Origin of the sequence: Paraglaciecola arctica BSs20135 (assembly GCF_000314995.1) — a bacterium.
GTDB classification, from domain to species: domain Bacteria; phylum Pseudomonadota; class Gammaproteobacteria; order Enterobacterales; family Alteromonadaceae; genus Paraglaciecola; species Paraglaciecola arctica.
In genome coordinates, this window is record NZ_BAEO01000002.1 from 1 (window position 1) to 115,343 (window position 115,343).

Here is a 115,343-nt window from a genome sequence, read left to right on the forward strand (position 1 = left end):
AAAAAAATCGGCCGCAAGCGACCGAGTTTTAAAACAAACCCAACTGCTTGGCGTTCTTTTCTTTACTATCCAGCTCGATTAGTTCGTTTTGAACATACTTCCTAATTGTCTCTTCATTGGCATTACCAATCGTTTCGACGAAATAGCTCTGTGTCCAAAGCTTACCACCCCAGAAGTATCGTTTATTAATCTCTGGATATAACTTAAAAAACTCTCTCGCTGAGATACTTTTTATAACTTGCATTACATGACTAGGAGCTACTTTGGGTTCGCCTTTGATAACCATGTGAATATGATCTTCTGGAATTTCCAACTCCTGGATATCAAAATCATAGTCATACCCTATTTTACGAATAATCGCCTTCATCGCTTCGCGATACGGCTCTACAAACACTTTGTGTCGATATTTGGGTATCCAAACAAAGTGATACATTAACCGATAAACGTGATGTGTATTTCTCTGAAGTTCCATATGATGAATAGCATAAACTGGAAAAAGACCCAGTTTACACTATCCAGCACGGGGGCAAGCCCCCGAGATTTACGCTACGCGGTTAAAATAATAGGTTCAATAACTTAGTCTCTAACGCCATAAAAATATTACAAATATTCTGTAATATTTTTGCTCAGCCCAAGACTATGAGATTTAAGGAAGCGTATATACCCATAAATAAGGACAAAAACATGTATTTGCTGCTGATGGCCAAGCATATTAAATTGGCACAGGAAATAATCTATAAACAACTGACTAAACAAGATTTATGACCCAGTTACCAATTAGGATTTTTGTGCACGCTTACTAAATGGCAGCGGCAATTTCCCCATAGCAACAGCATTACCTAACAATACAACTGCAACACCAATAAAAGCCTCTACATGCCATTGATAACCTTCAAATATAGTCGATAATATCAAAGCAATAATGGGATAAACCAATACTACATAAGCGGCTTTATCTGAGCCCATTTGTTTAACTAGTTGCATATAGCCACCAAACGCTAAAACCGAACCAAATACCGACAAATAAAACATCGAATAATAATAATTGGGGTTGGTTGGCAAACTAAACTCAGCACCATTAAACATGGCCGCGGTGAATATAAAGATAACCCCGTAACTCATGGCCCAGAAGTTCATTTGAATGACAGGTGTGCCATGATCAAGGATACGCTCAGAGATAACATTGCCCAAAGAAGCAAAAAAGAACGAAGAAAAAGCTAAACTAATACCCAATAACAGATATTGATTAGCACTGACTTTAGCAAACTCAGGTAAGAATATTAAACCTATGCCGAACATGCCTAAGGTTGCCCCTATCATGACTTCCTTGCGAATAGGTTTTTTCAATAAAACCCGTCGTAACAATACGTTGATATACACCATACCAGAGCTCATTAAGGCCACAATCGCACTTATAATGTATTGTTGGCTTTGATATAAAAGCGTGTAATCAAGGGTATATAGACATAAACCAACACCGGCCATTTTGATGTGGATATGTTTCGGTAAACGTAACGATAACTTTTTTATTTTGCAGTAACTAAATAGAATAATTGCAGCTATCAAAAAACGATAAGCAACTGAAAGCGTCGGATCAACTTCACCAAACTGAAAAGTGATAGCCAGCCAAGTGGAACCCCAAATAAGCACCACAACAGAAAACAAAACGAGATTAGACAACTATTTATTACTCTTGATGAAAGGTTATACTAGCCGCAAGTTTACCCAATAAAATCTATAAGTGACTCATTACATGAAAAAAATATTGCTATCCATCACTACCATTATTGTTGTGTTATTGGTTATCGTGGTTTTTCGAGCGACAACTGTTTTTGAAAACAATCAATATCAGGTCACCGAGTCACTCACACCTATTGCTTTAGACAAAGCCGCTGCAATAGACAGGTTTAGTCTAGCACTACAAATTCCCACAATATCCTATGACGATACCAGCAAGTTCGACCATTCAGCATTTCTGGCGTTTCATCAACATTTGGCACAGTCTTTTCCATTAGCACACGCCAAAACACAACTCACTAAGTTCAACGATTACAGCATGGTTTTTCACCTAAAAGGGCAAAACCCTCAACTCAAGCCTGCACTTTTTATGGGGCATATGGATGTGGTGCCTGTTGACGAACAAACTAAAGACCAATGGTTACAACCGCCTTTTAGCGGAAAAGTAACAGACGGTGCAATTTGGGGCAGAGGTGCAATTGACGATAAGGTAAGTGTACTGGCATTAATGGAGTCGTTAGAATGGTTTCTAACGCAAAATAAAGTACCACAAAGAGATGTTTATTTTGCCTTTGGTCACGATGAAGAAGTGGGCGGTGAAGGTGCAAAAGCCATAGCTAAATATTTTGCTGAACAAAACATCCAATTTGAATTCGTCTTAGACGAAGGCGGCGTAATTACCGAGGGTATTATTCCGGGTGCGACTCAACCATTGGCTCTAGTGGGTGTAGCTGAAAAAGGCATAGTGAATTTTAGATTAACAGTTAAAGGCGAGGGTGGACATTCATCACAACCACCAGCACATACTGCGGCGGGGATTTTAGCCAGCGCCATAGTAAAAGTAGAAAATAACCCATTTGATGCACGACTCGAATTTTTTGACTTGATGTTCGATAACATTGGTTATTCAATGCCTTTATCCAAGCGCTTGCCATTAGCCAATTTATGGTTGTTTGAACCATTAATACTTAACACTTTACTTAACAGCCCCATATCAGCAGCAAGCTCTCGTACCACCACTGCGGTCACCATGTTACAAGGCAGCACTAAGTCAAATGTACTGCCAACTATTGCCACAGCTGTAGTCAACTTTAGAATTTTACCGGGCGACACTATAAAGAGTATTCAAGCACATCTTGAACGAGTGATTGATGACCCTAGAGTGACACTTTCTACTGAATTAGCCAATGAAGCATCAGCTGTATCACCTACCGATAATATTGGATTTAAGTTAATTGAAAGTTCCATAAGACGTTTAGACGACAATGTTCTAGTTACCCCTTATTTGGTGGTAGCGGCAACAGATTCAAGACATTTTCAAAACCTATCTGACAATATCTATCGCTTTATGATGGTTTCGCTCAATCCAGAGACCTTAAAACAATTCCACGGGCTAAACGAACAAATAGCCGTTAAGGATTACCTAAATGCAATTCAGTTTTATTATGCAATGTTAGAGCAAACTGCAAGTGGCAAGCCACATAGTAGTTAACCTAAACTCAGGTTAACTAGGGAAGCCATCACACTTGTTGGCTTGCTGACCCTCAGCATACCAACTAGCTCGTTCAGCCCAAAATATATTATCGTTGGGTTGAATGTTCGGCTCGGCGTCTAAACTACCTGCTGGCACAATTAAGGCTTTGCCACTGGTAGTCACAAAAGGCAAACCAGAGCCACATTCAGAGCAAAACACCACGGTAAAGTCACGTTCTGGATAGTTAAATTGTTTTTTATGCTTTGCGCCTGACAGCCATTTGATCGCCTCGTGGCGAGTAAATAAATTAGCCGCATGAGCCGAGCCGGTAATTTTTTGACATTGTTTACAATGGCAAAAATAGAATCGTTTAAAGTCATTCTCAACTTCATAAGTGACCGCACCACAAAGGCAGCCTCCGCTGATTTTGTCGCTCATATGGTCTCCAAAGTTATGCTAGTTTAGATGGATAGTGTAACCCGCCACTCCGTTTTCACCAGAGGTAAAGTCACCTTTTAAGCCAATGAGATTGTCGTCAATCGAACTTTGTATTATCTCAAATTGACTGCTGGCAACACCATTAACAAATTGACCTAGATGTCTTAAAATCAAGTAGCCTGAAATATCGTTAACACTGGCTTGTATAGTTTCAAACCCAACAAACTCAGCGCTGCCATCGGCTTGATAACTCAATAAATACTGTAAGTCGCTGGTACCAACAATATCGCCGCTATACTCAAGTTTGACCTTAGCTAAACTGCGTTTTCCTTCTTCATATTCACTTTGGGTTGTCTCTTGCCAATCTTTTATTTGAAATTGACCTGTTAAGTTTTGCATCATTAGTTCCTTTTATTTGCCGAATTCAAAAGCCTAATGCATGATCAACAATCAATATTGAACAAACACGACAAATAAGCCGATTAATGAAAACCAGCGACAAAAAAATATCCGGTGTTTTGCATCAAACTCGTAGCGCTGAAAATTTTCAATTAAGGCGTTATCAACCTGAACCTGCTCTAGCACCTTTAGTTGAACAATTTTGGTTAGTGGATTGGGATCTTCGAGGAAAACCAGCACACACCCAACAAAACTTACCCGATCCTAATATGCATTTAATCATCAGCAAACAAGGTGCAAAAGTGCTGGGGCCAGTAAGTAAAAAATATAGTTACAGCATGCAAGGGCAAGGCAAAATTATCGGAGTGAAGTTTAACTTAGGCGTATTGGCCAAAAAACTTCATTTCCCTTTAGATAAAGCCCTAGATAGTGAGTTTGAAGTGGCTGATATCTTCGAAATTGACCAACAAAAACTAATGAAAAATACACTTAACGCTAAGAACGACCAAGCAGCAGTTGCTTATTTAAGCCATGAGTTGCAAAACAATATTATTCAATTAGATCCAGCAATTATCAAAGTACAAACCCTTGCAGAGCATATAAAAAATAATAACAACATCAACCGTGTTGAAATCCTTGCAGAACACTGCCACACCTCAGTTCGCAATATACAACGCTTGTTTAAAACCTATGTAGGTTTATCACCCAAATGGTTGATCCGAAAATATCGTCTACACCATGCGTTAGAGAGGTTAGAAAATCAGCAGTTGTCTTTGGCGGAGTTGGCCGCGAGTTTAGATTATGCTGATCAATCCCATCTGACTAGAGACTTTAGTGAGTTTCTGAATATCACCCCCAGACAATATAAGTAACGCCAAGTAAACACCTGTTTAGTATTTATCATCCTTGTAAATACAAGAGCTGTCTTATTATTGTACATGTTAATAGCTTGATGTAGACTTGTCTTATTAGTTGTACAACTTAGAGGTGTAGTGTAATGCGTATTGTATCTTTTACTGAAGCTCGTAATCGGCTTAAGTCAGTGCTGGACAATGTTGTAAATGATGTTGATTATACCGTGATAACTCGAAGAGATGCTGAAGATGCAGTTGTCATGTCAATGGAGCACTATAATAGCTTAATGGAAACGGTTCATTTGCTAAAATCACCGGCTAATGCTGCACATTTATCAAAATCCATTGAGCAATATAATTCCGGTAAAACAAGATTACGAGACATCACCAATGACTAAGCAACTTGCTTGGACAGATGAGGCTTGGAATGATTATCTTTACTGGCAAGGGCAAGATAAAAGAACATTAAAACGGATTAATAAGTTAATTAGTGACGCCAAACGTTTACCCTTTGAAGGTATAGGCAAGCCTGAGCCATTAAAAGAAAATTTATCTGGTTTTTGGTCTAGACGAATAGATGAAACAAATCGTTTGGTTTACGCAGTATCAGATGTATATTTAACGGTCATATCCTGTCGTTATCATTACTAATGCACGAGGTTGCTAATTGGCTAGTCGATGGATTTTCCCTTTAAACTAAACATATTCAGTCAATAGAGTTATCCATATTTATGATATACACCATAAATATTAAACTGCCTAACCCATTGGAACAGATTCATTGGGAATGCGTTATTGAAGTAGATGGCGACGCAAGTTTAGAAGATTTACATTTAATGATCCAAGAAGCAGTTGAGTTTGATAATGATCATATGTATGAATTCTATATTGCTAAAACACTACAAGCATTTGAGCGTAATAGCTTTCAGTGTGATGAGCAAAGAATAGTGGATACAAGTATTGAATATTTTATCCAAACAGCCAAAGATAAAAAGATGTTTTACTTGTTTGATTACGGCGATAGCTGGCTATTTCAGATAAGTAAAACTCGTAAAAAACCTTTTGCCCCTGTTGAGAATATTGAATATCCGAACATTGTCTCTAAAAGTGATTTTCTTCCTGAACAATATCCAGATTGGGATGAAGATGATTTTGATGATGACAAGCCTATTATTCACATTCTTTAAGATTAATCTTAAAGCAATGTATTAACTTCAAACAAACTCACTAAGTTGCTCAACCATTAAGATGTTTTGGCTGGATTTTTGATTTGTAGGGTTAAACCACACCGACTTTAGTCCGGCGGCCATAGGAGCTAAGACGTCTTTTTCTAGGGAGTCTCCTAGCATGCTCACTTGTGAAGGGCTAGCGCCTAATTGCTGGACGATTTTTAGATAGTAGCCAGTATCTGTTTTACTCAATCCTAAGTTTTCACGGCAAAAAACCTGTGTGATAAATTCACTTAGCCCGGCGCGTATTAAGGCGTGGCGAATTTGTACTTCACTGGAGTCTTCGGCGTTAGTGGCGAGGTGACATTGTGCATTTCGGCTTAAGCGCTTTAAACAGTTTTTTGCCCCCGCCACCACTTGTATTTTTGGCCAGTCACACATGGGGCCCGTTTGATTGGGTAAGTCCACCATTAAAGTGTCTCCCCAATCAAACAAGTAGTGTTTTATCACTATGTTTATTCGCGCACTTCGCCGTCACCCATCACAATAAATTTTTCTGTGGTAAGTGATTCAGCTCCCATAGGCCCATAAGCATGTAACTTGCTGGTGGAGATACCAATTTCAGCACCTAAACCTAATTGACCGCCATCGGAAAAACGCGACGAAGCATTGGCCATAACAACGGCTGAATTAATCCGGCGTATAAAGGCCTGTGCTGTGGAATAGTCTTGCGTGGCAATGACTTCAGTATGACCTGAGGCATATTCTTCAATATGTTCAATTGCATGTTCAAAATCTGAAACCACTCTTACCGCAATTTCCATGGCTAAATATTCAGCGTGCCAGTCATCCTCGGTGGCAGCTTGTGCACCTTTGAAATATTCGATGCTGTTTTCACAGGCATGCACCACAGTGTTGTGCTGCGCTAAAAGAGCGGCAGCTTTGGGCAAAAAGGTCTTGGCAACATCTTGATGGACTAATAAAGTTTCTAAGGAATTACACACACCGGTGCGCTGAGTTTTACCATTTTCAAGTAATGCTAATGCCTTGGTTTCATCTGCAGCACTGTCCACATACAAATGACATACACCTTTATAATGTTGGATAACGGGAATACGACTGTTTTCAGACACAAAACGGATAAGCCCTTCACCACCTCTTGGAATAATCAGGTCGATCGACTCGTTCAACGTCATTAACTCGTTCATCACAGCGCGGTCAGGGTCAGGCACCACTACCACAGCAGCAGGATCGATTTGCTGTTTAGAAAGTGAGCTTTTAATACACTCGGCCAGCGCTAAATTAGAATGTATGGCTTCTTTACCACCACGTAACACCACAGCATTACCGGCTTTTAAACACAATGCGGCGGCGTCTATTGTTACGTTTGGACGGGATTCGTAAATCATCGCGATCACGCCTAAAGGAATACGCATTTTGCCTACTTGGATACCGCTTGGCATACGTTCAATCTTAGAGATTGAACCAACGGGATCAGCTTGAGCTGCAATTTCTAATACGGCATTGGCTATATCTTGAATACGAGCAGGGTCAAGGGCTAAGCGGTCGAGCATCGCGGCATCTAAGCCATTTTTTTTACCTGCACTTAAATCTTTCTCATTGGCAACTAAAATAGCGGCGGTGTTTGCCAATAAAGACTCAGCAATATCAGCTAATAATTGATTTTTTTGTTTAGACGTTAAGTTGGCAACTTGGTGCGCTGCTTTTTTAGCTTGTTTAGCCGCGGCTGTAATAGAAAAAGTCATGTTAAATATCCTTGGGTAATTTTGTCTAAATATGTCTAAAGCAACACTAAATCATCGCGATGAACAACAGCTTCACCGAACGAGTAGCCTAAAGTAGCTTCTATTTTTTGGCTGTTGAGACCCTGAATGGCCTTTAAATCACTGGCACTATACTGCACTAACCCTTTGGCAATTACTTTGTTTTCAAAATTAATATTCACGGCTTCACCTGATTTAAATTGACCACTGACGCTTGTGATACCAGAGGGCAATAATGATGCACCTTTTTCTAGTAGTGCTAGTTTGGCACCTTGATCAACTTCAATTAGCCCCGTGACTTTTAAGGTGTGCCTTAACCAATTGTCTCTAGCTTTCACTAAACTCTTGTTGGGAATAAATAAAGAACCGGGTGACTGCCCTTTAGCCAATGCCTCAAATACAATGGGATCTCGACCATTAACTATCAAGGTTTGAATACCCGAATCTACACATTTTTGTGCGGCTTGAATTTTAGTATACATACCACCCGTGCCCATATCACTGCCAGCACCACCAGCTAATTGGTAAATGCTTGCATCTATATTGGTGATTTCTGGAATCAGTTGCGCATTGGGGTTTACCCTTGGATCGGCATCATAGAGTCCATTAATATCGGAACAAATAATCAAGGTATCTGCCTCTGCGACTAACGCCGTATAAGCTGCCAGATTATCGTTATCACCTACTTTTAGTTCATTAATTGCCACAGTGTCATTTTCGTTGACTATGGGTAAGGCATGATTTTTTAATAGTTCTCGCAAGGTGTTTTTGATGTTTACGTAGCGAGTACGGTTATGTAAATCATCAGCAGTAAGCAAGATTTGCGCACAATCACAATCGAACAGACTCGACCAATTAGCCATCATGTGGATTTGCCCTATTGCCGCCATAGCTTGTTTTTCAGCAATAGATGGACGATGTTTAAAGGCAATTTTACCCTTTCCAGCGGCAACACTGCCTGAAGAGACCAAAACCACCTCTTTTCCTTGTTTACGACTTTCACTTATAAACGTTGCAATATGTCTAAGATACTCTTGACTGCATTGATTATCATTAGGAGCAATTAGGCTACTACCTACTTTAATTACTGCTCGTTTCCAGCTGATCTTGGTCATTACTTACCTCATTACATTACAAGGCTAGAGTACGACAAAACACTGCATAAACAAGCCAATGTAGTTATAAGCTATGATCGAAAATAAGCGCATTAGGATAAATTCATATAAAAATAAGGGTTTTGGGGGTAAAATCGAAGCCGAACTAGGGTAATTCGATTAGTTAGAGAAAGAATTACCCAATTATTTATAATAAAATGGTTAGCTGAGATAAATAAATAATAAATAGCTGCAGCTAATATTAAAACAATCAGGGAACATAATGCTTAATAGACTTATAACGATAGCATTGCTGTCACTTGCCGCCTTTGCTTCTGCCAATGCGTCAATAAACCAAACTAAAGGTGATTTTGAAGATAAGTTTCGTCAACTAGATGAATCATTGCCTACCCCTAATGTCTACCGCAACGCAGCGGGTGAACCCGGCCATGCGTATTGGCAACAGCAGGTAGATTACAAAATCAAAGCTAAGTTAGACGAAGAAAAACGTCGAATTGAAGCCAGCCAAGACATTACCTATCACAATAATTCGCCTGATACCCTCAAATATCTTTGGATGCAATTGGAGCAGAATAAGTTTCGTAATGACTCTATGTCTGCCATGACAACCACTTTTGGCGGCATCGGTAATCGTGGACCAGCAACCTCAACTGCCTCTAGCGGTAAAGCAGCACAACTTAGTTTAGGCGCATTACGCCGCCAACAGTTTACTGACGACAATGTATTGGGTTTTGACATTCAATCGGTTAAAGACAGTAATGGTAGGATCCTTAAACATACTATAGTCGGTACCAATATGCGCATCGACTTATCTGCTCCTCTTAAGCCAGGTAAACAAGTCGAATTTTCTATCGATTATGCCTTCAATATTGTAGAAGAAGACGCGGTATCAGCTCGTTCTGGTTACGAACATTTTCCTGATGACGAACGAGAAGGCGGTAACGACATATTCTTGTTAGCTCAATGGTTCCCACGTTTACATGCCTATACTGATTACGAAGCTTGGACTAACAAAGAGTTTATCGGCCGCGGTGAATTTACCTTGGAATTCGGTAACTATGACGTTGAATTAACAGTCCCTGCCGACCATATTGTTAGTTCTACTGGTGAATTACAAAACCCAAAAAGCGTTTTGACATCTACCCAACGTAAACGTTTAAAAGAAGCAGAAAAAGCGGATCGCATCGTATTTGTTGTCACTGAAGAAGAAGCCTTAGAAAACGAAAAAGAAGGCACCGATAAATCTAAAACATGGAAATTCAGCGCTAAAAACGTACGGGACTTTGCATGGGCTTCATCTCGTAAGTTTATGTGGGATGCTCGAGGACATCAACAAGGTGGTAATGATCAACCTTTGGTTATGGCGATGTCTTTTTATCCAAAAGAAGGTGGCGAATTATGGCAGAAGTATTCTACCGAAGCCGTGATCCAAACATTAGAAGTCTATAGTCGTTTTTCTTTTGACTACCCTTATCCAGTAGCCCAATCAGTCAATGGCCCGGTGGGCGGCATGGAATATCCAATGATCACCTTCAATGGTCCTCGCACTGAATTGCAAGACGATGGCAGCCGTACCTATTCACAAGCCGAAAAACGTTTCTTAATTGGTGTGGTTATCCATGAAGTTGGGCATATTTACTTTCCTATGGTCGTTAACTCAGATGAACGTCAATGGACTTGGATGGATGAAGGCCTAAACAGCTTTTTGGACGGCGTAGCAGGGCGAGAATGGGATCCAACTATTCCTTGGGGAGTAGAGCCTCGCGATATCGTTAGTTATATGAAATCCACTAATCAAGTGCCTATTATGACTCAGTCAGATAGCGTATTACGTTTAGGCCCAAATGCTTATGGCAAACCTGCTGTTGCATTAAATATATTGCGCGAGACCTTATTAGGTCGTGAATTATTCGACTTTGCCTTTAAAGAATACGCACAGCGCTGGAAATTCAAACGCCCAACTCCTTCAGACTTTTTCCGTACTATGGAAGAAGCCTCAGGCGTTGATTTAGATTGGTTTTGGCGCGGTTGGTTTTACAGCACGGATCACGTGGACATCTCAATAGATAAAATTTCTAAGTTGCGCCTGGATACTAAGGATCCTGATATCGATTTTAACCGTTTACGTCAGGAAGAATTAGACAAACCTATGTCTTTAACCGACGAACGTAATAAAGCTGAAGGCAAAAAACTATGGGTTGAACGTTTCCCAGATATCACTGACTTCTACGACGAAAATGACAGGTTTACTGTTACTAACAAAGAACGTAACTCTTACCAGAAGTTCTTAAAGAAGTTAGACCCATGGGAAAAAATCGCCTTAGAACGCGCAGTTAAAGAAGATAAAAATTATTACGTATTAGAGTTTTCCAATAAAGGGGGCTTGGTGATGCCAATCATCTTAGAGCTAACTTTTGCTGATGGCACTAAAGAAAATCAATATATCCCTGCTGAAATTTGGCGCCGTACGCCTAAAGCCGTGAATAAAATGATAATCACTGACAAAGACAAAGAGTTGGTTAGTGTCACTGTAGATCCTCGCTGGGAAACCGCTGATGTCAATGTGGATAACAACCATTACCCACGTCAAATTATCCCGTCACGTATCGAAGCTTATAAATCCAAAGATAGCACCAAAAAAGTATCTAGAGATATTATGCAAGACATTAAGACTGAGCTAAAAACAGACGATGACGAAGATGACAAAGAAGGCGACAAAGACAACAATGAATAAGATTGTTTTCTGGGCAATAGGAACGCTGCTGTTTGCAGCGTTCTCTCTGTCAGCCCACCAACAAAAAACGGCAATTAGCACTGTGTTGTTTAACCCGCGTACCGAAAATATCGAAATCATGCACCGTTTTAGGGTGCATGATGCGGAACATGCAGTAAAAGAAATATTTGGTAAAGATGCGGATATCATTGACTCAAAAAAGACCCAACAACAGTTTGGTGACTATGTTAATCAGCGCTTTAATTTGTTTGATAGTGATAAGCAACCACTACCACTAAAAATGGTGGGAGTTGAACTAGATGGCAAATTTTTATGGGTATACCAAGAAACCACACAACCTACCAAATTAGACAATATGACAATCCGTCATAACGCCCTACGTGATCTTTGGCCAGAGCAAATCAATACCATTAACGTTGAAGGTAAAGGCAAATTACAAACACTAACTTTTGCCGATTCAGTTGAACTTCTAACATTAAAATTTGAACACTAACAATCCTCTAACAAAGCTGATTTAGATCAATATGTGCTTTTGATAATTGTCTAAAATCACCTCTGATAAAAAGTTATTTAACAGAGGTGATTCATATGTGGGATCTAATATTACACGACCCGGTCGCTTGGGGCTCCATCCTTGGCATTGGTATAATGGTGGCTATGGCTGCTTATTATGTCTATTTGTTTATCCATAATACTAAAGATGATCTTTAAAGGTTAAAGTCTTATCTAGCACAAGCAATTAGCAGGACTGCCAATTAAAAAAAGGCAGTGTACTCACACTTTCACAAATATAGATGACTAGGCACGGCCTTTGAGACCTAGCTCTATATAACTCGGTTTGATCAATAAAGAGCTAGATACGTAAGTGACTAAAGCTTGTATTGAAGCCAACTTGCAACTAATGCACTTCAGTCTATGGCATAAGGAACATAATGATGATCACACTTGAGCAACTAACTGAATTACTCGGATGGGCATCAATTTTAAATATTGGAATATTACTCTTCGCTAGCATAATGCTAGTTTTAATGAGGTCGTTCATTACCTCCATTCATAGCAAAATGTTCGGTATTCCAGAAAACGAGCTAGCCATTGTTTACTTTAATTATTTAGCAAATTACAAAACTCTATCTTTTGTATTCACCATTGCACCATACCTAGCGCTTAAAATAATGGGCCAATAAAGTCCATAATGAATAATCAAAGTAACAACAATCTTTAAACTCTACTTCTGTTCTTGAGCGCTAATTCTATATTGTCTACAATAGCGCACTTTTATTAAATCAGGTCATCAACATGAACGATACTAAGTCGTTACCCGCTTTACCGGATCGCCTTTCGAGTAATCCTCGTAGCCCACATCATGTGGAAGAAATTTTCGAGCATAACATTGGAATACGCTTAAACGGCAAAGAACGCATTAATGTAGAGGAATATTGTATCAGTGAAGGTTGGGTGAAAATCCCCTCTCCTAAAGCGTTGGATCGCCGAGGACAACCTCTACTGATGACTTTAAAAGGCACCGTTGAAGCCTTTTATAGCTAACCAGTCAACCTGAATCAGGTTAACTGGTTTTGCCCACAGGAAGTTAAATGGGCATATAACAAATAACAGTGGAGCTATATTCCGGAATTCAGCGATTTATAGCTTCATAACCCCAAGGTTCGGCAGGGGCTGATATTGCCTTAGTCAAATCAAAGTCGACTCTAAACTCTCTTCCTTCACGCACTAATCGATATGAAAACTTATCTGGGTAGATATAAATTTGCCAAGTATTGGTGATAGATTGCGGTAGACCATGCTGAGCAAATAATTCTATTGAGTATTGGTCGACAGGGAAAGATTGAATTTGGTCGTAACCTGCGTCCAGTGTATGTCCACCATACATAGTAACAGGATCATCGGAGCCATCTTTATGGCGGTGATCATGTTTTAGACTTAAACCACTCCCGGTTTTTTTAATAATCCATGTGCGGGATGCATTGTCTCCCACATAAAAGGGAATTTGTAATTCAGTTTGGTTGCACTTGCGTAAAAACATAACCAATTTATTATCGAATGCAGCGCTAGGCTGGTTATCTACTGCAACTTTTCCCTCGAAAGCTTTGCCACAATGCTCTGCAATACTAGAGAAAAAAGCATCATGAGTAGGAATTGAGACTAAAGGAGCCTCCCTAGATAAGGCCGCACTACTAAGGAAGATAAAGGAAAATATCAGCCCTTTGTTTATATCCATTTAGTCATTCTTCTTATTAGTTTTTGCTTATCAATAGAAAGCCTGCCTTTAAAAACAAAATAAGCAGGCTTCCACAAGCTAATTAAGAGCCTTAATCATAGACTCTGGAGTGTTGATAATGTCTTGCTTCTTGAATAATAAAAACAAACCGTTAATCAAGATGCTTATTCCTAATGTCCATTCAATCCATACAGGCAATGGATAAATTATTAGCGTTATTATAATGAGTGCGAATTTTATCCATTCTAAATAAATAGCTAGCGGGTTATTTTCCAACACTAAACCAGCAGAAATACTGCAATAAAACACAAAGAGCACAACCAAAACTTGCTCTGCTAAAGTAAAGTCTGCAATGTTCATAATTAGTAGCAAACCAATAAACACAATCAATGAATACTGTAAAACGCTATATAATTTGTTAGTCATAGTCAGTTGAATATCAAACTTTTTAAATTTAGTCAGATCAACTTTAGCCAGAGGATAGTTTTGCTCAACATCGGCAGGGCGCCAACCGGTGCGCTTAAACCAAATAAGAAATTTATCTTGCCAACGTTTTGCGTGCCAACAGTCTTTGCCTAGCTGCGCATAAACATGTACGTTGGCCCACAGCGGATTCCAACTTTTCAAAGCTTTTCGAATACCATATATAGGTGGGTCTTCATCTAATTCTTCTTGGAATGAACCAAACAACCTATCCCAAAGTATGAACACTCCACCATAGTTACGATCAATATAGATTTGGTTTTGCGCATGATGAACACGATGATTTGACGGAGTAACAAACACCCATTCATACCAACCCAACTTGGGAATATGCCGAGTGTGGACCCAAAATTGATAGATGAGGTTTAATGAGCCTACAGTAATTAATACCAAAGGTTCAAACCCCAATATGGCCATAGGTAGGTAAAAAATCCAACTGAAAAAGCTACTGCCACTTTGCCGTAAAGCCGTGGTTAAGTTATATTCTTCACTTGAATGATGCACCACATGGGCAGCCCACAAAATATTCATTTCGTGGCCTAGACGGTGATTCCAGTAGTAACAAAAATCATAAAGCACAAACGCAGTCAGCCACATCCACCAGTTCGATGGCATGTGAAATAAAGCCATCTGCTCATAAGCCACCACATAAATGGTTAGTGGGACTAACAGCTTAATTATGCCAGCCATTCTGCTCAACACACCTGCTGTTAGGCTATTAATACTGTCATTTACACGGTAATAATCAGTACCTTTAGCTTTTTCTAACAACACTTCGATAACAATCAGCAGGAAAAAAAACGGAACTGCATATAAAATAATATTCACATTACTTCCACATGTCTTAAGTTAGGTTAACAACACAATCAGTTTAATTGCCTATTAATGGTCAGTCCAGTTAAGAATACAATTACAGTATTTTACACTCTGCGCGTATCATTTAGATTGAATTTTGAGTAGGCTGAAGTGTCCAAGTAATTAAAGACATTTAGTTAATAGGAAAATCATGAGCGAAGAATCAAAAAAATCGTTAGTTCCGCATTTCACTATAGGTGCAATAGTTTTGGCTATAGTTTTAGCAGTTGTGTTTTGGCCCAGCGAACCTGAGCCTGAACCAGTCATTGTGATGCCTGAACCGCCTGTCATTATCGAGCCAGTTATTGAAGAACAGCCTACTATGCTCATTCCAGAGCCTGTAGTAGAACAACCTGAGCCAGAAATTATCCCCGAGCCAGAGCCATTAGATATAAGTGACGGTACGATTAAGACCAAATTATTAACTTTATCGGACTATGACACTTTCGCACGTTTACTGATTAATGACGCACTACTAGAGCGCTTCGTTATAATGACCAATACCTTAGCTGAGGATGGAATAGCGGCTAACAACAGAATATTAGTTAAGCCAGAAAAACCATTTCGCACTTACAGGCAAGCCGATAAAGAATGGATAGACCCTGCTAGTTTTAAACGTTATGCGCCTTACGTTGAAGTGCTTGAGTCTCTCGAAACAGCATCATTATTGCAGCTATATCAAGAATACAAACCGGCCATTGAAAAAATATTTTCTGAAATTGGTAGCCCTTCTGACAACTTTGAAGAAAAACTTAAAGACGCAATTGACGTTTTGTTAGATACCCCTGAAGTGCCTTTCCCGGTTGAAGTGTATACCGAAAGCGTAATGTTCAAGTTTAAAGATACTCAACTTGAGTCTTTAACTGCACCTCAAAAGCAATTGTTGCGTACTGGTCCTGAAAACATGCGCCGCATTAAAGCTAAATTGCGTGAAATAAAAGAAACACTTTAATGGCGACTTTCGACTTAGGGGCTTTTCAGCAGCAAATCAGTTCACAAAATGCTGCATTGCCCCCTGTTGATAAATGGAACCCTGATTTTTGTGGTGACATAGATATACAAATAAAACATGACGGCACTTGGTTTTACATGGGCACGCCTATCGGCCGCAAGCCCTTAGTTAAACTTTTTGCCAGTGTTTTAAAACGTGAAGGCGATAGTTACTTTTTAGTGACCCCAGTAGAAAAGGTAGGCATTCAAGTTGAAGACGTGCCCCTTATCATTACTCAATGGCAGAAAGAAGATGGTAAGTTGTTACTTACGACCAACACAGACAATGATTTAATTGTTAGTTCTGAAAATCCTATACAGATATTTGCAGACAAAAAAACTGGTGATTATCTACCTTACGTTTTAGTCCGCAGAAACTTATGGGCCCGTTTACATCAAAATGTCTTCTACCAACTTGCTGAGTTGGGAGAAGAGCAAGAGTTAGATGGGAAGCGCCATCTCATGCTTAGTAGTGGAAATTACAGTTTTAGCCTAGGCGAGTTATAACAAGACCTAAAAATATGAAATTAAAACCTTATTGCAGAGGTCTTTAATAGTCGCGTATAACCCCTTAAATAAACTAACAATGGAGCTATATTAGTGAAAAAATTTCTACCATTATTGTTACTCGCTGCGAGCATCAGCTCAATAGCCGCAGATAACTTTGACGCTACAGCAGAGAAAATCAAATCGGCACTAAAAGCAGAAATCAGAGCCGAAGCAGAAACCGACCGAGATAAAAACCGCAAAGCTCTGCAAACCCTAGAGTTTTTTGGCTTGCGGGATGATATGAAAATTATCGAGCTTATTCCTGGCGGCGGCTGGTACACCAAAATTTTGGCACCGGTTGTTAGTGAAAAAGGCCAGTATTACGCAGCTATTGGTACAGGACGTATTAATGACTTAACTAAAGAATCTGGGTTCGAAAAAATTAAAATTGTTGCCGAAGATGCCAAACTTTACCGTAAAGATGGCGAGCGCTTTTATTCTTTAGATGCTGATTCTCTTGGAGTAAAAGATCTTGATATGGTACTGACCTTTCGTAACTATCATAACTTTGCAGAGCAAGGCCGTCGCAACATGAATAAGTTAGCCTTTGAAGCTCTCAAGCCAGGTGGTGTTTATGCCGTAGTAGACCATACCGCGCGTCATATGGAAGAGCCAAACGCAGCGAACAAACGCCGAGTCGATCCTGTTTTAGCAATAAAAGAAATCCAAGAAGCGGGCTTTGAATTGGTTGATTATAGCGACCTACACTATCGTGCTGATGATGAATTACGCTATGAGGTAGGCGTTAAGTCTGTTACTGGCAATACCGATCGCTGGACCATCAAGTTTCGCAAACCCAATTAAACAATATTCAGTAAGTGAAGATAAAAGGTCGCTAAGTTAGCGACCTTTTTTGATCAAAAATTTATAGGGGGAGTTGGCGCTCTGAAAATCCAGCAACTCATGCTCCATAAATCGGCAAAAGCTGGGGATATCGCGAGTGGTCGAGTGATCGTCGGCGCTCACGGCTAAGGTCTCGCCGATTTGCATCTCACGAATTTTTAGGCGTACCATCATCACGGGCTCAGGGCAACGTAAACCAATAGCGTCTAATTGGTAATTTGCCGATTCAAAAGGACAAGACTGACTCACCTTAGATCCCATAATCCACACGATATTGTTGGATATTAGCCAAGTGCGCAGCCATATCTGCTTTGTCACTTAGATAATCCACCAAATCAGCCAAACTAATGATCGAAATCACCTTAGTATCAAAGTCACGTTCAACCTCTTGAATCGCCGACAACTCACCTTGGCCTTTCTCTTGCCTATCTAGAGCAATCAGAACACCTGCAAGTTGCGCATTATTTGCTGCTATCAATTGCATGGATTCACGAATAGCCGTACCTGCGGTAATCACGTCATCCACCAGCATGATTTTGCCTTTTAAGGGGCTACCCACTAGATTGCCGCCTTCACCATGAGTTTTGGCTTCTTTGCGGTTAAAACAATAAGGTTTATCGACATTATGTTTATCGGCTAACGCCACTGCTGTAGTGGTGGCGATAGGAATGCCTTTGTATGCAGGGCCAAATAACACATCGTAATCAATACCTGATGCTTGCAAGGTTTGTGCATAAAACTGTCCAAGCTTGGCTAAATCACCACCAGTATTGAATAATCCTGCATTAAAAAAATACGGGCTAGTACGGCCTGACTTAAGCGTAAACTGACCAAATTTTAATACATTGCGAGCTAGAGCAAACTCAATAAAGTTACGTTGATAATCTTGCATTATAAAGTCCTAGTTCAAAGCCAATTTTTGCTCGTCGAACAATTCACGAATACCGTTTTTCGCCAATTCCAACATTTCATTTAACTCACCAAGATCAAAAGGTTCGCCTTCAGCTGTGCCTTGTACTTCGATGAACTTGCCTGTGTCTGTCATCACTACATTCATATCAGTTTCAGCATCAGAATCTTCAAGATATTCTAAATCGGCAATAGCGATACCTTTATAAACACCAACAGATAAGGCCGCAATCATATGTTTGATTGGATTAGTTTTTAGAATACCTTTAGCCCGCATCCAACTGAGTGCATCAGCCAAAGCTACACAAGCACCGGTAATCGAAGCAGTACGTGTACCACCGTCAGCTTGGATAACATCACAATCAACCACAATAGTGTTTTCACCCAATAATTTTAAATCCACTGCAGCCCGCAATGAACGTGCGATTAAACGCTGAATTTCAAGAGTACGTCCGCCTTGTTTACCTCGCGCAGCTTCACGATCAGAACGAGTATGAGTCGCTCTTGGCAACATACTATATTCTGCGGTCACCCAGCCTTTACCTTTGCCTTTCATAAAACGTGGCACACCTTCGGTCACAGAGGCATTACACAACACTTTAGTGTTGCCAAACTCAATCAATACTGAGCCTTCAGCATGACAGGTAAAATTGCGGGTAATAGTAACAGGGCGAATTTGACTGGCGGTTCTTCCACTTGGACGCATGATGTTCTCCTAAATAATAGTGCGCGGAATTATAAAGGCTTCCGTACAAATTATCTTGGGTTTTAAGCTGATCATTTTTAATTAATACTCCAAGACTCTCGTCCCAAGTCACAATAAGGGTTAATACCATCACACATAGAGATTTCCCGAATCGCGAGTTTTAAAGAAATTGACTCTGGGTTACATAAATTTGAAAGGACCCCGATATCTGCAGCATTCGCACTCCTTGATTAAGGCTCTTTAAAACTCGCTGAGTGCGCAATTCTTAATAGGCAATGGTATAATGTCTGCAACCAAGACTTAGGAAGATTTCAATGATTTACAGTATGACTGCTTTTGCTCGCCGCGAACTTAAAGCCGATTGGGGCACAGCCGTGTGGGAAGTGCGTTCGGTTAACCAACGATTTCTTGAAACTTATTTCCGTCTACCTGAGCACTTTAAAAGCATGGAGCCGGTGTTACGTGAACGTTTTCGCAAGCAGTTACAACGAGGCAAAGTAGAATGTTCATTACGTTTTGTAGCTAACGATGCAGCCGTTGGCAAACTCAATCTAAACGAAGATCTAGCCAAACAAGTAATGAAGGCCGCAGATTGGGTACAATCACATGGCCAATCAGCCGGAGTTAACCCTTTAGACGTATTACGTTGGCCTGGGGTCATTTCAGCCGACGAATCTGATATGGATAGTATTCAAGCCGAAGTACTGGCTGAATTCGACCTCACCCTCAAAGATTTTATCGAGGCACGCGCCACCGAAGGCAGCAACCTCAAAGCCATGATCGAACAACGTTTAGACGGCATAAACGTCGAGGTAGAAAAAGTCACTGCCCACATGCCAGACGTCATCAAATGGCAACGTGAAAAAATCCAAGCGCGTTTTGAAGAAGCCAAAATTGAACTTGATCCAGCCCGCGTAGAACAAGAAATGGTGATGCTGGCACAAAAAGTAGACGTAGCCGAAGAACTAGACCGCTTATTATCCCATATTAGCGAAACCCGAAAAATTCTCAAAAAAGGCGGAGCTGTTGGTCGCAGACTAGATTTTATGATGCAAGAGTTTAACCGTGAGTCGAATACCCTTGGCTCTAAATCCATCAATACCGACATCACCCAATCAGCGGTAGAATTAAAAGTATTGATTGAGCAAATGCGCGAGCAGATCGCAAATATCGAGTAAAAGCAAGCAGCCACCCCACTTACCTAAACTGGAAAATTTGTTTTTGTGTTTGGGAGGCGGAACTAAAGGCATTTACATTTAAACAGAACGCATTGAACAATAATGTTCAATGCGTTGCTGTTTTTATACGATGATTCAATATTAGTAGGCGGCAATGGCTTCTATTTCTACTTTTGAGCCAGGCAACATTAGCTGTGACTGAACAGTTGAACGAGCAGGGCGGTGATCACCTAGAAACTCTGCATAGGCCTTGTTGAATTCAGCAAAGTCATTTTTATCTGTTAACCAAATACCCAGTTTTACAATGTTATCTTTAGTGAGTCCTTCCTCTGCTAAGATGTTGGCAATTTGTTTCAAGCACAGTGTTGTTTGTGTGGCGATATCATCGGTATTTAGTGTGCTATCTGTATTAAAGGCTAATTGCCCGGATACAAATAATAATTCACCCGCTTTATAAGCTTTTGAAAATGGAGCAACTTGGCCATTAGGTAAAGTAATTTTATCGCCAACTGGTTTAGTGTTCATTGTATTTCCTAGTCTATTGTATTAATAATTTTTAAGTGTGACTGGTACAGCCGTTTTATTTTCTAACGTTAATCTCTATTTGATCTAGTTTTCCAGTTTCTTGCACTGGAAAACGGATAGGTTTACCAGGGAACACTTTTTGTACTTTCGAATTTTCCACAACAACTGTGCCATTTACTAATACGTAGGGAATACCTGTGGAGGGCAGTGTGCCTTCTCCAGGGTTGAAAGTAGCGTTATCGGTGACAGTGGCAGGGTCGAATATAACTATGTCGGCATCAGCCCCCTGTTGCATACGACCTTTGTAACGAAAATCACTTACACCAGCAAATTCTTCCATATACTTTGCATGTAAATAACTCATTTTAGAAATGGCTTCCATTAAGGGCATAACGTTTTGTTCACGTACCAAGCGCAACACTTTAGCTCTAGTACCTGATGCTCTAGGGTGAACAGATTTGCCTTCATAGGGAGAGTCCCAAGGATAATATTCGCCTTTAGCATTTTGAACTGGCATACCATCAGAGACGATCACCACACCGGGTGTTGATATCCATTCGCCAACTTGCTCTTCTGGGTTAACTTGGACAATGACAACACTTCCTGGATTATTTTTACGATTATAGTCATAACTTTCTTTATCCCATGGTTTACCGCCAACACTGCGGATATCAGAATAAGTGATTCCTATTAATGGCAGTTGATCTTCATTTAGGATGGCACTTGCAGCAATAGTAGAAGCAGCGCCGTAAGGATAGACTTCCCCCCATACTTTAGCTCCGCGTTTTTTAGCCGCATTAATTAATGGAATTGAGTATTCCCAATCTTGAATACTGTTGAGGTGTGCCGCTAAAAATGGCGCATCTAAAATCATCGCATTAGCCAACATCTCTTGAACGCCTAACATGCCTCCAGAAGGTGGCATAACACCTACAAAACGAGTATGTCCATTTGAAACACGGTTATATTGAGCCGTTAGCTCTTGATATTTGAACATTTCATATTGAGTTATTCCGTCTTTCATATAGCCGACTGGAATACCGGTACCAATGGCGCCTTGACGTAACCCTTCATCGATATAAGCTAATATTTTTTCCAATTGCTGTTGTGAAGAAACAATATGTGACCAGCCCATTTTGCGGTTTTCTTTTTTTGCTTTAGCTGCGGCAGCATATACCACCCCAGGGCCCAATAAATCGCCGGTATCATTACCGAGTGCTGCTATTTCTGGACCATCTAACACCGAGAGCCGAGCAAAAGCAGCATTAACAACCATGCCGTAATTGACTTGGGTTTTTCCTTTGGCATCGGCATACCATTTGCCAACATTGCCCGCTCCAGATTCTAAATCCAAAGAAGTAGTCAGCCCATCACGTAAACTTACCTTGCGACTAAATGGATCGGTTCCATGTTGATGGCCTTCAATAAACCCTGGTGCAACCACATGATTTTTAGCATTTATTTGTTTAGCACCTTTGATAGTTTCGCTGGTAATTATGGCAATTTTTCCATTTTTGATACCGACGTTTCTAATCCCATCAAAATTGGATTCGGGATCCATTACACGGCCGCCAACAATAACTAGATCGTATTTTTTGTCGCTAACACTATCGGCAATAGCATGAACTGGAAACAATAACGCCGAGGCGACTGTTATCGGAATAGCTAACTTTTGTATTTTTAATTTGAGATGATTCATACTTTAAACCTTGAATAGAAAAAGAAGTTTTATTAAATAGGTCTGTCTTGTTGAGTCATTAATTTATACACACCAATAGACAACACAGGCACTACAAATAAGGCGATAAAACCGTAAGTTAACACCCCATAACCTTGTGCAATTAAGTTAATCAAACCAAATTCATTACCTAAATAACTGGCTAACAATAAAAAACTTAAGGCGAGTGTGGGACGTAATGATTTTGGTAAAGGTTTATTCAAGTGCTGATAAGCAGCAGCTACACGCTCATTAACCGCATGTAATAATGCAGTACCTGTTTCAATGAAAGTACCAAAAATAACAACATTAAAAACTAAGCTAAACCATGGTGAATCCAGTGCCGCCAAAACAGAGGTAACGGGTACACTTTCGTTTTCAATCGATGGATAAAATGCAACCAGCAATAGGTAAAAGCAAATACCAGGAATAATAGCCAACAGTCCAGCAAGTAAACCTGCTCCAATGGCTTCTTTGCGGCTAGATAGATGTCGAATACAAAATAAGATCGAAGGGATCACGGCTAAGTTATAACCCGCGTATTTTACACCACTACTAAACCAATCGGATGTGGCTATATCGTTGAGTGCAGGATCAGTCAATTTTGAGAATATAATATCTCCCCATTGGCCAAGCCCCCAATATAGAAAAATAAAATAAACCACATAAAGTACAAATGACCATGAAGCTAAAACCTTTTCAATTAGGTTGCTGCCATAAAAAGTAAGGAGGGTTATAGAAAACATCAAAACAGTAGTACCAACATAACTGGGTACATCGAATTGTGCTGCTACCATTTCACCCGAAGCTTTAGTGATAATAGCGAGTATCAAAAATAGTAGTGTTAGGTAACAAAGTTCAAATAACACCCAAGCTCGACCGAGCAATACTTGAAAAAAGGAACGGTAGTCATAACTCTTGAATACTCGTGATAATTCAAAAGTTACGGCGATAACAACACTCCATACAACTGTTGTTACAGCCATAGCAAGTAAACCTGCTAATGGACCTAGATGCAGAAAAAACTCGACTAATTCCCTACCGGTTGCATATCCACCAGCTATTACTACGGATTGAAATAACAAACCCGGTAGTAAATATGTTCGGATAAACTTCATCATCTTTTAATCCCCCTTATTAACGCCATCATGGCAACGAGCTGGAGAAGTAAATGTTTTGTCCATACCTAAGTCTGAAATATCTTTGGGAACATCTTGACCCATGACCAGTGCCGCTGCATACCTTCCAGTTGCTGGGGATGTTTGAATACCATAACCACCCACACCAGCTAACCAAAAGAAACCCTTTTTCTCGTCTGAATAACCTATGACAGGACTACGGTCTTCGACAAAAGTGCGAAGACCAGCCCAACTATGATTAACCTTTCGAATGGGTATCCCAAATGCTTGCTCAGCGTAATGCGCCGCATAAGCAACCTCTAACTCGTCTGGTTGAGCATCACAGGGTGGTGATAACGTTTCATCTGCTGCCGAAATGAGTAAACAACCTGCATCGGGTTTGATATAAAAATTTTCTTCAAATTCTACCGCCATAGGCCACTCATCAGATTGATAAGTTTGTGCTGCATTTTTAGGCTTTGGGGTGTCAATTAACATAGCACTGCGGCGTAAAGGTTGAATGCCTAAGGGAGTTAATCCTGCCATTTTTGCAATACTATCTGCCCATGCACCGGCTGCATTGATGACTACCGGTGCTTGGAAAGATTCTTGTTCATTAGTACTCGACACAGTAGATACTGTCCAAAGGTTATCCTTTTGAGTTACTTGGTCTACCCTTTGATTCGTTTTGATGACGGCGCCTTGTTTGCGCATGCTTTTTAAATACCCTTCTTGTAAAGCATGCACGTCAACATCGTAAACATTATCGTCATAGATAGCATTTTGATTATATTCATTACAAAGTGCTGGGAGCTTTTCCTTCACGCTTTCTTGGTTAATAAACTTCAGATCTGGCACTAGGGTAAGCAACTTGTTATAGGCTGCTTTTAACTGTGTCTGCTTATCTTTTTCAGCAATCATTAACACCCCCCGATGCTTCAACAAAGGGTGTTCACAAAAGCCTTGCGGTGGCTGGTGGAAAAAATCACTAGAGGCATTCGATAAGGAAAACAACGCTGGTCTATCACAGCCATGAAAAGGTGAAAATACCGCAGCAGAGCGGCCTGTCGCATGATAACCAGGGTGACTTTCTTGCTCTAATAACAAAACAGTGGCGTGTTTTGACAATTGATAACCAACGGATAGACCCGTTATCCCACCTCCAATAATTATATAATCATATGCTGCCATGAAAAATCCTCGACGATTGTGATGAGGTCTGGAATATTATGTTGAGGCATAATTAAAATGCCCTAGCAAACGTAAGATACCGACTTAATCAGTCCATTAATTTGTAATCTTGATATTGGATGAATTTATAGGGGGTGTTGATGTAAGACACCGAATAAAAATAAATTATTTATCGTAAATGAGTCATTAAGCTCTAGATATTAATGGGTAAAATCCATTCAATACAAGATTTTAAAACACCCATTTACGATCATAAATTTTCCTATGTACAATTCACAAACAGTAGAAATATTGTCTGTAAATAACACAGAGAACTCACGTCTTCTTCGTTTATTTGTACTTAGAAGAACGTTTGTTCATACTTTTCTGTGATTACTCAAACATATATTTAAAATTAACACCGTAAGTAATTGGCTCACCATAGGTTACGCGGCGAGCCCCTAGCAAATTAAGATTGGTGTTACGTAAGTACTCATCATCAGCAATATTTTTCACCCATGCAGATAGTTGCCAATCTGCATTTTTACTTAGGTAAGTAATACGTGCATTAGCTGTTTTAAACGAATCTATTTCATCTGCCTCGCTGTTATTTGGGGTAGTGTATTGAGAGCTTGCATAGCTGTAATCAATGTTAATCGTTAACTCTCCGGTTGTTATTGGTACAAAGTATTCAGCACCGAAATAACCTTTAAAGTCTGGAGCGAATGTAAACTTATTACCTGAGTAGTCCTCATCACCTTGACTTAAAAACGTGTCATATCCAGTTTCTAAAAAAGTGGTATTTAAGGTAAAGGTTAGGTTGTCAGTTGCAATCCATACTGTTTCAAGTTCAAGACCAGAGGTGTGCGCTTCACCTGCATTTGTCAGTTGTACAGCAGGGTTTCCACTGGCATTAAAGGCCCGCTGAAATACTTGAAAGTTATCAATATCAGAGTAGAACACTGACGCATTCACTTTTAAGGTGTAATCGAGCATCATTGACTTAATACCAAATTCGGCATTGTTCATCGATTCAGTATCATAGGCAAAAAAATCTAAACCGTTAGTCATGAAGTCAGTATTCCAGCCACCACTTTTATAAGCACGTGATACTTTACCGTATACCATTACATCGTTAGTGGCGAAGTAGTTAAGCCCAACTGTAGGTGACCAATTAGAGTCACTGAAATCATCTTTAAATACAGCATAATCAATTGCACCTAATGCGCCGCCAGGTAAATTTGCTGGTACATTAGGATCATTTGCAACGTTGTTTTGCTGCCAATTGACATTTTTTTCTTCATTGGTAAATCGTAAGCCAGCTGTTAGTTCCCAAAGTTCGTTAAAACGATAGTTTCCATGAACATATGCAGCGGTAGACGTATCATCGAGCGTAGTAGGGACTATGATTCTTCCGGCTACCGGGCCAACGAGATCTGCTCCAAGTTCGACATAACGATCACTTGATAAATTACTGTCAAAGTAATAAACACCAGCTACCCAGTCGTAAACATCATTTTTTGGCGAGACTAATCTAAATTCTTGAGAGAGTTGCTCTGAATCTTCGTTAAATAAAACGCTTACTAGGTTTGCCCCACTATAATCATCATCACCCATTGTCGCAAATGAGGCTTCTCGGTAGGCCGATATCGAAGTGAAAAGATAGTCATTGCCTAAATCGTAATTGACAGTTAAGGCCGAACCCCAGCTATCACTATCGTCCTCTGTATTGAAATTAGCTGCAACATTAAACGCATCAGAACTTTCTGCTTGCGCTAGGGGCACTGCGCTGTGTTTGTCAGTCCAGTCAGCGGATAAGATAAATTCTAGTTTATCTGATGCGACATAACGTAGTTGTCCACGAGACGCCGAAGTATCCCAGTCTCCCGTGTTATTTTCTAAAAATGTATTCTTATAATAGCCATCGGATGATTGATAAGAGCCTGAAATAGAGCCAAATAAGTTATTTGCCAGTTCACCAGAAACAAAAGCTGCAGTTTTGTAAGTTCCGTGATTGCCGGCTTCTACACTTACCTCACCTTCGAAGAATTCTGAAGGGCTACGAGTATTTAAACTTATCGCACCAGCAACTGTATTTTTACCAAACAGTGTTCCTTGCGGGCCACGCAAAACTTCTACACTTTCTAAGCCTAAAAGCGGCACATCGGCACTGTAAGAGCGCCCTTGAAATACACCATCGATGTATATGCCCATTCGAGAGTCGATGCCAGGATTACGTGCAAAATCAACTAAGCCACGAATACCCATTTGTTGTTGGCTACCCTTACCTAACCCCCCTAATTCAATAGAAGGACTCGATTGGTTTAAATCAGTTAATGTATCTGCACCAAGCTTTTCCATCATATCAGCAGTAAATGCTTGGGTAGAAATAGGTACTTTTTGCATGTTTTGTACACGTTTTTGCGATGTTACTTGAATCACTTCAATTTGGCTGCCTTCTTTTTTACCTGAAGTATCTTGCGCTAATAATTGTCCTGAACAAAACAAGGCGCTAGTAACCGCCAAGCCTAATTTACACTTATAAAATTTCATGTATTCCTCTCGTGATAATTTGGGTGAGCGTTCAATTAACAAATGACTTAGCCATGCAAAGACATACTTTGTTCAGACTAATTGATTGAAGATATTCACCCTACAGAATTTGTTGACTAGACAACGATACTTCACTAATCTTAGTTTTGAAATGACATTTAAATACAAAAAACTGACATATTGCGAAACTTAGGTGAGTTTGTGAGCAATTTAGAACAAATACATATAGAAAAAATAGGCTCTCTATCTAACGAAGATATTAGCGACTTAAAATAAAGGAGAACCTAAAATGCCCACTAAATGGTTAAGAGCTTCCTTACTAAGTGGGATTGATAAAATACTGCTTGAACAATTTTCTTTATCTATTTCACTATTAGAGAACGAAATAAATTTTGATTTCAATTTATTGAAAGATCCTGACTATAAGCTCCCCTTAACGACAGCTCTAAAAGTACTCGATGATTGTGCAAAGTATACAGGCTGTCAGTATTTTGGTGCATTACTGGCAAATGAACAAAACAATGACCATTTAAGTTTAATGTACTCATTAGCTAAGTCATGTAATTCATTTGATGACGCATTATCAGTAGTTTTTGAGCAAAGGCTAAAAAGAACCAATGGATTTGAATGGCAACCTTCTAAAGATGAATTTAATGCCTATATTAAGTCACATATAGATGATATTTCGGGCATTGATACTACACAAGCCACTCTGTTTGGTATTATCAGGTTGTTTAAGTTTTTTAAAAATATCACTAAAAATAAATGGTGTCCGTCACAAATTTATTTTACTTTCCCCGCGCCTAACAATATCAAGTATCTTAAGAAAATACTGGGTGCAGACATCTATTTTAATATGAAATTCAATGGTTTTATCTTCCCAATTAAACAGTTGTCCCTTGAAATGAGTGGCCAGAACAGCAAGCTAAATACTGCGCTCAAGGATTTTTTAACCTTAACAGGTAAATCTTCTAATACGAATAAATTAACTCAAATTAAGCTATCCATTAGAAGTTTACTCATTTTAAATCAACGATGTACCTTAACTGATATCGCCGAAAGCCAACATCAAACCACAAGAGCGATTCAGTATTACTTAAAAAAGCATCAGCTGACTTATCAAAATCTACTTGATGGTGTTAGATACAATATAGCCAGAGATATGCTGATTGAAACAGAGAATTCAATCTATAAAATATCTTCTTTGATTGGCTTTACTGATAGTACGGTTTTTACCCGCAGTTTTAAAAAACATGTTGGATTGTCTCCTACCAAATACAGACAGGAGTATCAGGATCTAAAACTTGGAAATAACTATATGCTCTAGTGTTTAATCGCTGAATATATTCAAGTTACAACTAGTCCCCAGAGACGGCTTTATGTCCTTTTGTTTCTCTACTAATAAAAATGTTATTCTAGATAGGCTAGGGTTAACAACAGTCAATCGCCAAAATTCAGTCCGTAAAAGGAGTTATCGATATAATGAGTGATGTGAAAATATTATCAGCAGCGCCAATACCTAAAAAAAGCAAAACTTATGTCACCGAAGATATGCCTACTGCGGTACATATCAGTTATCAAGTTACTGTTGTTTCAAATTTGATGGCATTTGGAAGTAGCCCTAAAAATGTTGAACAATTTGGTATTAATTTACGAGAATGGCGAGTAGTTGGGGCTCTAGGGAAAATGGGACCATTAACGGCTAAAAAGTTGGTCGATCTTATTCGTCAAGATAAGGCTAATATTAGTCGAGCTATAACAGAGCTATCTGCTAAAAATTATATTATTAAAATGCCTAATAATGCACATAAAAAAAGCCCTTTTATATGGTTAACTACAGAAGGACTGGCCTTGTATGACACTATTTATCCAACATTTACTCAACAAGCTGAAATGTTTGCCTCTGTGCTTTGTGAACAAGAACAAAGGCTGTTGTGCCAACTATTAGATAGACTAAAAGACAACACCGAAAAAGTACGCAAGGAACAAGAGTTAGATTAAGAAATAAATTTTCATCCTGTAAAACTAAACCTAGCCCTCTTGCTTGAGCAGTTAAAGGGATATGAATTGCACAAGCATACGAACTAAACGAATAATTTTGCCTCTTTGATAACTACAGTTGTACAACAAAATGATAGGCTCCTTTGCTTAACTCAAAAATAATTAGCAATTTTTTGTCAACTATCTTTACAACTTTCTAACCACAAGATCACAATTTTGGTCTACCTTATTGAATTATAGTATTAAAAAATTGTTGGCTTAGTTTTTGATTATCTTTTAGAGTGCGGCTATGTAAATGCGTTAAGCATTTTACTTATATTTGCAAGCCTGTCGCGATATGTGTCAGGGTGTTTTTAGCGTATTACTGGTTAAGATGTACAGATGTCTTGTTTAACTCGAAAATTGCAGCAGAAACTCACGCGTTACGTACAGAAAAACAGCTCTCGTTTTTTGTCTAATGATCCTGAATATATTCATGAAGAATTGGTTAATAAGGGGGTGTGTCCCTCGGATGTGACCACTGACCAGATTATAATCATATTAAAAGAAGCAAAGGTTAGTTAAAAAGTTTTGCGGAACTTTAAGTTCTTTTGCTTTTTCCAGATTGGTATTAGACCACTATTGATTCATTAAAGTACTTATTGAAATCAAGCTTGAAGTCGCTTGCGATCACCGCATCTACAATTTTTACGCCATTACTGATTGTAGCTAAGTCCAATTCCTTGGGCTCCAAGTAATGATTACTTCGAATCGAATAAAATACTTTAACAACGGGTTTAGTGGCATGCACAGGATGTTGCTTGAGTACCATGGCAATTTTTTCGTTACTGAGTTTGACTAAACTGCCGACAGGGAAAATACCGATACATTGCACAAATTGTTTTACTAATCCCTCGTCATATTTTTCAGGTGCATCTTGTAATAAAATTTGTAACGCTTTTTTAGATGACATACCCACCTTGTAACATCTGTCAGCGGTTATTGCATCATAGGTATCGACTATGGCAATCATCCGACCAAATTGGGTGATTTCGGCGCCACGTAAACCTTCTGGGTAACCATAACCATCTAACCTTTCGTGATGTTGGCCAATTGTTTCAACAATTGGTTCGGGAATGCCCATTTCTATTAGCACTTTAGTGCCGTAATACACATGATCCTTCATTATGGTCATTTCTTGATCATTCAAACGTCCGGGTTTATGCAATATGTCATCAGGAATTTTAATCTTTCCAATGTCGTGCAAAAATCCTGACAGAGCCAATTCTTGTATTTGTTCTTCAGCCAAGCCTACATAGGTACCAAAATTCGCTAGTAAAATAGCCACATTTAATGAGTGTTCTAAAAGGTAAGTGTCCTTTTCTCGTATTTTTGTCATGCACATTAAGGCATTTGGGTTACGATCTATAGAGGATACAAGATTGTTAGTGAATGCTTCTGGGATGGCAATGTCTACAGGCAAGTTTTTACCTACACTCTCCAACATTGTTTTTTGTATATATTTCCCTTTAGTATGAAGTTTGCTTGCCACTTCAAGTTCTGATTCAAAAGAGACTTTATGGGGAGTCTCAGGCACTGCAGCAGGAACTTCTGGTTCTTCCTGTTCAACAACTTTGGGTTTGAGTTGTTTGCTCATATCAACTACAACTGACAAAATTCCTTTCTTTTTTAGTAGCGTTATGGCGGCAGCAGAAGTGACTCTACCTCGACTGGTTATCCTAAATGTGCCTTGTTGTTTTGCTATAGAGTCAACGAACATGCCTTCTTCGACATCGTCTATATCAATGGTTTTTAACACAGCTCAAATCCCAACTAAGTATATTTAACAGCAGAAATTTAAAATATACGATTTACCTATTAAGAGCAAGATTAACTATTCTGTAAACTAGGCTAATACTCTAATTTCCAAAGCATTTCTGCCAAATCGGGCTGCCATTGAAAAATACTAAGTTTAACTCGGTTGTTAAAAACGGCGACGTCTTCTTGTTGTAATAAACCACTTTGTTTTTGTGATTGTTCAGAACCTGTGGGAAATGCAATTTGTCCATTTGAACGCAAAACTCTATGCCAAGGTACTTCCATATCTTTTGGCACAAAACCTAATGATTTACCCACTAGCCTAGCTCGCCCTGGCAACCCAGCAAGATCAGCAATTTGGCCATAACTTGCCACTTTACCCAAAGGAATGAGCTGCACAGTTCGCCAAATTTTGGCGTATTGAGGATGTTCAGACATAGCAATAAATCAACTTGTTACTACAAAAGGATATTGGACTTGAATTTGCTCTAAATCGAGTTGTTTAGTTTGTTGATTTGGCATCTAGTTAACTTTGCTATTAAATGACATGAGATAAACCTAAGATATGTAAACCGTTAGTTAATTTAGTCAAACAGTTTCCGGTGAGCATATAATATTAGTAAGAGGCAGTCGATAATTAGCACATTGACTACCAAATTTAACAAGCCTGCTCAAAAATACTAAGCATAAGTTGCAATGGGTCTAAAAAATTCGCAGATATGACAACTTTAAAAACCAACAAAAGACAGATATGTGCCAGCTGTAACTACCCGCAGAGAACCTGTCTATGTCCGTGGATACATCCCATCACATCACCACTCAATATCATTATTTTACAACATCCTAAAGAAGCAAAACACGCAAAAAACACAGTTAAGTTGTTAACGTTAGGATTAAAGAATATATCAGTTTTGCAAGGTGAAACACCTGCAGACTGGGAAGAGTTAGCAAAAATGGTGACTGAGAAACCGCAAAATTATTGTTTATTTTATCCTCACCAACAAAGCATCTCGGTTGAATCGATTTCTTCGCCACAACAAAAGGAAAAATATTTCCCAACAAATCAACAGCTGATATTCATTGATGCATCTTGGCGCAAGGCCTTAAAAATCTGGCATCTCAACCCTTGGTTGCAGCTATGCGACAGCTGGCATTTTGCCAATCCACCAGACAACCAATATCGCATTAGGCGTACTACTCAGCAAAGTAGCCTATCAACGCTTGAATCGGTAGCTTATGTGCTTGAGCATACTCACAACATTAATTGTACGCCACTACATACTCTGTTTTCAAAAATGCAGCAGAAGTGTTTTAATGATAACCGCCGTAATATAATAACCTATTGAAATTTTGTGTTTTTTGGGAATTATTGATTAAAGTATAACTGTTTTAGGAAAGTGTATTTATTAGACAACGATAGGCCACGGCGGTCTATATTTTGTAAAGTTAAACACCAAATGTGTGGTATTAAATTTGAAGCAAATCAAATTATTTATAGGTACGCTAACGCTTTGCTTTTGTTTAGTGATGAGTGCACTAGCTGCACCAACTGAAAAGGATATTGTTAGCTTTAATTTGAGTAACATTAACAATCAGAATATTAGTAACAATGTCAGCTATTTTTCACTAACGAACAATGCATCTTCGCCCCCCCAAAAACTGAATCAACTGAGAACTTGGTTAAACACCTTGGATCCGCATCAAACAACCAACACATTTGGTGATAAATATGCTGTAGCTTTTGAAATTTACAACGACACACAACTAAATGAATGGTTCGTTTATCCTTATGGCTCTGTAGTACAAAGCATAGAAATATTATCCTATAGTAGCAAACCCCTCGCTAGCTCAACTAAAACCGGTCATGGTTTAAAAAACCAACAAAATTTTCATTACGGTAGCAAAATCGAAATATTACCCGGTCAGCGTAAAATTTTGCTGATGATGTTTGAAAGTGAATATTTTTTCGCTCCCATTAAGATTTTGATTAAACCTAATGCGCAAGCTGAGCAGCTATTTCAATTAGAAAACATCATATTGCTTGTAAGCTTAGGCATTTGTTTGGCGTTGGGTATATATAACCTATTCATTTTTTCTAGCACCCGCAATATCCAATATTTAACCTATGCATTTGCCACTTTGGCTTATGCCCTAGGCTGGGCAGCAGTATTTGGTGTACCAGAATATGCGGGGCTTGATAGCTCAGAACATTGGTTAATGCCCGCGTACATAATAGGCGCGATTTTTACCTGCTTATTTAACATTCAATTTTTACACCTAAAAGAATCAGCCCCTAAAACGGCTAAAGCATTAAAAATAACCGCCTTATTGGCAGCAATTTCATTGCCCTTTGCTTTCTATAGCCAAGGTATAGGTTTATATCTCGCCTCTCTTATTACCTCAGTGGTATGTATTTTGGGTATCTATTCCGGCATTCGCCGCTGGAAGGGAGGTTACTCGCCGGCCAAATATTTTGTTTTCGCTTTATTGTCAGTCGCCCTGCCGAACATGGTAGGGAATTTGATGAACTTTGGGGTGTTACCTGGGTTAAACGTTAATATTTATTTGTTGGGGCTAATAGGTAATTGTTTAGACAGTTTGTTGTTAGCATTTGCATTGGCAGCCCAGGTAAGGCTATTAGTGATACAAAATAACGAACTGAACGCCACACTGGAGCATACGGTGCAACAACGCACCACTGAACTCAGAGAGGCTAATTACCTATTGGAGCAAACCAATAGTGACCTAATCGAGGCAAGTAATGCAAAAGGTCGGTTTTTAGCTACCATGAGTCACGAAATCCGTACTCCTTTAACTTCTATTATTGGTTATGCCGACGGTATTTTACTGGGTGATATTGATAAAGCTGAACAAGAACGCGTGACAAAAATTATTGCAGAAAATGGCAATCATTTATTAAGGGTAATTAACGATATTTTGGATATTGGCAAAATTGAAGCCAACAAACTCGATTTCGAATCAATACCTACACCTTTGTTTTCAGTGTTGGCACAAATTGAGTCAGTTGTAGGTAAACGAGCCAGAGATAAAGGCTTGGCCTTTCATTTGGAATACGAGTTTCCACTACCAGCACAAATTAATACCGATCCAACACGTTTGAAACAAATTTTATTTAACCTAACTAATAATGCTATAAAATTTACCGAGCAAGGTTATGTGGGTTTGTCGGTAAGTGTGCTCAATAATTTATTACAATTAAAAGTAAAAGATTCCGGAGAGGGCATATCAGCACAGCAACAGGAACTGTTATTTCAACCCTTCACTCAAGCTGACAGTTCAATCAATAGACGTTTTGGAGGCACGGGACTAGGGCTGAGCATATCTCGGCGACTTGCTAATGGCTTAGGTGGCGATATTAGTGTTGCTAGTGCTCCACGAAAGGGATCTACTTTTACCTTAAGTATTAACTTAGCTGTAGTGCAAGATTCTCCTTGGATAAATAATGTAACTGAAATATGGCAGTCGACACCCACTAAATCTGTGCTGCCAGTTACTTTGCCCAATTTTATAGGTAATAAAATATTACTAGCAGACGATCATCCTAATAACCGCGAATTAATTTCCATATTATTAAAACGTATGAATATTACCGTCATAGAAGTCGAAAACGGTAAGCAAGTGCTGGAAACTGTTTTTTATCAAAAGTTTGACTTGATTTTGCTCGATATTCATATGCCACAAATGGATGGCACCGAAGCCCTTAAACAAATTAGAGCAGCGGGTAATCACACTCCAGTAATTGCGCTAACCGCCAATAACATGAAACATGAAATAGAACATTATATGCGCCTTGGATTTTCTGACCATTTATCCAAACCCATTTCGCGGCAAGACTTTATTAGTAAATTATCCCTTTATCTTAGCAAACATGGCGAAATTGATAGCCCCCTTCATCAAGGTGATATGGTGAAGTTGATTAGGGATTATCAACAGGATTTGCGTGACCAAGTAGATAATCTAGAGAAGGCCTTAGGACAAGGCGATTTAACTATTATTAGCGAAATTGCTCATAAAATAAGAGGCTCTGCAGGCTCTTTTGGTTTTGATATTATTGCTCAAAAGTTTGCCGATATAGAACACTGCGCCTTGCAAGATGATGAAATAGCGGTGACCTATGAGTTACCAAAAGTACTAGCATTAAGCAAACAGTGCATTGACTTGCCGGGAGTAGATATTCCACAAGGCATAGTAAAACACCACAATAGTGCCGCACAGTTTTTAGGAGCAATTTGTAATCTCATTAAGCACTCACAGCAAACGCTTGATGACTTAACCTCTGCACTTAATAACAATGAAATTAACAGCGCCTTAGTACATTTATATAAGTTTTTCCCGTCCAGCTATGATTGTGCATTAGTCCGCTCTGAGTCGGCATTTAAAGCCTTGGAAGAAATAATTAAACAAGGCAAACTTGAACCTCAAGAATATTCTCCACAACTCGATATTATTGGAGCCCATTTGGCACAATTAAGTGAAGCTTTACAGCCAAGTTTAATAGATGAAATATGATTCTTTTCTAGATTGTTTGCATTTAGTTTCCAGCAACTAGTAAAGTTTAGTAAAACGTCATACTGTATCCCGCACTGGATATTTTTTATAAGAATCTAAATATGTTTTATCGTGTTGCAAATAGAATTTTGTTGTTGGTTGTATTTACTGGCTTAAGTATCACTAGTTTTGCCGAAAATCGAATTGATACTCAACGGCCCGATGCGCCAGAGTTAGCCGCTTATGGGCAATATGCCATAGGTGTAAAAACCTTAAAAATTATTAATCCGCAGCAAATTGATATTATCCAAATTGACCCAGCTAAACCAACAAATTTAGCTAGATATGACCGCCCATTAACTTTAGAGGTTTGGTACCCAGCAGTTGCAAACAGTAAAGGAAAAACGACCTTAGGGGTATTCTTACGTGATGGTAAAACCCAAGTTGCTATAGATGGTAAGGCCGTTCGCGATGCCAAACCTCTAAAAACGCAGCAAAAGTTTCCGCTGATATTGGTTTCCCATGGTTATCCTGGTAACCGCTTTTTACTGTCTCATTTAACTGAAAATATTGCTTCAAAAGGTTATGTAGTAGTAGCTATCGACCACACAGACTCAACTTATCGAACCAAAGCCGCTTTTGGCTCGACTTTGCTCAATCGGCCACTCGACCAACTATTTACTCTTGATCAAATAGAACTTATGTCAAAGGACAGTTCTTCCTTTTTATATAACTTAGTTAACACCCAAAACTCAGCTTTGATTGGTTATTCTATGGGTGGCTATGGTGCGGTAATTTCTGCTGGTGGAGGTTTAACCCAACAAGCCGTAGATTACCCATGGGGTTTACCACCCAACGTATTAGCTATACATCAAGATAATAATGAAGCGCACAAATCTCCTGATCCAAGACTCAAAACCGTCATAGCTTTTGCTCCTTGGGGAATGAATTACGGAGTATGGGACCAAACAACATTAAAAGGGGTAAAAATACCTATGTTATTTGCAGCGGGTTCAGTTGATGATGTTTCAGGCTACGAAAAAGGAGTACGTGCTATTTGGCAAGGTACAACAGAGGTAGACCGGGCATTGTTGACCTATGAAAATGCAAATCACGGTGCTGCAGCTCCTATGCCAGCCCCTGAGGAATCTTATTTCTTCGATGAAGAACTAGGTTTTAATGTCAGTGAACACTACACAGATGCCGTATGGGACACGGTACGTATGAATAACATAGCCCAGCACTTTGTTACTGCTTGGTTAGGAAAATACCTAAAAGACGATAAGAATATGGATGTTTATCTTAACTTAGAAGTCAATTCAAACGATGGTGTTTGGAGCAAGGATGAAAATGGCCAAGCTAAAGCGGATCATAACCACTGGGCAGGTTTTAAAAACCGCACTGCCAAAGGCTTGAAATTTGAAAAATTAGCTAAGGGCGAGTAAATATGCCCTTAGCTAATCGCCTAATCAGTGTGTTGCTTTATCGCCCCAAATATCTTTTAGGCGTTGATCACGTCCACAGTTCCAACGATACAGTTTGTATCTAACAGGATTGTTTTTGTAATAATCTTGGTGATAACTTTCATCACCTTTTATGGGATAAAAAGTAGTAGTAGCCAAAATGGGCGTTACTACTTTCTTATCTGGAAACTGGGTTATCACTTTTTGCTTAGATAATTCAGCAAACTGCCTTTCTTTAGTATTCGCAACAAAAATAGCACTTAGATAACTAGAGCCTTTATCGCAAAATTGTCCTCTGTTATCAAAAGGGTCAATATTAACCCAATAATGGTCAAGCAAAGCTTGATAGGTTACTTTTTTTGGGTCGTAAGTCACTTCAACAGCCTCATAATGACCAGTATGATTACCGTTATAAGTGGGATTTTCTAAACTGCCCCCAGTAAAACCGGAGATAACATCGGTTACTCCTTCTAGTTTTTCAAAATCTGATTCCATACACCAAAAACATCCACCTGCAAAAATTGCTTTATCAGCATTCACTTGAGATGCATATAGGATAAAAACTGCGTTAAGTGCTAACAATAATTTCAATTTCACGATATTTCCTAAATTAGTTAATCAGTATAATTATTAAGGGAGTGTAAATTAAGACCAAAGTTTGGCTACAAACTTTCAAATTTTTGTATTATTCCAATCCATATAAAACAAAAAACCCAGCATTTCGCTAGGTTTTTAAATAGTTTCACATGAAACATTTAGTGTATATTTTTACTTACTTGCGCAGTTTGCGGATTAACCTTAACTGGGCAATAGCTTCTGCAAGCTCAATGGCTGCTTCGGCGTATTCAAAATCGGCAGTAGGATTAGCGATATGCTCTTCTGCGCGTTTTTTCGCATCAAGAGCCGCTTGTTCATCTAGGTCTTCTGCACGAATAGCGGTATCAGCCAATACAGTTACTGTACCAGGTTGTATTTCTAGCACACCACCGTTGATGTAAATATTTTCTTCATCACCGAATTGCTTAACCAAACGTACCATTCCAGGTAACAAAGTAGTCAATAAAGGTGCGTGACCAGGATGGATACCTAGCTCACCTTCACTACCTGTTATCTGAATAGCTTCGACTAAACCAGAAAAAATACTGGTTTCAGCGCTTACTACGTCTAGATGTACGGTCATTGCCATAAAAACCTCCTAAATAAATATGCATTCAAGTCCATATGGCCCCAACAAATTGTTAGAACCAAATGGATAGAAACTACATATTTTTAGCTTTTTCGCTTGCTTCTTCGATTGAACCAACCATGTAGAAAGCTTGCTCTGGAAGGTGATCAAACTCACCATTCAAGATACCGCTAAAACCACTGATAGTGTCTTTCAATGAAACATACTTACCAGGTGAACCAGTAAATACTTCTGCTACGAAGAAAGGCTGTGACAAGAAACGCTGAATTTTACGAGCTCGTGATACAGAAAGCTTATCTTCTTCAGAGAGTTCATCCATACCTAAGATAGCGATGATGTCTTTTAATTCTTTATAACGTTGCAATACTGATTGCACACCACGAGCCGTGTCGTAATGTTCTTGACCAATAACAAGAGGATCAAGTTGACGTGAACTAGAATCAAGTGGGTCAACCGCTGGGTAAATACCCAAAGACGCGATATCACGAGACAATACAACAGTTGCATCTAAGTGAGCAAAAGTAGTAGCAGGTGAGGGATCGGTCAAATCATCAGCTGGTACGTATACCGCTTGGATTGAAGTGATTGAACCTGTTTTAGTTGATGCGATACGTTCTTGAAGTACACCCATTTCTTCAGCTAGGGTAGGCTGGTAACCTACTGCTGATGGCATACGACCTAGTAGAGCAGATACTTCTGTTCCAGCTAGAGTATAACGGTAGATGTTATCTACGAAGAACAATACATCACGACCTTCATCACGGAATTTTTCCGCCATGGTCAAACCTGTCAAAGCAACACGTAAACGGTTTCCAGGAGGCTCATTCATTTGGCCGTATACTAGAGATACTTTATCTAGTACGTTTGACTCGTTCATTTCGTGATAGAAATCGTTACCTTCACGAGTACGCTCACCTACACCAGCAAATACTGAGTAGCCGCTGTGCTCGATAGCGATGTTACGAATGAGTTCCATCATGTTAACGGTTTTACCAACACCGGCACCACCGAACAATCCAACTTTACCACCTTTAGCAAACGGGCAAACCAAGTCGATAACTTTGATGCCTGTTTCTAGTAGTTCAATTGAACTTGATTGTTCTTCGTAAGTAGGTGCTTCACGGTGAATAGACATACGCTCTTCTTCACCAATAGGACCTGCTTCATCGATTGGGTTACCCAACACATCCATGATACGGCCTAATGTGGCTACACCAACTGGGACCTGAATTGCAGCACCACTGTTTTCAACAGCTAGGCCACGACGTAAACCGTCTGTGGAACCCATTGCAATGGTACGAACTACGCCACCACCTAATTGCTGTTGTACTTCCAGGGTCAAACCTTGCAAATCACCTTCGGTAATTCGCAAGGCGTCATATATTTTTGGAACCGAATCTTGTGGAAATTCAATATCCACTACGGCGCCAATTATTTGGACGACCTTACCATGACTCATGTTAATTCCTCTTAAATTCTAAAACCATTGCCTAAACCGCTGCAGCGCCAGCTACAATTTCACTAATTTCTTGAGTGATTGCTGCTTGACGTGCTTTGTTATATATCAATTGCAAGTCATCAATAATATCACCCGCATTATCAGTAGCCGCTTTCATGGCCACCATACGAGCTGCTTGCTCAGACGCGCCATTTTCAACTACGCCTTGATATACTTGAGATTCAATAAAACGAACCAATAACATATCTAGGATAGGTTTTGGATCAGGTTCGTATATGTAGTCCCAACGGTGTTGTAATTCTTTTTCGTCAGATTTAGGCAAAGGCAACAATTGATCGATCTGCGGCTCTTGCGCCATGGTATTTACAAACTTATTAAATACCAAATATAAACGGTCTATTTTGCCGTCATTAAATGCATCCAACATGATACGTACCAAACCAATGATTTCACTGATACTTGGCGCATCACCTATTCCCGATTCGGCGGCTAAAACATTGCCACCAAAACGGTTAAAGAACGCAACAGACTTAGCACCTAATGCAGCAAAATCTATTTGAACATCTTGTTCTTGCCATTTTTTCGCATCTTTCACGACCATTTTGAATTCGTTGGAGTTTAAACCCCCACATAATCCACGGTCAGTAGAAATTACGATATAACCAACGCGTTTTACTTCGCGGTCTTCCAAATATGGATGGCGATATTCAAGGTTAGCGTTTGCTAGGTGACCGATTACGCTGCGGATATTCTCAGCATATGGACGACCTAAAGCCATACGGTTTTGCGCCTTTTTCATTTTGGACGCTGCAACCATTTCCATAGCGCTGGTGATCTTCTGCGTATTTTTAATACTGCCGATCTTACCTTTTATCTCTTTACCGCTAGCCATAAACTCTATCTCCGATTATTCAACATAGTGACCACCACCTCTTGTACTAAGAGAGTAGCGGTCCAATTGATTACCACGTTTGTGTTGCTTTAAACTTATCTAAAGCTTCATTTAGGGTGGCTTCAATTTCTTTGTCGAAATTACCTGTAGTATTGATAGTGTTCATTAGCTCGCTGTATTCACTGTTCATAAAAGAGTGTAAAGAGGCTTCAAAATCTAGAATTTTATCTAGTGCAATCTCTTTTAAATGCCCTTTCTCAACAGCAAACAATGAAACACCCATATCTGCAACCGAAAGTGGTGCATATTGGTTTTGCTTCATTAATTCCATAACTCGCTCACCATGCTCAAGTTGAGCACGTGTTGCGTCATCAAGATCAGACGCAAACTGCGAGAACGCCGCCAATTCACGATACTGAGCTAGGGCTAGACGAATACCGCCACCTAACTTCTTGATGATTTTAGTTTGCGCTGCACCACCAACACGAGATACCGAAATACCAGCGTTAACCGCTGGACGGATACCGGCGTTGAACAAATCTGTCTCAAGGAAGATTTGACCATCGGTAATCGAAATTACGTTAGTAGGTACAAAAGCTGATACGTCACCTGCTTGAGTTTCGATAATAGGTAAGGCAGTCAAAGAGCCTGTTTTACCTGTTACTTCACCTTTAGTGTAACGCTCAACATATTTATCATTTACACGTGCAGCACGTTCTAGAAGACGCGAGTGAAGATAGAAAACATCTCCAGGATAGGCTTCACGACCTGGCGGACGACGTAATAATAGTGAGATTTGACGATATGCAACGGCTTGTTTAGACAAGTCATCGTATACGATCAAAGCATCTTCACCGCGGTCACGGAAGTACTCACCCATGGTACAACCAGAATAAGGTGCCAAGTATTGTAGTGCTGCAGATTCAGAAGCAGAAGCAGCAACAACAATGGTATGACCCATAGCGCCGTGTTCTTCTAATTTGCGTACAACGTTTGCGATAGTAGAGGCCTTTTGGCCAATCGCTACGTATACACATTTAACACCTGAATCTTTTTGATTGATGATGGCATCAATCGCTAAAGCAGTTTTACCGGTTTGACGGTCACCGATAACCAATTCACGTTGACCACGACCTACTGGGATCATGGCATCAACTGATTTATAACCAGTTTGAATAGGTTGGTCGACCGATTGACGTTCAATTACGCCCGGTGCAATTTTTTCTATAGGTTCAAAACCATCTGCATCGATTGCGCCTTTGCCATCGATAGGAGCACCTAGAGTGTTAACAACACGACCAAGTAGATTACGACCTACTGGTACTTCTAAGATACGACCTGAAGATTTTACTTTTACGCCTTCTTGTAAATCAGCGTAAGGACCCATTACTACCGCACCTACAGAGTCACGCTCTAAGTTCAATGCGATAGCGTAACGACTACCTGGAAGCTCAATCATTTCGCCTTGCATTACATCTGCAAGGCCATGGATACGGATAATACCGTCGGTTACACCAACAATAGTTCCTTCATTTCGAGCTTCACTTACTACTTCGAACTTCTCAATACGTTGTTTGATTAGTTCGGCAATTTCAGTGGAATTCAGTTGCATGCTCTTTTCCCCGTTATGCTTGTAACGCGTCTGATAGACGGTTTAATTTACTACGAAGTGAACCATCAATTACTGTGTCGCCGGCTTTAATAAGCACACCAGCTATCAGTTCAGGATCCACGCTACAATTTAGCTTAACTTTTCGTGCCAGACGTTTTTCAAGAGATTTACCTAAATCTGTCTGTTGTTGTTTTTTGAGTTTGACTGCTGAAGTAATATCAACATCAATCTCTTTATCAAAATCAGCTTTAAGCTGATTAAACAAAACAGATATTTCAGGAAACGCTTGTAGACGTCTATTTTCAGCCAAAATCTTCACTAGATTTTGACCCTGTAGGTCGAGTTGTTCACCGCACACGCCGTTAAAAATTTCGGCTAGTTTTTCTGCTGCCACTGATCCAGTTAAAAGAGACTTAACTGTTTCGTTTTTAGAAACTTCAGCAGTAAACATCAGCATTTCTTGCCACTGTGTAACGGTTTTATTCTCGACCGCGTAATCGAACGCAGCTTGTGCGTAAGGGCGAGCGATAGTAGTCCATTCAGACATAGCTCATACTCCCTTATAGCTCAGCGACAAGTTTTGCAACTATGTCACTTTGTGCCGCAGCATCAATTTCACGTTCAAGGATCTTTTCAGCACCGGCAATAGCCAAAGCTGCGACTTGTTGACGCAACTCTTCTTTCGTACGGTTTCTTTCTGCTTCGACCTCTGAGTATCCCTGAGCAATGATTTTTTCACGCTCGGAATGGCCACGTTGCGTTTCTTCGTCAACAATTGTTGAACCACGCTTTTTGGCTTGCTCGATGATATCTGCTGCTTGAGCTTTCGCTTCTTTAAGCTGATCAGTGGCTTTAACTTGTGCTAGCTCAAGGTCTTTTTCACCTCGTTCAGACGCAGCTAAACCATCAGCAATTTTTTGTTGGCGTTCTTCAATAGCACCTATAATAGGGGGCCATACAAACTTCATGCAAAACCACACAAAGAATATAAAGGCTATCAGTTCACCAAGTAGAGTGGCATTGATATTCAAGACCGCTACTCCTCTTTAATAGTTCGTTGAAAGAAATGGATAACTACTATTAAGCACCAAGTACAAACAACATATAAAGAGCGATAGCTACACCGATCATCGCGATTGCATCGATAAGACCAGCTACGATGAACATTTTGACTTGAAGAGTAGCTGCTAGCTCAGGTTGGCGTGCTGCCGACTCAAGAAATTTACCACCCAAAAGACCGAAACCAATTGCTGGTCCCAATGCGCATAGACCAATCAAAATACCAACTGCGATATATAGATTACCTAAAGTTAATGCATCCATAGATTTTCACCTTGTGTTTAAGTTAAAGATTAATAAAAAAACGTAATAAAATTGTATATTTAGGCATCCTGCCTCAACTCCTCAGAGCCAGCCTAAGCTGTTGTAATTAGCACCAAACTAATTAATGTTCTTCACTTGCCATGCTTAAATACACGATAGTTAACATCATGAAGATAAAAGCTTGTAATGGAATGATTAACAAGTGGAATGCAGCCCATAAGAAATGCAATGGCAACTGCCATAACCCTATTGTGCCTGCTATAAGAATAAATATAAGTTCGCCGGCATATAAATTACCGAATAAACGTAATGAAAGTGATAAAGGTTTTGCTAATAAAGCCACCACTTCCAGAATGAAGTTAAACCAATATAACCAAGGGGTGTTAAAAGGGTGAGCGTATAGTTCCTTTAAGAAACCGCCTACACCTTTGATTTTTATTGAATAAAAAATCATTAAAATAAACACACCAATAGATAAAGCAAAAGTCATATTTACATCAGTAGTAGGTACTACTTTCATATAGACGTGATGCGGGTCATAACCCAACTGACCACCAATAAATTGTGCAAATGAAGGTAAAAAGTCAACAGGAATTAAATCCATGAAGTTCATCAACAAAACCCATACAAAAATGGTTAATGCTAAAGGTGCGATTAATGCACTTTTACCGTGATAAGTACTTTTAACAGTATTGTCTACAAACTCGACAATTAGCTCCACACAAGCTTGCCATTTACCTGGCACACCAATAGTCGCTTTTTTAGCTACTGCTCTAAAGCTTAAAATAAATACGAAACCTAACACTATTGACCAAGCTAAAGTATCTACGTGAAAAGTCCAAAAACCATCACCAACCGAAGCATTAGTTAAATGGTGTTTAATATAACCACTGACGCTTTGACCGCCATCTGATTCTGCCATTTTACCATCCACAATTTAAAGTTAAAAATCTGTATTCAGTCTCGTTTTCGCATATTCAGCGACTAACGCGACTCATGAAAATTATTATGGGCCATTGAGCCATTAAGGTTACGACATAGCTGATTAACAGCGCTAAAGGTTGTAAATTTGACCATTTATAAGCCATCACAAACAACACTATCGTAAAAATAAATTTAACTTTGCTTCCTTTGTTAAAACTCCGCACTACTAACCTATTTTGGCTAGCACCGGCATATTTAAACGCTAAGTAGGCATATACCATTCCTGGCAACACACATATCAGTCCACCATAAAGTGCTGATATCCCTGAATATTTCCCATAATAAAGGGTAAAAATAAAGGTTAAAACAATGGCAATTAGGCTTTGATAAAAAAGCACTTTTGTAGCCAACTGTCGACCTTCTTGGGCCAAGCTAGTCGCCAATTGAACCCTCTATGTATTTAAACCGTAACAAAAAGCGCCAAAAGTATACTTAACTGACGGTAATTTACAACACTAAAGTCTAGTTTGGTGCACAAAAGCACTAATATGGACATTCCTACAAACCCTTTGTTTTTGTAGGGATTATTGATTATAGGTTATTTATAACTCAAGCTGTTGCACTTAAGTTCAACACACTTTATAAAAAAAGCAAAATAGGATGACCTTATGCTTAATATAACCTTTAGTTATTAAGCACTAATCTATTTAATATGCCCTAATATTCCATCAAGCTGATCAAGACTGGAAAAGTTAATCACTAACTTACCTTTGCCTTTGGCATTATGGGCAATCACTACAGGAGCACCGAGATTTTCGGATAATTCTGTTTGTAGGCGTTGTACATCAGGATCTTCTTTAACCGGTGCTTTTTCTTTAGTAGGCTCTAATAATCTGCGCACTAAATTTTCTGTGTCTCGTACTGTTAGTCCTTTGCCTGAAACAGTTTGTGCGGCTTCATTTTGGGCGTCTCCTTCGAGGGCTAACAAGGCTCTAGCATGACCCATTTCAATATCGCCATGTTCTAGCAGTAATTTCACATCCTCGTTTAAGTTGTTTAAACGTAACAAGTTAGTCACTGTGGTCCTAGATTTACCTACAGCAGTCGCCACTTCTTGATGAGTAAGTTCAAATTCGACCATTAGGCGGTCAAGAGCTTGAGCTTCTTCCATTGCATTAAGATCTTCACGTTGAATATTCTCAATCAAAGCGATAGCCACAGCTGATTCATCAGGCACATCTTTAATTAGGCAAGGAATAACATCTAATTGGGCTATTTGTGATGCCCGCCAACGCCTTTCACCAGCGATGATTTCATAGTTATCAGCAGAAATTCGACGTACCACTATGGGCTGAATAACCCCTTGTGATCGAATAGATGCGGCGAGATCTTCGAGGGCTTCAGATGACATATCTTTGCGTGGTTGATATTTACCAGGCTGTAAAAACTCAATAGGAATTTTTTGCAATTCACTTTCTTGTTCAGGTAACTCTGAACCAGTACTTCTGCCTGTTTGGCTGGTTGCCAATAACGCGTCTAGCCCTCTACCCAAACCTCTTTTTTTCGCCGACATGTTGTCCTCAGTTTTTTCATTCATTTTTATTATTTACACTAACTTTATTTAGCTACTTGATTCGCTTTACCGCGTCTTAATATTTCACCTGCTAGAGCTAAATAGGCTTTTGCACCTGTAGACGATTTATCATAATACATGGCTGGCGTGCCAAAACTAGGTGCTTCTGCCAATCGCACATTTCTGGGAATGACAGTTCTGTATACTTGATCGCCAAAATGCCGTTTAAGTTGCTCAGATACGTCATTGGCTAGCCTATTTCTAGGATCGTACATAGTGCGCAGTACACCTTCAATTTTTAATTGCGGATTAACCACAGACGCTAGCTTTTTGATAGTATCCATCAAAGCAGTGAGTCCTTCGAGGGCATAATATTCACACTGCATTGGCACCAGTACCGAATCGGCGGCTGCCATTGCATTGACTGTGAGTTGGTTTAACGAAGGTGGGCAATCAATAAAAATATAATCGTAGTAATTTTTAACTGGTGCTAACGCATTGCGTAATCGTACTTCACGAGCAAACACTTCCATCAATTTAATTTCTGCGGCTGTGATATCACTATTGCCTGCAATAAGATGATATTTGCCAGACGTTTCTTTGATTATGACCTCATCAATTGGTTTTTCTTCAATCAATAATTCATAACAAGTATTGTCAACGTTGTATTTATCAACCCCACTGCCCATGGTTGCATTGCCTTGGGGGTCGAGATCAATAAGTAATACTTTGCGTTTTGTGGCCGCCATTGATGCAGCTACATTAACAGCAGTTGTGGTTTTGCCTACTCCACCTTTTTGATTAGCAATTGCAATGATTTTGCCCAAAATAATCGTCCACTTATTTATTTAGAAGACCAGAGTAGAAATAACATTTAATTTTCTAAATGTCGGGGGAATAGCTCCTAGCCAACTGATTGTTTTTTAATTTTGACAATATGACGCTCGCCTTCAAGACCAGGCACGTCTAACTTAATTGTTTCTTGTAAAATAAATCCCAAAGGTAACTCTTTCAGTTCATCTGTTGGGAGTTGACCTTTTAATGCAAGAAAAACTCCGTGAGAATCTACCAGATGTTGGCACCAGTGCAACATATCTTTTAGTGAAGCAAAAGCTCTGCTCAATACTCCATCAATTTCGACATTAGGTACAAAATCTTCAACCCTTGATTGCACAGGGTCGATATTGTCTATTTTTAATTCATATGCGACTTGTTTCATAAAACGCACACGTTTTCCTAAACTATCCAACAAAATAAAATGTTTATCAGGGCACATAATTGCCAGAGGAATACCTGGTAATCCTGGACCCGTGCCCACATCAATATAGTGAGTTTTATCTAAAAATGGCGCAACCACAATGGAATCAACAATATGTTTGATCACCATTTGTTGAGGATCTCGCACTGAAGTTAAATTGTAAGCTTTGTTCCATTTATGCATCAATAATACATAACGGATCAGTTGCTGTTGCTGCTCTTCAGTGACAACTAATTGACAATTTTTTAGGCTGCTTTTTAAAACAGTTAATAAATCATTTTCAAGGGCCTGTTGATCACTCATCAGGCAGATACTTTCTTTTGATCATTACTTGATCCTACTAACAACCCATGTTTTTTCAAATATACCAATAACAGAGACACAGCTGCTGGAGTAATACCTGATATTCTGCCGGCTTTACCAATAGTTTCTGGACGGGTATCAGTTAATTTGGCGACAACTTCGTTGCTCAATCCTGAAATCTGACTGAAATCGAAATCCATAGGTATTAAAGTATTTTCATTACGTAATGTTTTAGCAATTTCATCTTTTTGACGTTCTATGTATCCAGCATATTTAATTTGGATCTCAACTTGTTCGGCTGCCTGTTTGTTCTGTAATTCTGGCCCAAATGCTTCAATTTGCATCAAAGTTTGATAAGTCATTTCTGGTCGACGGATCAGATCCTCTAAAGTATTTTCCTTGGTTACTGGATTTTTCAATAAAACATTTAAGGCTTTGGTTGATTCGTGACTAGGATAAACCCAAGTCGACTTGAGCCTTTGTCTTTCCAATTCAATAGCTTCTAATTTTTGATTGAAAGCTTTCCATCGTGATTCATTAACTAAACCTATTTCGTGTCCCTTGGCAGTTAAACGAATATCGGCATTGTCTTCACGCAATAACAAACGATATTCAGCTCGACTGGTAAACATACGGTAGGGTTCTTTAGTACCCATAGTAGATAAATCGTCAATTAACACGCCCATATAAGCTTCATCACGACGTAATATAAATGGGTCTTTTTGTTGTACTTGTAAGGCTGCATTTGCACCCGCGATCAAACCTTGAGCACCGGCTTCTTCATAGCCAGTTGTTCCATTAATTTGACCAGCAAAAAATAAACCACTGATAAATTTTGTTTCTAAGGTTTGTTTGAGATCGCGAGGATCGAAAAAATCATATTCGATCGCATAACCGGGACGCACAATATGCGCATTTTCAAAACCAATTATTGATCGTACAAAATTCATTTGTACGTCAAAAGGTAAGCTCGTTGATATACCATTTGGGTAAACCTCGATGCTGTTTAAGCCTTCAGGTTCAACAAATATTTGATGTGAATTTTTATCTGCAAAACGATGAATTTTATCTTCTATAGATGGGCAATATCTTGGCCCAATTCCTTCTATAACACCTGTGTACATAGGCGATCTGTCTAATCCTCCACGAATAATTTCATGGGTTTTTTCATTAGTGTGGGTGATGTAACAAGGGATCTGTTGTGGATGATCGCTAGCTTGTCCCATGTATGAAAATACTGGAACTGGTGTATCACCATGTTGCTTTTGCATCACATCAAAATTAAGGGTACGGGCATCGAGCCTGGCCGGTGTACCTGTTTTTAAGCGATCAACTCGAAAAGGTAATGCACGAAGTCGATCTGCCAATGCGATCGAAGGAGGATCGCCAGCACGGCCCCCTTTGTAGTTTTCCATACCAATATGTATGGTACCGCCTAAAAACGTGCCTACGGTGATAACAACGCTCTTAGCATGGAATTTAAGACCCATTTGTGTAACTACACCAACAACACGATCATTTTCAACGATCAGATCATCACAAGATTGTTGAAATAAGGTTAAATTTTCTTGGTTTTCTACTATTTTACGAATTTCATTACGGTACAAGGATCTATCTGCTTGTGCTCGTGTGGCACGAACCGCAGGACCTTTACTCGAATTTAAGGTTCTAAATTGAATGCCAGCTTTGTCGGTTGCCATAGCCATAGCACCGCCTAAAGCGTCTATTTCCTTAACCAGATGACCTTTGCCAATCCCGCCAATTGCCGGGTTACAAGACATTTGACCTAGGGTTTCAATATTGTGTGTTAGCAAAAGAGTATTTGCGCCCATGCGTGCAGAGGCTAATGCGGCTTCTGTTCCTGCGTGACCACCACCGACAACGATGACATCAAAATGTTGCTGATAAAACATGATTTTCCTCTAAAGCTAAAATGATCATTTCCCCTGAGTAAAATGGGGCGCACATTCTATCTGGAAATGAGCTTAAGTAAAATGCTTAAAATCTATTCAATTATTGTTTTATGATCTCTGTAATCTTTATAAGATCTTTTAGATCTTTGTTTATTATTACTATTATTAAGCAGCCACTTTTCTGTTGGTAAGTCACTATTTCTTATTATTATCAATAGTTTATAGGCAAGCTAAGTATGTGAATAAAGTTTGATCAAACTGGTATAAGGTGGGTATAACTAGTGCTTTTATCCACAGGGGGTATTTCTTGAAATTGTATACAGTGGATATAACGTGGTTTTACATGACTTATACATAAAACTATCCACAGTGAATAACATCTTTTGATCTAACTGTGTGTAACTTGTGATCAAAAATTCGTTAATACTCAGTTAGATCCTGATTTATAAAGGAAAGATCAAAAGAAACTAAATTTTGTTGATCTTGATACTGTTACCGTTGGTTTTTAATATTTATTTTGGGCCAGCAGCGTTTATTGATCCTCGAATCGATCTTTTTTTACTTTATCCTCTATTTTGAAGTCACTTTCACTCGTCCACCACTAGTTGATGCATCAATATCTATTTGAATATCAGTAATGAGATAAGCGGTAATTGAGCCATCTGAAGTAGTCAGATTGGCATCTTCTGTTAACTGTTTATTGATTGAATCCGTGTCGGTTTGAATGGTTAATAGACCACCCAAATTAACATTAAATGTTTCGGAGAAGGTTTTGGAAAAAAGTGAGGTTGAGTAAAACAGGATAAGATAAACCAATACTGCATTTAAGTAGGTAATCAGTTTGATCGTTCTTTTCATTTTAATATCCTTTGTGTAATTTTTGATTAACAAAGGATGAGTCGTGACTAGTTATTGAAAAGTTTAAATAAGTTGATTTTTATATATATCAAGTAGCATCTATTTTACTTGATTTGGACGGTAGCCTGATGTGGTTTGTGGTTGCTGCTGAGGCTCAGGTTGAGTAGGAATAATTTCGTTACGTCTGCTAGGACCTGAGAATTTTACTTTGTAGGTGTCGTATTCTTTGATGGACTCAAAACAATAACGACCTAGGGCGTTTTCTAACTCAGCAAGGTTGTGGTTGGTGATCATAATACAGTTTTTATGATGAGCCAGCCTTTGTCTTAATACATTGCCTAACCAGCTTTGGGCATTTTTCTTTAACACGCTTTCGTTAACACATACTTCATCGAGTATTAGTAAATCAACATCAAGTAATTCTTGGTTAATTTCACGAAATTTCTGTCCAACATTATCTTGGGCATTGTAATCATAAGAAAAGAAGCGCATTTCCAAAATAGTTGATAGTTGTCTATATAGAACTGAAATTTCATATTTTTCAATGAGTTCATGGGCTATAGCACCGGCTGTGTGAGATTTTCCACGACCATAGTCACCATAAAAAATCATCATATGAGCACCACTTTTACGCCAATTCATATCGTCATGAGCGGCGATAAAAGACTTAGCAATACTGACTGCTTCAATAACATCATTACTGTCTTCAATGAGGTTAGCGAAGGTCCATTTAGGATTCAATTCAGAGCGACCTTGAATATCTTGGATGCGTTGCTTTTTGCCTTCTCGTTGTAATTGTTTTACATCACGATTGGCTAATGCTTCATACTCAGATCTTAAGTCGGCATAGTTGGTATATTTTTCAGGAACATATTGGCGACCTAATGCTTTACCTAATCTTTGAATTTTGTCTTTAATACTGTCCACGAGTTCTATTATTCCGAATGATAAATATGAAAATTTATTAAGTGTTAGTTTTACTATATTTGGCCACTAAATTTTTAGCATTGTCGTCAGCGAGAATACCAGCCTTAGTTTGGACTATTTGCTGACCTACTTTTTGTACATTTTTAAATCCATGAGCTAAACGCATTTTTTTCAAGTTAAATACAAACTTTTGAGTCCATTGGTATTCGCTAAATTGTGACTCTGGCCTACCTAACCAATAAGCAATAAAATCACCTAATTCACTAGTAGTGTAATCATAATCAATAATGCCAACTAGTTTCGCTAAATCGCTGATTAATTTTTGATTAGGCAACCAATCAAGATGCATTGTATGCCAATTTAGATGTAACTTTGAATACTCATCTACTTTCATTGTAGTTAAAGGTAGAACAAGGGTTTTACCGTTAAAACTATGGTTAAGTTCGACTTCGTTTTGAAAATTGACTAAACCAACACTTATCAGCTCTTTTATTAAACTATTAACTTGTCGACCTAAAGTAAATTTTTCTTCTCTGGCATTTAAAATGGATAACAACGATTTGTAGTTTAAAGGTGACGTTGTACCACTAGATTCATCAGCAGTAGGTTTTATCCCAAGAATATACAGTATACGGGCGTCATTACTCAAAGACTGAAGTAGGGCTGTTTGTTCTGCTTTATTAAATTGCATAAAAATTCATTGGGTGATTATGCTGATTGTTCATTAGTTTCTAGCCAGCTTTGAAGCCATTTAACAGCAGCATCTTCAGGGATTGGGTGATTAAGTACGTCAATATGTAGGGCTGGGCACAATAGTTTAGCGCCACCAGTTTGCATAATATTTTCCATTTGCACGGATCCGTGGCAGTAAGTGTCATAACTGCTATCACCTAAACCCACCACTAAAAACTCATGTTTGTTCAAATTTTGAGTTTTTAATTGTTCAGCAAAAGGTTGGATGTTGTCTGGCAAGTCACCGGCGCCATGAGTCGAAGTACAAATTAACCATATGGCACTTTGGTCTAAGTCCAACAACTGCGGTGTTAAATGGATTTGTGCACTATGTGTATGACTTAACAAAACTTCTTGTAATGCATCGGCGACATATTCACTTGCACCTAAGACACTGCCTACTATGATTTCAAACTTTGCCATTTATTTACTATGTAGATTGATTAATTTTAGCATTGTACATTGTGACTAATACCATCCCTATATTCCACCTAATATCACTATTTTATGGTTGTTGAGCACTTAACTATTCCAGTCCAGTTAGTTTTAACCAATATTTCGACTGTATTAAATATTGATAAATAGGCTTTTTATGGAACGTCGTTATGATTTGGATTGGTTAAGAGTATTTGCATTTGCTGTATTAATTTTTTATCACATTGGCATGTTGTACGTTGCTGATTGGGGATTTCACTATAAAAGCCAATATCAAAGTGAAGTACTGCAAAATTTAATGTTGTTAGTCAATAGATGGCGGTTACCTCTTTTATTTTTTATTTCTGGTATTGCTTCTCGTTATTTATTGCAAAAATATTCATTAATTCATTTTGCTAAAACACGAACTTGGCGTTTGTTGTTGCCATTATTATTTGGTGTATTAGTTATAGTTCCACCGCAACTTTATGTGGAAATGACGGAAAAAGGGGATCTCAATCTTAGTTATTGGGATTTTTATAGGGCTTTTTTTGATCTACATAATCCCCTATTTGCTGAATATCAATCGGGAATATTGCCGCATATTGATGTTAACCACCTTTGGTATTTACGGGAATTGTGGTGCTTCTCATTAATATTGTTATTACTTCATCCGATTTTGTCTTTAGCTAAATTAGATAAAGTACTTGATTGTATCGGGAGTCGACTGGGTATTGGAGCAATCTTTATGTTACCTGTCATGTGTTTGTCAGTTGCTGAACTATTGATATTTCCAGAGTCTGACGAAGGTATAAGAATAGCTCGTGGATTTTGTTTCTTTTTGTTGGGTTATCTTATTTGGCAAAGAGAAAGTTGCTGGCAACCCATTCTGATGTATCGACGCTTAACCCTGGGTCTATCTTTAACAAGTTATGGGGGATTATTAGCCTATTACCACTTTATTTGGAAATTGCGGTCAGAGCCATTAACGGGTGTTTATGCTGCAATAGAAACAACTTTGTTATTAGCCAACCGTTGGGTATGGATCTTAGCTATTTTAGGTTATGGCTACGCTTACTTAAATAAGCCAAGCTCTGCGTTAAAGTATTTTTCGCGGATGGTTTATCCCAGCTATTTGTTGCATCAAAGTGTACTAATAGTGGCGGCTTTTTACCTAAGTACATTTAAGTTGGGATTTTTCTTGGAGGCGTTTTGCGTAGTAGTGATAACAGTTAGTTTTTGCTTCGCGAATTATGAATTATTAAAAAGGATCAACTTTATGAGACCTCTGGTAGGTATATCGTCGCAAATTTCTGAAGTAGAATATTCATTATTTAATAAAATATTCGTATTGATGTGTTGGCTACTAATACTACCTTTAGGTTATCTAATCATATTTTGAGAATTATGGATTTGCAGGGTATTTACCTTGAGTTCAGATTATTTACCAATGCAAAAGGAAGAAAATATTTTTGTAAGTAAATCGTCTGAACTGAATTCACCAGTGATTTCATTTAAATGTTGTTGGGTTAAGCGCAGCTCTTCTGCAAGTAATTCTCCAGCAAGGTTTTCTTCTAATTGATATTTGCCTAAATATAAATGTTCCGCAGCTCTGTCTATAGCATCTAAATGGCGTCTGCGAGCGATAAACTGACCTTCTGAGCTTGCATTAAAGCCCATGCAATCTTTTAGGTGATCAGTTAACAAGGCAAGTCCCTGTTCGTTACTGGCAGATATTGAAATAACCGGGTAGTCACCGCTATCATCAAAACCAATAGTTTCATTCGAAAGGTCTATTTTATTGCGGATAACACTTAGTCCGATATTTTTAGGTAGTTGTTGGTAAAACTCTGGCCATATTTTTTGAGGATGTGTTTCTGTCGATTCAGTACTATCCAACATAAACAACACACGATCTGCTTGATGGATTTCTTGCCAGGCGCGTTCAATACCTATTTTTTCTACCTTGTCTGGGCTATCCCTTAAGCCCGCTGTATCAATAATATGTAAAGGCATTCCATCAATGTGTATATGTTCTTTGAGTACATCACGGGTGGTGCCAGCTATATCTGTGACTATGGCTGCATCTCTTCCTGCTAATGCATTAAGTAAACTAGATTTACCGGCATTAGGTTTACCAGCAATGACAACCCGCATACCTTCTCTGAGTAATGCACCTTGTTTGGTCTGCTGGCGTAGTGTTTCAAAGGACTGGATAATTGTTTCTAAGTCTTTTTGAATTTTACCGTCACTTAGAAAATCGATTTCTTCATCGGGAAAATCTATTGCGGCTTCGACGTACATACGCAAGTGGATCACTTGCTCGACTAAAGTTTGAATATGTTGTGAAAACGCGCCTTGTAAGGAGCGTAATGCGCCTTTTGCTGCTTGTTCAGAGCTGGCATCAATTAGGTCGGCTATGGCTTCAGCTTGCGCTAAGTCCAATTTGTCATTTAAAAATGCGCGTTCACTAAATTCGCCTGGTCGAGCAATGCGTAATTTTGGTATTTTCAAAATAGCATTGAGCAACATGTCTAAAACTACTTGGCCGCCATGGCCTTGTAATTCAAGTACATCTTCACCGGTAAATGAATTTGGTGCTCTAAAGAATAAGGCTATGCCCTGATCAATAAGATTATTTTCTGTGTCAGAAAAAGGTAGATATTCTGCTTTCCTGGTTTCAGGTAATTTACCCAATATTGCTTGTGCAGCGGCACTTGCTAGAGTGCCAGAAATTCGAATTATCCCAACACCACCGCGACCAGGTGCAGTGGCTTGAGCAACAATAGTATCTTGTTGTGATGATAATCCAATAGCAGTCATGTGTTGTTTAGTCTCTGAAGTTAGTAAATTGTAATGGTTGTTCTAAATCAGCTTCTTTTGCCAATGCCATAACTTGTTGTAAATCGTCGCGTTTTTTTCCGGTGACTCGTACTTGTTCACCTTGTATTTGTGCTTGAACTTTTAGTTTTGCATCTTTGATGAGTTTTATTAGTTTTTTGGCTACTGGTTGTTCGATACCTTGTTTAAAGGCAATGGCTTGTTTGTAAATTTTGCCAATGTGCTGTACATCTTTTTCTTCAAAGGCTGCAGTGTCTACATTACGTTTTACACAGGTACCTCTTAGGATATCGAGCATTTGTTTGAGTTGGAAATCATTGTCGGCTGTCATAGTCACTATGCTTTCCTTTAACTCGAAACTTGCCTCAACACCTCTAAAATCAAAACGTGTGCTTAATTCTCGATTTGCGTTGTCGACAGCATTAAGTAATTCGGGTAAATCAATTTCTGAAACGATATCTAATGATGGCATGTGGATCCCTAAGCTTTATGAGTGATGACTGTTTATTGTAAGCACAAAAAAGCCCGTGTTATAGCATAAAACGGGCTTTTTTCGAAATTATGAAATTACTTGGTCTTTAAGCCGCGCTTTTCCATAGATGCGTAAATTATTTTAGCTTGAATCAAAGTAATAATGTTACTTATCAACCAGTAAAGTACTAAACCTGCTGGGAATATAAAGAAGAACAAACTCATAGCAACAGGCATAAACTGCATGATTTTTTGCTGCATAGGATCTGTCATTGTCATAGGTTGCAGTTTTTGTAGTAAATACATACTCAAACCAGTTAATACAGGTAATACAAAGAACGGGTCTTTTGCACTTAAATCAGTGATCCAAAATATAAAATCAGCATGTCTAAGTTCAACACTTTCAAGTAACACCCAATATAGGGCTAAGAAGATTGGCATTTGTAATAATAGAGGGAAACAGCCACCCATAGGGTTAACTTTGTCCTTCTTATACATTTCCATCATGGCTTTTTGCATTTTCTGCTTGTCATCGCCATAACGTTCTTTGAGTGCATCCATTTTGGGTTTTAGGGCGCGCATTTTGGCCATAGATTCGTATTGTTTTTTGGTAAGAGGATACATAGCTCCTTTAACCACTATGGTAATAAGGATGATAGAAAATCCCCAGTTACCAACTAGACTATGAATGAATTGTAAGAATGAGAAAAGCGGCTGAGATATCATAAACAAGAAGCCGTAATCGACTGTTAAATCTAGGCCACGAGCAATAACTGCTAAGGTATCTTGATCCTTTGGACCTAAGTATAAAATATTAGTGATTTTTGTTGTTTCGCCAGGCTGGATAACAACTGTTTCTCCAGTAAAGCCAATTACCGCATTGGTATTTTGTTTGATAACGCTGAATAACTTGTTCGTTTGGTCTTGTGGTGGAACCCATGCAGACACGAAGTAGTGTTCTATCATTGCTGCCCAACCAGCTTTGGTCGTTTCTCGAAGGTTGTTATCAGCCATGTCATCAAAGGAATATTTTTCGTATTTATCATCTTCGATAGAATATGCGCCACCGCGATAAACCGGCATAAACATACTGCCGCCTTCACCTAGTATGCTCTGTTTGAGTTGGCCGAAAGGAATGACTCGCTTAGGATTGCTTGTGTTGTTTTTAACGTTATAAATTACGTTAATTTTGTGGCTACCCCGAGTAAACACGAAATTTTTAGTAACTTGCATACCTTGTGGAGTTATTAATTCTAAAGGAACGGTGAGTGTATCACCTTCAAGTGTATAACTGTCTTGTGTGGCAGTGTAAGTAGGGCGTCCTTTGCTATCTGTGCCATCAGGACCAATTAAGCCACTTTGAGCTATATGTAATGTGTCGCCATTCGGTCTTAAAATGCTGTATGACTCGGCAGAGTTTTGCTCTACCGGAAATTTAGCAAGATTGGCTGAAACAACGTCACCACCTTTAGTATCAATACTAAGAATAAGAGTGTCGGTTGTTACTGTTATAATTTTTCCACCTTGAGTGGACATAGGCACTAAGGTTTGCCCATCAATAGAAGCAACAGGCACATCTTCGGCACTAGGTATATCAAGAGCAGTACTTGTTTGTCCGGTGGAGGTTGTTATAGGTGCGACTGGTTGAGGGCCGTAATCTAATTGCCATTGTTGCCATAATAAAAAGCCGACCATAGCGAGGCCAATTAATAAAAAACTGCGTTGGGATTCCATAAAATACTCTAATTAACTACTTATTATGAGTGTGACTTATTCATGTCAAAACATTAAACCACGGCGACGTTACTGTTTTATTTATGACCCGATTATTTATGAGGGCATAATTGTAAAAATCATTACTTATTTTGTTTTTTTTCTGGCACTGGATCATAACCACCATCATTGAGTGGATGGCATTTTAGTATGCGTTTGCCACTTAACCAACAACCTTTTATTAATCCGTGTTTAGTAATAGCGTCAATTGCATAATAAGAGCAACTTGGATGGAACCTACATGTAGGTCCTAACATCGGTGAAAGCACTATTTGATAGAGCTTTATTATACCAATTGGGATTTTTCGCAGCGCGACGCTAATTTTTTCCATAATTTACTCAGTAAATTAAATAATTCCTGATTCGAAAGTTTATCTAAACCACTTTTACCTACCACAACTATATCAATATTCGGAAATGAATGACGTTCTAAACGAAAGCTCTCGCGAATAACGCGCTTAAGTCTATTTCTATCGTGTGCATGTTTGACTCTTTTTTTAGCCAAAGTGATGCCCAAACGAGGATTATTCGAAGTATTAAATCTGGCTAGAAGAGTAAGTTGGGGTGAAACAGATGGAATTGCATTACTGAAAACAAATTCAAAGTGGGTGGGAGTAAGTAGCCTTAGCTCCCGAGAAAAGTGATTTTCACCCACCTTGGATAATTAAGCTGATAAACGCGCACGGCCTTTAGCACGACGATTGGCAATAACCTTGCGGCCATTTTTAGTCGCCATACGGGCACGAAAACCGTGTGAACGCTTACGCTTTAAGTTGCTTGGTTGAAAAGTTCTTTTCATGACCTAGTCCCGCTATACATAAGGTTTAAACAAAATGAGCATTTATATGATAACCATTTGGGGTAATCACCGTGCTCAAAAATGACGCTGAATAATAGAGATCACTTTACTAGTTGTCAATCAATTACTCCAACTAATAACATTCTATATGCATATTTTTAAGAGGCTGCAATACCTTAAGATCTGATAAGTGTTGAAAAAATTCATTTTATCCACAGGTTGGGTATAAATTAATGGTTTGTTTTTATTTTAAGTAAAATACTGGCATTAAATATGCTGGTATTTTGTCTATGATTTTGTTGAGGTTTAAGATTGCTAAAATACTAAAAATTTAGCTAAAACAATTAGATATAGGAGTTTAAGGAGTTATTGTTAATTAATTTAAAATGTCTGTTGCGTTAGTGAGGTGATTAGCGAGATAATTCACAGCTAGTTTAAAGTTTGGCTTTTGACTGGTTAATAATAATACAGTTGTTACTTTTCATTTTTGTTTGGTAATTCCTTTTTTATCTCATTATGGCCTTTGTTTGTAAGGGTGGAGTTGTTTTTTTCGATGTCTATATGGAATCAGTGTCTTGATAGGTTGCAGCAGGACTTACCTATACAACAGTTTAGTATGTGGATAAGACCACTTCAGGCCGAACATGCCGATGCTCACATAACTCTTTTTGCACCTAATCGTTTTGTATTAGATTGGGTCAGGGATAAATATTTTTCGCAAATTAATAATTTGTTGGCAGAGTTTTGTGGAGATAAAGCTCCTCAGCTACGATTTGAAGTAAAAGTTGCCAATGTTGATGCCAGTAAAATGTTTAGTGCTAGTAGTTATCCACCAGTAGCAGTAGAGCAAAACAAGCAACATACAAATAGTCATTTACCATCCCCCCCTTCCGTTGCGGTTTCTAATGTTGGCACAACTATACCAATGGCTGCAGGTCACAAAAGTAATATTAATTTAACTTATAAATTTGATAATTTTGTCGAAGGTAAGTCAAACCAACTTGCAAGAGCAGCCTCTCAGCAAGTCGCAGATAATCCTGGTGGTGCTTATAATCCATTGTTTATTTATGGTGGTACGGGATTAGGTAAAACCCATTTATTGCATGCAGTTGGTAATGGCATTATGGATAAGAAGAAAAATGCCACTGTTGTGTATATGCATTCCGAGCGATTTGTTCAAGATATGGTAAAAGCGTTACAAAACAACGCGATAGAAGAATTTAAACGTTATTACCGCTCAGTTGATGCATTACTTATTGATGATATTCAGTTTTTTGCAAATAAGGAACGCTCTCAAGAAGAGTTTTTTCATACTTTCAACGCTTTGTTAGAAGGTAATCAGCAGATAATTCTTACCTCTGATCGTTATCCAAAAGAGATAGTAGGTGTAGAAGATCGTTTGAAATCTAGATTCGGATGGGGATTAACCATTGCCATTGAACCACCTGAATTGGAAACACGCGTTGCTATTTTAATGCGTAAGGCTGTCGAGAATAAAATTTTCTTACCCGATGAAGTCGCATTTTTTATCGCTAAACGATTACGCTCAAATGTTCGTGAGCTAGAAGGGGCATTAAATCGCGTAATAGCCAATGCGAATTTTACGGGGCGACCTATTACCATAGATTTTGTGCGAGAAGCACTTCGTGATCTTTTAGCGCTTCAAGAAAAACTGGTCACCATTGATAACATTCAAAAAACAGTGGCAGAATATTACAAGATTAAGATGGCTGATATTTTGTCGAAGCGACGTAGTCGTAGTGTTGCCAGACCAAGGCAAATGGCGATGGCCTTGTCTAAAGAACTAACCAACCATAGTTTGCCCGAGATCGGTGATGCCTTTGGTGGTCGCGACCACACCACTGTATTGCATGCATGCCGAAAAATAGTGCAGCTAAGGGAAGAAAGTCATGATATAAAAGAAGACTATCAGAACTTAATACGCACACTATCTTCATAAAAATTCACGAGTAAAAAGATGAAATTTAGCATCAGTAGGGAAAACTTCTTACAACCACTTCAATTGGTTTCTGGCGCAGTTGAGCGCCGCCATACATTACCTATATTGTCTAATGTATTGATAAAGGTTAGTGATAACTCACTTTGGTTAACTGGTACGGATTTAGAGGTCGAATTGATTTCTAATGTCACCCTAAGTGGTGATTTCGTTGAAGGTGAAATTACTGTTCCAGCTAAGAAACTACTAGATATATGTAGGGGATTAAACGAAGGAAGCAGTATTGATTTCAGTGTTGAAGCCAACAAAGCGTTGCTGAAATCTGGTCGTAGTAAATACAGTTTATCAACTTTGTCAGCTGACGATTATCCTAATCTTGAAGATTGGCAAGGTGAATTAGAGTTTGAAATACCTCAATCAGATTTAAAGCGGCTTATCGATAGCACTCACTTTTGTATGGCTCAGCAGGATGTGCGTTATTACCTCAACGGTATGTCGCTTGAAACAGAGGATAACCTTATTCGTACGGTTGCCACTGATGGGCATAGGTTGGCTTTGTGCCGACTGAACTATACAAATGCGACCTTACCTAACCGCCAGGTCATTATTCCACGTAAAGGTGTGTTAGAGATAATTCGTCTTATTGAAGACAATGATAAGTTAGTTAAAGTACAGGTTGGTTCAAACCACATTAGAATTTTTTCTACTGATTTTATTTTTACCAGTAAATTGGTAGATGGACGTTTTCCAGACTACAGACGTGTGTTACCAAAAGATGGCGACAAAAAGATTGAATCTAGCAAAGACGTATTGAAACATGCGTTTTCCAGAGCCTCTATTTTATCCAATGAAAAATTTAGAGGTGTGCGTTTAAACTTATCAAATGGTGAGCTTAAAATCACCGCCAATAACCCTGAGCAAGAAGAAGCCGAAGAAATTGTAGACGTAGATTATCAAGGAGATAATTTAGAAATCGGTTTTAATGTTGCTTATTTGATAGATGTTATGAATGGGCTAAGCTGTGAAGATGTACGTATTACTTTAGCGGATTCAAACAGTAGTGCATTGATAGAGGATTCGAAAGATGACTCTGCTCTTTACGTTATAATGCCAATGAGACTGTAATTAGGTTTTATAAGAAGCTTCGTTTCTCATGAAACTGGACAAGGTCCAGATCAGTCACTTTCGAAACATTGATGATTTGTCACTCGTTGCCCATGGAAGTTTAAATGTTTTCTTAGGTGAAAATGGTAGTGGTAAATCATCAATTTTGGAAGCCTTACATTATCTAGGCTATGCTCGTTCCTTTCGTACCCATAAACATAAAAATGTTATTAGCCACGAAAAACAGGGTTTTACAGTTTTTTGCTCGACTGTTGCTGAAAATGGAAAACAACAGAAGTTTGGAATAAGTAGGCTGGCAAATGATAGTTGTATCGTTAATATCAATGGCCAAAAGTCTAAACGTGCAACAGATTTAGCTAGTAATCTACCCATTCAAATATTTACGCCTCAGAGTTCAGATATATTACTTGGCGCGCCAAAGTTGCGTAGACGTTATTTGGATTGGGTATTGTTTCACGTGGAACAATCTTTCAATTTGGACTTCCAGGTTTTTAATAAAAGCCTAAAACACCTAAACGCTTTATATAAAAGTCATCAACCAGACCAAAGCTTGAGTTATTGGAACGACTTACTTTGCGAAAAAGGGGAGGCTATTAGCCTAAATAGAGAATCTTTACTAAACGATCATCTAATACAGCTTATTAATGCGAATTTAAAAGATTTTTTACCTGAGTTTTGCTTCGAAATTTCGTATTATAGGGGATGGGAAAAAGGCTATACACTAGCTGATTCAATATTAAAAAATAGGTCACGAGATCAAAAATACGGTTTCCTTAGTGTTGGTCCTCATAAAGCAGATCTACGGATAAAGACCCAAGGTGTAAATGCTTATGAAATATTGTCCAGAGGTCAGTTAAGGATGTTGGTTGCAGGTATGCAACTTGCTCAAACACAATACCTACATGCACAGACTGCAAAGAGCTCAATATTTTTGTTAGATGATGTAGGCGCAGAATTAGATGAAGAAAAACGAAAAGTGTTTATATCACGATTGAACACTTCTGATACTCAATTATTTGTTACAGCTATTGATATCAAACAATTAGAGTTCCTAGAGAACTATACCGATAAAAAAGTGTTTCACGTGGAACATGGCCAGGTGAGAGAGGAGATTTAATTAAATGGCAGAAGAAAATGTTTATGATTCGTCCAGTATTAAAGTCCTAAAAGGACTTGATGCCGTTAGAAAAAGACCGGGTATGTATATCGGTGATACAGACGATGGTACTGGGTTACACCACATGGTTTTTGAGGTAGTAGATAACTCTATCGATGAAGCTCTTGCAGGACATTGCTCAAGTATTAATGTGAAAATACACATTGATGGTTCTGTTTCGGTTAAAGATGATGGCCGTGGTATTCCAACAGAAATTCATGAGGAAGAAGGGGTATCAGCAGCCGAAGTCATAATGACTGTGTTACATGCTGGAGGTAAATTTGATGATAACTCTTATAAAGTCTCTGGTGGTTTGCATGGTGTAGGTGTTTCTGTTGTTAATGCACTATCTAAGAAGTTGATGCTACAAGTTCGCCGTGGAGGTAAGCTTTACGAGCAGGAATACCAACATGGTGTACCTCAGCAACCATTAGCCGTTATCGGTGAATCAGAAGTCACTGGAACGAGCTTACGTTTTTGGCCAAGTGAAGATACATTTACTAATGTTGTGTTTCACTATGACATTTTAGCCAAAAAATTACGTGAGTTGTCTTTTCTAAACTCTGGCGTGTGTATCATTCTTGAAGATGAACGTGATGGTAAGACTGACCGTTTTGAATATGAGGGTGGCATAACCGCTTTTATTGAATATCTAAACCAGAATAAAACGCCCGTACATCAGAAAATTTTCTATTTTGACTCACATCGCGATGACGGAATTTCAGTTGAAGTAGCAATGCAATGGAATGATAGTTACCAAGAAAACGTTTTTTGTTTCACTAATAACATTCCACAAAAAGATGGTGGTAGTCATTTAGCTGGTTTTAGAGGTGCTTTGACTCGAACCCTAAACAACTACATGGACAAAGAAGGGCTTTCTAAAAAGGCTAAAACAAGTACCAGTGGTGATGATGCTAGAGAAGGTTTAACAGCAATCATTTCAGTTAAAGTACCGGATCCAAAATTTTCTTCACAAACTAAAGATAAGTTAGTCTCTTCAGAAGTCAGGCCTGCTGTAGAAACCACTATGGGTGAAAAACTTCATGAGTTTTTGATGGAAAACCCTGCTGAAAGTAAAATCATTGTTGGTAAAATTATTGATGCAGCAAGAGCCAGAGATGCTGCAAGAAAAGCCCGTGAAATGACCCGCAGAAAAGGTGCCTTAGACTTAGCTGGATTACCCGGAAAACTAGCCGATTGCCAAGAAAAGGATCCCGCACTGTCTGAACTTTATATAGTGGAAGGGGACTCTGCTGGCGGATCAGCCAAGCAGGGACGTAATCGTAAAAACCAAGCCATATTGCCACTTAAGGGTAAAATCCTAAACGTTGAAAAGGCTCGGTTCGACAAAATGCTTTCTTCTCAGGAGGTCGCGACTCTGATTACCGCATTAGGTTGTGGCATAGGTCGTGATGAATATAATCCCGAGAAATTACGTTACCATCGAATTATTATCATGACTGATGCTGATGTGGATGGGTCGCATATACGAACATTATTACTGACTTTCTTCTATCGCCAAATGCCAGAAATTATAGAGCGGGGCTACATTTATATTGCACAACCGCCACTATATAAAACTAAAAAAGGTAAAACGGAACAATACCTTAAAGATGACGATTCTCTAATAAAGTATTTAACATCAATTGCCTTAGATAATGCAGAACTGCACGTAAATGAAGATGCACCAGCTATTTCAGGCGTGGCTTTAGAAAATCTTGTTAAACAATATCAAGAAACGGTTGCCATGATTGCGCGAATCAGTCGTTTGATGCCAGCAGTGATCCTTAATAAGTTAGTCTATAGTCTTACCCTTGAACCTGAAGATGTAAATGATGAACAAAAACTAGCAACTTTTGCTGATGAATTTACTAAAGGGCTAGCCTTTGATGAAGCAGATGGAGCAACTTATTCATTTGATGTTCGCCATAACAGTGAAAGAAATAACTGGTTTGTTGTTATTATTATTAGATTGCATGGCATAGATACAGAGTATCGAATCGATCATGAGTTTGTTAATTCTAACGAATATAAACGTCTTAAAGCTCTTAATCTAGCTATTAATGGTTTGATTGAAGTCGGTGGTTATATACAGCGTAATGATAAAACAAAACCCATTTCAACTTTTGTTGATGCATTAGACTGGTTAATGGCAGAATCTAAACGTGGCCAATATATCCAGCGTTATAAGGGGCTAGGAGAAATGAATCCGAGTCAATTATGGGAAACAACTATGGATCCAGCCACTCGAAGAATGCTCCAGGTGACTATTGAGGATGCTGTTGGTGCAGATCAGCTGTTTACTTGTTTAATGGGTGATCAAGTTGAGCCACGTAGAGCCTTTATTGAAGAAAATGCTCTAAAAGTAGCTAATTTAGACGTCTAGTTTTAGAAAACAGAGACAAAAAAGGCCGCTTAATAAGCGGCCTTTTTATTTTCTTTATAAATCAATTGGTTATGGAGTTAATTGATACTTTAGGTGCACCAAATCCGCTAAAGTTTATTGTGAATTGGAAGGTTCCAGTTTCAGTAGGCGTAAACCGAAAATTCTCATCTGTAGTATCGCAACTAGACCTTACAGACTCGCCTACAACAATAACTTTATCTGACTCATTAGCATAACCACAATTCATTCCAGGCGTCCAATTGGCGTCTGCGAATTTAAAATCATATGGTTGACCATCAGCTATTAATTCAATTGAGGTTGAATATACCTGATCGGACAATTCTACTAACTTATACTTTTCGTCCGCTTCCCACCAAGAAAAAACACCTCTAAGGTAGAGTCCATCATAGTTATGTTCTTTGATTAAACCATCAATAACATTTGTTGCACAGCCACTGAGAAAACTAGCTAAAATGACTGTAGATACAAAACCTATTTTTTTCATATTGGTATAACGTCCTAATAACACATGCCAAACAAACGGCTAAATTATTAAGGTTAATTTAGTACTGATATATCCGCACAGCACAAAAATAAACCTCTTAGCCTTGATAATAACGTTAACCTGTTTCGCTTAACTGATTCATCATCAGCCATTACCATAACATGTTCGAAAAACTCATCAATTGGCTCTCTAAGCTCAGCTAAAACAACCAACGCACTAGTGTAGTCCGACTGTTTAAGCATAGGTTGAATACGAGTTTCTACAGACTCTAAACTGTTTGCTAAGGCAATTTCAGCTGGTTCCTGCAATAGGGCCTTATTAAAAGGCAACTCTTGCGTAAATACATTCTTGGCTAATATATTTGCTACTCGTTTGTTAGCTGAAGCTAATGCTTCTGCTGACTCTAAAGTGTTAAATGATTTAACTGCTTCAATTCTGGCTGCAAAGTCTGCTGGGCGAGTAGGGCGATTAGCTGCAACCGACTGAACTACACCTGTAGCTATGCCTTGTTCTGCATACCAAGCTTTAAATCTCGCTAAAATAAAATCAACGACCTTTGTTTGCAGTTGCTCAGTTTCGATTTTGTCCCCGAAAGTGGCAATAGAAACGTCGACTAAATCAACTAAGTCCAACGGCAAAGTCTTCTCTACAATTATACGTAGTACCCCAATTGAAGCACGACGTAAGGCAAAAGGATCTTTATCACCCTTAGGTGTTTGACCAATACCAAAGATACCAACCAAAGTATCAATTTTATCAGCCAGCGCCACACAAACACTCACTTCAGATGTAGGTAAGTTATCACCAGCAAAACGCGGCATATATTGTTCATTTTGTGCCAAAGCTACTAGCTCTGTTTCACCATCTGCTCTGGCATAATGCATGCCCATAACACCTTGAACATCAGGAAACTCCATGACCATATTAGTCATCAGGTCTGTTTTACATAACAAACCTGCTCTGTGAGCGGCTTCTTGGTCTGCGCCTAACATTGTGGCGATACTTTTTGCCAAAGATGCTATACGTTCTGATTTTTCATAAACTGTTCCCAATTGTTTCTGGAACAATACGCTTTTTAAGCTATCAAGCCGCGACTCTAAGGTTTGTTTCTTATCGGTATTAAAGAAAAATTCAGCGTCGGCTAATCTAGGGCGAATAACTTTCTCGTTACCGCTTATGATAGTTTCTGGATCTTTACTTTCTATGTTGGTAATAAAGATGAATCTAGACTTTAATTGGCCATTTTCATCCAACAACGGAAAGTACTTTTGATCACCTTTCATAGTGTAAATTAAAGCTTCTTTGGGCACTGCCAAAAAAGATTCTTCAAAATTAGCGACTAAAGCAACGGGCCATTCCACTAATGATGTGACTTCTTCTAATAAGTCTTCATCAATATCTGCTACTGCGCCTTCTTGTTTGGCTAGGGCCTGGATCTGCTCTAAGATTAAAGTCCTACGATGACTGTGGTCTGCTATAACATAATGTTGCTTAAGTTGACTTAGATAGTTGTCAGCACAATCAAGCTCAAAAGCAGCGTCAGAATGAAATCTGTGGCCATTAATCAAACGTGCCGAACTGACATCTAACACTTTGCCTTGTATTAGCTCGTTGCCATACAGCATAGTCACAGTATGGATGGGGCGAATAAACTGTGTGGATTTGCTGCCCCAACGCATGGGCTTAGGAATAGGTAGTGCCTTTAATGCTTTTTCAACTAACTCTGCCAAGAGTTGACTAATAGCCTGTCCCTTAACCTGAGCCTTAAAGAGTAACCACTCACCTTTGTCAGTCTTTAAGCGTTCAGCCTGACTCACTTCAATACCATTAGAGCGGGCCCATCCTTGTGCTGCTTTAGTTGGTTCGCCATCTTCGCCAAATGCTGCAGTAACAGCTGGACCACGTTTTTCCACGTCTTTATCGGCTTGAAATTCTGACAGACCCTCAACAACAACCGCTAGGCGTCTTGGCGAGGCATACCAGTTTACCTGGCTGAATGTTAGGTCGTTATCAGTAAACATCCCTTGAATGTTATCTCTAAACGCTAACGCCAATTTAGCCAAGGACTTTGGTGGTAGTTCTTCTGTACCTATTTCGATTAATAAATTTTCAGTTCGCATGGCTACTTCTCCTTGTTACACATTGGAAAGCCGAGTGCTTCCCGCGCTTCGTAATACACTTTTGCGCAGGCCTTAGAAAGGGTTCTTACTCTTAAAATATAACGTTGACGTTCTGTTACTGAAATAGCATGTCTTGCATCTAACAGGTTGAATGCATGAGAAGCCTTCATTACTTGTTCGTATGCAGGCAAGGGTAAATTAGCTGCTATGAGTTTCTCACTGTCTTTTTCGCACTGGTCAAAGGTGGCAAATAAAGCGTTTACATCAGCGTGTTCAAAGTTATAAGCAGATTGTTCCACTTCATTTTGGTGAAATACATCACCATAGGTGACTGTACCCATAGGACCATTGGTCCACACTAAGTCGTAAATGCTGTCTACACCTTGGATATACATGGCTAGGCGTTCAAGACCATAGGTTATTTCACCGGTAACAGGTGCGCACTCAATACCACCCACTTGTTGAAAATAGGTGAATTGTGTCACTTCCATACCATTCAACCATACTTCCCAACCAAGACCCCAGGCGCCTAGGGTGGGGGATTCCCAGTTATCTTCAACAAAGCGAATATCATGAACCAGTGGGTCAAAGCCAAGTTCTTTTAAAGAGCCTAAATACAACTCTTGGATATTATCTGGCGAAGGCTTAAGCATCACCTGAAACTGATAGTATTGCTGCAAACGATTAGGGTTTTCGCCGTAGCGACCATCTGTAGGACGTCTACAAGGCTGCACATAAGCGCTACTGATTGGCTCAGGGCCAATTGACCTTAGGAACGTCATCGGATGAAACGTACCTGCACCTACTTCCATATCTAGAGGTTGAATAATAACGCAACCTTGACGCGCCCAATAATCCTGAAGCGCTAAAATTAGTCCCTGAAATGTCTTACAATCAAACTTTTGCATATGCTCTTGCATTTCCTCTGCCACACTAGGGCTTATCGTATTATTAAATTTAAAAAAACGCCGGCAAGTATACCTTTTGTCGTTGACTCTATGTAGGCTTAAAGGTGATTAAAACAGCAATTAGACCAAGAAGTAGGGATCAATTTGGAAAAAACACGCTGTAGTTGGGTAAGTACAGATAAGTGTTATCAAGAATACCACGATAATATTTGGGGGAGGGCGGTTACAGACAGCCAAGAACTGTTTGCAAAACTTTGTCTCAATGGTCAGCAAGCAGGACTCAGTTGGGTAACCATATTAAAGAAACAAGCTAATTATGAAGCTGCATATTTTAATTTTGATCCCATAAAAATATCAACCCTTACTGATGAGGACGTAGAACGCTTAATGCAAAAATAATTCGTAACCGTTTAAAAATCCAATCGATTACAAAAAACGCTAAAACTTATTTAGCTATAGAGGCGTCTGGCATATCATTTAATAATAGCGGTGCTGGATGGTATGGCTTATCCAGAGCTCAGGTTAAATAGTAAAGGTCTTTAAAACCGCAACATCATTAAGTATTTGTGACGCAAACTCGGCTTCTAACTCTTCTCTTCGTATGTCTTGGAGTTTGGTATCTCTTTTGTTTTGTGCTTTTCTCGCTTCATGAGTAGGAAGGTCTTTGACATGCTCGTAGAGTGAGTAAAGCCCAGTAAATTGCTGAGAAAAATCTGGTTTATCTTTTATAGGTAAAGCCTTTAAAAGATGAAACAGCCTGATACAACCCTCTGACAAATTACATTGTTGTTGTTCTAATGCTTTGGCAATAGTTTGAATACTCTGCGAAATCTTAGCTATTCTTTGTTGGGTTTTTTGATTGCGAACTTGCTGTTGTGCCTTTAATCTACATAGTAGCGAACCTGCATAAAACCCAAGGCTAGCAATAATAAATAAAGCGACAAACAACAACAGCAAATTCATATTTTAAAACTACTAGTTAATCTTTAAAATCATTAATATCTATAGCTTCAAACTGCGAATAAAGATCGCTTTGTTGCTCAGATGATTCTTTTGGCTTTTCAGCTTCATCCGTTAATCCAAGCATATCGCAGAGTACTTTATGTCTTGCTAATGTTTGATCAACATATTGCTGGTCTTCTCTGGTAATTTTTTTACCTAGACCAATTTTATCCAACAGAGTCGCTAAACGAGGATCTTGTTCGATAGCTGCAAGTTCCTGCGTCGGCGAAAAGTACTTAATTTTTTTCGATGCCGATTTTTGCTCTTTTGTTTCTACAATTAAGCTAACAGGTTTTTTACTACCGTGTCTTGGATCTTTATTGACCTTTTTAGGGCCTTGATTGTCTGTTAGAGCCTCGTTGTTACGACTGCCAGCTGGTTTTCCTAGATGTTTTTTTACCCGTTTTTCAGTGGGTTTACGCACGTTTGAAGGTGTTTTGGCTACGCCAATTTTACCAACTTTACGAGATTTTTTCTGCCTAGCCATAGATCACCTGTGTAGGGCTTTATAATGGCCGTGATTCTACCTTAGTACAGGTGTTAAAACAGTGAATTTTTGACAGAAAAAAAGCGATAGTTAAACTATCGCCTTTTCATAGATCAGAGTGTCAGCAGACACTTCTCCCAATATTTGTTCATCCTAAACAACTTATATCCTTTTTATCTTCTCTTATTATTAATTTTAACGAAGATTTTTTATTGTTATAGATCTTCCTGATGCATTATTTTTCGTCCTTGTTATTCCCGTAAGGCTTAAAAATGCAAAACAACTATTGTTGTCTTGCTACTTCCTTGACAAGCACTGTGCTTGTAATTCCATTTTATTTTTATTTGCACGAGAGAATACAGGAATCATAAAAATTTACAACTTATTTACAATTGAGACATAAAAAAAGTGAACTTTTACTGAAAAGTTTAAACGCGACTAATAGTTTTGTTGCTGATTAGTCGCGAAAATAGCAGATTAATGAAGTCCAGAAACGTAGCTTGATAATACTTCGATATCTTTATCTGTCATTCTTTTAGCTATATCAGCCATCATGCCATTTAAAGAATTAGCTCGTTCACCAGAACGGAAGGCTTTAAGTTGAGACGCTATATAATCTGAATGCTGTCCGCTTATGTCGGGAAAACCAGATAAGCTAGTTCCATTTCCTTTTGGCCCATGACAAGCGATACATGCGGTAATACCTCGATCTAGATCACCGCCAATATAGAGTTTATTACCGAGTTCTACCGCATCTTCAGCTGTTTCGCCTGGTGTGGCCTCTTGACTGGAAAAATAGGCTGATAAGTCGAGAATATCTTGTTCTGATAAAGCAGCCGCCATGCCATTCATTACAGCATTATTTCGGCCTTCTTTACCGCCAGTTTGGCTGGCCAGTTTAAATTCTGTCATCTGCTTAGCTAAATAATTAGCATGTTGACCGGCAAGTTTAGGGTTCATAGCTATTGCACTATTCCCGTCTACTCCATGGCATGCGCCGCAGGTAACAGATATTGACTTACCATTTTCAGCATCACCTTGTGCTACCGCACTCGCACTAAAACCCAAAAACAAACAGACTAGCAGACCTATATTTTTCATCTTTATCTCATTAAGCATTTGATTAGCTGGCTATTCTTAAAATATTAATTGGGTATTTTACACATTTACGCCGTTAGTAAAATGAATTCATGAGATATCTTGTATTTTTATCTCATTTTAAAGAACACAGTGATTACCCTTTTCCCTGATATAATGATCAGAATTAGTATGATAAAAGTAGTTTTACAGTATTTTCAGGAGAAGACGTGAGTCATTATAGTCAAGCAAAGTTTAGTATCAGTGCCCCTGATATTACTCACCTAGGGCCCGATGAAGGGATCGAAATTGCATTTGCTGGTCGTTCTAATGCGGGGAAATCGAGTGCGTTAAACAAGTTAACTCGGCAGAAAGGGCTCGCAAGAACCAGTAAGACACCGGGTCGAACACAATTAATCAATGTATTTCAATTAGATGAAAATCGTAGATTAATAGATCTGCCAGGCTATGGGTATGCAAAAGTACCTATAGCTATAAAAAAGAAATGGCAAAGATCCTTAGGTGAATATTTACAAAAAAGGGAAAGTATTAAAGGACTAGTGGTATTAATGGACATTCGTCATCCCTTTAAAGATTTGGATCAAGAGTTGATACATTGGGCAGTAGCAGCAGATTTACCTGTGCTTGCGCTTCTTACTAAAGCTGACAAATTGAAATCAAGCAATCGCAAAAATCAGTTAATGATGGTACGAGAAGCCGCGTTGGCGTTTTGCGGTGATGTAACTGTTGATGTGTTTTCTTCTCTCAGTGGCATTGGGTTGGAAAATTTGGAACAAAAATTAGATAGTTGGTATGGCTATGAAAGGAAAGTTAAATAGCGGATAAAAAATGCCCTACACAAATAGGTAGGGCCAAATAATATAAGAACACACATAATAACTATTTACATAGACCGTCTGTATTAAAAAAATGTTCCCACTTTTCTGAATTAAACTTGATTAATGGTCAATAAACCAAGCTGCGTTAGCTGTTTATAACGATTGTTATTAATAATGTTGAATTTTAGGCAAAAAAAACCCCATTAAATAATGGGGTAAAACACATAGAGACACACACATAAACTGTACATAAGAGGGGTGTTAAAACATAAAGTTCAAAATAACTTTATGTTTTTTTTGAAATAGAAAATCAGTATTTGCCGAGGCTTAAGCAAGGGTCATAAAAGCTACGAACGGAAATCTATTAAAAAGCCAAGCTTAGGTTGTTATCTAATCGCTCAATTGACCCTAATGAGCTTCATCCCAGTTTTCCCCAACCCCAGCCTCAACAATAAGTGGAACATCAAGCTGCACAGCTTGTTCCATTAACGAAATAATCTTATTTTGATATTCAGTTAACTTTTGTTGTCTAATTTCAAAAACAAGTTCGTCATGGACTTGCATGATCATGCGTACATCGTCAAAAGGCAGAGTTTCAATCCACTTATCAACTGCCAACATGGCTTTTTTAATGATGTCTGCTGCAGTACCTTGCATAGGTGCATTAATAGCCGCGCGTTCTGCCCCTTTTCTACGCATGCCATTACTGGCATTAATTTCAGGCAAATATAAGCGTCTACCAAAAACCGTTGAAACATAACCATTTTCTTTGGCTATTTGTCTTGTGTCTTCCATATATTTTAATACTAATGGGTAACGTTCAAAATATAGATCCATATATTTCTGTGCATCATGACGAGAGATATTCAGTTGTTTGGATAATCCAAAAGCTGACATACCGTAGATTAGTCCAAAGTTGATTGCTTTCGCATTTCTGCGTTGTTCAATACTTACCTCTTCGAGTGGGGTATCAAATACTTCTGAAGCCGTGGCTGTATGAATATCTTGTCCAGTTGCGAAAGCGTTTAACAACCCCTTATCCCTTGATAAATGCGCCATAATCCGCAATTCAATTTGTGAATAATCGGCAGCGACAATCTTATAACCCGGTCTAGCGATAAATGCCTGCCTAACTCGGCGTCCTTCTTCTGTTCTAATGGGGATATTCTGTAGATTAGGATCGGTTGAAGACAATCGGCCTGTTGCTGCAATCGCTTGATGATAGGAGGTGTGTACTCTGCCAGTACGAGCATTTATCATTTTTGGTAATTTATCTGTGTAAGTATTCTTTAACTTACTTAAACCACGATACTCCATCAGCAATTTTGGCAGTGGGTAATTGATGGCCAATTCTTGCAAAACTTCTTCAGCTGTAGATGGTGCTCCTTTAGGCGTTTTTTTCAGAACGGGCAAATCCATCTTTTTATAAAGAATTTCCTGCAATTGTTTAGGTGAGCCCAAATTAAACTCTTCACCAGCGAGTTCATGTACTTCTTTTTCTAACTCTAAAATGCGTACTGCTAAATCTTGGCTTTGTTGAGCAAGTTTTTGGCTATCTATAAGTACACCGAATTGTTCCATTTTTGCTAAAACTGGGGATAAAGGTAGTTCTATCTCCTTAAAAACATTTGCTAAGTCCTTTTCTGCATTTAGTTTTTGCCAAAGGACGTTGTGCAAACTTAAAGTTATGTCTGCATCTTCTGCTGCATAAGGTGCGGCTTTATCTAAAGGGATTTGATTAAATGTAATTTGTTTGGCGCCTTTACCGGCAATATCTTCAAAGTGAATTGTGGTTTTACCTAGATAGGTTTCAGCCAAACTATCCATATCATGGCGGGTGGCAACACTATTCAATACATAAGATTCCAGCATAGTATCAAACGCTATGCCTTGTAGATTGATATCGTAATTGGCCAATACGTTTTTATCGTATTTAAGATGTTGTCCCACTTTTTTGATTTCAGGGTTTTCTAATAAAGGCTTAAGCGAGGCCAATACCTGGGCGCGGTCAAGTTGTTCGGGAGCATCCAAATAATCATGGGCAACAGGCACGTATGCAGCTTCACCTTCGGAAACAGAAAATGATACGCCTACCAATTCAGCATCCATATAATTTAGGCTGGTGGTTTCAGTGTCGAATGCAAATAAGTCGGCAGCTTTGAGTTTTTCTAACCAAATATCAAAGTCTGTTTGAGTTAGGATTGTATGATAATGGCTAGTATCTGGCGTTTGCTCGTCTAACGCTTTGGGTTCAGTGAGCTTGGGAGTCGAAGTTTGTTGTGATTTTTGTTGGGTTTCAGTCAATAAACGCTTTAATTCGAACTGGGTACTTAAAGCAATTAATTTTTCAAAATTGACTTCAGTTGCTTTGATGTCTTGCACCTTTTGAGGCAAATCCACGTCTAATCTTATCGTGGCCAATTCGTAAGATAGCGGGAGGTGACTAAGTGCATTACGTAAATGTTCTCCAACTTTCCCTTTTACACTGTCAGCGTTGGCCATCACTTGTTTAAGTGTGCCATGTTCAGCTAGCCACTTGGCAGCAGTTTTAGGGCCACATTTATCAACACCTGGAATATTGTCGACCTTGTCACCCATCAGGGCTAAATAGTCGATAATTTGGTCTGGTCTTACCGCAAATTTTTCTTCAACACCGGCTTCGTCCATTTCGACATTGGTCATGGTATTGATTAAACGAACATGGGGCGTAACAAGTTGTGCCATATCTTTGTCACCGGTCGAAATGACTGTTTCCATTCCGAGCTTAGATGCCTGATTAGCGAGCGTACCAATCACATCATCTGCTTCGACACCTTCAATAACTAATAAAGGTAGACCCATTGCCTCGATAATTTCATGCAAGGGTGCAATTTGTGTTCTTAGGTCGTCTGGCATCGGCGGGCGATTAGCTTTGTATTCAGAATACATGTCGTTTCGAAAGGTTTTCCCTTTAGCATCAAACACCACCACAATATTTCCGCTTGGGTAATCTTTCTGAAGGCTCTTTATCATGTTTAACACACCAGTAATTGCACCTGTTGGTTGTCCATAAGAAGTGGATAACGCTTGCAAATAAGGCACGTGGTAAGCTCTGAATAGATAAGATGAACCATCTACTAATATGAGAGGGTTAGTGAGAGTTTCTGCTTCAGATGCCATAATAGGTGTCCATGTATTTATTTTAGAAGATTGTAAATTTAAAAGAATGTCATAAGTGAATGATTTTATCATTAACTCAGAGACAAATCTGTGGATAAGTATGTAGATAAGGTATTAGATTATTTATTTGGCGATTTATATAATTGTAGAGAAAAAATAAAAATCTCTTACTAAACATATGCTTATAGATAATGTATCAATTTAACAAAGAAGTATGTAATGACAACTGTTCTGTGGATAAGATTTTAAATGTAGCCAATGCCTAATTAAAACCAAGATAGAAGATACACAGATATTGAGCGCTAGAACAGAACAATTTTAAATTATTTTAAGTTACATTTAGAGCAAATTGATACAAAAAATTATAAGCCTTGATTTGCCTATACTCTAGCCTTGTCAAATGAAAATTCAATTCAATAATGGTAATAAATTTAAGTGTGTGAGTGCTTGCAAACATAGTTGTTTATCTTTGTTCTATACAAATAGAAATTGTTAGTCGTTTTTGACGAAATATTTTCGATGGCAACGATCTTTCTGTTATCTTGTTAAGTGAAATATGTGAACATAATTACTTATGTCTACTTTATTAATTTGCCATGAATTTGACTTTAGGTTCGGTGTTTAGCAAACAATAATGACAAGAAAAATAGTTGATCCAATGATTTACCTAAAATTAAGTTTATTCTCACCAAATTTGCTAATTGTATTATGTGGCAGATATTTTTTGGGTGAAAACTGAGCCATGCAATATCGTACTATTATTCGAATTTTAGGACTTCTTGTTGCTTTATTCAGTGTCACCATGATCCCCCCAGCAATTGTGTCCATCATTTATGAAGATGGCAGTGGTCTGCCATTTTTATTGGCATTTATTTTATGTTTAATTACCGGTTTAGCCATTTGGTATCCCAATAGAAGTTTTAGAAATGATTTAAGGGCCAAGGAAGGGTTCTTAATTGTAGTGCTTTTTTGGACAGTTTTGGCGAGTTTTGGTGCCTTGCCATTTTTATTGTTAGAACAGCCACAAATGTCTACTACAGACGCTTTTTTTGAGTCCTTCTCTGGTCTGACTACAACGGGGGCAACCGTTATTGAAGGTATCGATTATTTGCCTAAGGCCATTCAGTATTATCGCCAGCAAATACAGTGGTTGGGAGGGATGGGGATCATTGTTCTCGCTGTGGCAATCTTACCTATATTAGGAGTAGGTGGGATGCAGTTATATCGGGCAGAAACGCCAGGCCCAGTGAAAGATTCTAAGATGACACCAAGAATAGCGGATACAGCGAAGCACCTATGGTACATCTATTTCTCTCTAACCATAGTTTGTGCCACAGCATTTTGGGTAGTGGGCATGAATTGGTTTGATGCCATTTGTCATGCCTTTTCGACCATAGCTATCGGTGGATTTAGTAACTATGATGCCAGTTTAGGTCACTTTAACAGTGTCGGAGTGAATGTAGTTTGTGTCATATTTTTATGGATTGCGGCATTGAATTTTGCACTGCATTATGCGGCAGCGAGTGGACGTTCTTTAAAAGGATATTTTCATGATCCTGAGCTAAAAACATTTTTTATCATTCAAATTAGTTTGGTTTTGATTTGTTTTAGTGTGTTAATTCAATTTAATTGGTTCACAGATGCTGGGATAGCATTTGACCAAGCCTTGATTCAGTCTGTTTCTATCAGTACAACAGCTGGCTTTACCACGACAGAATTCTCTAATTGGCCAGTGTTTTTGCCTATTATGCTCATTTTTTCAAGCTTTATAGGTGGCTGTGCAGGCTCTACAGGAGGCGGTCTAAAGGTTATTCGAGTGTTATTACTGTATTTGCAAGGCAAACGCGAAGTCGACCGTTTAATACACCCTAAAGCTATTTATTCAGTAAAATTAGGCGAACGGGCGTTGCCGGATAGAGTCGTCGAAGCTGTGTGGGGATTCTTTTCAGCCTATGCGATGATCTTTGTTATTATTATGGTTGGCTTAATAGCTACAGGGATGGACGATGTGACAGCTTTTAGCGCTACTGCTGCAACTCTTAATAACTTAGGCCCTGGCCTAGGAGAAGTGGCTGCGACTTACGCGGAAGTGTCTGATAGTGGTAAATGGCTGCTAATATTAGCAATGTTATTTGGTCGGCTAGAGGTATTTTCATTGTTAGTACTATTTTCACCTACTTTTTGGCGCAGTTAAAGTAGCGATAAATGTATATGAAGCAAACTTGTATTTTTTGAAATATAAAAATAAAGTGCTTCTTTATAAAAGCACTTTATTTTGTGTAAATCTTAAGGCAGTTTAACAATATCAGCCTTAAGTGCCACACCCGCCATTATGTTCCCTGCTCCACATTCAAATTCTGTCTTACTGGAAAAACCAATATTTTTGTAGTTAGATGTAATATTAACTACGGCATTCATACCGTCTCTTTGGGCTCGTTCTTGTAAGGCTTTTATTGCCGATAAAAAGGCCCATTCACAAGCTTCTTGATCAGACTTAGCAAAACCACTGGTTTTTTTGTTGGTGGTAATTCCAGCCTGTTTGCTTTGTGGCTTAGGGTAAGACTGGTCGGCAAAATATAAAGGTACATCATGTAATGCCGATTTTGCTTTGTCAGTCTTCAGTAGCTCAGGGATAGAAAACTTGAGTCTATCGTCCCTTGCAATCGCGGGTGATGCGAGAAAAATACAACTTGTAACGCAGGCTATTAATACTTTATTCATTAATTATTCTCCGAATTTCTAATGTTTTTATACCAAGACAAGTGTAAGCCTGTCAGTTATTTTCCCTATAAACCTAGGTGCTTCTATTCACTGTTTGCCTCAGTTATAGATAACCTAACTGCGATCCAGAGGATTAACACTATAATAAATTACGTCAGTTAAAAATACTACATTAGCTAGTTTAAGTTATGCCAATGGATCTAGTCTTTGGGGATTACATTCTAGGGATTGGTATTAATACTCAATTTTACTCTGCTGTAAGGTTTCAATTTCTATTTGATAGTGGTCAACATAATGAGTCATAAGGCTATGCTGTGCGGTGTGCAATACGCTGAATATTAGTTCGTTACCACGAAAAAAATTTCGTTTTTGTTTATCTTCAGGTGAAAGGGCGATATGTAAATCCTTTAGACCTAACTGAATATCTTTGATAGGCCAATTGGCTAATTGGTAATAAGCCAGCATAACTTGAGCCTCAATCCCTTTTGCCAATACGTTGGTATTTAACTTTAGCCCAACTTCATTCGACCAAGTTAATTTAAATAAAACTAAACCAGCGGCGGTTAACCCCACCATATTAATTTGATGGGGTAATAATTCTGTTTGTAATAGGAGTTCATGTTTGTCTTGTGGTGTTGTGATCAATAGTTTTTGCAAACTAGCCTGGCCCCAGAGTTCCTTTGGCACCGCCTGTAAATGAAATTGACTGTGTTTGTCTAATAACACGGAGTTATCCAACTTTTGAAAGGAGGAACAAGCATTGATCAATAACATGCATAGAAAAACTAGGTATTTCACGCTTGGTTTTTACCTTGATTGAGTATTGCAGAAGGTAGCAAATTACATAGTAACCAGCCTAATGTCACCCCTATCAAAACCGTCAGGCCAAATTGCCAAATGGCCGGTGTTTTACTAAAAACCATGATGCCAAATGTTAGAGCTGTAGTTGTTGCAGAAAGAAAAATAGATTTTAAAACATAATTGAGTCGTCCATGTTCTCGAAGAAAAAACACATAGTCCACATTAAGGGCCAAAATTAAAATACAGCCTAATAAATTGAATATAGTCACTGAGCCTGTAATGAGTTGTGTAATAGCGAGTGCACTAAAAGCGACCAAAATAGGTAAGGCCGCTAGTTTCAATCCGACTTGAATGGGATAGCGGACTATCATTATCAAAATTAAGGCTGCCACAGCCATGGCTAGAAAGTATAAAATATAATGTCTTAGTTTAGTCAGGGCCGCGCTGTATTGGGCTGGTTGGTCATAATAATTAATGGGAAAATCCAATTGCGCCTGAATTTGTGCCAGTAAAACGGCATCTAAGGGCCCCATGTAACTCAAAATTCCTACAAGCTGATTATTTTGTTTAACAATGGATGGATACATGTGTTGGATAAACTCAGGTAATTTATCCGCGGTCAGCCAGGTGTCCGATTTAGAAAACATCTTTTCTACACTCAGAGGATCAACCATGGCAATAATGGGGTCTAATTGTTGTTGTTTTATTCCCATTTCGAGCCACTGAGCATTGATTTTTTGTGTAGCTATAGAAGGTAACCACAAGTCTAATCCTTTGAGCTCAAATGCCGATTGAGTTAAGGTTTGAATGACATTACGAGTTTTCTCAAAGCGTTGCAGTATTTGCTGCTGATCTATCCCTGTTACGCTGATAAATCTGGGATACTGTTGGTTTCCTACCAGTTGGCTTACCTTTATTTCATTATCAATCAAATGTTGAGGCGTACTGTTAAACATATTGATGTTGTCTTCAAAATACCACTGAGGTATGGCCACAACACTACCTAAAACCAAGAAGGCTAACAGTAATTTAAACCCCCTAGGAGGTGCAACAGGAGGCCCCATTTTTGCTGGCTCAGTTGTAACTTTTACTGACCACCATGTGATAACACTCAGTCCGGTAAAAATAGCGAAGAATAACCCGGCTCCCACAAAAACTGCTACCTGCTGCAATAGTAAAATGGGCAACAATAATAATAATAAATAGCTGAGTAATGTGGTGCCAGCGCCCATTAATAGAGCAGGGGCTAGGTGTTTGGCTAAAGACGTGCCTCTAAGGCCAGTATACTTAGCTGCAAACATTATGTGATAGCCATAATCTACTGCTATACCAATCAAGCTAATGGCAAAAACTAAAGACAATAAATGTATTTCTTCGAAGACCACAACCAGAGCTGTCATGCCTGCAAGCATTGAAGCGGCTATTAGCACTACAATACACAATAAGGGTCGTAAATTTCTGAAACTGACTAGGGTCAATAACAACACACCTATTAGTGACAATGCACTAAACAATTGCATCTCAAATTGAATGCGTTGGGTCACAGCTGCGCTATGAAAAGCTAAGCCACTTTTAATGATAGTGACAGGCTCAGAAAAGTGGCTCTGGGAAAGCGCTTGGTCAAGTTGCGCTATTGTAGTTACCACTTGGTCTATTTGTATGGCCTTAGGTACAAATTCAATAAACAAGGGGTAATAACGCAGTCCTTCACTCTCAATATATAAAAATTCATCGTCCTGCTTCCAAAGAGATTGATTGAATCGAGCGGTAAACCAATCCGCTATATTGAGTAAAGGCGCCTGCTCTATGCTTAATGTAACTAAAGGATTAGTTGGCTGACTCAGCAGTTGCATGTAACGTTTAATTATAAATTGATAGTCATCTTTATCTCTGGCTACTTGGGCATCATCGCTCAAAAAAGCGAGGGGATAATCACCGTAAATTGATATGAGTTTTTTTATATCTATATTATCACTGGGATTAAAGCTGACTGTTTGGATAGCAACATGTTTAGTTAACGTTGTGTTTAACTGGCGAAGGTAAGTTTTGCTGGCAGAATTTGCGTTAAGTTGCAGCAATAAAAGCGCTTTATTTTCAAAAGGCTTACGTGCGGCTTTAGTCAAAGCGCCACTGTTGTCGCCCACATTTAATATATTTAGAATATTAGCATCAAATTTTATCGATTGATTAGCGCTGTGATACAGCAACATGGAACAACAAATAAGTGTGATAATTACCCAGCTATATAACAGGCGTGATTGTGTCATTTTCACTAGTATTTTAGTCCTGGCTGGTTGTTGAATTCATTTCGGTTAGGAATATATTGGTATAATTTCCTTCAGGCTCATAGAGCACAATTTGTTGTATTTTACTGGCTTCCAATAACAATGTAATTTTCACTATGACTCGTGTTATTTGTTTCGCTTTAGGTATTAGAGTGAGCTCATTTTCTTGCTGCTCAATTTCAAATTGTTGGCGCAAGCTACCTTGTTCGCCACTGAACAAGGCAAGTAACAATTCACTAAATTGTGAATTGGAAGTGAGTGTTTTAAAGTGACCATCCGGTTGCCGTTCACTGACACCTTCAGTTGTGATTTTAATTTCACTCTCAATAGGTTGCTGTGTATGCCAAACTAAACCAAGCTTTTGTTGGTAATGATAATTACCCTTAGTCACAAAGGGTTGACTGAGTACCTTTAAGTGTTTTTCTTGCACAAATTGACCTTGTTGCTCACTGGAAACTTGCAGCGAAAAAACCTCAGGCCGAGCATTTGCAAAAGCCATAATAAAAAGTAAAACCAATGGAATTAAATTGATCCTGCGCATTTTAGGTATATTCCTTGGTATAGGTATTCAAGTGGCGGGGTCTTTATATTTGTATTTTTTGCGGACTAACCACTCAACCCCAGCTACAACAGCCATTATACAGTAAGATATAAAGCCATTATAAAGTGTCCAAGTGGCAATATCGCTATATACCGCTGTGTAAAAAGCGATGCTTCCATTTACTAAGAAGAAACCACACCACCAAATCGTGACTTTACGGGTATAAGATATCGCACTTGCTGGTAAATCAGGTTCACGAATTCGAGCGATCCGTTCAACTATGGATTGTTTAGACCACAAAGAAACTGCAAATATGCCTAAAAATAATAAACTAGTCACAACAGGATAAAAACGAATACCTTGGCTTGAATCCGTAATAAGTGAATATCCCAAAACGACAATTACAGACGCGATAAACAGCCTGATATAGGTTTTATCCAGTACCAAAGAATGGCCGAATTTAAACCGCAGTAATAATATAATAATTAATCCCAAAGCCACTAAGCTAGGAGAGCCGAAAGATAAACCCACGTAAGCGATAACGGGATAAAGTATTGCCAAAACTGCCATCAGCCATGACACGTTTTATGCGCCTTGCAATTGTTGTAATTCATTCACAACATCACCAACTGTACGTATTTTTTTAAAGGCATCAGGTTCGATATCTAAATCAGTGAGTTCCCGTAATTTCACCATTAGGTCAATAGCATCGATGCTGTCTAGTTCAAGTTCATCGTACAAGTCTGTTTCGTGAGTGATCATACTTGCTGGTAACTCAAAATAATTCACTAAGAGTTCTGTTAATTGTTGATAGAGTTGATTCTTCATATGTGTTTTTCCATAAAATATCACAGCTATGAGCCACTTTTACGTTTTGCTCTGAGCGACGCATTAGCGCTGTCTCTGGTCAGTCCAGTGTATCTTTGACGAAGTTTACCATTTATAACGCAGAATCAAAACGAGCTAATTCATCGCTGAATTTTTTTTGTATATCACGAGTCAATTTACGTACCGACAAACTAATATTATCTTGCAGATAGGGACTGATATCGAATTCCTCTAGTACAGTCAACTCCAAATGGATCTGCCGAGGAGGTATTCTATACCAGGGCCAACCTTTAGTTAGAGCTGGTGGTGACACTTGAATTAATACTCGCTGAAAATTGGCCCCAGTGCGCAATGCTAAATTAGCGGCACCTCTTTGAAAAGATAATGGGCTTCCTGGTTTAGTGCGAGTACCCTCAGGAAAAATTATCAAATTACTGCCTTGGCGTAATGAGTCCCCACAGTCAGCAATTAAATCCTGTGCTTGTGCATTGTTGAGATAACCGGTGTTTTTTAATATTCCCCGGGTAAAGATGTTTTTCGATAGAGATTGTTTCACCACACAATTGGCATTAGGGATCAACGAAATCAATACCACCACATCAATAAGGGAAGGGTGATTTGCAATGACAATTTTGCCTTTAAGTTTACTGAGTTTATCTATTTTGTTGGTGGTGACTTTAGTTACACCCACACAATACATTAGCCAAATAAAATATTTAAAGGTCAGGTGTACCGCATAACGGCAGGCTTTTTTGCGAGTTTCTTCGTCTTGATATTTTATGCGGTACAAAGGTAGCCAAAATAGGGCCATTAAAACGCCACATATACCAAAGACGGAAAAACAAAATGCGGTGGCAAAAAAACGCCATACTTTACTTATTTGCACCATTGCCAGCACTCCATTACTTGTGTTTTAAATCCCAATAAATCCTGATGCAAAAATATATTTGTAGTTACCATCAGGAATTTATATCTTTGCCGCTAACCAAGCGGATGATTCAATTGCTGATTTAGCATCTAAGCCAACTACATTATTGGCGCCACCAATGATATGCACTGGTTGTGAAAATCTTGTCAAATCATAGCTTAGATGGCTTTGTTGCCCGGCGCACACTATTATTGAATCCGCCTCAAGAACTGTGTCCTCTCCACGTATATTCAGTGTCAAACCTTGGTCCGAAATACCCACATATTTCACCAATGATAAGGTCTTAACGCCACGTCTTTTGAATTCTTTTCTATGTATCCAAACTGTGGTTTTACCTAGCCCAGCCCCAGGCTTGCGAACTTTACGTTGTAACATAGTGATTTGTTTTGAATTTTCCGAATTGTCTACAGATGAAATTAAGCCACCATTAACTTGGTTGCTATAATCAATGCCCCAATGTGCCGCAAAATTTTGTTGTTTTTCCAATAATGACCAGCTTTTAGTATTAGTGCTGGTGAGTTTGGCAACAAGATCAAATGCAATTCCACCCGTTCCAATTACCGCTACCTTTTCACCCACTTCGACATTTTCTTCTATTACGTCCTGATAACTCACTACTTTTGAGTGCTGTGATCCAGGGATTTCTAAATTGCGAGCGTTAGTGCCAGTGGCAATGATTACCTCATCAAATTCACTTAATTGACTATAACTAGGTGATTGCCCTAACTGTACATCCACTGTCGATTGCCTTAACGTCTGCTTGATGTAGCGTAAAAATTCTTTAAATTCTTCTTTTCCAGGTACTTTTGCCGCGAGGTTTAATTGTCCTCCAATAGTGGTGCTTTGTTCAAATAAAGTCACCTTATGGCCTCGTTGAGCTGCATAAATGGCAAACATTGCTCCCGCAGGTCCCGAACCTACTACTGCCAGTTTTTTCGGCTTATCAACAGGTTCAAAATTAAGCAAGGTTTCATAACCCGCTCTTGGGTTTACCAAGCAACTGGCCACCTTATTGACAAATATATGATCTAAGCAAGCTTGATTGCAGGCAATACAGGTATTAATGGTTTCGGCTTGATCGGCACTGGCCTTGTTTACAAATTGACTATCTGCCAAAAAAGGGCGGGCCATGGATACCATATCGGCCATGTTCTCTTTTAAGATATGCTCGGCGATTTCAGGTGTGTTGATGCGATTGCAAGCCACTATAGGTATGTTTATATGGTTTTTAACTCTGGCAGTAATATGACTAAATGAGGCTCTAGGTACCACACTGGCAATAGTGGGTACTCGGGTTTCATGCCAACCTATGCCACTGTTAATAATGTTAACACCCACTTTTTCCAAGGCCAAAGCAAGTGCAATGACTTCTTGTAAGTCGCTACCATTTTCCACTAAATCTAAAATAGAGAGGCGAAAAATCACTATGAAATTTTCACCAAAGTTTTGCCTAATTCGACGAACTATCTCTAGGGGAAAACGCGCTCTATTAATAAAACTTCCACCCCATTGGTCATCACGTTTGTTGGTATGACGGCAAATAAACTGATTAATTAAATAACCCTCAGAGCCCATAATTTCAATTCCATCGTATCCTGCTTCTAGGGCTAAGCCCGCACAATTGACGAAATCTTGTATTTGTTGTTCTATCTCTTCGTGACTCAGAGCGTGAGGAATAAAAGGCACTATAGGTGCTTGAATGGCACTCGGAGCAACAATTTGGCTGTGATAACCATAACGTCCAGCATGTAGTATTTGCATACATATTTTAGTGGAATATTGATGTACTGCTTGGGTAATTAATTGATGTTCGGCCACATGTTGCTTGCGACTGAGGATCACCCGTTTGGGCGCCAAAATACCTGATTCATTAGGGGACACTCCCCCTGTTATTATTAAGCCTACTCCCCCGGCAGCTCTTTCTGCATAAAAAGCGGCCAATCGCACAAAACCGTCGACTTGTTCTTCGAGGTTGGTATGCATGGAGCCCATAATGACCCGATTGTTCAATGTAGTGAAACCCAAATCTAGTGGGGCCAGTAAATGGGGGTATGGCATAAAGTTTCAAGATAACGGAGAATCAGTCAAGTTTAACATGATTTTGATAAATGATAAGTCAGCAGTCCGCTATAGGATCGCCAGAAAAACTGAGGTTAGTGAGTTTGCCCATTAATAATATTTATGTGTATTACTGTGATATGCAGCAATTTAATATTGATCCGGGGCTGTTGTTTGGTTGTTTGAATCAAACAGACCAAAGGCGTTATCAAAGTTTCAAAAATGTCTCCCGACAACGTCAGTTTGCTATGTCTAGGTGGCTAATTAAACAATGTCTGAAGCAGTTGTTTGCTGTGAGTACGTCACATGATTATCAACTGATTGATTATGCTCGCTGGCGAGTTATGGAAACAGATGCTAACTACTCAGTTTCAATTAGTCATAGTGGCCATTATATAGCGGCAGCCATCGCAGCTTTTCCTTGTTCTATTGGCATTGACATTGAGCAGCATAAATCCCGAAACTTTACTGAATTAGTGAAAATTTTTAGCACCCCAACTGAACAAAATTTAGTATGCAATCATAGTGAGCAACAACAATCGTTTTATCGTCTTTGGACGGCCAAAGAAGCATTTTTAAAGGTTACCCAGAGTAGTTTTGAACTAGTGTGCCGAGAAAATTTGGCAATTTGTTTGCAACACAATTTGGGGCAAGTTGCCGGTCATCATTATCTAACGGGATACTTGGAAGAGAGTAAGTATAGTTATTCTGTCATGACTAATGCAGATGCGACTATGCAAGTCCAAGAATTTGCGCTGAACTAATTGAACCCTAAGTCTGGCTTTAGTAGACTGCGCTTTTTCTATTGGAAACAACAATGTCCTTGAGATTCGATATTCGCAAATGTGTAGCATGGGCACCGGGACTCGAGTCTGATGAGGATTGGCGATTATGGCAGCAAGGTGAAAAAGCTTTAACTGATGAGTTGAGCTTGCCACAGTTAACAAGCATTCCTGCTATGCAAAGACGGCGTTTAAGTCCCTTTGCAAAGATAGCCTTACATTGTGCACTAGAGGCCAGTGGTGAGTATCAGGCGAATATACCTTGTGTTTTTTCTTCCCGTCATGGTGATTTGCACCGCACCACTAAGTTGATTGAAAGTATTGCCTTATCTAAGGATTTGTCACCCACCCAATTTGGCCTGTCAGTACATAATGCCGCCGCGGGATTATTCAGTATATTTACCGGAAACCGAGCGCCTTTATCTGCTATTGCAGGAGGGCAGAGTAGTTTTATGCAGGGCTTACTGGACGCTGTGGCAAAACTCGAAGCGAATAATTTATCTAGAATTTTGTATGTGTATTGTGATCTACATGTACCTGAGTGTTACCGTCCTTATGTTGTTGATGATACCTCTATAGGTATTGGTTTACTTATTGAAGCGACAGAAGATGAAAACAATGCCTATAATCTTTCATATAATGCAGTTGAAGATACTCTGGGTAGTGATTGCCAAGCTTTAAATTTTATGGGGTTTATATTAAGTAATGAAAGTCAATTGTTGACTAATATTCATCAACAAACTTGGCTACTTCGAAGGGGCTAAAATCATTTAGTAAGCACAATTTTATTTTTGTGACATCAATGGGTAGATGTTGCGTATAAACCACATAATGATATTATTGTGGTTGTTTAAAAGAGTCATTAGCTCTCGGTTAAAATTGAATCACCCAAAGTGCCTTTCATTTCCCACTGTTTTGAAGTCTAGGTTAATCATTGCAAAGGATTGAAGTCAACCATTGACGAGTATAACAACTATGCATTACTCCCAATCAAATCTTATAAAAGGAAAATAGATGAGCGATCTGAACCATGAAATTAAGCTGTTAATTATAGAAGCCTTGGATTTGGAAGACATCTCTGTAGATGATATTGATGATGATGCCCCTCTGTTTGTAGATGGATTAGGACTTGATTCTATTGATGCTTTGGAATTGGGAGTGGCAATTAAAAATGCCTATAATATTAAGATTGATGGTAATACCGAAGACAGTAAGAAGTATTTTTATTCAGTTAAAACCTTGAGTGATTATATTCAAATTAGTAAGTAAAGAAGGTTTCAAAAAAGATGAATAAAGAACAAATTTTATCAATGGTGAAAACTATATTAGTCAATGAATTTGAAATTGACGAAGCGGATATAACACCTGAAACCAACATATATGAAGAACTCGATATTGATAGTATTGATGTCGTTGATCTTGTTGTGCGCCTAAGAGCAGAAACTGGGCGTTCGATTGAGCCTGACAATTTTAAACAAGTTAGAACTATAGATGATCTGTTAGATGCGTTAGATAAAGTCATAAACAATTGATCCCCCGCTATCCGCACTCAATTTCCTTGTGAAGTAAATACAATCACAGCGCACGCTTAAAGACAGTAAATGCAAATGGACTTAAAAAGTTATCCTCTCGCTCCCGAAAAAATTAAATTTGTCGATGGGCGACAAAACAGCGCTCAATGGTTAAACATTGTCGCCGGTTACCATCACTTATTATTAACGTCACCTTCTAAAACTTGGTTATTGTTTGAATCTGACACTTTTATGTTTTCCGCCATGTTTTACGCATTGTTATCCGCTGGAAAATCCGTTGTTTTACCTCAGAACGCCCAGCCAGAGCACATTCGTGAAATAAAAATGCGGGTGCAGGCCAGTATTGGTTCAGCAGATATTGACCCTGATATAGTCACACAACACACTTGGCCTAGTCAGCACCCTGTAAGTCTGGACATCAAGAGTGATGCTGAAGTGACTTTTTTTACGTCTGGCTCAACCGGACAAGCGAAAGCCATAGTAAAGAAATTTAGCCAACTTCAAATAGAAATCTCATGCCTTGAAACTAACTTTGGCGTGACTGTGAAAAATAGTGTTATTTTGTCGACTGTTTCTCATCAACATATTTATGGTTTGTTATTTAAGGTTCTTTGGCCGATTGCTATGGGACATGCTTTTGTATGCCAAGCATTTGAATACCCTGAACATATTGTCAATAAAATAACAGAAGACGATTTTGACTCTGTCACCTTAATCGCCAGCCCTGCTCACTTGCATCGTTTATGCATGGATAATCCCTTATTACCAGTAAAACAGCATATTCACTGTGTTTTTTCTTCAGGTGGGCCATTAGATGCGGATAAAAATATCCAATTACAACAAGAGTTAGGGTGTCGCCTAATTGAAGTCTACGGTAGTACTGAAACAGGTGGAATTGGCTGGCGTCAGCGCGACTCAATCAGCGATGACATCTGGCACACTTTTACAGGTGTCAGTGTTGGTCACCAACACAATACTGAATTGTTATTATTGTCATCACCTTATATTACCCAGGAGCAATTTCACGGAGATGACAGAATAGAGCTGCTCAGTGATCAGCAGTTTCGGTTATTGGGACGGGCTGATGATATAGTTAAAATTGAAGAAAAACGTATTTCTCTGAATGAAGTGCAAATGCGCTGCAAACAACATCAATATGTACAAGATGTTTGTGTGTTAGTCATAGGCTCCAAACGTAAACATTTGGCCGCCGTTATTGAACTAAATAGCCTAGGTAAAGAGGTCAAGGACACTATGCCTTTATATTTGTTTAACCGTTTATTCAGAAGTTATTTAGCCCAATGGTTTGAAGCTGTGACATTACCAAAAAAATTTAGATATCCGTTACAATTACCTTATAATACCCAAGGGAAGTTAAACCGACAGGCCATGGAGTCCGATTTTGAGTAATTATGTACATCATGGCGAGCTGTTGTCAGTTGTAAAGGAAGATAGTTCAGTTTTATTAGAACTAAAAATCCCAGCTAACTTGTATTATTTTCAAGGCCATTTTCCTGGCGCTCCAGTGTTACCTGGCGTGGTGTTGATTCACTGGGTTGTGGAATACGCTAGTGAATATTTTGACGTCGACCCCAGTAAATTTCAGTCATTTAACGGACTTAAATTTCAAATTATTGTTGGTCCCGGATATACCCTCAAACTCAAATTAGATCAAATCAACCCTAATAAATATACCTTTAGCTATAACTCAGAACATGGGAAACATGCTTCAGGTAAGGTGTTGTTTGTGTGAAACAACATTATTGTTTTGTTATTCCCAATTACAACCACTCTCAGGCTGTTGCCACTACTATTGAAGCATTGCAACAATATGCTATTCCAATTATTTTGATAGACGATGGCAGTGATCTTAAAACCCAAACCTTGCTCGAACAACTTGCTGCACAATATCAGAATCTAACTCTGTTTAGGCGTACGGTTAATGGTGGTAAGGGAGCCGCAGTAAAAACTGGATTGAGCTTGGCTTATGAAATGGGTATGAGTCATGGAGTGCAAATTGATGCCGATGGCCAACATAATTTGGCTGATATTGAGGTTTTATTAAATGAATCAAAGAGTCATCCCAATGCCATGATAAGTGGCAGGCCTGTGTATGATGATAGTATTTCCAAAGGCCGATATTATGGCCGCTATATCACTCATGTCTGGGTGTATATTGAAACCTTGTCGCTATCAATCAAAGACTCAATGTGTGGTTTTCGTGTTTACCCTTTATCAGCCTGTATGACGCTTATGGGAAAATCGTCTTTGGGAAATAGGATGGATTTTGATATTGAAATCATGGTGCGACTGTTTTGGCAAAAGGTTCCCATTCGGTTTATCCCAACTAAGGTACTCTATCCACCCGATGGTGTGTCTCATTTTAACGTTTGGAAAGATAATTGGCTTATTTCAAAAATGCATACTAGGTTGTTCTTCGGCATGTTAGTCCGTCTTCCTGTTTTACTTTATTCAAAATTCAGGGGGGCTCAGTGAGTCAACAAGCACATTGGTCAACTATTAAAGAGCGTGGCAGCTTGTTAGGCATTCGTTGTTTAGTCACTATTTATAAAGTGTTTGGCAAAGGTTTTTTCAAAGTCTGCTTTTTCCCGGTGATGTTGTATTTTTATCTCACTGGCGGGCAAGCCCGTCGCGGGATCCTCAAATATTGGCGTAATATTGAACACGCTCGTCATGAACTCCCATGTAATGGTTTAAAATTACATTTCCATGGTTTTAAGGTTTTTTTGACTTTTGGTTGGGCAATTGTTGATAAGTTCGATGCTTGGTTGGGCAAAATTCACTTAGCGGATCTTGACATAGTTGATCCACAGACTTATGCCGAGCTGACTAGTGGTGGCGGCTGTGTCATTCTCAGTACTCATCTTGGCAATATGGAAATATGCCGTGCTATTTTCAGCACAGGCGCCAATAAAAAGAAATTGAATGTCATTACCTACAATGCTCATGCTCAATCTTTTAATGATTTTTTAGAACGTATCAATCCTGAAGCGGGCATTAATTTTATTCACATCGACAATTTTGGACCTGACGATACGATCAAGCTTAAACAAAAAATAGAAGACGGTGAAGCTGTAGTGATTTTTGCTGACCGCACTTCGGTCACTAATCCTAATAGTGTGGAGTTTGTGCCATTTTTAACAGAGCCCGCACCTATAGCCATTGGTCCATTTGCCTTAGCAACTATTATGGATTGCCCTGTATATTTTATGACTTGCCTGAAAAATTCAGACACGGATCGATATCAGGTACACCTTGAAAATTTTGCACAACCGCTCAAAGTAAAACGTAAAGAACGGCAAGCTTATTTTAAGCAATTAATATGTAAATATGCAGACAGGTTGAGTTACTACTGTTTACAAGCACCTTATCAGTGGAATAACTTCTTTGACTTCTGGCGAGGCAATGAAACCCAAGTGGACACAAATTCCACAAAAGATAACAATCAGTGAACTTTAATCGACCTTAAAATATTTGAATATATAGGCCGATATTAGCACTAGTGTATAAATAATTGGGATGCAGTGTCTCCCTATAAATAGAGAATAATTGGAGTAACTAGATGGGTTCAGGGTTGAAAAAGGTGAGCTTTGGCGCTCAAAGAATAAGCATAGAAGATATAGTTCGCATTGCCCACCAAGGCACCCCTGTTGAGTTATCTACTGACTCCTTGTTTACTAAAAAAGTTGATGAAGGAGTGCGTTTTCTAGATCAATTGCTCAGGGAAGAAGGCCACATTTACGGCGTCACCACAGGTTATGGCGATTCTTGTACAGTTGAAGTGCCGCATTCTCTAATAGATGAATTGCCCATACACTTAACGCGTTTTCATGGTTGTGGTTTGGGTGAATACTTTACTCAGGAAAAGGGCCGTGCCATTTTGGCGGTGCGTTTAGTGTCTTTGTCTCAAGGTTATTCGGGAGTGAGTTGGGATCTTTTAAACTTGCTGGTGGATATGTTAAACAAGCAGATCATTCCTGTCATACCCGAAGAAGGATCAGTTGGAGCCAGCGGTGATTTAACACCCTTATCATATGTGGCGGGCGCATTAATTGGCGAACGAGACGTTTATTACAATGACAGTATTATGCCAAGTGCTGAGGCGTTTAAACAAGCTAGTTTGAAACCTATTAAATTACGGCCTAAAGAAGGGTTGGCAATAATGAATGGTACGGCTGTCATGACAGCGCTAGCTTGCCTAGCTTTTGAACGTGCTGAATATTTAAGCAAGTTAATGGCCAGGATCACCGCATTATCTAGCCTAGCCTTAAAAGGCAACAGTAACCATTTTGATGACATTCTGTTTAGTGTGAAACCCCATCCTGGACAAAATCAAATTGCCGCTTGGATCCAGAACGACCTTAACCACCATTCTCATCCGCGTAATTCGCAGCGTTTGCAGGACCGTTATTCAATACGCTGTGCGCCACATATTATTGGGGTTTTACAAGATAGCTTGCCTTGGCTTAGGACCTTTATTGAAAACGAATTGAACAGTGCCAATGACAATCCGATAGTGGACGGTATAGGTGAACACGTATTACATGGTGGCCACTTTTATGGCGGCCATATTGCCATGGCAATGGATTCCATGAAAAACTGTGTGGCCAATTTAGCCGATTTGGCCGATCGTCAGATTGCGACTATGGTAGACGTGAAAATGAATCATGGTTTGCCATCTAATCTGTCGGGAGCCAAAGGTGAACGCCGTTATATCAACCACGGTTTTAAAGCTATTCAAATTGGCTGTTCAGCCTGGACCGCTGAAGCATTAAAATTAACTATGCCGGCCAGTGTGTTTTCTAGATCAACCGAATGTCACAATCAAGATAAAGTGAGCATGGGCACTATAGCCGCTAGAGATTGTTTACGAGTTTTACAATTAACGGAACAAGTCGCTGCGGCCACATTATTAGCCGCAGTACAAGGCATATGGCTAAGAGTTGAAATGGGCGAACTGGAGAAAAGTTCTCTCACTAAAGACGTCAGTATGATGTTGGATGATATTGGCAGTTTCTTTACATTGATCGATGAAGACAGGCCTACAGACAAATTGTTGCGAGAAACCATAGGTTATATCCAGCAAAAAAGATGGGATTTGTATGAAAGCTAAAGCCTTACTCAGTGCGACTACCGAGTTAGAAGTACAGTTTTTTGATGTGGATTCGATGCGTGTTGTATGGCACGGTAATTACGTTAAATACCTTGAAGTTGCGCGCTGTGAATTACTCAAGTTATTTGATTACAATTATTTGCAAATGGAAGCCTCTGGTTACATGTGGCCAATTGTTGATATGCGTATTAAATATGTCGCTTCAGCTAAGTTGAGTGAATGGATCACTATTGAGGCTAGTTTAGTTGAATACCAGACTCGAATAAAAATTGATTATATTGTGCGAGACAAAACGACTCAGAAAATTTTAACCAAAGCCCATACAATACAGGTGGCAGTGGAGATGTCTACGGGTGAAATGTCTTTTAACACCCCCCAATGTTTGCTTGATAAATTGGCCCCGTTTCTAGATAAGGAATAAATATGAGCAAGTCTGAAGTTTGTGATGTTGTCATTATTGGTGCAGGCCCGGCTGGTGCAATAGCTGCTTCAATGCTGGCTCAGGATGGCTGGAATACTGTAGTGGTGGAACGTGAAAACTTCCCACGCTTCTCTATAGGTGAAAGTCTACTGCCTCATTGCATGGAATTTGTTAAACAAGCGGGCATGTTAGATGCATTGAACGCTAACGCTGAAAAATTAGATTTTCAATTTAAGAATGGTGCCGCTTTTTATCGTAAAGGTGAGCGTTCTGAATTTAATTTTGAAAATAAATTTTCTGATGGACCAGGTACTACTTTTCAAGTTAAGCGTGCTGCATTTGATAAGTTATTAGCCGATGAAGCCAGTAAGTTGGGAGCCGATATTCGATATCAGCAAAGCGTCGAAGAGGTAGTTACCCATGAAGAAGGGGCGACATTAAAAATAACGACAGCAGACGATAGCTACCATTTAAAAACCCGATTTGTACTTGATGCCAGTGGATTTGGGCGAGTATTACCCCGTTTGTTAGACCTAAATGTGCCTAGCGACCTGCCGCCACGTAAAGCCGTATTTACCCACTTTAAAGACAATATTAAAGCTGATGCCAATTTTGATAGAAATAAAATACTGATTACGGTTCATCCAGAAATTGAAGATGTGTGGTATTGGTTGATCCCCTTTTCAGATGGCACCTCTAGTCTAGGTGTGGTCGCACGCCCCGAGTTGTTTAATGATGAACAAACACTGGAAGAGCAGTTGTGGGCCTTTATTCATCAAGATGACAATTTAAGTGAATTGTTTGAACAGGCCGAAATAACGCAACCTGCAAGAATGATAGGCGGCTATTCCTCCAATGTTAAATCCCTATATGGCCCTAGCTTTGCCTTACTTGGCAATGCCGGTGAATTTCTCGATCCGGTGTTTTCTTCAGGAGTGACAATAGCCATGCGTTCGGCGGTTACTGCGGCTCAGTTGGTGACTCGTGAACTTAAGGGAGAACAGGTGGATTGGCAAATTGAATATGCAGATAGCTTGAAAAAAGGCATAGATGTATTTAAGACTTTTGTTACTTCTTGGTATGACACCAGCTTTCAAAATGTGGTTTTTTTCCAATCAGAAGATACCGAAATTAAACCTATGATCACTTCTATATTGGCCGGTTATGCTTGGGATGAAAGCAATCCCTTTGTAAAAAGTTCCCGTCGCGGCATGCGTATGTTAGCTAAGTTATGTGAAGCAGATTAAATCATGAAGCAACACCAGAATGCTCCGGTAGGTAAAATTTATATTAATGACTTTGGTTTAATTAACGCCTTAGGAGATAACCTTAAAGATATCAGCCTTAATTTATTTACCGAGTCACAACAGGGATTTGTGAAGCGTGATGATATTTTGCCAGAAGCCACTGTATTTGTGGCTCAGGTGGCAAGTCAGTTACCTGAGTTAGACGCTTATCCGCTGCATTTTCAGAGCCGTAATAATCAATTGGCATTGCAGGCTTATCAACAAATAGCTGCCACTGTAGAGTCATTTAAACAAAAATATTCAGAGCACAGACTTGGAGTTATTTTAGGTACCAGTACTTCTGGGATCGCCCAAGGTGAATGGGCAATGGCGGCGAAACAACAATCGGGACAATTTCCTGAAGAATATGATTATCGGGTACAAGAAATGTCTAACGTGGCTGAGTTTATCAGTCTAGTTGCTGGCTTGTCAGGTGTGAGTATGACCATTTCTACCGCCTGTTCTTCTAGTGCCAAAACCTTTATTACCGCCAGCGAGTTAATTCGCACAGGTGTTATTGATGCCGCTATAGTGGGAGGTGTTGATTCTTTATGTGCTATGACAGTGAATGGTTTTAGCGCCCTAGAGTCAACGTCATCGGGCATATGTAAACCATCAAGTGTCAATCGGGACGGTATTAATATTGGCGAAGGCGCCGCTTTAGCTGTAATCAGTGCTGACAAATCCGATTTATGTTTATTAGCTGGTGGCGAATCCAGTGATGCTCACCATATGTCAGCCCCTCATCCTGAAGGGCGTGGGGCCATTGATGCTATGCAGCAAGCGCTAAATAAGGCGCAATTGTCTCATCAACAAATTGATTATATCAACTTACATGGTACCGCCACTCCTAAAAATGACTCAATGGAAGCAATAGCCGTTGCTGAACTTTTTCCTCATCAACCTTTTGTTAGCTCCAGTAAAGGCAGCATTGGGCATACATTAGGCGCAGCAGGGGCCACAGAAATTGGCTTTTGTTGTTTGGTTTTGCGGCAACAAAAATTGGCACCTCATGTGTCAGACAATATGATTGACCCAGAATTACCTTTGCTTAATTGGGTTAAAAACTGCACAGATAATAAAAGTGAAATTCATTATTGTTTGAGTAACTCTTTTGCTTTTGGTGGCAATAATGTAAGTCTAATTGTAGGACGTGAATATGAATGATTATCCAATAGAGTTGGTTCTGCCCCACGCACATCCGATGATATTAGTGGATAAATTAGTAGATTACACTGCAACATCATCTGCATGTACGGTGCAAATTGCTGAGAACAGTAATTTTTATAATCCGCTGCGCAAAAGTGTGCCCTCATATGTTGGTATTGAGTACATGGCGCAAACAATAGCGGCCTACGCCAATGCCTTAAAATTAGATAATGACGATAAAGTCAGTTTAGGTTTTTTAGTGAGTGCCCGTAATTATATTACCCAAGTTAGGGAGTTCACTTTAGGCACTGAGTTACTCATTCAGGTGGAGTTGTTATTTAAAGAAGCCAATGGCCTGAGTGTGTTTGATTGCAATATAAAACAAGATCAACAGATAGTGGTTGAAGCAAAAATCAATGTTTTTGAGCCAGATGAGCCAGAGTTATATTTGCAGGAGCAAACAGAAAAATGAATAGAAGAGTATTAGTCACAGGTTCAAGTAAAGGTATAGGTAAAGCCATTGCCTTGCGATTGGCACGAGAAGGCTTTGATATTACCGTGCATTGTCGTAATGATGCCGCAGGGGCCGAACACACTGTTGCCGCCATTAAAGATCTGGGCGTAAATGCTTATTTTCTGCAATGTGATGTAGCTAATAGATCACAATGCAAAGAAATATTTGATGCAGACCTTGCAGAACATGGGTCGTATTACGGTATTGTTTGTAATGCTGGTGTAACACGTGATACCGCGTTTCCAGCCATGACTGGTGAAGAATGGGATAGTGTTATCCACACTAATTTAGACGGTATCTATAATGTGTTACATCCTTTGGTTATGCCTATGGTGAGTAAACGCAAAGGTGGTCGAATTGTCACTATGGCTTCGGTTTCTGGAGTAATTGGTAATCGTGGTCAAGTCAATTATAGTGCCTCTAAAGGTGGAGTTATTGCTGCTACTAAGGCGTTATCCTTAGAATTAGCCAAGCGTAAAATTACAGTCAATTGTGTGGCGCCAGGGTTAATTGATACAGGGATGACAGATGATCTTCCTATGGATGAAATTATTAAAATGATCCCCCTTAAACGCGTCGGGCAAGTGGATGAAGTTGCCGCAACAGTCGCGTTTTTAATGTCTGATGACGCTTCCTATATCACTAGACAAGTTATTTCAGTCAATGGTGGGATGGCCTAATGAAACGAGTGGTAGTAACAGGTATGGGGGTGATTTCAGCCTTTGGCGACAATTGGACTGAATTTGAGAGCCATCTACGTAGCAATAAAAACGCTGTAGTCCATATGCCAAAGTGGCAGGATGTCAAAGGGTTGCATTGCAATTTAGCGGCGCCAGTAACCGACTTTGTGAAACCCAGTCATTATACCCGTAAAATGACCCGTTCTATGGGACGCGTGTCTGTGATGGCGACTAGAGCCACAGAGTTTGCCTTAGAACAGAGCCAACTACTTAATAGTGAGACCTTGACCAATGGTGATACGGGAATTTCCTATGGATCTTCTATCGGTTCTACCCCACCAATAGTTGCTTTTGGAGACTTATTAAAAAACAACGATATGTCTGGCATTACAGCAACCAGTTATATTCAAATGATGAATCATACTACCGCTGTGAATATAGGGGTGTTTTTTGGGGTAAAGGGGCGAATTCATACTACTAGTTCTGCTTGTACCTCTAGTTCTCAAGGCATAGGTTATGCTTATGAAGCTATAAAGTATGGTAAACAAAAAGTCATGATTGCCGGTGGTGCCGAGGAGTTATGTATTTCTGCGGTGGCTGTTTTTGACACCTTGTTTGCTACCAGCACCCTAAATAATCAACCTCATTTGACGCCACGTCCTTTCGATCGTGATCGTGATGGCTTAGTGATAGGCGAGGGCGCTGCCACTTTTATATTAGAAGACTATGAACATGCTGTTGCCAGAGGTGCCCCCATTTTGGCGGAAATAGTGGGTTTTGCCACCAACTCAGATGGCGTACATGTTACCCAACCACAATCTCAGACTATGGCTACGGCAATGGAATTGGCGCTACAAGATGCCAAACTTCCCGCCTCTGAGATTGGTTTTGTAAGCGCCCATGGTACAGCAACAGACAAAGGCGATATTGCTGAGACAACGGCCACTGAGTTAGTTATGGGGAAAAATAAACCCATCAGCTCACTTAAGAGCTATCTTGGTCATACCTTAGGGGCCTGTGGTGCGCTGGAGGCATGGGCTAGTATTGAAATGATGGACCGTCAATGGTTCGCACCCACGCTTCAATTAAACAATATTGATCCCCTGTGTGGTGAGTTGGACTACATTACAGGGGATGGTATGAATATTGACACTGAGTATGTTATGTCGAATAACTTTGCATTTGGTGGCATTAATACCTCGCTAATTTTTAAGCGATGGTCCTAACACTCTTAAATGACATTGACTGGTTAAGATGATATTGGCTGGTTTAAAAGTGCTAAGTCAGCGACTAAACAAACAGACACTTCACAGTGTCTGTTTTCATCGAATTAGCGAATTTGAGTCACAACACCTTTTTCATTAAAATCGATAGCCTTACGGGCCCATTTGTTCGACCAGTACATCCAAGTGTTACCGTCCAGTGAAGCGGTCGCATGGATAGGTGGTCTACCCATAGTAAATAATATACCTTCTTTAGTCATACCAACTTTAGGCTGCCCAGATTTAATGCCGTTCTGATCTGTCGGACTCAAGCTGGCCACTTTAGCTTTATTACAGTTGCTGCCGAAGTATTGTTTAAAGTTTTGTTCTAAGGATTGTCCCGCATTTTTTGTATGTTTATCCCACAAATAACGGTAAGTCATACCTTCATAAACAAACTCAATTTCCTTTTTACTTATATCTTCAATTTTTACTGTGGCACACATGGGTATCATGCTAGGTAACTGGTAATTTAGGGCGTAGAGTACTTTACGTTTTTTGTCAGGATGTAGATTAACTAGGGCAACCATAGTTGCATCCTCTTTGAATCCGCTTTTTTCTTCGGCGTTGACGACTAAAGAGTTGCCAATAGCCATAGTGCCAATAGCTAACATAATAGTCCGTAACGATATTGCTTTGATTGGTAACTTCATTTTTTAATCCTTTTAAAGTTTAATTAAGACGCTGACACCTTGCCTACTCCGGTAAACTAAAAGTGGAAAGGGCTAGGTGCCATCATTTAAATGCACTTAAGGATAACAATCTACTCTGGAGTTGTTTTTCCATTTCAGCACATTTTATCAAAACTGCACTTATATCTTGCAGTGAAATTGATTTCCTATCTTTACAAAATAATACTGCTTGAACTGCAAAAGCACGCCATTGGTCGCCGATTTCAGTGGTAAATTGTGATAATTCAAATAACTCTGAATCACCAGTTAACTTAGATGCTTCGTCTAAAAAACTGGCAAATATAAAACGAAATCCAGCTCCGCCCGTACCAATTTCTTCCTGCATTCGCACTATATGCCCTAAGTACAAACGTGCATATTTACTCGGTTTGTTTTCCAATTCAGATATTTTTTTGGCTAAATAACGAATGCCTTTAACACCAAAAAAGGGTACCCCTGGTACAGGTAAGCCATTCATCATTTTAGCGGTTTTTTTGAGACTTTTATAAATTTGTGGTGCCAAATCTATTTTTTCGGGAACCTTTCCGAGAATATACATCAATCCTTTAGGGGCTAAAGCACCTTTAGCAAATCGTGCACGTTGAAGACTCTCGGGAGAGCAAGTGACCACTTCTTCGAATACAGGATCACTAATGAGATAATCCCCCTGTGCATTTTTGCCATAAACGGTGAGGTTGTGGGCGTTAAAATGAAAACGCATATCTTCGGGAAAATAGGGTAACCAGTACACCGAGGTTTGCAGACCAACAATATGCCCTTCTTCCAAAGCTTGATCTAAGGCTTGCATTCCTTTTTGTGGATTAGAAAACTTACGAGTAATGAGTTCTATGTTGAGTTTTTTTGCCACAGTTTTGATGATAGTTTTAGGAGGCATACGATAGGCAATGAGGGGCAGGCCACCTATTTTAACGAATGGCAAATAGGCAAAGGTTAAAGCCGATGCTAAGCCAAAAGCCATAGGCTCGCTCATGGCAAAACCTTTACTGCTTAACATGTTGGCAACTACACCTGTTTCACAGTGAGAAGATTGCTGGTGGATCAGGTGATTGACTATTTCGCTCATGGATGTTCTGGAACTCTGGTTAGTTGTGCAATGGTGATAGAAAACGCAGCACTATAATTTTTGAGTTTTCGTTGACTTAAACGGCTAAATATATGAGGCAACAGATGGCGACGTATTTGCCATTGAAAGAAGCCGGTGCACTGGGCTAGAGCGCTAATATCGAAACGATGTTTACACATATGGTAGGCTAAGGAAGAGGCTTTGCCATCGTGATAGTCTTTAATCGCGGTTAAGGTTTGTTCATTGAGGTCATCCACAGCCATCTGAGTCGCAAAGTTTTCTACCTCCCAACCGCTGGATTGTATGCCAGTATAGTGACCACTATCATTGACAGCGTAGACTAATTTTTTATGGCCACTATAACTGGGGCTGTTATCTTGAGGAACCTGTTTGGCTTTCATTCACTTAAACCACTGTCAGTTGCATAAATGCACTGGAAAACCTTCCGCTTTCAGGTATGTAACATAACATTCGCTGCCCAGCTTTTAGTTGCTGTGATTTAAATAGCTCTTCAAGCATGATAAAAATTGATGCTGAGCCAGTATTACCTTTTTCACTTAAATTGGTAAACCATTTGCCATAGGGCAGTTCAAAGTCGATATTCACTAAAGATTGATAGACTTTTTCACGAAAGTAGTTCGATGAATAATGGGGTATAAAATAATCAAAGTCGTCGGTATTTAGCTGGCGTTTGGCAATAATACGTTTGAGGGTTTCTTCTACCGTAATACGCACTACATTGTCGTTTAACAAGCGCACATCTTGTTTAACTGACAGTATCGCTTGTTGTCCTCTTTCTTCGTTAGTGTAGCTTGTCCAGCTTTTAAGCTTGCCATCCACTTTTTCGGCACCTGCATACATACAGGCTTCTAATTCATTGGCGAAAGAAAACGAATCAATCCAGTCCAAACGTAAAGAGATACCGCTAGGGTTTGGTTGATCAGTCAGAAGCGCTGCGCCTGCACCGTCAGACAACATCCATCGTAAAAAATCTTTTTCAAAGGCCATTTCAGGGTGTTGTGCCAAGGAATCAACTTTATGTTGGCGTTCTGCCTCAAAATTACGGGCATGCATCACAGCTGACGCTAACTCGCTGGCCACCACCACACTTTTGGTACTTTCACCGGCCTTGATATTAAGGTAAGCATATTTAAGAGCCGTTACGCCGCATAAACATACACCTGATGTTGAAACAATTTCGCAAGGTGGATTATTGAGTTCGCCATGCACCATGGATGCATGGTTGGGCATAAGCTGATCGGGAATAGATGAAGAGGCCACTAACGTATCAATGTTTTGCATATCACTGTCTTTAACAAACAAAGCGCGTACAGCCTCAGCGGCTAAGGCTGCATTGGTGTAATTTTGTTCACCCGTTACCGGGTCGATAGCATAATAACGTTGTTTGATGCCATTGCTTCTGAGTATGACTGCGCGGGCACGTGACTTTACGCCTCCCACTTTACCCAAGATATCTTCCATTTCATTATTGTTGACTACAGCATTGGGCAGAGCAACGGACAAATTGTTGATGTAAACGTGTTTTGTCATTGATTAATTATTCTCCTGAGGGCTCTGCATAATATTTTTTTTGTGCAATTATTTTATCTCTTGTCAGTGGTGAGATGAGTTTTTTAATGAGTGCGCTGATAGGTACTACTGTCAGTATCAGGGTCAACAAAAAAATCACATAAATTATCAATCCAAATGCTCTACGTGTACTTTGTTGAGGGCCAATTTTGCGAAGTATTTTAGACCAGATACCAAAGCTATGATTGGCCATCCTCTCACTGGCAATTAATTTCTCGTTAATTGTGACTGCTGACAAACCCTTTAACATGCTTTGCTCTAACGGGGTTGCATCATGCTCTAGTCGATTTTTAATGGCAATACCAAAACGTTCTGCTTCTACGATATCTTGGTCTGCTATACCAGCTGCCGGTACCCAGGATAGGGGTTTTTTGTTGCCAGTTAACATCCACAATGGCGTCGCTAAAAAGCTAAAAAATGCACCGCAATCGTCGCTCAATACCACATTATCAAGCAATTTTGCTCGTAGTTGCTGTAGCTGAGCTTTGACTTTCTCCTGAGCCATCAGCCACATACCCCGACAACCTATTACAGTGACAACTGGGGTGTCGGCAAATAGTGATTTAGCTTGCGGACTTTGTAAAAATGATGCGATTGGCAAAGAAGGTGACAAAAACCAAACCTGATAAGACAAAATGATCAGGTCATATTGTTCATGTTTAGGATTGATAGGCTTTAAATCCACAGCTTGCATAGCAACAGTTTCAGGAAAGACCCTAAAAAACTGTAAGAATGGCCAAGGAAAGGGAAAAGGTTTAGTTGGTTCAACGCTAATAACTTCGAATTCTATCTGTTCACTTTGGATAATAGGTTGGCTGATAGATTGTAATATTCGGGAGAGTTGACCAGTTTGAGAGTAATTAATTGCTAGTACTTTACGCATAAATAGATGGCCAGTTTGTCCTTCAACAAGTTAGTCTTTAGTATACCTGTTAACTGTTACTTGTGAACCCTGAGACAAAGCGTGTAGATGAATAAATTGAATATAGTAGGTTTGTTAGTGGGATTTTTATACCCACTTTTGGTTGTACCCATTGTATTTTCAGCGACCTTGACGTTGCAAATCCAAGGTCATGAGAATAAATCAGGGCAACTCAATATCGCTATCTCCAAAGTCAAAGGTTTGTTGACTGATGAAGTACAATGGGATGACTTAGAGTCTGTGCGTAAATTGCTACAAGATATCGGCCCAGAGCATGCCCAACAAGCTACAGTTCAATTGATAATTGAGGATTTACCCATAGGTTTAATCTGTATTCGCTTATATTTGGATTTAAATAATAATCAACTACTGGAGCGTTCTTCTATTGGTATACCACTAGAACCAGTAGGGTTTAGCAATAATCCTTCGTTGTTTAGGGGAGAACCGACACCTCAAGATAGCTGTTTTTTGTTACAAGAAACGGCCAATGTTCAAATGGTTAAACTGAAGCAGCATAAAAAACGTAAATGAAAGTCTTAAATGGGTGTAGTTAACCCGAGCTCAGGTTCGTCATAAATTAACCTCAAGCACTACTGGTAAATCCATAGTTGAAAGTTCATCTATATACTTAAGGTTTGGCTGATAGGCATACTTGTTATGCTGTTCTTGAGTATCACCGAGCAATAGGGCATGACAAAAACGTTCTTGTTCGGTTTCTTGCCAAATAAGCAATATCACTGCCGCCTCTTTATCTGCGTTAAGCTCCAGAGAACTGAGCAATAAACTTTTAGTTAAAGCATCTTCATCGGCCCCTATAAATAAATTACTACCATCTATGGAAAACTCTTTAGCAATATAAAAATTTGCGGCATTACCTACTGTGGCCACAAAGTCTAGTGGGCGAATGGCTCGATTTTGTTTTAAGTCCAGTAACATTTGCTGAATGAGCTCGATGGAAAAATACTGAGCGCAACTTATCAAGGATAGTTTTTTATAAGCCTGGATCTCAGTGCCAAGCTCGGCCACAGCTGCTAACGCACATAAGGTAAAGTTATCTAAACGTCGCACCCCAAGGGCATATTTTTGTTTAACTTGCTGGCGTAAACTTTTATTGTCGAGGGCACGACTATGACTAAAATAAGCATAGTTGAATAAAGTCATTTTCATGATTGCACTGTCTCCAGTACGAGAGCCGCATTGTTGCCCCCAAATCCACAATGATTAACTAATACGTGTGCAAAGCTACTCATAGCATGATCGGCTGAAGCAAAAGGTAACATGATACTTTGAGCTTGTTCAGAAATGTAGTCAGCCACAGGGATTGTTGGTTTGGCCAGTAAATAATCCAATAATGCCAACTCTATTACTCCGCATGCTCCAAGTGTATGTCCTATAAAAGGCTTTAAAGCCATGATAGGAGGAGGGCTGTTGAAATAGCTGATGAGTGCATTGTACTCGGCAATGTCGTTGTTGTATGTGGCGGTACCATGTACTTTAACTAAGTCTATGTTGTTGGCGTTTAATCCAGATTTTTTAATGGCTTGGCTCATCACGGTGTTTATATGGCTGCCATCTTCGGCGGTCATGGTTAGGCTTGAGGTGTCACAAGCCGAATCACCTTCCATTAAACGATAATAATTTTTTTGTTGAGGTTGGGTTTTGGTGAGTAATAGGGCACCTATACCTTCTCCCAAAATCAGCCCCTGGCGATTTTCATGGAAGGCCAATAATTGCTCTGAACTAAGTAAATCTAAAGAATGGAAGCCTTTAGTGGTTAACTGATTATAAAATTCACAACCTATTACAATGACCTGCTGGATATTTGTCTGTTCTAGGAGTTTTTTCCCGTATAACACTGCATTAAGGCTGGCAGTACAGGCCGTATTAATCACCAGATGAAATGGGTGTAGTTTAAATTTTTGCTGCAAATATTGACTAAGTCGGTCTATTTTTGGTAATCCTAGCGCTTTATCTTCCGAAGGACGTAAGGTCCCTATATCTAAAGAAGTAGAGCCTAATAACAGCGCTGTCTGGGCAAGTTCTTCAGGCTTTAAGCCACTACTTTTAATGAGCTGTTTCACAACTGTAGTTAAGCTATTAAACAGCCGCGCTTCGCTGCTATCTAATGGCACTTGATCCATAGCAAAGAAACGAATATTTTGTTGTTCCTCATCGATGCTGGTGGCAAATTCTAGTTTGGTATTGGGCTCAGTAGTAAATCTAAGTGACTGATCTAAATAACTGTTGCCACAAGCGCTATGGCAGACACTGGAATGAATATACACTGCCATGTTACTTAGCAAGCCCTACCGTTTGAATATGCTCAACAATACTATTGATGGATTGTAGGTGTTTACGAGATTCCTTCGAACCTTCTACTTTTATACCAAAATGTTCTTTTAGTACTAAAGCTAGTTGCAGTGCATCGAGGGAATCTAAGCCCACTTTAGATTGATTGCCAAATAAAGGTTCATCGTCCTCAATATCTTGCCAGGACATCTCATCTTCTTTGTCACACTCCACCACTATTAATTGCTTTAATTGTGTTTTTAGTTCTTCTAATTCCATGAAAGATCCTTTATACGGCGACTAAATAATAACGCCGAGATTGTAAGTGATATTGCCGCAAATACAGTCAGATAGATAATACTCATCCAATGCTCATGATTAAATTGGCCATACATAGTGCCTTTAACTAATTGTGCCGACCAGTACATGGGTGAAAACTGCGCAATTTGTTGTAGGGATTGAGGCATGATATCAAGTGGTACCATAAAACCACTCAAAGCGGCCATGATAATATTCACTCCACCACCGAGTACAATGGCTTGCTCAAAACTTCGCACCAATGCGGCAATAATAGAGGCAAAACTGACAGCGGCTAAACTCACAACTAAGACAGTACACAGCAGTTCCCATAACTGCTTATAAGGGACTGCCGGCAAGTCAATCAATAGCGGAATGAGCCGCCAACCGATTAAGCTCAAGAATAAAAATTGTCCTATGCTGAAAAGGTAAAATGCCAATAATTTCACTAAAAAGTAATGTTGTAAATTAACTGGAAAGGTTTTTAATCTAATCAAAGTGCCATTTTGAACTTCATTTAATAACGTAAGGGAGATGGGCAATACAATAAAATATACCCCAAATACCAACCAAGAAGGCACGCTATAAGTGACAACAGGAAGCTCCAAGTTGTCTTTTGCAACCTTAATGTACTGGGAAGTATCGGTTTGTTGGTTAATTTGTGCCATTTGTTTGTCTAGTGGCAAAGTCTCATCCATTTCACCCGTATCCAGCATATACAAATGTAACTTTAAACGCGCAAAGGCCAATTGAACATGTTGATTAAGCAAAGCTTGGATCGCTGGGGAAGTAGCTGAGCCAAATTCAATTTGAATTAAAGGTATATTCTGACTTGAAAATAATTGTTGTTTTAAGTTTGAGCCAAGGACTAAGCTAGCGCTCGCCTCTGGCATTTCAGAGTTTAATTGATAACCAAACCCAGCTAGATATCTGCCAAACAAGGCCTGTTCATCTTCATTGTTAGTCTTAAATTCGACTGCAAGATTGTGGATCATATCGTCTTGACGTTCACTCATGGCAAAGGTCATTATCAACATAAAAATGACAGGCATAAGCAGCAAAACTGCAACACTATGCAGGTCACTAAATACTAAGATAAATTCCTTTTTAATACTCTGTAATATCATTATTTTCCATATGATTTAAGTAATATTGGGTCAATGAGGTTTGATCATAATGCATATTGAGAATATCGAGTTGGCTTTGGCTAAGCAATGCCATCATTGCGAACAATTCTGCAGACGACTTAATATAAGCTTTAAGGTGATTGTCTTTACATTCGACTTTTATAGATAAACCAGAGAACTGCTCAACCCAACTTACCGATAAGGTATGGGCAAATTCTATGGTTAAACATTTTTGTCCTTGGTCTAAGCTCAAATAGCTCGCTTTGCCTAGTTTTAACATAACTATTTGGTCACATATATCTTGTACTTCTGTTAATAAATGTGAGGTGTAGACAATAGTTTTCCCTTGATTTTTTAAGGCGCTAAGCAGTGATAAGATGGATCCCCTTGATATAGGGTCAACCCCTACAGTTGGTTCGTCTAAATAGAGTATTTGTGGATCTTTTAACAAAGCAATGGCTAAGTTCAACCTGCGCTTGTAACCCCCTGAAAGAAATTTGGCTTTTTGATTACTGACTTCTTGTAATTGACATTGATGTGAAACAGTTTCTACTCTTGTTTGGCTTTCAGCGTAACTAAAGGCGCATAAGCTAACAAAATATTCTAAATTTTGGGTGACACTTAATTGCGGATAGAAGGCATATTCTTGGGGTACTAAGGCCACGTTTTTTTGCACATATTTAGCCAGTGTTAAGTTGTCGTTCTGACTAAAAAAAACTGTACCCGAAGTCGGGGTCAACAAACCTGATAATATGGATAAAAGTGTTGATTTACCCGAGCCATTTGGACCTATCAAACCTAGGCATTGACCCTTAGCTAGATTAATATTAATGCCTTGAAGTGCAGGAACAGAGGCTGCTGCATAACGATATTCAAGATCCGTTATTATGAATGCTGACATTGTGTCTCAATAAGGTATTTCATTTTTCGACTTGTTATTGAGCTCGATTGACTCATTTCACATTGTGACATACGGGCTAATTCTTCTGTTCTGATTTCATCTAAAACGACAGTGCCTTACTATTTAAAGTTATATTACTTTAAATAGTAAGGCACTGTAAGTGTTTATAAGATAACTACAATACCGAATTAAGGTTCGAAGTTGTGTTACCTAGGTTTGAAATTTCGAGTAAAGTTTCAATATTAAATATGCTCATGTTCTTAGAACGTATTAGAGACCCAAATGAATAAAGTGCTGCAATTTTATCGAAAATATTGGATTTTGCGTTGGCTTTGGTGGCTGAGTGTTGTGCTACCTGGGGTATCTTTTGTATTGGTCTCCCTAGGGTTTTTATTGATTATGCATTGGCCCAAAGATTATCAAGACGTGATTAATATTGCTCTTGATCCAGAAGTCGAGTATTTAACACTCTCTGCACATGGTGTTAAAGACACAACTGCTAGTTGGAGTGATGAATTACAACGCACATATTCTGAGCTGCAACATTTACCATTTAGCGATCTGAAAAAACAACACATCAGTTTTAGTTGGCAGCCCTATTCGGATAACGTTTTTAATTGTTCCGTCGATGGCAAAAATATAGGCTTTAAGTTAGGTGAAAAAATAGCGCAGTTACCTAAGATTAAAGGGGTTCACTTGGTGGGCCATAGTTGTGGTTCATTCGTTATCTTAGGTGTTTGTGAAGCATTAAAAGAAAACAAAGCTTCGATAAGTGTTCAAACTACCTATTTAGATCCCGTATCTGTTTATTCGGGAGTTTTTTGGGATTATGGTATTAAATATTTTGGTAGCTGTGCTGATTTTAGCGATGCCTATATTGATACCCAAGACACTGTGCCTGGGAGCAATCAAGCACTTAGGAATGCTTATACCTTTGATGTGACTCAAACAAGAGTAAAAAATAACATAGACTACGCGCCACACGCATGGCCTACGATGTTTTATATTAAGGCATTAAAAAAGAAACAGCTGCCAATCTACTATAAAGCAACAAATAACCTTAGTTCTGGCTATCAGAAAAATACCTTGATGACCTGGCCTTTAGAATACTAACCTTAATGAATAACCATCACTAAGTTGATTTATATAGCACAGCATTAATTAAAGTTTCTTCCCTGGAGTCCGGATCTTCAACTTTACCAGTGAGAGTTTCCCAAATACCAAGGTCTTCGCGAGACCACCATAAAAACGGCCGGGATATTTGTTTTTCTGCCACAATAAATCCAGTCTGTTTTAAAAGCTGTAAATATTCCATGTCGGTTTTTTGTACATGCATGGGATGACGAAATAAAACTCGGATAACCATAGAATGAATATAACGGCGACATGACTCTGCAAACAACAGACAACCATCAGGTTTCAAAACACGATAAAATTCTTTAATGGCAGAATCTTGATCCACTATGTGATGAAAAGTTTGATGACAGAAGATCATATCAACAGAATTGTCGGGCAACTCAATTTCTGCTGCATTGTTAATTAAAAACTCTATTTTAGCCTGACATTTTTTGCCGTTACTGTCTGCTTTGTTGACAACATCAGAGTCCACATCTAACGCAATAATAGTATCGGGAGAAAAACGCTCATCTAATTCAACAAGAGAATGACCAAAGCCAGAACCAATATCTAATATAGTGTGATATTTATTGGGTTTATCCTCTGGGATCAAGCTCTGCAGATCATCCAGCGCCCTCCTTAAAACATGTACTAACCATGTATCAGTGTTTAGAAACCAATCACCAAACTTACTCTCCTTAACCCAAGCTTTTTTTATATCTACTTTACTCAAATTGAATTCCTCTCCCTACTTACCTATCAGTTTAATTTAATGCCCTATCATAATTATCCAAAAAAGAAGGCGCTTGGCTGGAATAATTTCTCTACGTGACCAATAAACTTCTTATCAACTAAGAACAGAATAACGTGGTCGTTGGCCTCAATTTTTGTATCGCCATGAGCAATGATAACTTCGTCGCTGCGCACTATTGCACCAATAGTGGTGCCTGGAGGAAGTTTTATTTCGCGGATTTCTCGCCCAACAACCTTAGAAGTGTTTCGATCTCCATGGGCGATCGCTTCAATAGCTTCTGCTGCGCCTCTTCTAAGTGAGTAAACGTTTACTATGTCGCCTCGTCTTATGTGGGTGAGAAGTGCAGAAATAGTAGCCTGTTGCGGAGAGAAGGCAATATCAATTTCGCCGCCTTGGACTAAATCCACATAAGCACCTCTTTGGATAAGTACCATGGCCTTTGAAGCTCCAAGGCGTTTAGCTAACATGGCTGACATAATGTTGGCTTCGTCATCGTTGGTGACGGCGATAAAAGCGTCAACTTGTTCGACATTTTCTTCAGTTAATAATTGATGATCTGATGCGTCACCGGCAAAAACTATGGTTTTATCTAGATGTGCAGACAGATATTTAGCTCTTTCTGGATCGAACTCAATTAATTTTACATTGTGATTGTGCTCTAGCATCTTGGCGAGACCGGCTCCTATTAACCCTCCACCTGCAATCATGATCCGTTTGTAACTTGACTCTAACTTCTGCAACTCACTCATGACTGCTCGAATGTGTTTGGTGGCCGCAATAAAAAATACTTCGTCATCAGCTTCAATAATGGTTGTGCCAAGGGGACGAATAGGCTTGCCTCGCCTATAAATAGCCGCCACTCGTGTCTCAACGTTGGGAATATGTTCTTTTATGGCTGAAAGGGCATGACCTACCAATAAACCGCCATAATAAGCTTTAACTGCGACTAGGCTGGCCTTGCCATCAGCAAATTCAACTACTTGTAATGCACCAGGATAATCAATCAGGCGTTTTATGGCCTTTGTGACCAATTGCTCTGGGGCAATAAGGTGATCGACTGGTACATCTTGATGCTTAAATAATTGCTCTTGGTAAATGATGTATTGTTCGGAGCGCACACGGGCAATTTTAGTCGGTGTTTTGAATAAGCTATAGGCAACCTGACAGGCCATCATATTGCTTTCATCGCTGTTGGTAACAGCAATTAGCATGTCGGCATCTTCTGCCCCTGCCTTTTTAAGTACATCTGGATGGGAGCCCATTCCAGCAACAACCTGTAGATCTAACCTGTCTTGCAGATGTCTTAGGGTATTTGGATCTGAATCGATAACGGTGATTTCGTTTTTTTCACCGACCAAGTTTTCAGCTAAAGTGGCACCCACTTGACCCGCGCCAAGGATAATTATCTTCATTAGTGGTATTTAAACCTTATTATTAGGGCCTGTTGGTCTTGTATATATCAGCCGAAACTGAAGTCATTTATTTGGATATCGACCCGAAGGGTTTCTTCTAAACGCTTTAAGACTTTAGCAGTCTGGCATAATAGAAACCATCCATTTGTTGATCCCCCGGCAAAATCTGTTTGCCTGGTTTATCGTCATTATCATTATAAAAAGTATTATCTAACAATGCGTTAGTGGTGCGAGATAAAAAATCACTTATTTGTAAATGATTTTCTTCGGGCAAAATAGAACAAGTTGCATAAAGCAGAGTTCCCCCTGGCTTAACAAGCGGCCATATGGCATCTAGTATTTGCTTTTGTAGATTGACCAACACATCAATATCTTTGGCTTTTCTAAGCCACTTTATATCAGGGTGCCGGCGAATAATACCAGTAGCAGAGCAGGGCGCATCAAGCAATACACGGTCGAACAGTTGTCCATCCCACCATTTTTCAGGCGTACTCGCATCACCAATGACAATTTCTGCGTTATGTCCCAACCTGACTAAGTTTTCTTCTATTCTTGATGCTCGTTTTTCACTTATTTCTAAAGCTACTACCTTTGTGATTTTTGGTTGGTATTCAATGAGGTGACATGTTTTACCACCGGGTGCGGCGCAGCAATCCAAGATAGATTCACCTGCTGCCGGTGCAAGGTAATGAGCTGCAAGTTGCGCTGCTCCATCTTGCACTGCAAACCAGCCCTTATCAAAACCAGGTAAATTAGTTACGTCATAACCTTTTGATAATATTATGGCTTCAGAGTGATCAGCTGTAAGTGTAAACTCGATACTGGCACTTTCTAGGGCTTCAACAAAATCACCATGAGATATTTTTTGTGTATTAACTCTAAGCCAAATTGGCGCCTTAAGCTGCATATTGGTGATTAAATCAATAAAACCATCTTGATATTCGGCCTCAAGTTTTTTGTATAGCCATTTTGGCAATCCTGATGCTATTTGTTTATTGGGCGCTTCTTGCAGAGACATTTCCTCTCTTATAAAGGTACGCAAGATGGCATTAACTAAACCTTTCATGGCTAGGGTATTGAGTGGCTGACAAGCGGCGACAGTTTCAGATACTGCAGCATGTTGACTGACCCGGCTAAAAGCTAATTGATAAAACCCCAACATGATCAATTGCTCTACAATTTTAAAGCGGTTTTTTAATGGTTTATCGAGTAATTGCCTGAGCCAAAACTGCAAAATAGGTAAATTACGCAAAACACCGTAGACCATCTCTTGTAGCCATGCTTTATCTTGTTCTTTATGGGGTAATTGGGCCGCAGGCAAACATTCCCTTGCGGATTGACCTTCTTCTAGTATTTGATGAAGTACCTTAGCGGCATCTGCACGTAAATTAAAATACTTAGCCTTCATGAAAAATAGTTCATATTAGCGAGTTACCTATAACAAACCAATCAGCTCTGCCATTTAACACATCGGCGGCTAACATGGGTTTTTTGCCTGGAAGTTGTAGCTTAGTTATCAGTAAACAGTTGTTGCCTGTTGCCACTAAAATGCCTTGCTTATCTGACTTAACAATCACCCCGGCAGGAATATTAGGATTTTCACTTTTAACCACTACAGATGAATACACTTTTATATTGGAGTCGTTAAGGGGGAAGAATGCTACTGGCCAAGGATTAAAAGCACGGATATTTCTTTCTAGTTGTTCGGCTGTTAAGTTCCAATCAATTTTAGCCTCTTCTTTTGACAGTTTTTTAGCGTAACTGGCGAGTTTATCATCTTGGATTTGAGGTTGTATTTCAACTAAAGTGGCCAAAGTTTCAAGTAGTGCTTTAGGGCCTATTTCAGCCAGTTTTTGATACAAGGTAGCGCTGGTATCTTCTTGGGTAATGACCAGAGACTGCTTAAGTAACATCGCACCTGTATCTAAACCTTCATCCATCTGCATAATAGTGACGCCGGTCTCTTTGTCACCTGCCCATAATGATCTTTGGATAGGTGCAGCACCTCGCCATTTAGGCAATAAAGAACCATGTACATTAAGACAACCTAATTTGGGGGTGTTTAATATGGCTGTTGGTAGGATCAAACCATAAGCAACCACTACCATAATATCGGCATCTAATTTAGCTAAGGCCAGTTGTGACTCTGCTGTTTTCAAAGATTGCGGTTGAAAAACTGGAATATCATGCTCAACTGCCAGTAGTTTTACAGCACTGGCTTGTAATTTTTTACCTCGACCAGCTGGGCGGTCTGGTTGACTATAAACTGCAATGACTTGATGTTCGGAGTCAATCAAGGCTTGCAAATGTAATGCTGCAAACTCAGGTGTTCCAGCAAATACTATTTTTAAAGGCTTATTCAATTGTGTTTTAGTCCCTTGCAGCCAGTCGGGCTTCTTTTTCTAACTTGGTTTTAATTCTCTGGCGCTTAAGTGGAGATAAATAATCCACAAATAATTTGCCTTTCAAATGATCCAATTCATGTTGAATACAAATAGCCAATAAACCATCTGCTTCTAAAGTGAAAGGTTCGCCAGCTTTATCTAGCGCAGAAACAGTAATTTTCTCTGCTCTTTCAACCTGCGCATAATTATTAGGTACTGATAAACAACCCTCTTCACTGATGGTTTTACCTTCTTTATGGCTGATTTCAGGGTTGATGAAAACCATAGGATTATCTTGATTTTCAGACACATCCATTACCACCAAGCGCTTATGCACATTGACCTGTGTTGCTGCTAAGCCAATACCGTTTTCTTCACGCATGGTGTCGAACATATCACTGATCAATCCAGTAATGGATTTATCAACATTTTCAATTTTTTTTGCTACTGTGCGCAATCTCTCATCGGGAAAGCGCAATACATCTAATATTGCCATTGTATTATTCTACTATAATGAGTTTCGGACTCAGGAATTAATATAACCAATAGTAACTTTACGCTACAGTGAGAGAGTTAGTATCGGTGTGTGTATTATTTACTATACGATCAAATAGAATTGACTATTTAATACGTTTCAAGCTGCGCTATTCTAGCGTAAATCGATCCAAAACATAATAGTCACTGCATCAAGGTGTATATAAGAATGACGAGCAATAAATTAATTAGGTCACTAATACTGTTGGTGCTGATGCCAGTATATAGTTTCGCAGACAGTATTTTAGTGAAAGACACCGCTCCTGAAGTTTATGTAGTAGAAAAAGGCGATACCTTGTGGGATATATCCAACATGTATTTGGACAAGCCTTGGCAATGGCCAGAGCTGTGGCGTACCAATATACATATCACTAATCCCCATCTTATTTATCCCGGTGATGAGTTGCGTTTGGTTAAGAACGAAAAAGGTGAAACAGTACTTGATGTTGTGAGGGAGTCACCTAAGCCCGAAATAAAACTTTCTCCAGAAGGGGTTAAAGCCCTCAAAGAACCCAATGCTATACCTGCGTTGCCATGGTCAATTATCAAACCTTATATTGAAAACGAGATGATTATGTCGCAACAGGCTTATGATCGTTATCCCTATATTTTAGGTGATCACGAAGGTGCTGTGCGTTATGCCACCGATAGCCTAGTGCTTGGAAAGGCTGCCCGTCGAAGTAAAGAAAACTTAAGCATTGTAAGAAAACAAAATGAGTTATTCGACATGGAAGGCAATTTTATAGGTTTACAGGTACGTCATTTGGCGAAAGCTAAACTAGTCGATGCTGATTTAGATAATCAAGCTCTGATTAAAATATTGGAAGCTAAACTTGAGGTTAAGCGTGGTGACAAAATTATTCCGGCAGTTAAAAACGAACCGGATGAGGTTTTGCTTGTGGCCGCTGAAGATCAGACGGGGTTCATTATTGATGACTTAGAGCAACATAACTTGTTGGGTAAATATAATGTGGTGGTGTTGGATATTGGCTCTGACCAAGTTTCAGCAGGAACCATTATGGGTATTTATAGCCAGGGGCCAAGAATAATTGACGGCAAGCAACCTAAGTATGAAGGTGAATCAGACATGATCCGCAGTGCTTTTAATATGGGTGATGAAATTAGTCAACCCGCCATGAAAGTTGGTGAATTGGTGGTATTTAAAGCTTTTGATACAGCAAGTTATGCACTTATTACTAAATCAGCTAAAGTCATAAAAAGAGGGATGATAGTAGCTAAACCCTAATAAACTCGATTTGGGATTAGCCTAGGGAGCAGAAAATGCAACAGGATGTTGAGTTAGGCGATGGGGGAAATGACGAGTTGGAAAATTGGTTGAAGTTGGTTCAGATCCCCAATTTTTCAGTCGTCAGTTTAAAAAAGTTAAAGAAAAAATTCGATCTTCAGTTGTCTGAACTATTTTCCACATCAAAATCCTTTTTAGAGGAAAAAGGTTTTAACCAAAAGCAAATTGAAGCAATTTTGCATCCAAATGAAAGTACTATCAACACAAGCCTGGAATGGCTAAATACCACTAATAACCGTTTTTTATTGCACTTCGATCATCCCAGTTATCCAAACTTACTTAAACAGATCGCTAGTCCACCTCCATTATTATACGGCTATGGCGATCCACAACATCTAAACAACTACCAAATTGCGATAGTGGGAAGTAGAGCACCAAGCCCACAGGGTAAAGAAAACGCAAAATTTTTTGCGCGTCGCTTAAGTGAATGTGGTTGGACAATTACCAGTGGTTTAGCCCTTGGTATTGACGGATTTTCTCATCAAGGAGCGGTATTAGGAGGTTTTACTACTATAGCTGTATTAGGTACTGCTATTGATAAAATGTATCCACGGCGCCATATCAAATTAGCCGACCAAATTTTGCAAAATAACGGTGTGATTATTTCTGAGTTTGCACCCAATACGCCAGGACGACCTGAATATTTTCCAAGGCGAAATCGTATTATAAGTGGATTATCTGTTGGCACCCTGATTGTTGAAGCGGCAATTAGGAGTGGCTCATTAATTACCGCAAGATGTGCTTTAGAG

At 39.2% G+C, this 115,343-nt stretch carries 118 protein-coding genes and 1 pseudogene (1 of these 119 running past the window's edge); 46 read left to right on the forward strand and 73 right to left on the reverse strand.

Annotated features, from left to right (window positions below; genetic code table 11):
• Positions 1 to 28: 28 nt before the first annotated feature.
• Both tnpA and GARC_RS00035 read right to left on the reverse strand, forming a co-directional pair.
• A complete protein-coding gene (tnpA, locus tag GARC_RS00030; protein WP_153810824.1) occupies positions 29 to 472 on the reverse strand; it encodes an IS200/IS605 family transposase in 444 nt (147 codons plus the stop codon).
• Between the two features lie 305 nt (positions 473 to 777).
• The gene (locus GARC_RS00035; RefSeq protein WP_039988242.1) at positions 778 to 1,680 is read right to left on the reverse strand and encodes a DMT family transporter; all 903 of its coding nucleotides are present in this window, start codon (positions 1,678 to 1,680) and stop codon (positions 778 to 780) included.
• A gap of 73 nt (positions 1,681 to 1,753) precedes the next feature.
• On the opposite strand from GARC_RS00035, the gene GARC_RS00040 reads away from it, so the two are divergent.
• Positions 1,754 to 3,229, forward strand: coding sequence for a M20 family peptidase (locus tag GARC_RS00040; protein WP_007615354.1), 1,476 nt, complete (start codon positions 1,754 to 1,756; stop codon positions 3,227 to 3,229).
• A 12-nt stretch (positions 3,230 to 3,241) separates the two neighbouring features.
• Here GARC_RS00040 and GARC_RS00045 read toward each other — a convergent pair whose 3' ends face one another.
• Positions 3,242 to 3,649 (reverse strand): GFA family protein, encoded by a 408-nt coding sequence (locus GARC_RS00045; RefSeq protein ID WP_007615356.1) that lies wholly within the window; start codon positions 3,647 to 3,649, stop codon positions 3,242 to 3,244.
• A gap of 18 nt (positions 3,650 to 3,667) precedes the next feature.
• A complete protein-coding gene (locus GARC_RS00050) occupies positions 3,668 to 4,051 on the reverse strand; it encodes a DUF3224 domain-containing protein (protein ID WP_052151440.1) in 384 nt (127 codons plus the stop codon).
• Between the two features lie 83 nt (positions 4,052 to 4,134).
• Between GARC_RS00050 and GARC_RS00055 the strand changes: the two genes are divergently transcribed.
• The 4 genes from GARC_RS00055 to GARC_RS00070 all read left to right on the forward strand — a co-directional run bounded on the left by GARC_RS00055 (position 4,135) and on the right by GARC_RS00070 (position 6,089).
• On the forward strand, positions 4,135 to 4,920 hold the full coding sequence (locus tag GARC_RS00055; RefSeq protein WP_007615360.1) for a helix-turn-helix transcriptional regulator: 786 nt from the start codon (positions 4,135 to 4,137) through the stop codon (positions 4,918 to 4,920).
• 125 nt (positions 4,921 to 5,045) lie between these two features.
• Entirely contained in the window at positions 5,046 to 5,300 is a 255-nt protein-coding gene (locus GARC_RS00060; protein WP_007615362.1) for a type II toxin-antitoxin system Phd/YefM family antitoxin, read from the forward strand.
• A complete protein-coding gene (locus tag GARC_RS00065; RefSeq protein ID WP_007615363.1) occupies positions 5,293 to 5,553 on the forward strand; it encodes a Txe/YoeB family addiction module toxin in 261 nt (86 codons plus the stop codon). Before GARC_RS00060 ends, GARC_RS00065 begins: the two co-directional genes overlap by 8 nt.
• 80 nt (positions 5,554 to 5,633) lie before the next feature.
• Positions 5,634 to 6,089 (forward strand): IS1096 element passenger TnpR family protein, encoded by a 456-nt coding sequence (locus tag GARC_RS00070; protein ID WP_007615365.1) that lies wholly within the window; start codon positions 5,634 to 5,636, stop codon positions 6,087 to 6,089.
• Between the two features lie 27 nt (positions 6,090 to 6,116).
• Here the strand turns inward: GARC_RS00070 and GARC_RS00075 are convergent, their stop codons facing one another.
• Genes GARC_RS00075 through proB form a run of 3 tightly spaced genes read right to left on the reverse strand, consistent with a single transcriptional unit; the run spans position 6,117 to position 8,970 of the window.
• A complete protein-coding gene (locus GARC_RS00075; RefSeq protein ID WP_153810825.1) occupies positions 6,117 to 6,581 on the reverse strand; it encodes an HAD family hydrolase in 465 nt (154 codons plus the stop codon).
• Between the two features lie 5 nt (positions 6,582 to 6,586).
• Positions 6,587 to 7,837 carry a glutamate-5-semialdehyde dehydrogenase gene (locus GARC_RS00080; RefSeq protein WP_007615368.1) on the reverse strand — a complete coding sequence of 417 codons (1,251 nt, stop codon included), beginning with the start codon at positions 7,835 to 7,837 and terminating at the stop codon, positions 6,587 to 6,589.
• A gap of 35 nt (positions 7,838 to 7,872) precedes the next feature.
• Complete coding sequence (proB, locus tag GARC_RS00085; protein ID WP_007615369.1) at positions 7,873 to 8,970, reverse strand: glutamate 5-kinase; 1,098 nt, start codon at positions 8,968 to 8,970, stop codon at positions 7,873 to 7,875.
• Positions 8,971 to 9,232: 262 nt separating this feature from the next.
• On the opposite strand from proB, the gene GARC_RS00090 reads away from it, so the two are divergent.
• The 5 genes from GARC_RS00090 to GARC_RS00105 all read left to right on the forward strand — a co-directional run bounded on the left by GARC_RS00090 (position 9,233) and on the right by GARC_RS00105 (position 13,249).
• Positions 9,233 to 11,704 carry a M1 family metallopeptidase gene (locus tag GARC_RS00090; protein WP_007615370.1) on the forward strand — a complete coding sequence of 824 codons (2,472 nt, stop codon included), beginning with the start codon at positions 9,233 to 9,235 and terminating at the stop codon, positions 11,702 to 11,704.
• A complete protein-coding gene (locus GARC_RS00095) occupies positions 11,697 to 12,197 on the forward strand; it encodes a DUF6702 family protein (protein ID WP_007615371.1) in 501 nt (166 codons plus the stop codon). Before GARC_RS00090 ends, GARC_RS00095 begins: the two co-directional genes overlap by 8 nt.
• 95 nt (positions 12,198 to 12,292) lie before the next feature.
• Positions 12,293 to 12,415 carry a DUF3149 domain-containing protein gene (locus GARC_RS26135; RefSeq protein WP_007615372.1) on the forward strand — a complete coding sequence of 41 codons (123 nt, stop codon included), beginning with the start codon at positions 12,293 to 12,295 and terminating at the stop codon, positions 12,413 to 12,415.
• A gap of 221 nt (positions 12,416 to 12,636) precedes the next feature.
• Positions 12,637 to 12,888 (forward strand): DUF6868 family protein, encoded by a 252-nt coding sequence (locus GARC_RS00100; protein WP_226989036.1) that lies wholly within the window; start codon positions 12,637 to 12,639, stop codon positions 12,886 to 12,888.
• A gap of 112 nt (positions 12,889 to 13,000) precedes the next feature.
• Positions 13,001 to 13,249, forward strand: coding sequence for a DUF3297 family protein (locus GARC_RS00105; RefSeq protein WP_007615378.1), 249 nt, complete (start codon positions 13,001 to 13,003; stop codon positions 13,247 to 13,249).
• 88 nt (positions 13,250 to 13,337) lie between these two features.
• On the opposite strand, the gene GARC_RS00110 is transcribed toward GARC_RS00105, so the two are convergent.
• Positions 13,338 to 13,940 (reverse strand): hypothetical protein, encoded by a 603-nt coding sequence (locus GARC_RS00110; RefSeq protein ID WP_007615380.1) that lies wholly within the window; start codon positions 13,938 to 13,940, stop codon positions 13,338 to 13,340.
• 78 nt (positions 13,941 to 14,018) lie between these two features.
• Positions 14,019 to 15,251, reverse strand: a complete 1,233-nt coding sequence (locus GARC_RS00115) for a sterol desaturase family protein (protein WP_007615382.1) — start codon at positions 15,249 to 15,251, stop codon at positions 14,019 to 14,021.
• Positions 15,252 to 15,429: 178 nt separating this feature from the next.
• Here GARC_RS00115 and GARC_RS00120 point away from each other — a divergent pair, with 178 nt between their 5' ends.
• The 3 genes from GARC_RS00120 to GARC_RS00130 all read left to right on the forward strand — a co-directional run bounded on the left by GARC_RS00120 (position 15,430) and on the right by GARC_RS00130 (position 17,621).
• Positions 15,430 to 16,230, forward strand: a complete 801-nt coding sequence (locus GARC_RS00120; RefSeq protein ID WP_007615384.1) for a DUF3014 domain-containing protein — start codon at positions 15,430 to 15,432, stop codon at positions 16,228 to 16,230.
• Positions 16,230 to 16,775 carry a DUF1285 domain-containing protein gene (locus GARC_RS00125; protein WP_007615399.1) on the forward strand — a complete coding sequence of 182 codons (546 nt, stop codon included), beginning with the start codon at positions 16,230 to 16,232 and terminating at the stop codon, positions 16,773 to 16,775. The genes GARC_RS00120 and GARC_RS00125 overlap by 1 nt, the downstream gene beginning before the upstream one ends.
• Positions 16,776 to 16,868: 93 nt before the next feature.
• The gene (locus GARC_RS00130) at positions 16,869 to 17,621 is read left to right on the forward strand and encodes a class I SAM-dependent methyltransferase (RefSeq protein WP_007615401.1); all 753 of its coding nucleotides are present in this window, start codon (positions 16,869 to 16,871) and stop codon (positions 17,619 to 17,621) included.
• A gap of 36 nt (positions 17,622 to 17,657) precedes the next feature.
• Here GARC_RS00130 and tusA read toward each other — a convergent pair whose 3' ends face one another.
• Genes tusA through rph form a run of 3 tightly spaced genes read right to left on the reverse strand, consistent with a single transcriptional unit; the run spans position 17,658 to position 19,275 of the window.
• On the reverse strand, positions 17,658 to 17,921 hold the full coding sequence (gene tusA / locus GARC_RS00135) for a sulfurtransferase TusA (RefSeq protein WP_039988247.1): 264 nt from the start codon (positions 17,919 to 17,921) through the stop codon (positions 17,658 to 17,660).
• Complete coding sequence (pyrE, locus tag GARC_RS00140) at positions 17,911 to 18,552, reverse strand: orotate phosphoribosyltransferase (RefSeq protein ID WP_007615405.1); 642 nt, start codon at positions 18,550 to 18,552, stop codon at positions 17,911 to 17,913. The genes tusA and pyrE overlap by 11 nt, the downstream gene beginning before the upstream one ends.
• A gap of 9 nt (positions 18,553 to 18,561) precedes the next feature.
• Complete coding sequence (rph, locus tag GARC_RS00145; RefSeq protein WP_007615407.1) at positions 18,562 to 19,275, reverse strand: ribonuclease PH; 714 nt, start codon at positions 19,273 to 19,275, stop codon at positions 18,562 to 18,564.
• A gap of 314 nt (positions 19,276 to 19,589) precedes the next feature.
• Here rph and GARC_RS00150 point away from each other — a divergent pair, with 314 nt between their 5' ends.
• Positions 19,590 to 20,453, forward strand: coding sequence for a YicC/YloC family endoribonuclease (locus GARC_RS00150; RefSeq protein ID WP_007615409.1), 864 nt, complete (start codon positions 19,590 to 19,592; stop codon positions 20,451 to 20,453).
• 141 nt (positions 20,454 to 20,594) lie between these two features.
• Here GARC_RS00150 and GARC_RS00155 read toward each other — a convergent pair whose 3' ends face one another.
• The 5 genes from GARC_RS00155 to GARC_RS00175 all read right to left on the reverse strand — a co-directional run bounded on the left by GARC_RS00155 (position 20,595) and on the right by GARC_RS00175 (position 27,536).
• Entirely contained in the window at positions 20,595 to 20,978 is a 384-nt protein-coding gene (locus GARC_RS00155) for a RidA family protein (protein ID WP_007615410.1), read from the reverse strand.
• Between the two features lie 55 nt (positions 20,979 to 21,033).
• Positions 21,034 to 22,677: an amidohydrolase family protein gene (locus GARC_RS00160; RefSeq protein WP_007615412.1), complete on the reverse strand. Its 1,644-nt coding sequence runs from the start codon at positions 22,675 to 22,677 to the stop codon at positions 21,034 to 21,036.
• Between the two features lie 32 nt (positions 22,678 to 22,709).
• Positions 22,710 to 23,816, reverse strand: coding sequence for a YkvI family membrane protein (locus GARC_RS00165; protein WP_007615415.1), 1,107 nt, complete (start codon positions 23,814 to 23,816; stop codon positions 22,710 to 22,712).
• A gap of 3 nt (positions 23,817 to 23,819) precedes the next feature.
• Positions 23,820 to 25,004 carry an NAD(P)/FAD-dependent oxidoreductase gene (locus tag GARC_RS00170; protein ID WP_007615417.1) on the reverse strand — a complete coding sequence of 395 codons (1,185 nt, stop codon included), beginning with the start codon at positions 25,002 to 25,004 and terminating at the stop codon, positions 23,820 to 23,822.
• Positions 25,005 to 25,376: 372 nt separating this feature from the next.
• Positions 25,377 to 27,536 (reverse strand): TonB-dependent receptor, encoded by a 2,160-nt coding sequence (locus GARC_RS00175; RefSeq protein ID WP_007615419.1) that lies wholly within the window; start codon positions 27,534 to 27,536, stop codon positions 25,377 to 25,379.
• A gap of 289 nt (positions 27,537 to 27,825) precedes the next feature.
• Here GARC_RS00175 and GARC_RS00180 point away from each other — a divergent pair, with 289 nt between their 5' ends.
• On the forward strand, positions 27,826 to 28,863 hold the full coding sequence (locus GARC_RS00180) for an AraC family transcriptional regulator (protein WP_007615421.1): 1,038 nt from the start codon (positions 27,826 to 27,828) through the stop codon (positions 28,861 to 28,863).
• Positions 28,864 to 29,018: 155 nt separating this feature from the next.
• On the forward strand, positions 29,019 to 29,537 hold the full coding sequence (locus GARC_RS00185; protein WP_007615422.1) for a MarR family winged helix-turn-helix transcriptional regulator: 519 nt from the start codon (positions 29,019 to 29,021) through the stop codon (positions 29,535 to 29,537).
• Between the two features lie 610 nt (positions 29,538 to 30,147).
• Here the strand turns inward: GARC_RS00185 and GARC_RS00190 are convergent.
• Positions 30,148 to 31,335: an HD-GYP domain-containing protein gene (locus GARC_RS00190; RefSeq protein WP_007615426.1), complete on the reverse strand. Its 1,188-nt coding sequence runs from the start codon at positions 31,333 to 31,335 to the stop codon at positions 30,148 to 30,150.
• Positions 31,336 to 31,427: 92 nt separating this feature from the next.
• A complete protein-coding gene (locus GARC_RS00195) occupies positions 31,428 to 31,772 on the reverse strand; it encodes an MGMT family protein (protein WP_007615427.1) in 345 nt (114 codons plus the stop codon).
• Positions 31,773 to 32,053: 281 nt separating this feature from the next.
• Between GARC_RS00195 and GARC_RS00200 the strand changes: the two genes are divergently transcribed.
• The 3 genes from GARC_RS00200 (at position 32,054) to GARC_RS00210 (ending at position 37,288) form a co-directional block, all read left to right on the forward strand.
• Positions 32,054 to 32,680: a tRNA-uridine aminocarboxypropyltransferase gene (locus tag GARC_RS00200; RefSeq protein ID WP_007615429.1), complete on the forward strand. Its 627-nt coding sequence runs from the start codon at positions 32,054 to 32,056 to the stop codon at positions 32,678 to 32,680.
• 127 nt (positions 32,681 to 32,807) lie between these two features.
• Positions 32,808 to 35,864 carry a response regulator gene (locus tag GARC_RS00205; RefSeq protein ID WP_007615431.1) on the forward strand — a complete coding sequence of 1,019 codons (3,057 nt, stop codon included), beginning with the start codon at positions 32,808 to 32,810 and terminating at the stop codon, positions 35,862 to 35,864.
• Between the two features lie 101 nt (positions 35,865 to 35,965).
• A complete protein-coding gene (locus GARC_RS00210) occupies positions 35,966 to 37,288 on the forward strand; it encodes an alpha/beta hydrolase family protein (RefSeq protein WP_007615433.1) in 1,323 nt (440 codons plus the stop codon).
• A 24-nt stretch (positions 37,289 to 37,312) separates the two neighbouring features.
• Here the strand turns inward: GARC_RS00210 and msrA are convergent, their stop codons facing one another.
• From msrA to mioC, 18 genes are all read right to left on the reverse strand, one after another.
• Complete coding sequence (gene msrA / locus GARC_RS00215) at positions 37,313 to 37,903, reverse strand: peptide-methionine (S)-S-oxide reductase MsrA (RefSeq protein WP_007615435.1); 591 nt, start codon at positions 37,901 to 37,903, stop codon at positions 37,313 to 37,315.
• A gap of 175 nt (positions 37,904 to 38,078) precedes the next feature.
• Positions 38,079 to 38,492 carry a F0F1 ATP synthase subunit epsilon gene (locus GARC_RS00220; RefSeq protein ID WP_007615438.1) on the reverse strand — a complete coding sequence of 138 codons (414 nt, stop codon included), beginning with the start codon at positions 38,490 to 38,492 and terminating at the stop codon, positions 38,079 to 38,081.
• Positions 38,493 to 38,565: 73 nt separating this feature from the next.
• Positions 38,566 to 39,951: a F0F1 ATP synthase subunit beta gene (atpD, locus tag GARC_RS00225; RefSeq protein WP_007615440.1), complete on the reverse strand. Its 1,386-nt coding sequence runs from the start codon at positions 39,949 to 39,951 to the stop codon at positions 38,566 to 38,568.
• A gap of 31 nt (positions 39,952 to 39,982) precedes the next feature.
• The gene (gene atpG, locus GARC_RS00230) at positions 39,983 to 40,843 is read right to left on the reverse strand and encodes a F0F1 ATP synthase subunit gamma (protein WP_007615441.1); all 861 of its coding nucleotides are present in this window, start codon (positions 40,841 to 40,843) and stop codon (positions 39,983 to 39,985) included.
• Between the two features lie 70 nt (positions 40,844 to 40,913).
• The gene (atpA, locus tag GARC_RS00235) at positions 40,914 to 42,455 is read right to left on the reverse strand and encodes a F0F1 ATP synthase subunit alpha (RefSeq protein WP_007615442.1); all 1,542 of its coding nucleotides are present in this window, start codon (positions 42,453 to 42,455) and stop codon (positions 40,914 to 40,916) included.
• Positions 42,456 to 42,468: 13 nt separating this feature from the next.
• Positions 42,469 to 43,002, reverse strand: coding sequence for a F0F1 ATP synthase subunit delta (gene atpH / locus GARC_RS00240; protein WP_007615443.1), 534 nt, complete (start codon positions 43,000 to 43,002; stop codon positions 42,469 to 42,471).
• Between the two features lie 13 nt (positions 43,003 to 43,015).
• A complete protein-coding gene (gene atpF / locus GARC_RS00245; protein WP_007615444.1) occupies positions 43,016 to 43,486 on the reverse strand; it encodes a F0F1 ATP synthase subunit B in 471 nt (156 codons plus the stop codon).
• A 49-nt stretch (positions 43,487 to 43,535) separates the two neighbouring features.
• Entirely contained in the window at positions 43,536 to 43,778 is a 243-nt protein-coding gene (atpE, locus tag GARC_RS00250) for a F0F1 ATP synthase subunit C (RefSeq protein WP_007615445.1), read from the reverse strand.
• A 121-nt stretch (positions 43,779 to 43,899) separates the two neighbouring features.
• A complete protein-coding gene (gene atpB / locus GARC_RS00255) occupies positions 43,900 to 44,700 on the reverse strand; it encodes a F0F1 ATP synthase subunit A (RefSeq protein WP_007615446.1) in 801 nt (266 codons plus the stop codon).
• Positions 44,701 to 44,755: 55 nt separating this feature from the next.
• Positions 44,756 to 45,145 (reverse strand): ATP synthase subunit I, encoded by a 390-nt coding sequence (locus GARC_RS00260; RefSeq protein WP_039988253.1) that lies wholly within the window; start codon positions 45,143 to 45,145, stop codon positions 44,756 to 44,758.
• A gap of 260 nt (positions 45,146 to 45,405) precedes the next feature.
• On the reverse strand, positions 45,406 to 46,275 hold the full coding sequence (locus tag GARC_RS00265) for a ParB/RepB/Spo0J family partition protein (protein WP_007615461.1): 870 nt from the start codon (positions 46,273 to 46,275) through the stop codon (positions 45,406 to 45,408).
• A gap of 44 nt (positions 46,276 to 46,319) precedes the next feature.
• On the reverse strand, positions 46,320 to 47,102 hold the full coding sequence (locus GARC_RS00270) for a ParA family protein (RefSeq protein ID WP_007615462.1): 783 nt from the start codon (positions 47,100 to 47,102) through the stop codon (positions 46,320 to 46,322).
• A 77-nt stretch (positions 47,103 to 47,179) separates the two neighbouring features.
• A complete protein-coding gene (gene rsmG / locus GARC_RS00275) occupies positions 47,180 to 47,836 on the reverse strand; it encodes a 16S rRNA (guanine(527)-N(7))-methyltransferase RsmG (RefSeq protein WP_007615463.1) in 657 nt (218 codons plus the stop codon).
• Entirely contained in the window at positions 47,836 to 49,749 is a 1,914-nt protein-coding gene (gene mnmG / locus GARC_RS00280; protein WP_007615464.1) for a tRNA uridine-5-carboxymethylaminomethyl(34) synthesis enzyme MnmG, read from the reverse strand. The genes rsmG and mnmG overlap by 1 nt, the downstream gene beginning before the upstream one ends.
• A gap of 570 nt (positions 49,750 to 50,319) precedes the next feature.
• Positions 50,320 to 50,607 carry a hypothetical protein gene (locus GARC_RS00285; RefSeq protein ID WP_007615465.1) on the reverse strand — a complete coding sequence of 96 codons (288 nt, stop codon included), beginning with the start codon at positions 50,605 to 50,607 and terminating at the stop codon, positions 50,320 to 50,322.
• Positions 50,608 to 50,706: 99 nt separating this feature from the next.
• A complete protein-coding gene (locus GARC_RS00290; protein ID WP_007615466.1) occupies positions 50,707 to 51,534 on the reverse strand; it encodes an ATP-binding protein in 828 nt (275 codons plus the stop codon).
• A gap of 37 nt (positions 51,535 to 51,571) precedes the next feature.
• Entirely contained in the window at positions 51,572 to 52,225 is a 654-nt protein-coding gene (locus GARC_RS00295) for a DnaT-like ssDNA-binding domain-containing protein (RefSeq protein WP_007615467.1), read from the reverse strand.
• Between the two features lie 17 nt (positions 52,226 to 52,242).
• Complete coding sequence (mioC, locus tag GARC_RS00300) at positions 52,243 to 52,689, reverse strand: FMN-binding protein MioC (RefSeq protein ID WP_007615468.1); 447 nt, start codon at positions 52,687 to 52,689, stop codon at positions 52,243 to 52,245.
• Between the two features lie 169 nt (positions 52,690 to 52,858).
• Between mioC and GARC_RS00305 the strand changes: the two genes are divergently transcribed.
• Entirely contained in the window at positions 52,859 to 54,082 is a 1,224-nt protein-coding gene (locus GARC_RS00305) for an acyltransferase family protein (protein ID WP_007615469.1), read from the forward strand.
• Between the two features lie 38 nt (positions 54,083 to 54,120).
• On the opposite strand, the gene mnmE is transcribed toward GARC_RS00305, so the two are convergent.
• The 6 genes from mnmE to rpmH all read right to left on the reverse strand — a co-directional run bounded on the left by mnmE (position 54,121) and on the right by rpmH (position 58,564).
• Positions 54,121 to 55,503 carry a tRNA uridine-5-carboxymethylaminomethyl(34) synthesis GTPase MnmE gene (gene mnmE / locus GARC_RS00310; protein WP_007615471.1) on the reverse strand — a complete coding sequence of 461 codons (1,383 nt, stop codon included), beginning with the start codon at positions 55,501 to 55,503 and terminating at the stop codon, positions 54,121 to 54,123.
• Positions 55,504 to 55,510: 7 nt separating this feature from the next.
• Positions 55,511 to 55,993 carry a YajQ family cyclic di-GMP-binding protein gene (locus GARC_RS00315; RefSeq protein ID WP_007615477.1) on the reverse strand — a complete coding sequence of 161 codons (483 nt, stop codon included), beginning with the start codon at positions 55,991 to 55,993 and terminating at the stop codon, positions 55,511 to 55,513.
• Positions 55,994 to 56,088: 95 nt separating this feature from the next.
• Positions 56,089 to 57,726: a membrane protein insertase YidC gene (gene yidC, locus GARC_RS00320; RefSeq protein WP_007615478.1), complete on the reverse strand. Its 1,638-nt coding sequence runs from the start codon at positions 57,724 to 57,726 to the stop codon at positions 56,089 to 56,091.
• Positions 57,727 to 57,848: 122 nt separating this feature from the next.
• On the reverse strand, positions 57,849 to 58,097 hold the full coding sequence (gene yidD / locus GARC_RS00325; protein WP_039988257.1) for a membrane protein insertion efficiency factor YidD: 249 nt from the start codon (positions 58,095 to 58,097) through the stop codon (positions 57,849 to 57,851).
• The gene (gene rnpA, locus GARC_RS26145; RefSeq protein ID WP_081587471.1) at positions 58,052 to 58,420 is read right to left on the reverse strand and encodes a ribonuclease P protein component; all 369 of its coding nucleotides are present in this window, start codon (positions 58,418 to 58,420) and stop codon (positions 58,052 to 58,054) included. Before rnpA ends, yidD begins: the two co-directional genes overlap by 46 nt.
• 9 nt (positions 58,421 to 58,429) lie before the next feature.
• Positions 58,430 to 58,564 (reverse strand): 50S ribosomal protein L34, encoded by a 135-nt coding sequence (gene rpmH / locus GARC_RS00330; protein ID WP_007615483.1) that lies wholly within the window; start codon positions 58,562 to 58,564, stop codon positions 58,430 to 58,432.
• 553 nt (positions 58,565 to 59,117) lie between these two features.
• On the opposite strand from rpmH, the gene dnaA reads away from it, so the two are divergent.
• The 4 genes from dnaA to gyrB are packed head-to-tail and all read left to right on the forward strand — an operon-like array spanning position 59,118 to position 65,188.
• A complete protein-coding gene (gene dnaA / locus GARC_RS00335; protein WP_007615484.1) occupies positions 59,118 to 60,524 on the forward strand; it encodes a chromosomal replication initiator protein DnaA in 1,407 nt (468 codons plus the stop codon).
• 18 nt (positions 60,525 to 60,542) lie between these two features.
• On the forward strand, positions 60,543 to 61,646 hold the full coding sequence (gene dnaN, locus GARC_RS00340) for a DNA polymerase III subunit beta (RefSeq protein WP_007615485.1): 1,104 nt from the start codon (positions 60,543 to 60,545) through the stop codon (positions 61,644 to 61,646).
• Between the two features lie 28 nt (positions 61,647 to 61,674).
• Positions 61,675 to 62,763: a DNA replication/repair protein RecF gene (gene recF, locus GARC_RS00345; RefSeq protein ID WP_007615487.1), complete on the forward strand. Its 1,089-nt coding sequence runs from the start codon at positions 61,675 to 61,677 to the stop codon at positions 62,761 to 62,763.
• 4 nt (positions 62,764 to 62,767) lie between these two features.
• A complete protein-coding gene (gene gyrB / locus GARC_RS00350) occupies positions 62,768 to 65,188 on the forward strand; it encodes a DNA topoisomerase (ATP-hydrolyzing) subunit B (RefSeq protein WP_007615488.1) in 2,421 nt (806 codons plus the stop codon).
• Between the two features lie 61 nt (positions 65,189 to 65,249).
• On the opposite strand, the gene GARC_RS00355 is transcribed toward gyrB, so the two are convergent.
• The 3 genes from GARC_RS00355 to glyQ are packed head-to-tail and all read right to left on the reverse strand — an operon-like array spanning position 65,250 to position 68,721.
• Positions 65,250 to 65,693 (reverse strand): hypothetical protein, encoded by a 444-nt coding sequence (locus GARC_RS00355; RefSeq protein WP_007615489.1) that lies wholly within the window; start codon positions 65,691 to 65,693, stop codon positions 65,250 to 65,252.
• Positions 65,694 to 65,746: 53 nt separating this feature from the next.
• On the reverse strand, positions 65,747 to 67,813 hold the full coding sequence (gene glyS, locus GARC_RS00360; RefSeq protein WP_007615490.1) for a glycine--tRNA ligase subunit beta: 2,067 nt from the start codon (positions 67,811 to 67,813) through the stop codon (positions 65,747 to 65,749).
• Between the two features lie 2 nt (positions 67,814 to 67,815).
• Entirely contained in the window at positions 67,816 to 68,721 is a 906-nt protein-coding gene (gene glyQ, locus GARC_RS00365; RefSeq protein ID WP_007615491.1) for a glycine--tRNA ligase subunit alpha, read from the reverse strand.
• Between the two features lie 144 nt (positions 68,722 to 68,865).
• Between glyQ and GARC_RS00370 the strand changes: the two are divergent.
• Positions 68,866 to 69,203: pseudogene (locus GARC_RS00370) on the forward strand (DNA-3-methyladenine glycosylase I); the annotation flags it as partial.
• Between the two features lie 40 nt (positions 69,204 to 69,243).
• On the opposite strand, the gene GARC_RS00375 reads toward GARC_RS00370, so the two are convergent.
• From GARC_RS00375 to GARC_RS00385, 3 genes are all read right to left on the reverse strand, one after another.
• Complete coding sequence (locus GARC_RS00375) at positions 69,244 to 69,684, reverse strand: DUF2489 domain-containing protein (RefSeq protein ID WP_007615493.1); 441 nt, start codon at positions 69,682 to 69,684, stop codon at positions 69,244 to 69,246.
• 16 nt (positions 69,685 to 69,700) lie between these two features.
• Positions 69,701 to 70,210 carry a Der GTPase-activating protein YihI gene (yihI, locus tag GARC_RS00380; RefSeq protein ID WP_007615495.1) on the reverse strand — a complete coding sequence of 170 codons (510 nt, stop codon included), beginning with the start codon at positions 70,208 to 70,210 and terminating at the stop codon, positions 69,701 to 69,703.
• Between the two features lie 477 nt (positions 70,211 to 70,687).
• A complete protein-coding gene (locus GARC_RS00385; protein ID WP_007615506.1) occupies positions 70,688 to 71,311 on the reverse strand; it encodes a c-type cytochrome in 624 nt (207 codons plus the stop codon).
• Positions 71,312 to 71,517: 206 nt separating this feature from the next.
• Here GARC_RS00385 and yihA point away from each other — a divergent pair, with 206 nt between their 5' ends.
• A complete protein-coding gene (yihA, locus tag GARC_RS00390; protein ID WP_007615508.1) occupies positions 71,518 to 72,126 on the forward strand; it encodes a ribosome biogenesis GTP-binding protein YihA/YsxC in 609 nt (202 codons plus the stop codon).
• Positions 72,127 to 72,534: 408 nt separating this feature from the next.
• On the opposite strand, the gene polA is transcribed toward yihA, so the two are convergent.
• Positions 72,535 to 75,285 carry a DNA polymerase I gene (gene polA, locus GARC_RS00395; protein WP_007615510.1) on the reverse strand — a complete coding sequence of 917 codons (2,751 nt, stop codon included), beginning with the start codon at positions 75,283 to 75,285 and terminating at the stop codon, positions 72,535 to 72,537.
• A gap of 742 nt (positions 75,286 to 76,027) precedes the next feature.
• Here polA and GARC_RS00400 point away from each other — a divergent pair.
• Complete coding sequence (locus GARC_RS00400; protein WP_007615513.1) at positions 76,028 to 77,479, forward strand: TrkH family potassium uptake protein; 1,452 nt, start codon at positions 76,028 to 76,030, stop codon at positions 77,477 to 77,479.
• 92 nt (positions 77,480 to 77,571) lie between these two features.
• Here the strand turns inward: GARC_RS00400 and GARC_RS00405 are convergent, their stop codons facing one another.
• From GARC_RS00405 to GARC_RS00440, 8 genes are all read right to left on the reverse strand, one after another.
• Positions 77,572 to 78,006 carry a hypothetical protein gene (locus tag GARC_RS00405; RefSeq protein WP_007615515.1) on the reverse strand — a complete coding sequence of 145 codons (435 nt, stop codon included), beginning with the start codon at positions 78,004 to 78,006 and terminating at the stop codon, positions 77,572 to 77,574.
• Between the two features lie 234 nt (positions 78,007 to 78,240).
• Complete coding sequence (locus GARC_RS00410) at positions 78,241 to 78,732, reverse strand: DUF3261 domain-containing protein (RefSeq protein ID WP_007615517.1); 492 nt, start codon at positions 78,730 to 78,732, stop codon at positions 78,241 to 78,243.
• Positions 78,733 to 78,800: 68 nt separating this feature from the next.
• The gene (locus GARC_RS00415; RefSeq protein ID WP_153810827.1) at positions 78,801 to 81,080 is read right to left on the reverse strand and encodes an MMPL family transporter; all 2,280 of its coding nucleotides are present in this window, start codon (positions 81,078 to 81,080) and stop codon (positions 78,801 to 78,803) included.
• A gap of 7 nt (positions 81,081 to 81,087) precedes the next feature.
• The gene (locus tag GARC_RS00420; RefSeq protein WP_007615520.1) at positions 81,088 to 81,633 is read right to left on the reverse strand and encodes a LolA family protein; all 546 of its coding nucleotides are present in this window, start codon (positions 81,631 to 81,633) and stop codon (positions 81,088 to 81,090) included.
• A 27-nt stretch (positions 81,634 to 81,660) separates the two neighbouring features.
• The gene (locus GARC_RS00425; protein WP_007615523.1) at positions 81,661 to 82,215 is read right to left on the reverse strand and encodes a COG4648 family protein; all 555 of its coding nucleotides are present in this window, start codon (positions 82,213 to 82,215) and stop codon (positions 81,661 to 81,663) included.
• Between the two features lie 3 nt (positions 82,216 to 82,218).
• Positions 82,219 to 82,461: an acyl carrier protein gene (locus GARC_RS00430; RefSeq protein WP_007615525.1), complete on the reverse strand. Its 243-nt coding sequence runs from the start codon at positions 82,459 to 82,461 to the stop codon at positions 82,219 to 82,221.
• A gap of 112 nt (positions 82,462 to 82,573) precedes the next feature.
• Entirely contained in the window at positions 82,574 to 83,350 is a 777-nt protein-coding gene (locus GARC_RS00435; RefSeq protein ID WP_052151442.1) for a lysophospholipid acyltransferase family protein, read from the reverse strand.
• A gap of 78 nt (positions 83,351 to 83,428) precedes the next feature.
• Positions 83,429 to 85,447 carry an NADPH-dependent 2,4-dienoyl-CoA reductase gene (locus GARC_RS00440; protein ID WP_039988264.1) on the reverse strand — a complete coding sequence of 673 codons (2,019 nt, stop codon included), beginning with the start codon at positions 85,445 to 85,447 and terminating at the stop codon, positions 83,429 to 83,431.
• Between the two features lie 104 nt (positions 85,448 to 85,551).
• Between GARC_RS00440 and GARC_RS25745 the strand changes: the two genes are divergently transcribed.
• From GARC_RS25745 to GARC_RS00515, 15 genes are all read left to right on the forward strand, one after another.
• On the forward strand, positions 85,552 to 86,211 hold the full coding sequence (locus tag GARC_RS25745; protein ID WP_161603919.1) for a 4'-phosphopantetheinyl transferase family protein: 660 nt from the start codon (positions 85,552 to 85,554) through the stop codon (positions 86,209 to 86,211).
• A 53-nt stretch (positions 86,212 to 86,264) separates the two neighbouring features.
• Positions 86,265 to 86,993: a beta-ketoacyl synthase chain length factor gene (locus tag GARC_RS00450; protein ID WP_007615536.1), complete on the forward strand. Its 729-nt coding sequence runs from the start codon at positions 86,265 to 86,267 to the stop codon at positions 86,991 to 86,993.
• Between the two features lie 250 nt (positions 86,994 to 87,243).
• On the forward strand, positions 87,244 to 87,498 hold the full coding sequence (locus GARC_RS00455) for a phosphopantetheine-binding protein (protein ID WP_007615537.1): 255 nt from the start codon (positions 87,244 to 87,246) through the stop codon (positions 87,496 to 87,498).
• A 17-nt stretch (positions 87,499 to 87,515) separates the two neighbouring features.
• Entirely contained in the window at positions 87,516 to 87,761 is a 246-nt protein-coding gene (locus tag GARC_RS00460) for an acyl carrier protein (RefSeq protein ID WP_007615539.1), read from the forward strand.
• Positions 87,762 to 87,830: 69 nt separating this feature from the next.
• Entirely contained in the window at positions 87,831 to 89,171 is a 1,341-nt protein-coding gene (locus tag GARC_RS00465) for an AMP-binding protein (RefSeq protein ID WP_007615540.1), read from the forward strand.
• The gene (locus GARC_RS00470) at positions 89,164 to 89,514 is read left to right on the forward strand and encodes an ApeI family dehydratase (RefSeq protein WP_007615542.1); all 351 of its coding nucleotides are present in this window, start codon (positions 89,164 to 89,166) and stop codon (positions 89,512 to 89,514) included. Before GARC_RS00465 ends, GARC_RS00470 begins: the two co-directional genes overlap by 8 nt.
• Entirely contained in the window at positions 89,511 to 90,257 is a 747-nt protein-coding gene (locus tag GARC_RS00475; protein ID WP_007615545.1) for a glycosyltransferase family 2 protein, read from the forward strand. The genes GARC_RS00470 and GARC_RS00475 overlap by 4 nt, the downstream gene beginning before the upstream one ends.
• Positions 90,254 to 91,234 (forward strand): LpxL/LpxP family acyltransferase, encoded by a 981-nt coding sequence (locus GARC_RS00480; RefSeq protein WP_007615547.1) that lies wholly within the window; start codon positions 90,254 to 90,256, stop codon positions 91,232 to 91,234. Before GARC_RS00475 ends, GARC_RS00480 begins: the two co-directional genes overlap by 4 nt.
• A gap of 110 nt (positions 91,235 to 91,344) precedes the next feature.
• Positions 91,345 to 92,895: an HAL/PAL/TAL family ammonia-lyase gene (locus tag GARC_RS00485; RefSeq protein WP_007615549.1), complete on the forward strand. Its 1,551-nt coding sequence runs from the start codon at positions 91,345 to 91,347 to the stop codon at positions 92,893 to 92,895.
• Positions 92,885 to 93,316, forward strand: a complete 432-nt coding sequence (locus tag GARC_RS00490; protein WP_007615551.1) for an acyl-CoA thioesterase — start codon at positions 92,885 to 92,887, stop codon at positions 93,314 to 93,316. Before GARC_RS00485 ends, GARC_RS00490 begins: the two co-directional genes overlap by 11 nt.
• Before the next feature lie 2 nt (positions 93,317 to 93,318).
• Positions 93,319 to 94,563: an NAD(P)/FAD-dependent oxidoreductase gene (locus tag GARC_RS00495; protein WP_007615553.1), complete on the forward strand. Its 1,245-nt coding sequence runs from the start codon at positions 93,319 to 93,321 to the stop codon at positions 94,561 to 94,563.
• 3 nt (positions 94,564 to 94,566) lie between these two features.
• Complete coding sequence (locus GARC_RS00500; protein ID WP_007615554.1) at positions 94,567 to 95,769, forward strand: beta-ketoacyl-[acyl-carrier-protein] synthase family protein; 1,203 nt, start codon at positions 94,567 to 94,569, stop codon at positions 95,767 to 95,769.
• Positions 95,762 to 96,223, forward strand: a complete 462-nt coding sequence (locus GARC_RS00505) for an ApeP family dehydratase (RefSeq protein WP_007615555.1) — start codon at positions 95,762 to 95,764, stop codon at positions 96,221 to 96,223. Before GARC_RS00500 ends, GARC_RS00505 begins: the two co-directional genes overlap by 8 nt.
• The gene (locus GARC_RS00510; protein ID WP_007615556.1) at positions 96,220 to 96,945 is read left to right on the forward strand and encodes a 3-ketoacyl-ACP reductase FabG2; all 726 of its coding nucleotides are present in this window, start codon (positions 96,220 to 96,222) and stop codon (positions 96,943 to 96,945) included. Before GARC_RS00505 ends, GARC_RS00510 begins: the two co-directional genes overlap by 4 nt.
• Positions 96,945 to 98,171 (forward strand): beta-ketoacyl-ACP synthase, encoded by a 1,227-nt coding sequence (locus tag GARC_RS00515; protein WP_007615557.1) that lies wholly within the window; start codon positions 96,945 to 96,947, stop codon positions 98,169 to 98,171. The genes GARC_RS00510 and GARC_RS00515 overlap by 1 nt, the downstream gene beginning before the upstream one ends.
• 104 nt (positions 98,172 to 98,275) lie before the next feature.
• Here GARC_RS00515 and bamE read toward each other — a convergent pair whose 3' ends face one another.
• From bamE to GARC_RS00540, 5 genes are all read right to left on the reverse strand, one after another.
• Positions 98,276 to 98,860: an outer membrane protein assembly factor BamE domain-containing protein gene (bamE, locus tag GARC_RS00520; protein WP_007615558.1), complete on the reverse strand. Its 585-nt coding sequence runs from the start codon at positions 98,858 to 98,860 to the stop codon at positions 98,276 to 98,278.
• 82 nt (positions 98,861 to 98,942) lie between these two features.
• Positions 98,943 to 99,962 (reverse strand): BtrH N-terminal domain-containing protein, encoded by a 1,020-nt coding sequence (locus tag GARC_RS00525; RefSeq protein WP_007615559.1) that lies wholly within the window; start codon positions 99,960 to 99,962, stop codon positions 98,943 to 98,945.
• Complete coding sequence (locus GARC_RS00530) at positions 99,959 to 100,363, reverse strand: hypothetical protein (RefSeq protein ID WP_007615560.1); 405 nt, start codon at positions 100,361 to 100,363, stop codon at positions 99,959 to 99,961. Before GARC_RS00530 ends, GARC_RS00525 begins: the two co-directional genes overlap by 4 nt.
• Before the next feature lie 4 nt (positions 100,364 to 100,367).
• On the reverse strand, positions 100,368 to 101,513 hold the full coding sequence (locus GARC_RS00535) for a beta-ketoacyl-ACP synthase III (RefSeq protein WP_007615562.1): 1,146 nt from the start codon (positions 101,511 to 101,513) through the stop codon (positions 100,368 to 100,370).
• A 7-nt stretch (positions 101,514 to 101,520) separates the two neighbouring features.
• Positions 101,521 to 102,435 (reverse strand): hypothetical protein, encoded by a 915-nt coding sequence (locus tag GARC_RS00540; RefSeq protein WP_007615564.1) that lies wholly within the window; start codon positions 102,433 to 102,435, stop codon positions 101,521 to 101,523.
• Positions 102,436 to 102,522: 87 nt separating this feature from the next.
• Here GARC_RS00540 and GARC_RS25750 point away from each other — a divergent pair, with 87 nt between their 5' ends.
• Positions 102,523 to 103,005 (forward strand): DUF2141 domain-containing protein, encoded by a 483-nt coding sequence (locus tag GARC_RS25750; RefSeq protein WP_007615566.1) that lies wholly within the window; start codon positions 102,523 to 102,525, stop codon positions 103,003 to 103,005.
• A 39-nt stretch (positions 103,006 to 103,044) separates the two neighbouring features.
• On the opposite strand, the gene GARC_RS00550 is transcribed toward GARC_RS25750, so the two are convergent.
• Genes GARC_RS00550 through GARC_RS00570 form a run of 5 tightly spaced genes read right to left on the reverse strand, consistent with a single transcriptional unit; the run spans position 103,045 to position 107,088 of the window.
• Positions 103,045 to 103,641 (reverse strand): hypothetical protein, encoded by a 597-nt coding sequence (locus GARC_RS00550; RefSeq protein WP_007615568.1) that lies wholly within the window; start codon positions 103,639 to 103,641, stop codon positions 103,045 to 103,047.
• Positions 103,638 to 104,765 carry a beta-ketoacyl synthase N-terminal-like domain-containing protein gene (locus tag GARC_RS00555; protein ID WP_007615570.1) on the reverse strand — a complete coding sequence of 376 codons (1,128 nt, stop codon included), beginning with the start codon at positions 104,763 to 104,765 and terminating at the stop codon, positions 103,638 to 103,640. Before GARC_RS00555 ends, GARC_RS00550 begins: the two co-directional genes overlap by 4 nt.
• A 1-nt stretch (position 104,766) precedes the next feature.
• Entirely contained in the window at positions 104,767 to 105,042 is a 276-nt protein-coding gene (locus tag GARC_RS00560) for a phosphopantetheine-binding protein (protein WP_007615572.1), read from the reverse strand.
• The gene (locus GARC_RS00565; RefSeq protein ID WP_007615574.1) at positions 105,033 to 106,187 is read right to left on the reverse strand and encodes an ABC transporter permease; all 1,155 of its coding nucleotides are present in this window, start codon (positions 106,185 to 106,187) and stop codon (positions 105,033 to 105,035) included. The genes GARC_RS00560 and GARC_RS00565 overlap by 10 nt, the downstream gene beginning before the upstream one ends.
• Positions 106,168 to 107,088, reverse strand: coding sequence for an ABC transporter ATP-binding protein (locus GARC_RS00570; protein WP_007615576.1), 921 nt, complete (start codon positions 107,086 to 107,088; stop codon positions 106,168 to 106,170). The genes GARC_RS00565 and GARC_RS00570 overlap by 20 nt, the downstream gene beginning before the upstream one ends.
• 282 nt (positions 107,089 to 107,370) lie before the next feature.
• Here GARC_RS00570 and GARC_RS00575 point away from each other — a divergent pair, with 282 nt between their 5' ends.
• Positions 107,371 to 108,201 (forward strand): hypothetical protein, encoded by an 831-nt coding sequence (locus GARC_RS00575; protein WP_007615578.1) that lies wholly within the window; start codon positions 107,371 to 107,373, stop codon positions 108,199 to 108,201.
• A gap of 19 nt (positions 108,202 to 108,220) precedes the next feature.
• Here the strand turns inward: GARC_RS00575 and GARC_RS00580 are convergent, their stop codons facing one another.
• From GARC_RS00580 to def, 5 genes are all read right to left on the reverse strand, one after another.
• Entirely contained in the window at positions 108,221 to 108,937 is a 717-nt protein-coding gene (locus GARC_RS00580) for a class I SAM-dependent methyltransferase (protein ID WP_007615579.1), read from the reverse strand.
• A 53-nt stretch (positions 108,938 to 108,990) separates the two neighbouring features.
• On the reverse strand, positions 108,991 to 110,370 hold the full coding sequence (gene trkA / locus GARC_RS00585; RefSeq protein WP_007615581.1) for a Trk system potassium transporter TrkA: 1,380 nt from the start codon (positions 110,368 to 110,370) through the stop codon (positions 108,991 to 108,993).
• Positions 110,371 to 110,476: 106 nt separating this feature from the next.
• Positions 110,477 to 111,778 carry a 16S rRNA (cytosine(967)-C(5))-methyltransferase RsmB gene (gene rsmB / locus GARC_RS00590; protein ID WP_007615583.1) on the reverse strand — a complete coding sequence of 434 codons (1,302 nt, stop codon included), beginning with the start codon at positions 111,776 to 111,778 and terminating at the stop codon, positions 110,477 to 110,479.
• Between the two features lie 10 nt (positions 111,779 to 111,788).
• Positions 111,789 to 112,733, reverse strand: a complete 945-nt coding sequence (gene fmt / locus GARC_RS00595) for a methionyl-tRNA formyltransferase (protein WP_007615584.1) — start codon at positions 112,731 to 112,733, stop codon at positions 111,789 to 111,791.
• Positions 112,734 to 112,740: 7 nt separating this feature from the next.
• A complete protein-coding gene (gene def, locus GARC_RS00600) occupies positions 112,741 to 113,250 on the reverse strand; it encodes a peptide deformylase (RefSeq protein WP_007615585.1) in 510 nt (169 codons plus the stop codon).
• Positions 113,251 to 113,502: 252 nt separating this feature from the next.
• Here def and GARC_RS00605 point away from each other — a divergent pair, with 252 nt between their 5' ends.
• Positions 113,503 to 114,534 (forward strand): LysM peptidoglycan-binding domain-containing protein, encoded by a 1,032-nt coding sequence (locus tag GARC_RS00605; RefSeq protein ID WP_007615586.1) that lies wholly within the window; start codon positions 113,503 to 113,505, stop codon positions 114,532 to 114,534.
• Between the two features lie 35 nt (positions 114,535 to 114,569).
• Positions 114,570 to 115,343 carry the 5' portion of a DNA-processing protein DprA gene (gene dprA, locus GARC_RS00610; protein WP_007615587.1) on the forward strand. It continues 375 nt past the right edge of the window, so only the first 774 of its 1,149 coding nucleotides appear in the window; it begins with the start codon at positions 114,570 to 114,572; its stop codon lies off the right edge, out of view.

Coding starts and splice junctions, on each gene's coding strand:
- tnpA (WP_153810824.1), bottom strand. CDS start 472: ATGGAACTTCAGAGAAATACACATCACGTTTATCGGTTAATGTATCAC.
- GARC_RS00040 (WP_007615354.1), top strand. CDS start 1,754: ATGAAAAAAATATTGCTATCCATCACTACCATTATTGTTGTGTTATTG.
- GARC_RS00045 (WP_007615356.1), bottom strand. CDS start 3,649: ATGAGCGACAAAATCAGCGGAGGCTGCCTTTGTGGTGCGGTCACTTAT.
- GARC_RS00050 (WP_052151440.1), bottom strand. CDS start 4,051: ATGATGCAAAACTTAACAGGTCAATTTCAAATAAAAGATTGGCAAGAG.
- GARC_RS00055 (WP_007615360.1), top strand. CDS start 4,135: ATGAAAACCAGCGACAAAAAAATATCCGGTGTTTTGCATCAAACTCGT.
- GARC_RS00060 (WP_007615362.1), top strand. CDS start 5,046: ATGCGTATTGTATCTTTTACTGAAGCTCGTAATCGGCTTAAGTCAGTG.
- GARC_RS00065 (WP_007615363.1), top strand. CDS start 5,293: ATGACTAAGCAACTTGCTTGGACAGATGAGGCTTGGAATGATTATCTT.
- GARC_RS00070 (WP_007615365.1), top strand. CDS start 5,634: ATGATATACACCATAAATATTAAACTGCCTAACCCATTGGAACAGATT.
- GARC_RS00080 (WP_007615368.1), bottom strand. CDS start 7,837: ATGACTTTTTCTATTACAGCCGCGGCTAAACAAGCTAAAAAAGCAGCG.
- proB (WP_007615369.1), bottom strand. CDS start 8,970: ATGACCAAGATCAGCTGGAAACGAGCAGTAATTAAAGTAGGTAGTAGC.
- GARC_RS00090 (WP_007615370.1), top strand. CDS start 9,233: ATGCTTAATAGACTTATAACGATAGCATTGCTGTCACTTGCCGCCTTT.
- GARC_RS00095 (WP_007615371.1), top strand. CDS start 11,697: ATGAATAAGATTGTTTTCTGGGCAATAGGAACGCTGCTGTTTGCAGCG.
- GARC_RS26135 (WP_007615372.1), top strand. CDS start 12,293: ATGTGGGATCTAATATTACACGACCCGGTCGCTTGGGGCTCCATCCTT.
- GARC_RS00100 (WP_226989036.1), top strand. CDS start 12,637: ATGATGATCACACTTGAGCAACTAACTGAATTACTCGGATGGGCATCA.
- GARC_RS00105 (WP_007615378.1), top strand. CDS start 13,001: ATGAACGATACTAAGTCGTTACCCGCTTTACCGGATCGCCTTTCGAGT.
- GARC_RS00110 (WP_007615380.1), bottom strand. CDS start 13,940: ATGGATATAAACAAAGGGCTGATATTTTCCTTTATCTTCCTTAGTAGT.
- GARC_RS00120 (WP_007615384.1), top strand. CDS start 15,430: ATGAGCGAAGAATCAAAAAAATCGTTAGTTCCGCATTTCACTATAGGT.
- GARC_RS00125 (WP_007615399.1), top strand. CDS start 16,230: ATGGCGACTTTCGACTTAGGGGCTTTTCAGCAGCAAATCAGTTCACAA.
- tusA (WP_039988247.1), bottom strand. CDS start 17,921: ATGGGATCTAAGGTGAGTCAGTCTTGTCCTTTTGAATCGGCAAATTAC.
- pyrE (WP_007615405.1), bottom strand. CDS start 18,552: ATGCAAGATTATCAACGTAACTTTATTGAGTTTGCTCTAGCTCGCAAT.
- rph (WP_007615407.1), bottom strand. CDS start 19,275: ATGCGTCCAAGTGGAAGAACCGCCAGTCAAATTCGCCCTGTTACTATT.
- GARC_RS00150 (WP_007615409.1), top strand. CDS start 19,590: ATGATTTACAGTATGACTGCTTTTGCTCGCCGCGAACTTAAAGCCGAT.
- GARC_RS00155 (WP_007615410.1), bottom strand. CDS start 20,978: ATGAACACTAAACCAGTTGGCGATAAAATTACTTTACCTAATGGCCAA.
- GARC_RS00160 (WP_007615412.1), bottom strand. CDS start 22,677: ATGAATCATCTCAAATTAAAAATACAAAAGTTAGCTATTCCGATAACA.
- GARC_RS00165 (WP_007615415.1), bottom strand. CDS start 23,816: ATGATGAAGTTTATCCGAACATATTTACTACCGGGTTTGTTATTTCAA.
- GARC_RS00170 (WP_007615417.1), bottom strand. CDS start 25,004: ATGGCAGCATATGATTATATAATTATTGGAGGTGGGATAACGGGTCTA.
- GARC_RS00175 (WP_007615419.1), bottom strand. CDS start 27,536: ATGAAATTTTATAAGTGTAAATTAGGCTTGGCGGTTACTAGCGCCTTG.
- GARC_RS00180 (WP_007615421.1), top strand. CDS start 27,826: ATGCCCACTAAATGGTTAAGAGCTTCCTTACTAAGTGGGATTGATAAA.
- GARC_RS00185 (WP_007615422.1), top strand. CDS start 29,019: ATGAGTGATGTGAAAATATTATCAGCAGCGCCAATACCTAAAAAAAGC.
- GARC_RS00195 (WP_007615427.1), bottom strand. CDS start 31,772: ATGTCTGAACATCCTCAATACGCCAAAATTTGGCGAACTGTGCAGCTC.
- GARC_RS00200 (WP_007615429.1), top strand. CDS start 32,054: ATGACAACTTTAAAAACCAACAAAAGACAGATATGTGCCAGCTGTAAC.
- GARC_RS00210 (WP_007615433.1), top strand. CDS start 35,966: ATGTTTTATCGTGTTGCAAATAGAATTTTGTTGTTGGTTGTATTTACT.
- GARC_RS00220 (WP_007615438.1), bottom strand. CDS start 38,492: ATGGCAATGACCGTACATCTAGACGTAGTAAGCGCTGAAACCAGTATT.
- atpD (WP_007615440.1), bottom strand. CDS start 39,951: ATGAGTCATGGTAAGGTCGTCCAAATAATTGGCGCCGTAGTGGATATT.
- atpG (WP_007615441.1), bottom strand. CDS start 40,843: ATGGCTAGCGGTAAAGAGATAAAAGGTAAGATCGGCAGTATTAAAAAT.
- atpA (WP_007615442.1), bottom strand. CDS start 42,455: ATGCAACTGAATTCCACTGAAATTGCCGAACTAATCAAACAACGTATT.
- atpH (WP_007615443.1), bottom strand. CDS start 43,002: ATGTCTGAATGGACTACTATCGCTCGCCCTTACGCACAAGCTGCGTTC.
- atpE (WP_007615445.1), bottom strand. CDS start 43,778: ATGGATGCATTAACTTTAGGTAATCTATATATCGCAGTTGGTATTTTG.
- atpB (WP_007615446.1), bottom strand. CDS start 44,700: ATGGCAGAATCAGATGGCGGTCAAAGCGTCAGTGGTTATATTAAACAC.
- GARC_RS00265 (WP_007615461.1), bottom strand. CDS start 46,275: ATGTCGGCGAAAAAAAGAGGTTTGGGTAGAGGGCTAGACGCGTTATTG.
- rsmG (WP_007615463.1), bottom strand. CDS start 47,836: ATGAGTGATCAACAGGCCCTTGAAAATGATTTATTAACTGTTTTAAAA.
- mnmG (WP_007615464.1), bottom strand. CDS start 49,749: ATGTTTTATCAGCAACATTTTGATGTCATCGTTGTCGGTGGTGGTCAC.
- GARC_RS00285 (WP_007615465.1), bottom strand. CDS start 50,607: ATGAAAAGAACGATCAAACTGATTACCTACTTAAATGCAGTATTGGTT.
- GARC_RS00295 (WP_007615467.1), bottom strand. CDS start 52,225: ATGCAATTTAATAAAGCAGAACAAACAGCCCTACTTCAGTCTTTGAGT.
- mioC (WP_007615468.1), bottom strand. CDS start 52,689: ATGGCAAAGTTTGAAATCATAGTAGGCAGTGTCTTAGGTGCAAGTGAA.
- GARC_RS00305 (WP_007615469.1), top strand. CDS start 52,859: ATGGAACGTCGTTATGATTTGGATTGGTTAAGAGTATTTGCATTTGCT.
- mnmE (WP_007615471.1), bottom strand. CDS start 55,503: ATGACTGCTATTGGATTATCATCACAACAAGATACTATTGTTGCTCAA.
- GARC_RS00315 (WP_007615477.1), bottom strand. CDS start 55,993: ATGCCATCATTAGATATCGTTTCAGAAATTGATTTACCCGAATTACTT.
- yidC (WP_007615478.1), bottom strand. CDS start 57,726: ATGGAATCCCAACGCAGTTTTTTATTAATTGGCCTCGCTATGGTCGGC.
- yidD (WP_039988257.1), bottom strand. CDS start 58,097: ATGGAAAAAATTAGCGTCGCGCTGCGAAAAATCCCAATTGGTATAATA.
- rpmH (WP_007615483.1), bottom strand. CDS start 58,564: ATGAAAAGAACTTTTCAACCAAGCAACTTAAAGCGTAAGCGTTCACAC.
- dnaA (WP_007615484.1), top strand. CDS start 59,118: ATGTCTATATGGAATCAGTGTCTTGATAGGTTGCAGCAGGACTTACCT.
- dnaN (WP_007615485.1), top strand. CDS start 60,543: ATGAAATTTAGCATCAGTAGGGAAAACTTCTTACAACCACTTCAATTG.
- recF (WP_007615487.1), top strand. CDS start 61,675: ATGAAACTGGACAAGGTCCAGATCAGTCACTTTCGAAACATTGATGAT.
- gyrB (WP_007615488.1), top strand. CDS start 62,768: ATGGCAGAAGAAAATGTTTATGATTCGTCCAGTATTAAAGTCCTAAAA.
- GARC_RS00355 (WP_007615489.1), bottom strand. CDS start 65,693: ATGAAAAAAATAGGTTTTGTATCTACAGTCATTTTAGCTAGTTTTCTC.
- glyS (WP_007615490.1), bottom strand. CDS start 67,813: ATGCGAACTGAAAATTTATTAATCGAAATAGGTACAGAAGAACTACCA.
- glyQ (WP_007615491.1), bottom strand. CDS start 68,721: ATGCAAAAGTTTGATTGTAAGACATTTCAGGGACTAATTTTAGCGCTT.
- GARC_RS00375 (WP_007615493.1), bottom strand. CDS start 69,684: ATGAATTTGCTGTTGTTGTTTGTCGCTTTATTTATTATTGCTAGCCTT.
- yihI (WP_007615495.1), bottom strand. CDS start 70,210: ATGGCTAGGCAGAAAAAATCTCGTAAAGTTGGTAAAATTGGCGTAGCC.
- GARC_RS00385 (WP_007615506.1), bottom strand. CDS start 71,311: ATGAAAAATATAGGTCTGCTAGTCTGTTTGTTTTTGGGTTTTAGTGCG.
- polA (WP_007615510.1), bottom strand. CDS start 75,285: ATGGCATCTGAAGCAGAAACTCTCACTAACCCTCTCATATTAGTAGAT.
- GARC_RS00400 (WP_007615513.1), top strand. CDS start 76,028: ATGCAATATCGTACTATTATTCGAATTTTAGGACTTCTTGTTGCTTTA.
- GARC_RS00405 (WP_007615515.1), bottom strand. CDS start 78,006: ATGAATAAAGTATTAATAGCCTGCGTTACAAGTTGTATTTTTCTCGCA.
- GARC_RS00420 (WP_007615520.1), bottom strand. CDS start 81,633: ATGCGCAGGATCAATTTAATTCCATTGGTTTTACTTTTTATTATGGCT.
- GARC_RS00430 (WP_007615525.1), bottom strand. CDS start 82,461: ATGAAGAATCAACTCTATCAACAATTAACAGAACTCTTAGTGAATTAT.
- GARC_RS00435 (WP_052151442.1), bottom strand. CDS start 83,350: ATGGTGCAAATAAGTAAAGTATGGCGTTTTTTTGCCACCGCATTTTGT.
- GARC_RS00440 (WP_039988264.1), bottom strand. CDS start 85,447: ATGCCATACCCCCATTTACTGGCCCCACTAGATTTGGGTTTCACTACA.
- GARC_RS00450 (WP_007615536.1), top strand. CDS start 86,265: ATGTCCTTGAGATTCGATATTCGCAAATGTGTAGCATGGGCACCGGGA.
- GARC_RS00455 (WP_007615537.1), top strand. CDS start 87,244: ATGAGCGATCTGAACCATGAAATTAAGCTGTTAATTATAGAAGCCTTG.
- GARC_RS00460 (WP_007615539.1), top strand. CDS start 87,516: ATGAATAAAGAACAAATTTTATCAATGGTGAAAACTATATTAGTCAAT.
- GARC_RS00465 (WP_007615540.1), top strand. CDS start 87,831: ATGCAAATGGACTTAAAAAGTTATCCTCTCGCTCCCGAAAAAATTAAA.
- GARC_RS00485 (WP_007615549.1), top strand. CDS start 91,345: ATGGGTTCAGGGTTGAAAAAGGTGAGCTTTGGCGCTCAAAGAATAAGC.
- GARC_RS00490 (WP_007615551.1), top strand. CDS start 92,885: ATGAAAGCTAAAGCCTTACTCAGTGCGACTACCGAGTTAGAAGTACAG.
- GARC_RS00495 (WP_007615553.1), top strand. CDS start 93,319: ATGAGCAAGTCTGAAGTTTGTGATGTTGTCATTATTGGTGCAGGCCCG.
- GARC_RS00500 (WP_007615554.1), top strand. CDS start 94,567: ATGAAGCAACACCAGAATGCTCCGGTAGGTAAAATTTATATTAATGAC.
- GARC_RS00505 (WP_007615555.1), top strand. CDS start 95,762: ATGAATGATTATCCAATAGAGTTGGTTCTGCCCCACGCACATCCGATG.
- GARC_RS00510 (WP_007615556.1), top strand. CDS start 96,220: ATGAATAGAAGAGTATTAGTCACAGGTTCAAGTAAAGGTATAGGTAAA.
- GARC_RS00515 (WP_007615557.1), top strand. CDS start 96,945: ATGAAACGAGTGGTAGTAACAGGTATGGGGGTGATTTCAGCCTTTGGC.
- bamE (WP_007615558.1), bottom strand. CDS start 98,860: ATGAAGTTACCAATCAAAGCAATATCGTTACGGACTATTATGTTAGCT.
- GARC_RS00525 (WP_007615559.1), bottom strand. CDS start 99,962: ATGAGCGAAATAGTCAATCACCTGATCCACCAGCAATCTTCTCACTGT.
- GARC_RS00530 (WP_007615560.1), bottom strand. CDS start 100,363: ATGAAAGCCAAACAGGTTCCTCAAGATAACAGCCCCAGTTATAGTGGC.
- GARC_RS00535 (WP_007615562.1), bottom strand. CDS start 101,513: ATGACAAAACACGTTTACATCAACAATTTGTCCGTTGCTCTGCCCAAT.
- GARC_RS00540 (WP_007615564.1), bottom strand. CDS start 102,435: ATGCGTAAAGTACTAGCAATTAATTACTCTCAAACTGGTCAACTCTCC.
- GARC_RS25750 (WP_007615566.1), top strand. CDS start 102,523: ATGAATAAATTGAATATAGTAGGTTTGTTAGTGGGATTTTTATACCCA.
- GARC_RS00550 (WP_007615568.1), bottom strand. CDS start 103,641: ATGAAAATGACTTTATTCAACTATGCTTATTTTAGTCATAGTCGTGCC.
- GARC_RS00555 (WP_007615570.1), bottom strand. CDS start 104,765: ATGGCAGTGTATATTCATTCCAGTGTCTGCCATAGCGCTTGTGGCAAC.
- GARC_RS00560 (WP_007615572.1), bottom strand. CDS start 105,042: ATGGAATTAGAAGAACTAAAAACACAATTAAAGCAATTAATAGTGGTG.
- GARC_RS00565 (WP_007615574.1), bottom strand. CDS start 106,187: ATGATATTACAGAGTATTAAAAAGGAATTTATCTTAGTATTTAGTGAC.
- GARC_RS00570 (WP_007615576.1), bottom strand. CDS start 107,088: ATGTCAGCATTCATAATAACGGATCTTGAATATCGTTATGCAGCAGCC.
- GARC_RS00575 (WP_007615578.1), top strand. CDS start 107,371: ATGAATAAAGTGCTGCAATTTTATCGAAAATATTGGATTTTGCGTTGG.
- trkA (WP_007615581.1), bottom strand. CDS start 110,370: ATGAAGATAATTATCCTTGGCGCGGGTCAAGTGGGTGCCACTTTAGCT.
- rsmB (WP_007615583.1), bottom strand. CDS start 111,778: ATGAAGGCTAAGTATTTTAATTTACGTGCAGATGCCGCTAAGGTACTT.
- def (WP_007615585.1), bottom strand. CDS start 113,250: ATGGCAATATTAGATGTATTGCGCTTTCCCGATGAGAGATTGCGCACA.
- GARC_RS00605 (WP_007615586.1), top strand. CDS start 113,503: ATGCCAGTATATAGTTTCGCAGACAGTATTTTAGTGAAAGACACCGCT.